This window comes from Nonomuraea sp. NPDC049649, assembly GCF_040675175.1.
Lineage (GTDB): Bacteria > Actinomycetota > Actinomycetes > Streptosporangiales > Streptosporangiaceae > Nonomuraea.
Map to the genome: position 1 here is coordinate 507,469 of NZ_JBFAOH010000001.1, position 113,503 is coordinate 620,971.

Annotated in this window: 106 protein-coding genes and 2 pseudogenes (1 of these 108 cut by a window edge); 50 read left to right on the plus strand and 58 right to left on the minus strand. The window is 71.3% G+C overall.

The genetic code is table 11. The features are described from left to right. Positions 1-27: 27 nt before the first annotated feature. Positions 28-657 carry an MBL fold metallo-hydrolase gene (locus tag AB0J42_RS02405; protein ID WP_364287683.1) on the plus strand — a complete coding sequence of 210 codons (630 nt, stop codon included), beginning with the start codon at positions 28-30 and terminating at the stop codon, positions 655-657. An 83-nt stretch (positions 658-740) separates the two neighbouring features. On the opposite strand, the gene mnmA is transcribed toward AB0J42_RS02405, so the two are convergent. After that, complete coding sequence (gene mnmA, locus AB0J42_RS02410; protein ID WP_364287686.1) at positions 741-1,799, minus strand: tRNA 2-thiouridine(34) synthase MnmA; 1,059 nt, start codon at positions 1,797-1,799, stop codon at positions 741-743. Between the two features lie 75 nt (positions 1,800-1,874). Between mnmA and AB0J42_RS02415 the strand changes: the two genes are divergently transcribed. Beyond that, the gene (locus AB0J42_RS02415; protein ID WP_364287689.1) at positions 1,875-2,924 is read left to right on the plus strand and encodes a DUF695 domain-containing protein; all 1,050 of its coding nucleotides are present in this window, start codon (positions 1,875-1,877) and stop codon (positions 2,922-2,924) included. A gap of 96 nt (positions 2,925-3,020) precedes the next feature. On the opposite strand, the gene AB0J42_RS02420 is transcribed toward AB0J42_RS02415, so the two are convergent. Then, positions 3,021-4,184 carry a cysteine desulfurase family protein gene (locus tag AB0J42_RS02420; protein ID WP_364287692.1) on the minus strand — a complete coding sequence of 388 codons (1,164 nt, stop codon included), beginning with the start codon at positions 4,182-4,184 and terminating at the stop codon, positions 3,021-3,023. Positions 4,185-4,237: 53 nt separating this feature from the next. Here AB0J42_RS02420 and AB0J42_RS02425 point away from each other — a divergent pair, with 53 nt between their 5' ends. The 7 genes from AB0J42_RS02425 (at position 4,238) to AB0J42_RS02455 (ending at position 10,630) form a co-directional block, all read left to right on the plus strand. Next, positions 4,238-4,750 carry a TetR/AcrR family transcriptional regulator gene (locus tag AB0J42_RS02425; protein WP_364287695.1) on the plus strand — a complete coding sequence of 171 codons (513 nt, stop codon included), beginning with the start codon at positions 4,238-4,240 and terminating at the stop codon, positions 4,748-4,750. 206 nt (positions 4,751-4,956) lie between these two features. Next, positions 4,957-6,147, plus strand: coding sequence for an MFS transporter (locus AB0J42_RS02430; protein ID WP_364287698.1), 1,191 nt, complete (start codon positions 4,957-4,959; stop codon positions 6,145-6,147). 18 nt (positions 6,148-6,165) lie between these two features. Further along, a complete protein-coding gene (locus tag AB0J42_RS02435) occupies positions 6,166-6,549 on the plus strand; it encodes an HIT domain-containing protein (RefSeq protein ID WP_364287701.1) in 384 nt (127 codons plus the stop codon). Positions 6,550-6,643: 94 nt separating this feature from the next. Beyond that, a complete protein-coding gene (locus AB0J42_RS02440) occupies positions 6,644-7,540 on the plus strand; it encodes an ABC transporter ATP-binding protein (protein ID WP_364287704.1) in 897 nt (298 codons plus the stop codon). A gap of 40 nt (positions 7,541-7,580) precedes the next feature. Then, entirely contained in the window at positions 7,581-8,342 is a 762-nt protein-coding gene (locus AB0J42_RS02445) for a hypothetical protein (RefSeq protein ID WP_364287707.1), read from the plus strand. Between the two features lie 36 nt (positions 8,343-8,378). Continuing rightward, positions 8,379-9,092, plus strand: a complete 714-nt coding sequence (locus AB0J42_RS02450; protein WP_364287710.1) for a response regulator transcription factor — start codon at positions 8,379-8,381, stop codon at positions 9,090-9,092. Continuing rightward, positions 9,089-10,630, plus strand: a complete 1,542-nt coding sequence (locus AB0J42_RS02455; protein ID WP_364287713.1) for a HAMP domain-containing sensor histidine kinase — start codon at positions 9,089-9,091, stop codon at positions 10,628-10,630. The genes AB0J42_RS02450 and AB0J42_RS02455 overlap by 4 nt, the downstream gene beginning before the upstream one ends. Positions 10,631-10,912: 282 nt before the next feature. Here the strand turns inward: AB0J42_RS02455 and AB0J42_RS02460 are convergent, their stop codons facing one another. The 10 genes from AB0J42_RS02460 to AB0J42_RS02505 form a co-directional block, all read right to left on the minus strand. Beyond that, positions 10,913-11,866, minus strand: coding sequence for an electron transfer flavoprotein subunit alpha/FixB family protein (locus AB0J42_RS02460; RefSeq protein WP_364287716.1), 954 nt, complete (start codon positions 11,864-11,866; stop codon positions 10,913-10,915). A gap of 19 nt (positions 11,867-11,885) precedes the next feature. Continuing rightward, entirely contained in the window at positions 11,886-12,665 is a 780-nt protein-coding gene (locus AB0J42_RS02465; protein WP_364287719.1) for an electron transfer flavoprotein subunit beta/FixA family protein, read from the minus strand. 217 nt (positions 12,666-12,882) lie between these two features. Continuing rightward, on the minus strand, positions 12,883-14,103 hold the full coding sequence (locus tag AB0J42_RS02470) for a serine/threonine-protein kinase (RefSeq protein WP_364287722.1): 1,221 nt from the start codon (positions 14,101-14,103) through the stop codon (positions 12,883-12,885). Positions 14,104-14,142: 39 nt separating this feature from the next. Next, positions 14,143-16,008 (minus strand): protein kinase, encoded by a 1,866-nt coding sequence (locus tag AB0J42_RS02475; protein ID WP_364287725.1) that lies wholly within the window; start codon positions 16,006-16,008, stop codon positions 14,143-14,145. Between the two features lie 16 nt (positions 16,009-16,024). After that, positions 16,025-18,370: a protein kinase gene (locus AB0J42_RS02480; protein WP_364287728.1), complete on the minus strand. Its 2,346-nt coding sequence runs from the start codon at positions 18,368-18,370 to the stop codon at positions 16,025-16,027. 180 nt (positions 18,371-18,550) lie between these two features. Further along, the gene (locus AB0J42_RS02485; RefSeq protein WP_364287731.1) at positions 18,551-19,063 is read right to left on the minus strand and encodes a YbaK/EbsC family protein; all 513 of its coding nucleotides are present in this window, start codon (positions 19,061-19,063) and stop codon (positions 18,551-18,553) included. A gap of 58 nt (positions 19,064-19,121) precedes the next feature. After that, on the minus strand, positions 19,122-20,672 hold the full coding sequence (locus AB0J42_RS02490; protein WP_364287733.1) for a flavin monoamine oxidase family protein: 1,551 nt from the start codon (positions 20,670-20,672) through the stop codon (positions 19,122-19,124). A gap of 79 nt (positions 20,673-20,751) precedes the next feature. Then, positions 20,752-21,594 carry a M55 family metallopeptidase gene (locus tag AB0J42_RS02495; RefSeq protein WP_364287736.1) on the minus strand — a complete coding sequence of 281 codons (843 nt, stop codon included), beginning with the start codon at positions 21,592-21,594 and terminating at the stop codon, positions 20,752-20,754. A 21-nt stretch (positions 21,595-21,615) separates the two neighbouring features. Further along, positions 21,616-22,821, minus strand: a complete 1,206-nt coding sequence (locus AB0J42_RS02500) for a DUF6395 domain-containing protein (protein WP_364287739.1) — start codon at positions 22,819-22,821, stop codon at positions 21,616-21,618. Continuing rightward, positions 22,812-23,201: a hypothetical protein gene (locus tag AB0J42_RS02505; RefSeq protein WP_364287742.1), complete on the minus strand. Its 390-nt coding sequence runs from the start codon at positions 23,199-23,201 to the stop codon at positions 22,812-22,814. Before AB0J42_RS02505 ends, AB0J42_RS02500 begins: the two co-directional genes overlap by 10 nt. Positions 23,202-23,391: 190 nt before the next feature. On the opposite strand from AB0J42_RS02505, the gene AB0J42_RS02510 reads away from it, so the two are divergent. Further along, positions 23,392-24,732, plus strand: coding sequence for a glycoside hydrolase (locus AB0J42_RS02510; protein ID WP_364287745.1), 1,341 nt, complete (start codon positions 23,392-23,394; stop codon positions 24,730-24,732). Further along, complete coding sequence (locus tag AB0J42_RS02515) at positions 24,729-25,874, plus strand: endo-1,4-beta-xylanase (RefSeq protein ID WP_364287748.1); 1,146 nt, start codon at positions 24,729-24,731, stop codon at positions 25,872-25,874. The genes AB0J42_RS02510 and AB0J42_RS02515 overlap by 4 nt, the downstream gene beginning before the upstream one ends. Here the strand turns inward: AB0J42_RS02515 and AB0J42_RS02520 are convergent. Further along, the gene (locus AB0J42_RS02520) at positions 25,871-26,644 is read right to left on the minus strand and encodes an enoyl-CoA hydratase-related protein (RefSeq protein ID WP_364287751.1); all 774 of its coding nucleotides are present in this window, start codon (positions 26,642-26,644) and stop codon (positions 25,871-25,873) included. The genes AB0J42_RS02515 and AB0J42_RS02520 overlap by 4 nt on opposite strands. 148 nt (positions 26,645-26,792) lie before the next feature. On the opposite strand from AB0J42_RS02520, the gene AB0J42_RS02525 reads away from it, so the two are divergent. Then, positions 26,793-28,706, plus strand: coding sequence for an N-acetylmuramoyl-L-alanine amidase (locus tag AB0J42_RS02525; protein WP_364287754.1), 1,914 nt, complete (start codon positions 26,793-26,795; stop codon positions 28,704-28,706). Here the strand turns inward: AB0J42_RS02525 and AB0J42_RS02530 are convergent. Together AB0J42_RS02530 and glgP are read right to left on the minus strand one after the other, a co-directional pair. Then, positions 28,669-29,565: a MurR/RpiR family transcriptional regulator gene (locus AB0J42_RS02530; RefSeq protein ID WP_364287757.1), complete on the minus strand. Its 897-nt coding sequence runs from the start codon at positions 29,563-29,565 to the stop codon at positions 28,669-28,671. The two genes, AB0J42_RS02525 and AB0J42_RS02530, sit on opposite strands and share 38 nt — an antisense overlap. A gap of 44 nt (positions 29,566-29,609) precedes the next feature. Next, positions 29,610-32,192, minus strand: a complete 2,583-nt coding sequence (gene glgP / locus AB0J42_RS02535; protein ID WP_364287760.1) for an alpha-glucan family phosphorylase — start codon at positions 32,190-32,192, stop codon at positions 29,610-29,612. Positions 32,193-32,429: 237 nt separating this feature from the next. Here glgP and AB0J42_RS02540 point away from each other — a divergent pair, with 237 nt between their 5' ends. The 3 genes from AB0J42_RS02540 (at position 32,430) to AB0J42_RS02550 (ending at position 37,610) form a co-directional block, all read left to right on the plus strand. Then, positions 32,430-34,469, plus strand: a complete 2,040-nt coding sequence (locus tag AB0J42_RS02540; RefSeq protein WP_364287763.1) for an alpha-1,4-glucan--maltose-1-phosphate maltosyltransferase — start codon at positions 32,430-32,432, stop codon at positions 34,467-34,469. 72 nt (positions 34,470-34,541) lie between these two features. Further along, positions 34,542-36,242, plus strand: a complete 1,701-nt coding sequence (treS, locus tag AB0J42_RS02545) for a maltose alpha-D-glucosyltransferase (RefSeq protein ID WP_364287766.1) — start codon at positions 34,542-34,544, stop codon at positions 36,240-36,242. A gap of 3 nt (positions 36,243-36,245) precedes the next feature. Further along, a complete protein-coding gene (locus tag AB0J42_RS02550; protein ID WP_364287769.1) occupies positions 36,246-37,610 on the plus strand; it encodes a phosphotransferase in 1,365 nt (454 codons plus the stop codon). A gap of 4 nt (positions 37,611-37,614) precedes the next feature. Here AB0J42_RS02550 and AB0J42_RS02555 read toward each other — a convergent pair. From AB0J42_RS02555 to AB0J42_RS02610, 12 genes and pseudogenes are all read right to left on the minus strand, one after another. Next, positions 37,615-38,448: pseudogene (locus AB0J42_RS02555) on the minus strand (alpha/beta fold hydrolase). A gap of 51 nt (positions 38,449-38,499) precedes the next feature. Beyond that, positions 38,500-39,147, minus strand: a complete 648-nt coding sequence (locus tag AB0J42_RS02560; protein WP_364287772.1) for a dihydrofolate reductase family protein — start codon at positions 39,145-39,147, stop codon at positions 38,500-38,502. 56 nt (positions 39,148-39,203) lie between these two features. Beyond that, positions 39,204-40,739, minus strand: coding sequence for an MFS transporter (locus tag AB0J42_RS02565; protein WP_364287775.1), 1,536 nt, complete (start codon positions 40,737-40,739; stop codon positions 39,204-39,206). Positions 40,740-40,773: 34 nt separating this feature from the next. Beyond that, a complete protein-coding gene (locus tag AB0J42_RS02570; protein ID WP_364287778.1) occupies positions 40,774-41,532 on the minus strand; it encodes a carboxymuconolactone decarboxylase family protein in 759 nt (252 codons plus the stop codon). Then, on the minus strand, positions 41,516-42,370 hold the full coding sequence (locus tag AB0J42_RS02575; protein ID WP_364287781.1) for an SDR family NAD(P)-dependent oxidoreductase: 855 nt from the start codon (positions 42,368-42,370) through the stop codon (positions 41,516-41,518). The genes AB0J42_RS02570 and AB0J42_RS02575 overlap by 17 nt, the downstream gene beginning before the upstream one ends. Continuing rightward, a complete protein-coding gene (locus AB0J42_RS02580; protein WP_364287784.1) occupies positions 42,363-43,154 on the minus strand; it encodes an N-acyl homoserine lactonase family protein in 792 nt (263 codons plus the stop codon). Before AB0J42_RS02580 ends, AB0J42_RS02575 begins: the two co-directional genes overlap by 8 nt. Next, positions 43,151-44,095, minus strand: a complete 945-nt coding sequence (locus AB0J42_RS02585; RefSeq protein ID WP_364287787.1) for a DUF6282 family protein — start codon at positions 44,093-44,095, stop codon at positions 43,151-43,153. The genes AB0J42_RS02580 and AB0J42_RS02585 overlap by 4 nt, the downstream gene beginning before the upstream one ends. Beyond that, positions 44,092-45,198 carry an ABC transporter ATP-binding protein gene (locus AB0J42_RS02590; protein ID WP_364287790.1) on the minus strand — a complete coding sequence of 369 codons (1,107 nt, stop codon included), beginning with the start codon at positions 45,196-45,198 and terminating at the stop codon, positions 44,092-44,094. Before AB0J42_RS02590 ends, AB0J42_RS02585 begins: the two co-directional genes overlap by 4 nt. Then, the gene (locus AB0J42_RS02595; protein WP_364287793.1) at positions 45,195-45,983 is read right to left on the minus strand and encodes an ABC transporter permease; all 789 of its coding nucleotides are present in this window, start codon (positions 45,981-45,983) and stop codon (positions 45,195-45,197) included. Before AB0J42_RS02595 ends, AB0J42_RS02590 begins: the two co-directional genes overlap by 4 nt. Further along, on the minus strand, positions 45,980-46,909 hold the full coding sequence (locus tag AB0J42_RS02600; protein ID WP_364287796.1) for an ABC transporter permease: 930 nt from the start codon (positions 46,907-46,909) through the stop codon (positions 45,980-45,982). The genes AB0J42_RS02595 and AB0J42_RS02600 overlap by 4 nt, the downstream gene beginning before the upstream one ends. A 9-nt stretch (positions 46,910-46,918) precedes the next feature. Then, positions 46,919-47,971 (minus strand): extracellular solute-binding protein, encoded by a 1,053-nt coding sequence (locus AB0J42_RS02605; RefSeq protein ID WP_364287799.1) that lies wholly within the window; start codon positions 47,969-47,971, stop codon positions 46,919-46,921. Positions 47,972-48,087: 116 nt separating this feature from the next. Beyond that, positions 48,088-48,840, minus strand: coding sequence for an IclR family transcriptional regulator C-terminal domain-containing protein (locus tag AB0J42_RS02610; RefSeq protein ID WP_364287802.1), 753 nt, complete (start codon positions 48,838-48,840; stop codon positions 48,088-48,090). Between the two features lie 249 nt (positions 48,841-49,089). On the opposite strand from AB0J42_RS02610, the gene AB0J42_RS02615 reads away from it, so the two are divergent. The 13 genes from AB0J42_RS02615 (at position 49,090) to sppA (ending at position 63,729) form a co-directional block, all read left to right on the plus strand. Beyond that, the gene (locus AB0J42_RS02615) at positions 49,090-49,851 is read left to right on the plus strand and encodes an aldolase/citrate lyase family protein (RefSeq protein WP_364287805.1); all 762 of its coding nucleotides are present in this window, start codon (positions 49,090-49,092) and stop codon (positions 49,849-49,851) included. A gap of 12 nt (positions 49,852-49,863) precedes the next feature. Beyond that, the gene (locus AB0J42_RS02620) at positions 49,864-50,778 is read left to right on the plus strand and encodes a hypothetical protein (protein ID WP_364287808.1); all 915 of its coding nucleotides are present in this window, start codon (positions 49,864-49,866) and stop codon (positions 50,776-50,778) included. Then, positions 50,775-51,347 carry a carboxymuconolactone decarboxylase family protein gene (locus tag AB0J42_RS02625; RefSeq protein ID WP_364287811.1) on the plus strand — a complete coding sequence of 191 codons (573 nt, stop codon included), beginning with the start codon at positions 50,775-50,777 and terminating at the stop codon, positions 51,345-51,347. The genes AB0J42_RS02620 and AB0J42_RS02625 overlap by 4 nt, the downstream gene beginning before the upstream one ends. A 14-nt stretch (positions 51,348-51,361) precedes the next feature. Continuing rightward, a complete protein-coding gene (locus tag AB0J42_RS02630) occupies positions 51,362-52,840 on the plus strand; it encodes an NAD(P)/FAD-dependent oxidoreductase (protein ID WP_364287814.1) in 1,479 nt (492 codons plus the stop codon). Next, on the plus strand, positions 52,837-53,691 hold the full coding sequence (locus AB0J42_RS02635; RefSeq protein ID WP_364287817.1) for a glucose 1-dehydrogenase: 855 nt from the start codon (positions 52,837-52,839) through the stop codon (positions 53,689-53,691). Before AB0J42_RS02630 ends, AB0J42_RS02635 begins: the two co-directional genes overlap by 4 nt. After that, positions 53,688-54,593 (plus strand): NAD(P)-dependent oxidoreductase, encoded by a 906-nt coding sequence (locus AB0J42_RS02640; RefSeq protein WP_364287820.1) that lies wholly within the window; start codon positions 53,688-53,690, stop codon positions 54,591-54,593. The genes AB0J42_RS02635 and AB0J42_RS02640 overlap by 4 nt, the downstream gene beginning before the upstream one ends. Further along, positions 54,594-54,992, plus strand: coding sequence for a cupin domain-containing protein (locus tag AB0J42_RS02645; RefSeq protein ID WP_364287823.1), 399 nt, complete (start codon positions 54,594-54,596; stop codon positions 54,990-54,992). It begins immediately after the preceding gene. Beyond that, positions 54,989-55,381, plus strand: a complete 393-nt coding sequence (locus AB0J42_RS02650) for a carboxymuconolactone decarboxylase family protein (protein WP_364287826.1) — start codon at positions 54,989-54,991, stop codon at positions 55,379-55,381. Before AB0J42_RS02645 ends, AB0J42_RS02650 begins: the two co-directional genes overlap by 4 nt. Next, positions 55,378-56,301: an NAD(P)-dependent oxidoreductase gene (locus AB0J42_RS02655; RefSeq protein WP_364288192.1), complete on the plus strand. Its 924-nt coding sequence runs from the start codon at positions 55,378-55,380 to the stop codon at positions 56,299-56,301. Before AB0J42_RS02650 ends, AB0J42_RS02655 begins: the two co-directional genes overlap by 4 nt. Before the next feature lie 93 nt (positions 56,302-56,394). Then, the gene (gene glgB, locus AB0J42_RS02660) at positions 56,395-58,545 is read left to right on the plus strand and encodes a 1,4-alpha-glucan branching protein GlgB (protein WP_364287829.1); all 2,151 of its coding nucleotides are present in this window, start codon (positions 56,395-56,397) and stop codon (positions 58,543-58,545) included. A 98-nt stretch (positions 58,546-58,643) separates the two neighbouring features. Then, positions 58,644-60,536 (plus strand): S8 family serine peptidase, encoded by a 1,893-nt coding sequence (locus AB0J42_RS02665; protein WP_364287832.1) that lies wholly within the window; start codon positions 58,644-58,646, stop codon positions 60,534-60,536. Between the two features lie 84 nt (positions 60,537-60,620). Continuing rightward, positions 60,621-61,970 (plus strand): S8 family serine peptidase, encoded by a 1,350-nt coding sequence (locus tag AB0J42_RS02670; protein WP_364287835.1) that lies wholly within the window; start codon positions 60,621-60,623, stop codon positions 61,968-61,970. A 61-nt stretch (positions 61,971-62,031) separates the two neighbouring features. Next, on the plus strand, positions 62,032-63,729 hold the full coding sequence (sppA, locus tag AB0J42_RS02675; protein WP_364287838.1) for a signal peptide peptidase SppA: 1,698 nt from the start codon (positions 62,032-62,034) through the stop codon (positions 63,727-63,729). A gap of 40 nt (positions 63,730-63,769) precedes the next feature. Here the strand turns inward: sppA and AB0J42_RS02680 are convergent, their stop codons facing one another. Genes AB0J42_RS02680 through AB0J42_RS02700 form a run of 5 tightly spaced genes read right to left on the minus strand, consistent with a single transcriptional unit; the run spans position 63,770 to position 67,624 of the window. Beyond that, positions 63,770-64,252, minus strand: a complete 483-nt coding sequence (locus tag AB0J42_RS02680; RefSeq protein ID WP_364287841.1) for a flavin reductase family protein — start codon at positions 64,250-64,252, stop codon at positions 63,770-63,772. Positions 64,253-64,292: 40 nt separating this feature from the next. Further along, on the minus strand, positions 64,293-65,201 hold the full coding sequence (locus tag AB0J42_RS02685; protein ID WP_364287844.1) for an ABC transporter substrate-binding protein: 909 nt from the start codon (positions 65,199-65,201) through the stop codon (positions 64,293-64,295). Beyond that, a complete protein-coding gene (locus AB0J42_RS02690) occupies positions 65,201-65,902 on the minus strand; it encodes an ABC transporter permease subunit (RefSeq protein ID WP_364287847.1) in 702 nt (233 codons plus the stop codon). The genes AB0J42_RS02685 and AB0J42_RS02690 overlap by 1 nt, the downstream gene beginning before the upstream one ends. Beyond that, positions 65,899-66,573: an ABC transporter permease gene (locus AB0J42_RS02695; protein WP_364287850.1), complete on the minus strand. Its 675-nt coding sequence runs from the start codon at positions 66,571-66,573 to the stop codon at positions 65,899-65,901. Before AB0J42_RS02695 ends, AB0J42_RS02690 begins: the two co-directional genes overlap by 4 nt. After that, positions 66,566-67,624, minus strand: coding sequence for an ATP-binding cassette domain-containing protein (locus AB0J42_RS02700; RefSeq protein WP_364287853.1), 1,059 nt, complete (start codon positions 67,622-67,624; stop codon positions 66,566-66,568). Before AB0J42_RS02700 ends, AB0J42_RS02695 begins: the two co-directional genes overlap by 8 nt. A gap of 284 nt (positions 67,625-67,908) precedes the next feature. Here AB0J42_RS02700 and AB0J42_RS02705 point away from each other — a divergent pair, with 284 nt between their 5' ends. Continuing rightward, positions 67,909-69,648 (plus strand): hypothetical protein, encoded by a 1,740-nt coding sequence (locus tag AB0J42_RS02705; protein ID WP_364287856.1) that lies wholly within the window; start codon positions 67,909-67,911, stop codon positions 69,646-69,648. 6 nt (positions 69,649-69,654) lie between these two features. Here AB0J42_RS02705 and AB0J42_RS02710 read toward each other — a convergent pair whose 3' ends face one another. After that, positions 69,655-70,809, minus strand: a complete 1,155-nt coding sequence (locus AB0J42_RS02710; protein WP_364287859.1) for an acyl-CoA dehydrogenase family protein — start codon at positions 70,807-70,809, stop codon at positions 69,655-69,657. Further along, on the minus strand, positions 70,809-72,068 hold the full coding sequence (locus AB0J42_RS02715) for an acyl-CoA dehydrogenase family protein (RefSeq protein ID WP_364287862.1): 1,260 nt from the start codon (positions 72,066-72,068) through the stop codon (positions 70,809-70,811). Before AB0J42_RS02715 ends, AB0J42_RS02710 begins: the two co-directional genes overlap by 1 nt. A gap of 253 nt (positions 72,069-72,321) precedes the next feature. Between AB0J42_RS02715 and AB0J42_RS02720 the strand changes: the two genes are divergently transcribed. Next, a complete protein-coding gene (locus AB0J42_RS02720) occupies positions 72,322-72,927 on the plus strand; it encodes a TetR family transcriptional regulator (protein WP_364288195.1) in 606 nt (201 codons plus the stop codon). 165 nt (positions 72,928-73,092) lie between these two features. Here AB0J42_RS02720 and AB0J42_RS02725 read toward each other — a convergent pair whose 3' ends face one another. Continuing rightward, entirely contained in the window at positions 73,093-73,632 is a 540-nt protein-coding gene (locus AB0J42_RS02725; protein WP_364287865.1) for a PadR family transcriptional regulator, read from the minus strand. Positions 73,633-73,684: 52 nt separating this feature from the next. On the opposite strand from AB0J42_RS02725, the gene AB0J42_RS02730 reads away from it, so the two are divergent. The 6 genes from AB0J42_RS02730 to AB0J42_RS02755 all read left to right on the plus strand — a co-directional run bounded on the left by AB0J42_RS02730 (position 73,685) and on the right by AB0J42_RS02755 (position 79,686). After that, positions 73,685-74,764, plus strand: a complete 1,080-nt coding sequence (locus AB0J42_RS02730) for a serine hydrolase domain-containing protein (protein WP_364287867.1) — start codon at positions 73,685-73,687, stop codon at positions 74,762-74,764. 76 nt (positions 74,765-74,840) lie between these two features. Beyond that, on the plus strand, positions 74,841-75,779 hold the full coding sequence (locus tag AB0J42_RS02735; protein ID WP_364288198.1) for an NADP-dependent oxidoreductase: 939 nt from the start codon (positions 74,841-74,843) through the stop codon (positions 75,777-75,779). Between the two features lie 42 nt (positions 75,780-75,821). Next, positions 75,822-76,805, plus strand: coding sequence for a sigma-70 family RNA polymerase sigma factor (locus AB0J42_RS02740; RefSeq protein WP_364287869.1), 984 nt, complete (start codon positions 75,822-75,824; stop codon positions 76,803-76,805). Between the two features lie 43 nt (positions 76,806-76,848). Continuing rightward, positions 76,849-77,967, plus strand: coding sequence for a steroid 3-ketoacyl-CoA thiolase (locus AB0J42_RS02745; protein ID WP_364287871.1), 1,119 nt, complete (start codon positions 76,849-76,851; stop codon positions 77,965-77,967). Then, positions 77,964-78,986, plus strand: a complete 1,023-nt coding sequence (locus AB0J42_RS02750; RefSeq protein ID WP_364287874.1) for an MBL fold metallo-hydrolase — start codon at positions 77,964-77,966, stop codon at positions 78,984-78,986. Before AB0J42_RS02745 ends, AB0J42_RS02750 begins: the two co-directional genes overlap by 4 nt. A gap of 25 nt (positions 78,987-79,011) precedes the next feature. After that, the gene (locus tag AB0J42_RS02755; RefSeq protein ID WP_364287877.1) at positions 79,012-79,686 is read left to right on the plus strand and encodes a FadR/GntR family transcriptional regulator; all 675 of its coding nucleotides are present in this window, start codon (positions 79,012-79,014) and stop codon (positions 79,684-79,686) included. 50 nt (positions 79,687-79,736) lie between these two features. Here the strand turns inward: AB0J42_RS02755 and AB0J42_RS02760 are convergent, their stop codons facing one another. Further along, positions 79,737-80,558, minus strand: a complete 822-nt coding sequence (locus AB0J42_RS02760; protein ID WP_364287880.1) for a hypothetical protein — start codon at positions 80,556-80,558, stop codon at positions 79,737-79,739. Further along, positions 80,555-81,409, minus strand: a complete 855-nt coding sequence (locus AB0J42_RS02765) for a hypothetical protein (protein WP_364287883.1) — start codon at positions 81,407-81,409, stop codon at positions 80,555-80,557. The genes AB0J42_RS02760 and AB0J42_RS02765 overlap by 4 nt, the downstream gene beginning before the upstream one ends. A 106-nt stretch (positions 81,410-81,515) precedes the next feature. Here AB0J42_RS02765 and AB0J42_RS02770 point away from each other — a divergent pair, with 106 nt between their 5' ends. The 3 genes and pseudogenes from AB0J42_RS02770 (at position 81,516) to AB0J42_RS02780 (ending at position 84,266) form a co-directional block, all read left to right on the plus strand. Then, positions 81,516-82,463: a DNA polymerase ligase N-terminal domain-containing protein gene (locus AB0J42_RS02770; RefSeq protein ID WP_364287886.1), complete on the plus strand. Its 948-nt coding sequence runs from the start codon at positions 81,516-81,518 to the stop codon at positions 82,461-82,463. Positions 82,464-82,694: 231 nt separating this feature from the next. Beyond that, a pseudogene (locus AB0J42_RS02775) lies at positions 82,695-83,819 on the plus strand (ATP-binding protein). Next, a complete protein-coding gene (locus tag AB0J42_RS02780; RefSeq protein ID WP_364287889.1) occupies positions 83,820-84,266 on the plus strand; it encodes a GNAT family N-acetyltransferase in 447 nt (148 codons plus the stop codon). 14 nt (positions 84,267-84,280) lie between these two features. On the opposite strand, the gene AB0J42_RS02785 is transcribed toward AB0J42_RS02780, so the two are convergent. Genes AB0J42_RS02785 through AB0J42_RS02820 form a run of 8 tightly spaced genes read right to left on the minus strand, consistent with a single transcriptional unit; the run spans position 84,281 to position 91,885 of the window. Next, positions 84,281-85,198 (minus strand): aldo/keto reductase, encoded by a 918-nt coding sequence (locus tag AB0J42_RS02785; protein WP_364287892.1) that lies wholly within the window; start codon positions 85,196-85,198, stop codon positions 84,281-84,283. Next, entirely contained in the window at positions 85,195-85,500 is a 306-nt protein-coding gene (locus tag AB0J42_RS02790) for an L-rhamnose mutarotase (RefSeq protein WP_364287895.1), read from the minus strand. The genes AB0J42_RS02785 and AB0J42_RS02790 overlap by 4 nt, the downstream gene beginning before the upstream one ends. Next, entirely contained in the window at positions 85,500-86,483 is a 984-nt protein-coding gene (locus AB0J42_RS02795) for an ABC transporter permease (RefSeq protein WP_364287898.1), read from the minus strand. The genes AB0J42_RS02790 and AB0J42_RS02795 overlap by 1 nt, the downstream gene beginning before the upstream one ends. After that, entirely contained in the window at positions 86,480-87,928 is a 1,449-nt protein-coding gene (locus AB0J42_RS02800) for a sugar ABC transporter ATP-binding protein (protein WP_364287901.1), read from the minus strand. The genes AB0J42_RS02795 and AB0J42_RS02800 overlap by 4 nt, the downstream gene beginning before the upstream one ends. Before the next feature lie 29 nt (positions 87,929-87,957). Beyond that, complete coding sequence (locus tag AB0J42_RS02805) at positions 87,958-88,992, minus strand: sugar ABC transporter substrate-binding protein (protein WP_364287904.1); 1,035 nt, start codon at positions 88,990-88,992, stop codon at positions 87,958-87,960. A 9-nt stretch (positions 88,993-89,001) separates the two neighbouring features. After that, positions 89,002-89,745 (minus strand): SDR family oxidoreductase, encoded by a 744-nt coding sequence (locus AB0J42_RS02810; RefSeq protein WP_364287907.1) that lies wholly within the window; start codon positions 89,743-89,745, stop codon positions 89,002-89,004. After that, positions 89,742-91,043 (minus strand): L-fuconate dehydratase, encoded by a 1,302-nt coding sequence (locus AB0J42_RS02815; protein ID WP_364287910.1) that lies wholly within the window; start codon positions 91,041-91,043, stop codon positions 89,742-89,744. The genes AB0J42_RS02810 and AB0J42_RS02815 overlap by 4 nt, the downstream gene beginning before the upstream one ends. After that, a complete protein-coding gene (locus tag AB0J42_RS02820; protein ID WP_364287913.1) occupies positions 91,040-91,885 on the minus strand; it encodes a fumarylacetoacetate hydrolase family protein in 846 nt (281 codons plus the stop codon). Before AB0J42_RS02820 ends, AB0J42_RS02815 begins: the two co-directional genes overlap by 4 nt. Positions 91,886-92,201: 316 nt before the next feature. Here AB0J42_RS02820 and AB0J42_RS02825 point away from each other — a divergent pair, with 316 nt between their 5' ends. Next, a complete protein-coding gene (locus AB0J42_RS02825) occupies positions 92,202-93,386 on the plus strand; it encodes a cytochrome P450 (protein WP_364287916.1) in 1,185 nt (394 codons plus the stop codon). Positions 93,387-93,510: 124 nt separating this feature from the next. Then, the gene (locus tag AB0J42_RS02830; RefSeq protein WP_364287919.1) at positions 93,511-95,109 is read left to right on the plus strand and encodes an ATP-binding protein; all 1,599 of its coding nucleotides are present in this window, start codon (positions 93,511-93,513) and stop codon (positions 95,107-95,109) included. A gap of 28 nt (positions 95,110-95,137) precedes the next feature. On the opposite strand, the gene AB0J42_RS02835 is transcribed toward AB0J42_RS02830, so the two are convergent. From AB0J42_RS02835 to AB0J42_RS02850, 4 genes are all read right to left on the minus strand, one after another. Next, positions 95,138-95,527: a hypothetical protein gene (locus AB0J42_RS02835; protein ID WP_364287922.1), complete on the minus strand. Its 390-nt coding sequence runs from the start codon at positions 95,525-95,527 to the stop codon at positions 95,138-95,140. A 72-nt stretch (positions 95,528-95,599) separates the two neighbouring features. Next, positions 95,600-95,914, minus strand: a complete 315-nt coding sequence (locus tag AB0J42_RS02840) for a hypothetical protein (protein ID WP_364287925.1) — start codon at positions 95,912-95,914, stop codon at positions 95,600-95,602. Further along, positions 95,911-96,039, minus strand: a complete 129-nt coding sequence (locus tag AB0J42_RS02845) for a hypothetical protein (RefSeq protein WP_364287928.1) — start codon at positions 96,037-96,039, stop codon at positions 95,911-95,913. Before AB0J42_RS02845 ends, AB0J42_RS02840 begins: the two co-directional genes overlap by 4 nt. A gap of 77 nt (positions 96,040-96,116) precedes the next feature. Then, the gene (locus tag AB0J42_RS02850) at positions 96,117-96,521 is read right to left on the minus strand and encodes a DUF2000 domain-containing protein (RefSeq protein WP_364287931.1); all 405 of its coding nucleotides are present in this window, start codon (positions 96,519-96,521) and stop codon (positions 96,117-96,119) included. 77 nt (positions 96,522-96,598) lie between these two features. Between AB0J42_RS02850 and AB0J42_RS02855 the strand changes: the two genes are divergently transcribed. Continuing rightward, positions 96,599-97,396 carry an AraC family transcriptional regulator gene (locus AB0J42_RS02855; RefSeq protein WP_364287934.1) on the plus strand — a complete coding sequence of 266 codons (798 nt, stop codon included), beginning with the start codon at positions 96,599-96,601 and terminating at the stop codon, positions 97,394-97,396. 3 nt (positions 97,397-97,399) lie between these two features. Here AB0J42_RS02855 and AB0J42_RS02860 read toward each other — a convergent pair whose 3' ends face one another. Beyond that, entirely contained in the window at positions 97,400-98,425 is a 1,026-nt protein-coding gene (locus AB0J42_RS02860) for a GDP-mannose 4,6-dehydratase (protein WP_364287937.1), read from the minus strand. Positions 98,426-98,639: 214 nt separating this feature from the next. Here AB0J42_RS02860 and AB0J42_RS02865 point away from each other — a divergent pair, with 214 nt between their 5' ends. The 4 genes from AB0J42_RS02865 (at position 98,640) to AB0J42_RS02880 (ending at position 102,801) form a co-directional block, all read left to right on the plus strand. Then, positions 98,640-99,881: a glycosyltransferase family 4 protein gene (locus tag AB0J42_RS02865; protein WP_364287940.1), complete on the plus strand. Its 1,242-nt coding sequence runs from the start codon at positions 98,640-98,642 to the stop codon at positions 99,879-99,881. Positions 99,882-99,935: 54 nt separating this feature from the next. Continuing rightward, the gene (locus AB0J42_RS02870; protein ID WP_364287943.1) at positions 99,936-100,652 is read left to right on the plus strand and encodes a methyltransferase domain-containing protein; all 717 of its coding nucleotides are present in this window, start codon (positions 99,936-99,938) and stop codon (positions 100,650-100,652) included. Then, positions 100,649-101,689, plus strand: a complete 1,041-nt coding sequence (locus AB0J42_RS02875; protein ID WP_364287946.1) for a prenyltransferase — start codon at positions 100,649-100,651, stop codon at positions 101,687-101,689. Before AB0J42_RS02870 ends, AB0J42_RS02875 begins: the two co-directional genes overlap by 4 nt. A 140-nt stretch (positions 101,690-101,829) precedes the next feature. Then, positions 101,830-102,801 (plus strand): DUF1702 family protein, encoded by a 972-nt coding sequence (locus AB0J42_RS02880; RefSeq protein WP_364287949.1) that lies wholly within the window; start codon positions 101,830-101,832, stop codon positions 102,799-102,801. A gap of 3 nt (positions 102,802-102,804) precedes the next feature. On the opposite strand, the gene AB0J42_RS02885 is transcribed toward AB0J42_RS02880, so the two are convergent. Beyond that, entirely contained in the window at positions 102,805-103,434 is a 630-nt protein-coding gene (locus AB0J42_RS02885; RefSeq protein WP_364288201.1) for a class I SAM-dependent methyltransferase, read from the minus strand. 83 nt (positions 103,435-103,517) lie between these two features. On the opposite strand from AB0J42_RS02885, the gene AB0J42_RS02890 reads away from it, so the two are divergent. From AB0J42_RS02890 to AB0J42_RS02900, 3 genes are read left to right on the plus strand one after another with little or no spacing between them, the layout of a single operon-like run. Further along, positions 103,518-103,970, plus strand: coding sequence for a pyridoxamine 5'-phosphate oxidase family protein (locus AB0J42_RS02890; protein ID WP_364287952.1), 453 nt, complete (start codon positions 103,518-103,520; stop codon positions 103,968-103,970). Further along, positions 103,967-104,158 (plus strand): ferredoxin, encoded by a 192-nt coding sequence (locus tag AB0J42_RS02895; protein WP_364287955.1) that lies wholly within the window; start codon positions 103,967-103,969, stop codon positions 104,156-104,158. Before AB0J42_RS02890 ends, AB0J42_RS02895 begins: the two co-directional genes overlap by 4 nt. A 14-nt stretch (positions 104,159-104,172) precedes the next feature. Beyond that, complete coding sequence (locus AB0J42_RS02900; protein WP_364287958.1) at positions 104,173-105,258, plus strand: Zn-dependent alcohol dehydrogenase; 1,086 nt, start codon at positions 104,173-104,175, stop codon at positions 105,256-105,258. A gap of 600 nt (positions 105,259-105,858) precedes the next feature. Here AB0J42_RS02900 and AB0J42_RS02905 read toward each other — a convergent pair. Both AB0J42_RS02905 and AB0J42_RS02910 read right to left on the minus strand, forming a co-directional pair. Continuing rightward, the gene (locus AB0J42_RS02905) at positions 105,859-106,386 is read right to left on the minus strand and encodes a DinB family protein (RefSeq protein ID WP_364287961.1); all 528 of its coding nucleotides are present in this window, start codon (positions 106,384-106,386) and stop codon (positions 105,859-105,861) included. 30 nt (positions 106,387-106,416) lie between these two features. Further along, positions 106,417-107,022, minus strand: coding sequence for a hypothetical protein (locus AB0J42_RS02910; protein WP_364287964.1), 606 nt, complete (start codon positions 107,020-107,022; stop codon positions 106,417-106,419). Positions 107,023-107,497: 475 nt separating this feature from the next. On the opposite strand from AB0J42_RS02910, the gene AB0J42_RS02915 reads away from it, so the two are divergent. Then, complete coding sequence (locus AB0J42_RS02915; protein WP_364287967.1) at positions 107,498-108,481, plus strand: DUF2332 domain-containing protein; 984 nt, start codon at positions 107,498-107,500, stop codon at positions 108,479-108,481. Positions 108,482-109,005: 524 nt separating this feature from the next. Here the strand turns inward: AB0J42_RS02915 and AB0J42_RS02920 are convergent. The 5 genes in view from AB0J42_RS02920 to AB0J42_RS02940 are tightly spaced (at most 11 nt apart) and all read right to left on the minus strand, a layout consistent with a single transcriptional unit that may run on beyond the window. Then, positions 109,006-110,013 carry a sugar phosphate isomerase/epimerase family protein gene (locus AB0J42_RS02920; RefSeq protein ID WP_364288204.1) on the minus strand — a complete coding sequence of 336 codons (1,008 nt, stop codon included), beginning with the start codon at positions 110,011-110,013 and terminating at the stop codon, positions 109,006-109,008. After that, complete coding sequence (locus AB0J42_RS02925) at positions 110,010-111,158, minus strand: Gfo/Idh/MocA family oxidoreductase (RefSeq protein WP_364287970.1); 1,149 nt, start codon at positions 111,156-111,158, stop codon at positions 110,010-110,012. The genes AB0J42_RS02920 and AB0J42_RS02925 overlap by 4 nt, the downstream gene beginning before the upstream one ends. Positions 111,159-111,169: 11 nt before the next feature. Next, complete coding sequence (locus AB0J42_RS02930; RefSeq protein WP_364287973.1) at positions 111,170-112,231, minus strand: ABC transporter substrate-binding protein; 1,062 nt, start codon at positions 112,229-112,231, stop codon at positions 111,170-111,172. Continuing rightward, positions 112,228-113,253 carry an ABC transporter permease gene (locus AB0J42_RS02935; protein ID WP_364287976.1) on the minus strand — a complete coding sequence of 342 codons (1,026 nt, stop codon included), beginning with the start codon at positions 113,251-113,253 and terminating at the stop codon, positions 112,228-112,230. The genes AB0J42_RS02930 and AB0J42_RS02935 overlap by 4 nt, the downstream gene beginning before the upstream one ends. After that, positions 113,253-113,503, minus strand: partial view of a sugar ABC transporter ATP-binding protein gene (locus AB0J42_RS02940; RefSeq protein WP_364287979.1) — the final stretch only. Its footprint extends 1,234 nt past the window's final position; the window shows 251 of its 1,485 coding nt (coding positions 1,235-1,485); its start codon lies beyond the right edge, outside the window; the stop codon is at positions 113,253-113,255. The genes AB0J42_RS02935 and AB0J42_RS02940 overlap by 1 nt, the downstream gene beginning before the upstream one ends.

A 113,503-nucleotide genomic window follows, 5' to 3' on the forward strand; every position in this document is an offset into this window, starting at 1 on the left:
GAGGCGGGGGCTCCTCGGAGGTGACGGATGAAGCTCACGAAGTACGGGCACGCCTGCGTACGGCTGGAGAAGGACGGGAAGGTCCTCGTCGTCGACCCCGGCACGTTCACCCGTGACCCGGTGCTCGACGGCGCCGACGCGGTGCTCATCACCCACCAGCACCCCGACCACCTGGACGTCGACCGGCTCGCCGCCGCCTCCCCCGACCTGGAGGTGTGGACGTGCGAGGCCGTCGCCGCCGAGCTGGCCCACCTGCCGCTGAAGGTCAGCGTGGTACGGCACGGCGACGACTTCGAGGCGGCTGGGTTCCGGGTGGACGTGTTCGGCGAGTGGCACCTGAAGAACCACCCCGACCTGCCCATCGTGCAGAACGTCGGCTTCCTGCTCGACGGCGGGCTGTTCTACCCCGGGGACGCGCTCACGGTGCCCGGCGTCGAGGTGGAGACCCTGCTGGTGCCGACCAACGCGCCGTGGCTGAAACTCGTGGAGATGGTCGAGTATCTGCGTACGATCCGGCCGGCGCGGGCGCTGTCGACCCACGACGGGCTGCTCAACGACATCGGGCTCGGCCTGGTGGACAACTGGCTGCGGATGGAGTCGGAGGCGCAGAAGGCCGACATGCGGCGGCTGCCCGTGGGCGAGTCGATCGACCTCTAGGCCGTCACGCGGCCGGCTCGATCGGGCTCCGGGCCCTTACGCGGCCGACTCGATCGTGGGCGGCTCGATCGAGCTCCGGGCCCTCACGCGGCCGACTCGATCGTGGCCGACCCGATGACCGTCCGCCCCGAGTAGAGCACCGCCGCCTGACCGGCCGCGACGCCGGTGGCGGGCCGGTCGAGCTCGATGACCAGGCCGCCGTCGCGCTCCTCGAAAGAGCACCCGTACACCTCGCCGTGCGCGCGCAGCTGCACGGTGAGGTCGTCGCGGACGCCGGGGCCGTTCCACACCGGGCGCACGCAGGAGATGCGGGTGACCTGCAGCGCCGAGCGCGGCCCGACCGTGACCGTGTTGGACACCGGCTCGATCGACAGCACGTAGCGCGGCCTGCCGTCGGGCGCGGGCCGGTCGATGCGCAGGCCCTTGCGCTGGCCGACGGTGAACCCGTGGGCGCCCTGGTGGCTGCCGACCACCTCGCCGGACTCGTCCACGATCGGCCCCTCCGCCGCGCCCAGCCGCTTGGCCAGGAAGCCGCGGGTGTCGCCGTCGGCGATGAAGCAGACGTCGTGGCTGTCGGGCTTGTCGGCGACAGTCAGCCCGCGCCTGGCGGCCTCCTCGCGCACCTCGGCCTTGGTGGAGTCGCCCAGCGGGAAGATCGCGTGAGCCAGCTGCTCGCGGGTGAGGACCCCGAGCACGTACGACTGGTCCTTGGCCGGGTCGACGCTCCTGGACAGCACCCCGTCGACCAGCCGGGCGTGGTGGCCGGTCGCGACCGCGTCGAAGCCGAGCGCCAGCGCCCGGTCGAGCACCGCGGCGAACTTGATCTTCTCGTTGCACCGCAGGCACGGGTTGGGCGTGCGGCCGGCCGCGTACTCGGCCACGAAGTCCTCGACCACGTCGCGCTGGAAACGTTCGGCCATGTCCCAGATGTAGAACGGGATGCCGATGACGTCGGCCGCCCGCCTGGCGTCGCGCGAGTCCTCGATCGTGCAGCAGCCCCTGGCCCCGGTGCGGTGGGATTGGGGGTTCGCGGACAGGGCCAGATGGACACCAGTGACGTCGTGACCGGCCTCGGCGATCCGGGCGGCGGCCACGGCGGAGTCGACGCCGCCCGACATGGCGGCAAGCACACGCAGTCCCATGACCGTTCCAGGGTACTGTCCGCTCGGGCGTGCACGGGTGCGCGGAGCGGGCGCACGGTCTGCCAGGATTCATCCATGCGACTGTTCGGGCGCAAGAGCCAAGACGAGGGTGCCGGCCCGGGTGAGCGGGTGGCGGGGTTCTGGCAGTGGTGGGAGAGCGCCAGGCCGGAGCTGGACGCGGCGGTGGCGGCCGGGGAGAGCGGCAAGATGGCGGAGCTGCTCGGCCCCGCGGTGGCGGAGATCCACGCGGATCTGGTGTGGGAGCTGGCCCCGGGCGGCGAGGCGGCGCACGCGCTGGTCGTGACGGCCGCGGGCGACGCCGAGCTGCGCTCGCTGGCCCACCGCTGGGCGCGCGGGGCGCCGGCCGCCGACCTGCTGTGGGAGTTCCACCCGTCGCGCCGGGCGAGCGCCGACCCCGGTGCGGTGACGCTGGAGGCGGGCGGGATCGAGTTCGGGATGGACAAGCTGGTGCTCGGGCTGCGGGTGCCGCGCGGGGCGCTGCGGGTCGACGTGGCCGCGTACCATCCGATCTTCGGCGAGCTCGACGAGAGCTCGCGGATGGACGCCACGCTGCTGGCGCTCGACCGGCTGCTCGGCGAGGACGAGGTGGCCCGGTGGGTGGGCGAGATCACCGCCGCCGCCGCACCGCCGATGGACGCCGTGCCCGCCGTCCACCTGCCCGCGGTGGTGGCCGACGTGGCGGGCGACTGGGAGACCGGGCAGTGGGCCACACTGGAGGGCCGGACGGCGAGCGGGGCGCCGCTGGTCGCCTCGGCCCGCTATCCGCTGCGGCCCGTCGACTATCCGCTGCTCGACCAGCACATCGCCATCACCCTGCCGTACCGGGTCAAAGACCAGGACGGGCTGCCGCAGGGCGAGTCGCTGGCGGCGCTGCGCACGTTCGAGGAACGGCTCGGCGAGCTGCTGGGCGCGCTGGGCGACGACGCGGTGCTGGCCGTCCACCTGAGCGCCGAGCGCCGCCGGGTCATGCACGTGTACGCCGACGAGGAGAGCGACGCCGCGGCGGCGCTCAAGGAGCTCGCCGCCACGTGGAAAGAGGGCAGGGCACGGGTGGACGTGAGCGCCGACCCGTCGTGGAGCGCCGTGGCGGCCTTCCTGGCCTGACCGCTAGGACCCGTCCTGGTGCGCGGTGGCGGCCTTCCCGGCCTGACCGCCCGGACCCGTCGTGGAGCGCGGTGGCGGCCTTCCCGGCCTGACCGCTCAGCTGAGGCCGGCGCGGCGGGCACGTTCCACGGCGGCCGGCAGCACCTCGATGAGGCGGTCGACGTCTTCCTGGGTGGAGGTGTGGCCCAGCGTGAAGCGGAGCGAGCCCCGGGCCGCCGCCGCCTCCGCGCCCATCGCCAGCAGCACGTGAGAGGGCTGGGCCACCCCCGCCGAGCAGGCGGAGCCGGTCGAGCACTGCACTCCCCTGGCGTCGAGCAGCATCAGCAGCGCGTCGCCCTCGCAGCCGGGGAAGGAGAAGTGGGCGTTGCCCGGCAGCCGGTGGCCGGGGTCGCCGTTGAGCACCACGCCGGGCACGGCCTGGCGGACCCGGGCGATGAGGTCGTCGCGGAGCGCCGACAGGTGGCGGTGCATCGCCTCCTGCTCCTTGACCGCGACGCGGACCGCGGCGGCGAGCCCGGCGATGGCGGGCGCGTCGAGCGTGCCGGAGCGGACGTCGCGCTCCTGGCCGCCGCCGTGCTGCACCGGGACCGGGGTCATGCCGCGGGCCAGCAGCAGCGCGCCGACGCCCATCGGGCCGCCGATCTTGTGGCCGGTCAGGGTGAGCGCGTCGGCGCCGGACTCGGCGAACGACACGGGCAGCTGCCCGACCGCCTGCACGGCGTCGGTGTGGAACGGGATGCCGTGGTCGCGGGCGATCGAGGCCAGGACGCGGACCGGCTGGATGGTGCCGACCTCGCTGTTGGCCCACATGACGCTGATCAGGGCGACGTCGCCGGGGTCGCGCTCGATGGCGGCGCGCAGCGTCTCGGGGGCGACCCGGCCGGTCTCGTCGACCTCCAGCAGCTCGACCTCGGCGCCCTGGCTGTCGGCCAGCCACTGGGCGGGGTCGAGGACGGCGTGGTGCTCGACCGAGCTGATGAGGAGGCGTTTCCTGGGCCGCCGCGCCCAGAACAGGCCCTTGATCGCGAGGTTGTCGGCCTCGGTGCCGCCCGAGGTGAACACCACCTCGCTGGGGCGGGCGCCGAGCGCGTCGGCGATCGCCTCGCGTGATTCCTCCACCACCCGGCGGGCCTCGCGTCCGGCGGCGTGCAGGGAGGAAGCGTTGCCGACCCGGCCGAGTTGCTCCGTCATGGCCTCGATGGCCTCGGGAAGCATCGGCGTGGTCGCCGCGTGATCGAGATAGGCCGACGGTCTGCTCACCCGGCAAGGGTATCTCGTTTGCCACTGTACCGTCCGGACGGTACAGTTGAGGCATGAGGCGGGGTGAGCTACTGGACGCTGCGGAAGAGCTGCTCAGCGAGCAGGGCTCGACCGCTCTCACCCTTTCCGCCGTGGCCGACCGGGCCGGCGTGAGCAAGGGCGGGCTCCTCTACCACTTCTCCACCAAGGAAGCGCTGATCAAGGCGATGGTGGAGCGTCTGATCGAGGAGTTCGACGCCCTCATCGCCGCCCAGCCCGACGCGACCTACACCGAGCGCTACCTGGGCGCCACCCTCGCCGCCATCCGCCAGGGCGGGCTGCGACGATGGGCCGTGGTCACCGTCGCGTCCGGCAGCATCGACCTGCTGGCCCCGCTGCGTGAAGCCATGGCCCGCTGGCACAGCGAGGAGCTGGCGGGCGAGCCCGACCCGGTGGCCTCGCAGATCGTCCGGCTGGCCTGCGAAGGGCTCTGGGACGTGGCCAGCCACAACCCGGACCTCAACAGCGACGACGACCTGCGTGCGATCGACGGCCGCCTGCGAGCGCTGCTGAAACGCCCTTCGTAAGCTCCCGGCCGCGCCGGTCCCCGGCTGCCGCCGCTAACTCGTACAGACTGACCTGCTGAAACGCCTGCCTGGACGGCGCGCGCGCTGAATCACCGGCGCGGCCCGGAACAGCAGACGCACCTCCCGACACCCTCCTTTTCCTCCCAAGACCCGGCTACGGCCGGGTCTCAGTTCTGCCCGCTTGCTGATGCTTCTGTGAGGTCCCCATGAACCGTGACCTGAGAACGGCCCGCTTCGGCGCCGTGCTCACCTTCGTCCTCGCCGGCCTGATGGTCGGCACCATGACCGTGCGCATCCCCGCACTGACCGACAAGCTCGGGCTGTCCGAGGCGGACGTCGGCGGCCTGCTGCTCGCCTGGGGGCTGGGCGCGCTGGTGACCATGCAGTCGATGCGCCGCGTGATGAGCCGGGCCGGCAGCCGGGCGGTGCTGCGCGTCGGCGGGCCGCTGACCGCGCTCTCCCTGGCGGCGGTGGGCCTGGCGCCGAACCTGCCGGTGCTGCTGGCCGCGGCCGTGGTCTTCGGCATGACGTTCGGCCTGTTCGACATCGCGATGAACGCCCAGGGCTCCACCGTGGAGCGCGCCTACGGGCGGCCGCTGATGAACGGCATGCACGCCGGCTGGTGCATCGGCGCCATGTCCGCCGGCATCACCGGCAGCCTCTCGATCGCCCTGGGCCTGTCGTTCACCGCCAACCTGGTGCTGGTCAGCGTGCTGTCCATGCCGGTGCTGCTGGTGCTCGGCCGCGCCTACCTGCCGGACGCGCCCGCGCCCGAGACCGCCTCCGGGCCGCGCCGCCGCCTGCCCGCGGTGGTGTACCTGCTGGGGGCGCTGGCGTTCTTCGCCTTCATGGTCGAGGGCGTGGTCGCCGACTGGAACGGCCTCTACCTGCGCGACACGCTGAAGGCGCCGGAAGCTCTGGCCGCGCTCGGCTACCCGATCTTCGAGGCGGGCATGCTGCTCGGGCGGATGACGGGTGACCGGCTGCGCTCGCGGTTCGGGGTCCGGGGCATGCTGACGGCCTCGGGGCTGGCCACCGCCGTCTTCTTCGGCGTGGTGCTGGCCGTGCCCACGCCGGTGGTCGCGCTGGCCGCGATGTTCTTCGTGGGCCTCGGCGTGGCGACGATCTCGCCGCTGACGCTCTCCCTGGCCGGCACCGCCACCAGCACCCCCGGCCCGGCGATCGCCCAGGCGGGCGCGATGGGGTACGCGGGCCTGCTGCTCGGCCCCGTCGTGATCGGCTTCCTGTCGGACGTGACCTCGCTCCGTACCGCGCTCGTGGTGGCCGTCGCGCTCGGCCTGCTCATCGCGGGCGCGGCGCGCCTGCTGCCGCGCCGGGAGCCCGCCGCCGTCACGCCGCTGACGCCCGCACGCGACGAGCAGCCGATGGCGGCCTGACACGTCATGATCTAGATCATGACGCTTGAGAGGAACGTCCCCTTCGACGTGGCCGCCTACGAGGCGCGCGTCCGGTCCATCCCCTGCTTCATCTGCGCCGTCGTCGCCGGGGACCCCGCCTTCGCGTACGAGCAGATCTTCTACGAGGACGAGCACCACCTGGCGTTCCTGTCGCGCTACCCGACGATGCCCGGGTACGCGCTGGTCAGCCCGAAGGCGCACGTCGAGCACGTGGTCCGCGAGCCCCACCTGGACTGGCACGTGGCCCCGCTGCCGCCCGGCACGCCCTACCGGGAGCAGCAGTTCCATGCGCTGATGTCGGAGAACGGGCTGATTCCGTGGAGCCGGGAGCAGGCTGAAGAGCTGGGCGGCCGGCTGCGGGAAGCTGTGAGTGTTCTCTGAGTCCCGGCGGGTGTCACGGCTGGACGGCGCGGGCTCACAGAGGTCTCACAGAAACATTCAGAACGCCTCCAACCTGGCGGGCCAGGGTGGCGGCATGATTCGACTGGACGCACTGACCAAACGCTACGGCGAGGTGTGCGCGGTGGACGGGCTCACGTTCGACGTACGGCCTGGCTTGGTCACCGGGTTCCTGGGGCCCAACGGCGCCGGCAAGACCACCACGATGCGGATGATCCTCGGCCTCGACCTGCCCACGTCCGGCACGGTGACCATCCTCGGGCGGCGCTACCAGGAGCTGGAGGCCCCGCTGCGCACGGTGGGGTCGCTGCTGGAGGCGCAGGCCCTGCACCCCCGCCGGACCGCCCGCGACCACCTGCTCTACCTGGCCAGGAGCAACGGCCTCCCGGACCGCCGGGTGGGCGAGGTGCTGGAGCTGGTGGGGCTGGCGGACGCGGCGGGCAAACGGGCCGGCGGGTTCTCGCTCGGCATGTGCCAGCGGCTCGGCATCGCCGCCGCGCTGCTCGGCGACCCGGAGGTGCTGCTGCTGGACGAGCCGGTGAACGGGCTCGACCCCGAGGGCGTGCTGTGGATCCGCACGCTGCTGCGCGACCTGGCCGCCGAGGGGCGCACGGTGCTGGTGTCCAGCCACCTGATGAGCGAGATGGCGGTCACCGCCGACCGGCTGGTGGTGATCGGCAGGGGGAGGCTGATCGCGGAGGGCGGGATCGGGGAGTTCACCGGCGCCGCCACCGAGGTGCTGGTCCGGGTGAGCGAGGGCGCGGGGTTCGGCGCGCGGCTGGAGCTCGCCGGGGCGCACGTACGTACGCGCGGCGACGAGCTGGTCGTGACCGGCATGACGGCGCCCGACATCGGGCGGCTGGCCGCGGCGGAAGGCGTGGTGCTGGCCGAGCTGAGCCCCCGCCGCGCCTCGCTGGAGGACACCTTCATGGAACTGACCAGGGACAGCGTCGAGTTCGGAGGGGTCCGGTGAAGGGGCTGGTGCCGACCTCGCTGGAGTTCGGGGGTGTGCGGTGAAAGGGCTGGTGCTGGCCGAGTGGACCAAGTTCCGGAGCGTACGGGCGATGCCGATGCTGGCCGCGGCCGTCGTGGTCGTGTCGGCGCTGTTCGGCTGGCTGTTCGCGCAGGCGTCCGCGGCCGAGTACGTGCAGGCGACGGCGGCGGAGCAGGCCGCGTTCGATCCGCTGCAGGGCGGCTTCCGGGGCATCTTCATCGTGCAGGTGCTGGTCGCGGCGCTGGGTGCGCTGGTGGCCAGCACCGAGTACGGGTTCGGCACGATCCGGGCCACCGTGGCGGCGGCGGGGCGGCGCACCCGGCTGGTGGCGGCGAAAGCGGCGCTGGTGGCCGCGGTCGGGCTGGTGGTGGGCGCGGCGGCGGTGCTGGTGATGTTCCTGGTCTCGCAGACGACGCTGGCCATGCTGGGAGTGCCGCGCGTCTGGCTGGACGACCCCGCCGCGGTGCGGATGCTGCTGCTCGGGCCGGGCGTGCTGGAGCTGGTGGCGCTGTTCGGGCTCACGCTCGGGATCACGCTGAGGAGCACGGCGTCGGCGGTGAACACCGGCACGGCCTTCCTGCTGCTGCCGGTGCTCTCCACTATCATGCCCAAGCTGCTGGGCGACTTCCTGATCACTTGGTGGCCGAACACGGCGGCGTTCCGGCCGCTCCTGTCCCCCGAAGACTCGCTCCCCCTCTGGGCAGGCATGGGCGTCCTGTCCGCTTTCGTGACGGTCATGATGGTGTCGGCGCGGATCCGGTTCCGCACGCGCGACGTGTGACCACGGGCCCGTAGGCTGAGGGCGGGAGGACGGCAGGTGCGGGAACCCACAGGCGAACGGCTGCTCGTGGTCGACGACGAGCCGACCGTCAAGGAGCTGCTCGCGGCCACGCTCCGGTTCGCGGGCTTCACCGTCAGCTCCGCCGACAGCGGCGCGGGGGCGCTGGAGGCGGCCCGGCGCGACCCGCCCGACCTGGTGCTGCTCGACGTGATGCTGCCCGACCTCGACGGGTTCGAGGTGCTGCGCAGGCTGCGGACCCTGCCGAGGGCGGGCGGCAGGCCGGGGCCGGTCCCGGTGCTGTTCCTGACCGCGCGCGACACCACCGCCGACAAGATCAACGGCCTGCGGCTGGGCGGCGACGACTACGTGACCAAGCCGTTCGACCTGGAGGAGCTGCTGGCCCGCATCCGGGCCATCCTGCGGCGCACCGGCGCCTCACCCGACGGGCGGACGCTGGTCGTCGGCGACCTGGAGGTGGACCCGGAAGGCCACCAGGTGACCCGGGGCGGCGTCCCGGTGCGGCTGTCGCCGACCGAGTTCAGGCTGCTGCGCCACCTGGCCGAGAACGCCGGCCGGGTGCTGCCCAAGGCCGACATCCTCCAGGCCGTGTGGCGCTACGACTTCGCCGGAGACTCCAGCATCGTCGACACCTACATCAGCTACCTGCGCCGCAAGCTCGACACCGGCGGGCCGAAACTCATCCACACCGTCCACGGCGTCGGCTACGTGCTGCGCAGGCCCAAGCCGTGATCAGACGGCTGTCGCTGCGGGCGCGGCTGCTCGCGATCACGCTGGCGCTGCTCGTGACCGGCCTGACGGTCGTCAGCGCGGTCGTGGTACGGCAGCTCGAAACGGAGCTGACGGCCCGGATCGACGCCCAGCTCACCCAGATGGCGACGGCGCTCGGCGCGATGCCGCCCACGCTCGTGGACCTGCTGCGGCAGCGGGCCGCACGCAACCAGGCGCCCGCGCTCCCGGCCGAGTTCGACCTGATCCAGGAGGTGCGGCTGGCCTTCCTCGCCGCCGACGGCACGGTGGCCGACACGGTGGCCGGCACGGTCGAGACCCCGCCGTCCGAAGGGACGCCCCGGCTGCCCCGGCTGGACACGGCCGCCGTCGCGGCCCGCGCCGGACGGCCGTTCACGGTGCCCGGCGACGGGGAGGAGCAGTGGCGGGCGGTCGCGGTGCCGTCCCGCGCGGCCGGTTCCGGGCACGCCTCGGTCGTCGCCGCGGTCTCGCTCGGCGCGATGAACTCGACGGTCCAGCGGGTACGGGTGGCGTCCCTGGTCGCGGGCGGGCTGCTGCTGGCCGTACTGGCGGTGACGGGCGGGTTCGCGATCAAGGCGGGGCTGGCGCCGCTGCGCCGCGTCGAGGAGACCGCGGCGGCCATCGCCGGGGGCGACCTGAGCAGACGGGTGCCCGAACCCGCCGGGCCCGGCACCGAGGTGGGGCGGCTGGCCCGCTCGCTCAACGGCATGCTGGCGCAGATCGAGCGGGGGTTCGCCGCCCGGGAGGAGTCGGAGGCCCGGATGCGCCGGTTCGTCGCCGACGTGAGCCACGAGCTGCGCACCCCGCTCTTCGGCATCAAGGGCTTCTCCGAGCTGTACCGGATGGGCGGCACCGACGCGGACGCGGCGCTGGCCCGCGTCGAGAGCGAGTCGGCCCGCCTGGCCAAGCTGGTGGACGACCTGCTGCTCCTGGCCACCATGGACCTCGCCACAGCCGCCGAGACCACCGGGAACCGCCCCCCGGACGCTCCAGCGGCTCCCACCGGTGACGGCGCCCTCCGGGACGGGGCCTTCGAAGTCGTGCTCGACCTGACGCCGATGGATCTGCGGACGCTCGCCGCCGACGCCCGCGCCGACCTCGCCGCCCTGGACCCGACGCGGCCCATCACGCTCACCGGGCCTGACGGCGGCCCACCGGCGAGCGCCCCGGTCCTGGGCGACGAGGACCGGCTCCGCCAGGTGGTGGCCAACCTGGTGGGCAACGCGGTCGCCCACACCCCGCCGGGCACCCCGGTCAGGATCGGCGTGGGCACCGTCGGCCCGGACGCCGCGCTGGTGATCGCCGACTCCGGGCCCGGCCTCTCCCCCGAACAGGCGGAGCGGGTCTTCGACCGCTTCTACCGCGCCGACGGCTCCCGCAACCGCACCACCGGCGGGGCCGGGCTGGGGCTGGCGATCGTCCGTTCCATCGCGGCCGCCCACGGCGGGCGGGTGGAGATCGACTCCTCCCCCGGCGAGGGCGCCGCGTTCCGCCTTCTGCTCCCGCGAGAGCCGCAGTGAGACGAAACCCCGTCCACAGAACCAGCAGGCTCTTCACCGCCTACGGCGAGCACAGCGGGCCGAAGGAACGCTTAACGGCGCCCAGCCCGAGGGGTTTCCCAAACTGGCTTTTGACTGGTTTTGATGGTCAAAGAGGGCGAGAAGAAGTGGGAGCTGCGGGGGCGTAGGCGGAGAAAGAGAGAGCAACGGCGCGCTCGGCTTTCGACCGGTGCGGATCACCCACCCACGGAAACGCCAACGGCGCCGCACGGGTGCGGCGCCGTTGCGCGGGAAACGCGGATGCTACTTGCGCTTGTTGATCTCCTCGGTGAGCTGCGGGACAACCTGGTGCAGGTCGCCCACGATGCCGTAGTCGGCCAGCTCGAAGATCGGCGCCTCCGGGTCCTTGTTGATCGCCACGATGGTCTTGGCGGTCTGCATGCCGGCCCGGTGCTGGATGGCGCCGGAGATGCCGGCGGCGATGTAGAGCTGCGGCGACACGGTCTTGCCGGTCTGGCCCACCTGGAACTGGTGCGGGTACCAGCCGGCGTCCGTGGCGGCGCGGGAGGCGCCCACGGCGGCGCCCAGGCTGTCGGCCAGGCCCTCGATGACGGAGAAGTTCTCCGCCGAGCCCACGCCGCGCCCGCCGGCCACGACGACCGCGGCCTCGGTCAGCTCGGGCCGGGCGCCCTTCTCCTCCTTGACGCGCTCGACGATGCGGGCGGCCTTGGCGGCGTCGGACAGCGAGACCGACACCTCCTCCTCGGCCCCGGCGCCGGCGGCGGCCTCGGGGGCGGTCGAGTTGGGCCGCACGGCGACGATCGGGGTGCCCCGGCTCACCTTCGCCTGGACGTTCACGCCGCCGCCGAAGATGGACTGCTCGGCCACGAAGCCCTCGCCGATGCCCACGGCGTCGGTGATGACGCCGGAGTCGGTCTTGACGGCGAGCCGCCCGGCGACCTCCTTGCCCTCGGGGGTCGCGGCGACCAGCACGGCCGCGGCCGACTTGTCCGCGACGAGCTGGGCGAGCAGTTCGGCCTTGGGCGCGACCACGTATCCGGTGATGTCCTCAGAGCCGGCCACGTAGATCTTCTCGGCGCCGTACTCGGCCAGCTTGGCCTTGGCGTCCGGGCCGTAGCCGGGGCCCGCCCAGACGGCGGAGGGAGTGCCGAGCCGGCGCGCCAGCGTCAGCAGCTCCAGGGTGACCTTCTTGACCTCGCCGTCGACCTGCTCGACGAGAACGAGAATCTCCGACATATCAGTAAAACCCCCGTTCTCAGATGAACTTCTTGGACGCGAGGAACTCGGCGACCTTGGCACCGCCGTCGCCCTCGTCCTTGACGATCGTGCCGGCGGCGCGCGGCGGCGCCGAGGCGAAGTCGACGACCTGCGACCAGGAGGCGGCGAGGCCCACCTGAGCGGTGTCGATCTCGGCGTCGGCCACGCCCATGGTCTCGACCGGCTTCTTCTTGGCGGCCATGATGCCCTTGAAGGACGGGTAGCGCGGCTCGTTGATCTTCTCGACCACGGACACGACGGCGGGCAGCGAGGCCTCGACCCGGTCGTAGCCGTAGTCGGTGAGCCGCTGGATCTTGATGGCCGAGCCGTCGATCTCGACCTTGTTGGCCAGCGTGAGCTGCGGCGTGCCGAGGCGCTCGGCCAGCATCGCGGGCAGCACGCCGGTGCGCGCGTCGGTGGACTCCGAGCCGAGGATGACCAGGTCGAACCCGATCTTCTTCAGCGCCTGCGCCATGGCGTAGGACGTGCCGAGGGCGTCGGAGCCGTGCAGCGCGTCGTCGACGAGGTGGACCGCCTTGTCGGCGCCCATCGCCAGCGCCTTGCGGATCGTCTCGGTGGCCTTGCCCGGACCCATGGTGAGGACGGTCACCTCACCGCCGTGGGCCTCCTTGAGCTTGAGCGCCTCCTCGACGGCATACTCGTCGAGCTCGTTCACCACGCCGTCGACCGCGTCACGGTCGAGCGTCTTGTCATCGGACCGCAGCTTGCGCTCGGTCGCCGTGTCAGGGACCTGCTTCACGCAGACGACAATGTTCATGGCCGGTGGCCGACCTCCCATGTTCGCGTGCGCCGCCACGAGCGGTCGGCGCCGGATGTCCAGTCCAGACTGCCAGGGCCCCATCGCCACCATGACAGCGGGTGTCCCGGCAGCCATGTTACCCACAAGTAGCTTACGCACGTTTCCGCGGTTCCGCGCGCGAGGCCCACTTTACCGAGCATTGTTCCGCTGTTTACTGGCACCCCTGGTCAAAGGCTCAGGCCGTGAACAGGAACACGATCCCGAGGACCAGCGCCGTGCCCGCGAACAGCGCCAGCACCGGAGTGCTGAAGAACGCGCTCAGCGCCACCGACAGGCCCACCGCCCCGGCGACGCCCAGCGCGTCCGCGACGATCCTGCCCTTGGTGAAAGGGCCGCGCGAGAACAGCGCGAACCCCGCGTCCACCACCACGGCCAGCGAGAACGCGGCCAGCAGGAAGAGCGCCACCTCCGGCAGCGGCTCGGTGGCCGCCGCCGCCAGCAGCGCCACGAACACCGTCGAACCGGCCAGCCAGCGCCTGCGCACCTTCTCCCGGTGGCGGGCCCTGGCCTCCTCCACCGGCAGCTCGCGCGCCGCCCCGGCAGGCCGCAGGGTCTGGGTCTCCATGTGGTGGACATCACGTCCGGAGTCGCCCGTACCCGCCGGAATCGGGGAGAGACGGCGCGGGCGGGCCGCCTCCACCCCCAGCCGGGCGCAGATGTCCGCGGCCACCGGCCGCGCGGCCGGGTCGGTGGCGAGGCACTCGGCCAGCAGCGGCTCCAGCCAGCCGGGCGCGCCCGTCAGGTCGGGCGGGTGGTGCACGACGCGGTAGGCGACCGCCGACGCGGGCCCCGTGCCGTACGGGTGACGCCCGGTGGCGGCGTAGGCCAGCGTCGCGCCGAAGGAGAACACGTCCGCGGCGGGACCCGCCGGGCCGCCCTCCAGCACCTCCGGGGCTAAGTAGCCGGGAGTGCCGACCACCGCGCCCGAGGCGGTGACGGAGAGCGAGTCGAGCGCGTGCGCGATGCCGAAGTCGATGACGACCGGCTCGCCCTCGCTCATCATCACGTTGGCGGGCTTGAGATCGCGGTGGACCACCCCGGCATCATGCATGGCCAGCAGCGCCTCCGCCAGCCCGGCGGCCAGCGACCGCAGATCGGCCACCGGCACGGGCACCGCGCTGAGCGGCTTGCCCTGCACGTAGCGGGTGACGAGGTAGGGCCGGTCGCCGCCGAAGGAGGCGTCGAGCACCTCCGCGACGTTCCGGCCGCCGACCCGCCGCATGGTCTCGACCTCGCGCTCCAGCCGGGCCAGCGCCGCGGCGTCGGCCGCGACGTGCGGATGGAGCACCTTGACCGCGACCGTGCGGCCCGCCGGGTCGAGTGCCAGGTGCACTTCGCCGAAGCCGCCCGCGCCCAGCCGGGAGAGCAGCTGGTACGGGCCGAGGTGCTCGCTCATACCCCTACTTCTCCCCACGACGGCCGCCGGGGACACCCGCTACCAAGGCGACAGGAAGCCCAGCCCCAGCTCTCTCATCAGGTCGTCGATCAGGCCCGTTATCAGGCCCATCGCGCTGTCCTGGGCGCGCCTGGTCAGCTCGTCGATGACGGTCTCCGGCGCCCGCCACGGCTCCCACGACGGCGTGCCGCCCATCGCGAACAGCACCGCGAACAGCGCGACCGTGCCCATCACCAGGGCCGCCACCGTCGCCGCGCCCGGCGAGCGCAGCACGCCGGTGAGCGAGCGGGTGACCGCCCGGCGCGGCGCGCCGCCGCCCGGCAGGACGAACAGACCTGCCACGAGCGCGCCGGCCGCGTATGAGGCGGCCTCGTTCACGCCCATCCCGCCGCCCCAGCGCAGCACCCCCCACACGCACACGCCGAACAGGATCGCCAGCGGCACCTGCACCAGGCTCACCAGCGTGGCCTTGATCAGCGCCCACGGCGTGCCCAGCACCACCAGCAGCGGGTCGGCGGCGCTGCTGCCGCGCACCTGACGCCGCTTCACCATGTCGCCGAACAGGTACTCGCCCACCCGCAGCACCAGCGCCAGGACGATCGCGGCGGCGCTCATCAGCACCGGCATCATCACCGTCAGCGCGACCAGGGCGACCAGCCCGAGCAGCGCCACGAACTGGCTGCCCACCAGGTAACGCTTGCGTTCGGAGGGCTGCGTGCGCGGCGGCTCGTAGGGCCGGGCCTGGGTCTGCGGCCGCGCCTGGGCGGGCGGCGCGGGATAGCCCGCGACCCGCCGGTCGGGCTGCGGCGCGGGATAACCGGCCACCCGCTGGTCGGGGTGGGGCGGGGGATAGCCCGCCACCCGCTGATCCGGCGGCGGCGCGGGATAGCCCGCCACCCGCTGGTCGGGCCAGGGCGGCCGGGCCGTGACCGGCGCGGGCACGTACGGCGGCGGCTGCTCCTCGCGCGGCGGCGGCGCGCTGGGCTGCCCGTACTCGACCGGCGGCAGCAGGTCGGCGAACGAGTCCATGACCTTCGTACGGCCGAGCCGCTTGGTCGGCGCCGGCTGATCGGGCGGCGACTCGTTGAACGTGGTGACCGACGGATCCAGCGCCCTGGCCATCCGCAGCAGCTCGCGGGCGTCGGGCCGGGCCTCCGGGTCGACCTGGAGGGCGCGGCTCAGCCAGCCGCGCAGCCACACGGGCGCCTTGTCGAGCTGCGCCCGCCCCTCCATGATGTTGAAGCAGACGGCCTCGAACGCGCCCGTGCCGAACGGCGGCACCCCGGCCGCGGCGAAGAACACCGTCGAGGCCAGCGAGTGGACGTCCGCCCGCTGCGTGATGTCGGAGTCGCGGATGATCTCCGGGGCCAGATAGCCCGGCGTGCCGACGAACATGCCCGTCTGGGTCAGCCGGGTGGCGTTGACCAGGTGGGCGATGCCGAAGTCGATGACCAGCGGCTCGCCGTCGACGAGCATCACGTTGGACGGCTTGAAGTCGCGGTGGATCACGTCGGCCGCGTGGATGGCCACCAGCGCCTGGCACAGCCCCTGCGCCAGCCTGATGAGCTGGGGAGCGTCGAGCGGGCCGTCGGACAGCACGGTCTCCTCGAGCGTGCGCCCCGGCGCGAACCGGGTCACCACGTACGGCTGGCCCCCCACCAGCTCGGCGTCGAGCACCTCGGCGACGTACGGGCTGCGCACCCGGCGCATCGTCTCGACCTCGCGGGTGAGCCGGTCGCGGGCCTTCAGGTCGGCGGCCACGTGCGGGTGCAGGACCTTGATGGCGACCTCGCGGCCCTCCTCGTCGATGCCGAGGTGGACGACCCCCATGCCCCCTTCGCCGATCTTCCTGACCAGCCGGTACGGGCCGAGCCGCTCTGGCGTCCGGGTGTCGCCCGCGCTCATCGCCATCGTCCCCGCGTCATCCCCCCGAATCTCCCTTCAGCTCTTGCAGCAGATCGACCACGGGCCCGACGTCCACCGGAGTCCATATGGCCCTCCTCGCGTTGTCCCCGAACGTGCCGTAAGCGAGGATCAGCGAGAGCGCGGCCCCCACCGCGAACACTCCCGCCATCACCATCGCCGTTGTCCTCGAGGGTACGAGCGATGACAGCGTCCTGCGCATCTGGCGTCCAGGTCCCTCTACCCCGGGACCGGCGCAGACCGTCCACAGCGCCACCGCCGCGCCCCAGGCCAGCGCGTTGTACGGGTTCATATCGGCGGCCACCGTGAGCAGGAGCGTCACGGGCAGGCCGAGGATGGCCGCGTACAGGCCCAGGGCGAGCGTGATGCCCGCCGATTTGGCCAGCGCCCGCGGATGGGCCGGCACCCTGACCACGTCCAGCGCGGCCGAACCCGTCGAGCGGCGGGCGACCAGCTCGGGCTGGGCCAGGTCGGCGGCGCGCAGCAGCACCGCGACCGGCAGCGCCACCACGGCCACCAGCACCGGCGCCCGCGCGGCCAGCACGATCATGACGACGAGCAGCATCGCGCCCGCCACCCCGTACGCGGCCGACCGCTGCAGCGCGTGCCCGGGGCGCGCGCCCGGGATGAACGGCTCCCGCTTGGTCGGGTCCGGCGGGAACTCGTCCCGCTTGGTCTGCTGCTCCGGCGCGAACGGGACCTGCGGCGGGATGTACGGGGGCGGCGGCACCGGGGCGCCCCTGCCGTAGTCGGGCGCCTCGGGGCGGACCCTTCTGGTGGGCATGTCCTGGTCGTCGGCCCGCAGCCGCCGCGTCGGCACGTCGGTCTCCGGCTGCTGCTGCCACGGCGCGGACTGCGCCTGGCGCAGCTCCTCGGGGCTCACCCTGCGTGTGGGCCACGGGTCGCCCTGGCCGGGCAGCAGCGACACGTACCGCTGGTCGGGCGCGGGCGGCGGGACCCTGGGGTCCTGCCCCTGCACCGACTTGCGCGGCGTCACCGGCGGCGTCGAAACCTCCCACCCCGGCCTGTCACCGACGTCAGCACCCTGCGGCCCGCTCCCCGGACCTTGGCTCTGTGGCGTGCTGCCCGTGCCTTGGGGGTTCTGGGGGCCGCTGCCAGGGTTGTGGGGGCCGCCGAGCAAGCTCTGGGGCTGACCATGAGGTGGCGCTCCGGCGGATTGGCCGGGACCGCTGAGGAAGCTCTGTTGAGGCAGTCCGCCCGGGGGTTGCGTTCCGTACGGTGCGGGACCTTGAGGGCCGCTGCCCGGCGGGGAGCCGTTGCCCGGGACCTGACCGGGGAGAAGGCTCTGTGCGCCGCTCCCCGCGCCGTGCGGTGCTCCAGCCGGCCCGTGAGGGCCGCTCGCCGCCGCTTGAGGACCACTCGCCGCCGGGTGAGAGCCACCTGCTGTCTGATGACCACCCGTTGGCTGAGGGCCGCTGCCTGGGAAGGCGGGTCTGGGGCCGGTGCCGGGGCGGGCCGGGCGGGTGGCGGGGTCTTCGTAGGCAGGGTCGGGGTAGGGGAAGGTGGAGATCTCGTCGGGGGTCGCCAGGCCCGCCGCGGGCATCAGTCTGGCCACCTGCTCGGCCAGCTCCGCCGCCTTGGGGCGCTTGGCCGGGTTGCGCTGGAAGGCGGCCTTGAGGAGCGGCTGGAGAGGGGCGGGGGCGGCGCCGACGTCGGCCTTGCCCGCGGTGATGTTGTAGAACACCATCTCCAGCGTGCCCTTGCCGAAGGGCGGCTGGCCGGTGCCGGCGTACAGGAGGGTGCCGGCCCAGGCGTGCACGTCGACCTCGGGCCCGGCCTCCTGCCCTTCGATGATCTCCGGGGCGAGGTAGCCGGGGGTGCCGATGAACATGCCCGTCTGGGTCAGCCGCGTCGCGTCGACCGCCTGGGCGATGCCGAAGTCGATCAGCACCGGCTCGCCGTCGAGGATCAGCACGTTGCCCGGCTTGAGGTCGCGGTGGATCACGCCGACCGAATGGACGGCGGCCAGCGCCGCGGCCACGCCGTAGCCGACCTTGAGCAGCGCGGGCAGGTCGAGCGGCCCGTCGTCCTTGACGACCTCGTCGAGCGCGCGGCCGGCGACGTATCGGGTGACGATGTAGGGACGATGACCGGTCACATCGGCGTCGAGCACCTCGGCGATGTACTTGCTGCGCACCCGCCGCATCGTCTCGACCTCGCGCGAGAGCCGCCGCCTGGCGACCTCGTCACCGGCGACCTCGGCACGCAGGACCTTGACCGCCACCTGCCGCCCCTGGGGGTCGACGGCGAGATGGACAACGCCCATTCCCCCCTCGCCCAGCCGTCTGAGCAGCCGGTAAGGGCCGAGTCGGTCATCGTTCATGGCATGAAGCACCATACCGGCTTAATCCCCGCCCACGAGATGAACCACGAGGCCACATTCCCACTCGTACAACGTCCGGATGAGGGTCAAGGGTTTCCCAACTGACGGTCTCGGTTCGGAAACGTTGTGTGCCCCTCGCGTGGTGCGCCGGCATCGTTCCTCGCTCTCTGGAGCTGTCGCTCAGGTGGCCAGGGGGAGGACTTCGGCTCCCTTCAGCCCGGCCAGGGTGGCGCCGGAGACGGCGAGCTTGGACCTGCGCACGCCGCTGCCGATGACCACGTCGGGGTGCTCGGCGACCTGAGTGTCGACCAGGATCGGCCAGTCGGCGGGCAGCCCGACGGGGGTGATGCCGCCGTACTCCATGCCGGTGAGCTCCACCGCCTCGTCCATGGGGGCGAAGCTCGCCTTGCGGGCGCCGAGGTGCTTGCGCACCACGCCGTTGACGTCGGCGCGGGTGGTGGCGAGCACCATGCAGGCGGCGTAGCGGACCTCGCCGCCGCGCTTGGCGGCGACGATCACGCAGTTGGCGGAGTCGCCCATGGCCACGCCGTAGCGCTCGCAGAACGCGGCGGTGTCGGCCAGCTCCGGGTCGATCTCCGCGACCCGCGCGCCCGCCACCTGCCCGATCACCCGTGCCACCGGATCGGCCAGCAGGTCGGTCCGCTCGGCCGCCGGAACCCAGTGCAACGTCATCCCATCTCCTCGTTCGCTCCTCCCAGGACCCTATGCGGACCCGCGAGCAGCGGGTGCGTCACGACGACTGCAGCGCGCGCCGGTGCAGCGCGGTGACGACGCCGCGGGCGGACTCCATCGCGCCGGCCATCCAGGCGGTCAGCCGGGTGAGGTAGTCGCCCGCGAAGTAGACCCTTCCGCTGGGACGTTGCAGAAGAGTGAAGGACGAATCAAAGGAGGGCCAGCTGGCCCAGCCGCCCTGGATGTGTTCCTGGCGTTCCCAGGCGACGGAGACGGAGGACAGCACGCCGGTGCGGTACTTCTCGCCGTGGATCTTCTTGCCCTGGGTGAGCGCGCGGCGGCGGCGGTCGTCGGGGGTGAGCGCGCCGTACAGCGCGGCGTCCGCCCCATGGTTGTAGTAGCCGACGAGCACGCCGCGCTCGCTGTGGTAGCCGTACGAGGGGTACCAGATGCGCGCGATATCCAGGTCGGTCTCGGTGACGCCGCCGTAGATCCGGTCTTCCAGCTCCCACCAGCGACGGTCGTACTCCAGGCCGATCTTCCCGGTGGTCATGGGCCGGGGCACGTTCAGGGCGGCGGTGACGTCGTCGCCCAGGTTGTGCGGGATCCTGGCGAGCAGGTGGGGCGGCAGAGTGGCGATGCAGTAGTCGGCCTTGATCCGGCCGCCGTCCCAGGTGACCTCGACGCCGTCGGGCAGGTCGGTGATCTTGGTGACCTTGGCGCCGGTGGTGATGCGGTGCTCGCCGATCACCTCCACAAGCCGTCTGACGATCGTGTCGCTGCCGCCGACGACCTGGAACATGGGGCTGGCCTGGTCGTGGCCGAAGTCGTTGGTGATGGCCCGGCCGGTGCCGGCGGCGAGGACTTCCGACAGGCTGCCGGGCGGGGGGAACGGGTCGCCCTCGTTCAGGCCGGGGTAGTCGAAGAAGCCGCGGCGGGTGGAGCCCTCGTAGTCGAGCTTGGGGCCGAGGTCGCCGAAGCGGCGCAGGAAGGTGAGGAGCCGGTCGCGGTCCTCGGCGGTGAGCTTGCGGTCGAGCGCGCCGGAGTCGGTGGCTTTCGCCAGCAGTTCGGCGACATATCCGTACATGTCGGCGCGGGCGGTGCGCTGCCGGAACGTCTGGCTGTTGGTGTGGATGTACGCCTGGGCGTTCCTGTTGACGAAGGTCTCGATGGGGACGCCCAGCTCGCGGCAGTAGTCGAGGGTCACCATCCACTGCGCGATCCGGGCCGGCCCGGCGTTGAAGTAGAGGCCCTCGCTCAGCTTGACCTCCTGGGTGGGGCCGTGCAGCTCGGTCAGCCGGTCGCCGCCGCGCAGGGTGAGGTTCCGCCCGCCGGGCTTGTCCCTGGCCTCCAGCAGCGTGCAGTCGTAACCGGCCTTGCCCAGCTCGTAGGCGGCGGTCAGCCCCGTCACCCCGGCGCCGAGGATCACCACCTTGGCCGCCGCCCGCCCCTGCAGCGAGAAGTCGCCCGCCCGGGGCGGGGTGAAGGTCTTGTCCTGCTCCTCGGGGGCCAGGCCGAGCGCGCCCATCGCGGCGTACATGGCCCCGGCGCCACCGGCCGCGCCGATGCCCACCAGCAGCCCGCGCCTGGTCAGAGTCGCGCCGTCCATGCCGCCTCCCGCAACACCGCCTGTCCTGGAACGCTGAGACACTACGGCCGCCCGCGGGCGGTCCGTCCGTGAGGGTCGCTCACCCGTACGGGCCGCTCCCGCACGCCACCTGGCCGCCGATCGTCGCGAAGATCCCGAACAGCGCCATGATCTGGGTGAAGTCGTCCGTGGTGAACTCGGTGTGCCGCGTCCCCGCCGTCTTCACGCCGGGGATCAGCGCCACCGCCGCCGCGATGGCGGTCGAGTTCCACTCGACCCCCAGCGTGTACGGAGGATCGATCGTGTAGGGCGTGAAGTCGGTCAACCTGTTGAGCGCCCTGGCCATGCCCTCACGGATGCGTTCCTGGGCCACGGCGGGCGGCAGCAGCTCGGCGGAGAACTTGCCGATGCCCTTCTTGACCGCCACCGTCTCCACGTCGCCCAGCAGCTCGCGGGCCTCCTCGCCGACGGCCTCGTCACCGGTGACCAGCGCCACGGGCACGCCGTGGAACCCGGCGCACGCCGCCACCACCCGCGTCTCCCCGGCCAGTTCGCCGTTGAGGTAGACGTTCTGGATCTCCTTGCCCATCCAGGTGTGGTTGAGCACCCCGTCGCTCACCCCGGCCCGCGCGTGGTAGCCGACGAAGGCGGCGGCCTGGAAGGACCCGTCGAGCCCCTGCGCCATCCGCTGCGCCTTGCCCGGCCCCCTGATCAGGGTCGCGCGCGGGTCGAGCAGGTCGATCCGGAGGTTCTTGGTGGAGCCGTGGGCGTCGTTCACCAGCGCCTGCGTCGCGCCCGCGGCGAACGCCCCGTCGATCGCGGCGTTCGCGTCGGCCGTCATCAGCTCGCAGCCTCGCTCGTACCCGCGCTTGCCCGCGTGCATCTCCTCGGGGTCGGTCAGGCCGGTGACCCCCTCCATGTCGACGGACAGGTAGACCCTCATGCGCTCACCTCTCAGCCGGGACTAGGAGCCCCAGGTCTCCACGCGGTGGACTTCCTTCTCGGTCATGAGCCCGACCTCGGACTTCATGAACGAGACCGCCTGGTCGCGCCAGGCCTCGGGGATCTCGGCCAGCGCCGGGGGGTAGCAGTGGTCGAGCCAGCTCGTCGACTCCTCCGTGGCCTCGAAGTACTGCAGGCATCCGGCGAAGAGGGTGTTCTCGATGCCGGGGATGCGGGCCAGGCCGTACTCGACCATCTCCTGACCGCCGTAGGGCGGGGGGCGGAGCCACTTGCGCGCCCGGTGGTGGTCGGCGGTGAGCGGGGTGTCGAGCGGGCGGCGCTCGACGGCGGCCTGGATGAGCTCCTTGTAGAGGCACTTGGCGCAGGTCCGGCAGGGGCCGCCGGTGCCCTGGAGACACCAGCGGACCTGGCCGGCGAGCTCGGAGCCGAGCGCCAGGCGCATGGTGACCGCCTCGCTGACGCCGCCGACGGGCAGCACGATGTGGACCCCGACCGCGGCGAAGAGCCTGCCCCACTTGCCGTGCGGCGACCACATGGGGTTGTCGGGAGTGTAGCGGTGCAGGTAACGGCCGCCGCCGAGCCAGCGCGAGCCGATCTCGTAGCCGAAGCCCAGCCCGCCGAGGTCCAGCCGGTCCGCGTTCAGCAGCGCGCCGGCCGCGACCGCGTGGTGCTCGGGGTAGCCGGGGCGGGGCTCGGCGAGGGTGTACTCCAGGTCGGAGCCGACGGTGGTGAGCGGCCGCCCGGTCTGCTCGGCCAGCTTGGCCAGGACGTCGGAGCGGTAGTGCGGCCAGCGGTTGGGCACCCGGGGGTGCGACATCCGGCGGAAGTGGACGAACGGGGCGTCCGGGTAGACGACGGCCGCGGCCACGGAGTCGGCGCCGCCGCTGTACGAGATCGCGAGCGTGCTTCCGGCGGCCCGGGGCTCGGCGCCGATCGGGCCCGCCTCGATGCCCCAGCCGTCGTGCAGGGCCTCCGCGAGGCGGGGCGAGACGGCGCGGTCGAAGACGATCCGCCGCCTCGTCCAGGGCGCGACGACCGTCCAGGCGGCGACGGCGAACAGGTCGGGGTGGGCGTCCTCCGGCACGTTGGTGAGGGTGCAGGAGTTGGTGGCCAGCTTGACAGGGTGCTCGTCGGAGGCCTTGCCGGTGATCTCGTCCTCGGGGTCGAGCCGGAATTCGAGCAGGCCGCCGGTCCAGGTCACGCGCACGGGCGCGACTCCTCGCGGGCGGGCGCGGCCGGCACGCGGGTCTTGAGGTCGTCGATCGCCTGCCAGATGAGGACCTCGTTCTGCAGCAGGCCGTCGAGGGCCTGGGCCGTCTCCTTGGCCAGGCGGTGGGCGTCGCGGGCGAGCCGGTGGGTCTCGGCGGCGTTCGGGGCCTGCTTCTGCTGCTGTCTCGGCGCCTGCTCGGCGGCGGCGCGCAGGCGCTCGACCTCGGCCTGAAGGGTGGCCATCTCCCGGCGGAGCGTCTGGACCTCCCAGAGGGCGTCCCTGATGTCCTGGCGGTGGTCCGCGATGGAGATGTACCGGGAGTCGAACCACGAGCGCACGGCCTTACGCAGCCGTGCGGGAACGAGGACGCGCTTCATGAAAGGTCACCTTAGTGGGAAACATCCCGCCTTCTGGCCGGGTGAACCCGTGCTGTAGCTGGATCGGTATGCCGCCGCCCGGCGAATCCGGACGGAGCCTGACAAAGGTGTTGACGAAGCGCCTGTAACCCCATACGTTTCCGGTCGGTGGCGAAATATTCGTCAACCTTCCGAAACTTTCGGAGGCGCCATGTTGCGAGGCGTTGTCGCGGTCACCCTGCTCGGCTTCACCGCCGTGAACCCCGCGCCGCACGGGGACCCCCCACCCATCACCGTCCGCGAACACGTCCGCCACCAGGAGATCGACGGCTTCGGCCTCTCACAGGCGTTCCGCCGCAACGAACTGCTCGAAGCGCTCACGCCCCGGCAGCGGCGCGAGATCCTCGACCTCTGGTTCCACCCGCGCAAGGGGGCGGGACTCAGCATCCTGCGCCTGGGCATCGGCTCCTCCCCGGCCGGCAGCCCGTACGACCACATGGTCTCCCACCAGCCCGAGGACCCCGGCGGCCCGGACGCGCCGCCGAAGTACGTCTGGGACGGCGACGACAACAGCCAGGTCTGGGTCGCCAGAGAGGCCAGGCGGTACGGGGTCGAACGCTTCTACGCCAACGCCTGGAGCGCCCCCGGCTACATGAAGGACAACGGCGACGACAAGAACGGCGGCACGCTCAGACCCGAGTGGGCCGAGGCGTACGCCCGCTACCTCGTCGCCTACGCGGACTTCTACAAGAAGGAAGGCATCAGGATCACCGACCTGGCCTTCACCAACGAGCCCGACTACACGGCCCCCTACGCGTCCATGCGCCTCACCCCCGAGCAGGCCGCCGAGTTCGTCAAGGTGCTCGGCCCGATCGCCCGCGGCATGAACGTGGTCTGCTGCGACTCCTTCGGCTGGGACCAGGCCCGCGCCTACACCCGGGCCATCGAGGCCGACCCGGAGGCCCGCCGCTGGGTCAAGATCCACGCCGGTCACACGTACGCGAGCCCCGTGGACGGCCCGCTGCCCACGGACCGCAAGGTGTGGATGTCGGAGTGGAACCCGAACGGCGACACCTGGAACGAGAACTGGGACGACGGCAGCGGCTACGACGGCATGACGGTCGCGCTGGCCGTGCACGACGCGCTGACCCTGGGCCGGGCCAGCGCCTACGTCTTCTGGTTCGGCGCCTCGCGCGGCGCGACCAGGGCGCTGATGCAGATCGACGACACGGCGGGGACCTACCGGGTGGCCAAGCGGTTCTGGGCGCTGGCGGCCTACGGCAGGTTCGTCCGGCCCGGCGCGGTCCGGGTGGACGCCTCCGCCGCCGACCCGGCGCTGAAGGTCTCCGCCTTCCGCAACCGCGACGGATCCAAGGTCGTCCAGGTGATCAACACCGGCACCGAGCCGGTCACCTGGCACGGCGTACGCGGCCGGGCGACCGCGTACCTGACCGACAGCACGCACGACCTCGCCCCCAGCAAGATCACCGGCGGGAGCGTCACGCTCGCGCCACGCACCCTCACCACCATCGTCACCGGAGGTCACCGATGAGACCCCTGATCGTCGCACTCACCCTGGCGCTCGCCGTGCCCGCGCTCGCCGTCCCCGCGTACGCGGCACCCGGCGGCCCCGGTCATGGCCCCGGTCATGGTCACGGCCCCGGCCACGGTCATGGACCGGGGCACGGTCACGGCCCCGGCCACGGTCATGGGCCGGGCCACCACAAGGTCAAGGACCTGCGCGACCTGGCGCGCAAGAACGGCATCAGCATCGGCAGCGCCGTGAACGTGGCCTCACTGCGTGACGAGGCCGACTACCGGAAGGTGCTCAACCGCGAGTTCAACCACGTCACCGCCGAGAACGCGATGAAGTGGGAGAGCGTCGAGCCCGAGCGCGGCGTCTACACCTGGGAAGACGCGGACGCGGTGGTCGAGAACGCGCGCCGCCACGGCCAGCAGGTGCGCGGCCACACCCTGATCTGGCACAACCAGCTGCCGGCCTGGCTCACCGACGGCGTCGCGGACGGCTCGATCGGCCCCGACGAGCTCAGGCAGATCCTGCGCGACCACGTCACCACCCAGGTCCGCCGGTACAAGGGCAAGATCAGGGCGTGGGACGTGGCCAACGAGGTGGTCGACGACGAGGGCAACCTGCGGCAGTCCATCTGGCTGGAGCACCTCGGCCCCAGCTATCTGGCCGACGCCTTCCGCTGGGCCCGCAAGGCCGACCCGCACGCCAAGCTCTACCTCAACGACTACAACGTCGAGTGGGACCAGGCCAAGATCAACCGTTATCTGGAGCTGATCAAGGACCTGAAGGCGCAGCGGGTGCCGATCGACGGCATGGGCTTCCAGGGCCACCTGGGCATCCAGTACGACTATCCCGCCGACTGGGCGAACGTCATGCGCCGCTTCGCCGACCTCGGCCTGGAGATCGCGGTCACCGAGATGGACGTGCGCATGGTGATGCCCGTCACGCCCGAGAAGCTCGCCACCCAGGCCGAGTACTACAGCAGGGCGCTGGCCGACTGCCTGAGCGTCAAGGCGTGCAAGGAGTTCACCGTCTGGAGCTTCACCGACCGGCACTCGTGGGTGCCGGACTGGTTCGAGGGCGAGGGCGCGGCCTGCATCCTCGACGAGAACCTGAAGCCGAAGCCCGCCTACCACGCCCTGCTGGCGACCAGGCGGCGCTAGCGGCCGGTGAACTCGGGGGTGGACTTCTCGGCGAAGGCCGTCATGCCGATCTTCGCGTCGTCCGTGGCGAAGAGCCCGGAGAACTGGAGTCTCTCGATCTCCAGGCCGGAGTCGAGGTCCACCTCCAGCCCCTGGTCGACGGCCTGCTTGGCGGCCCGCAGCGCGACGGCGGGCCCGTCGGTGAAGGTGGCGGCCCAGTCGCGCGCGGCCTGGTAGACCTCGGCGTCGGGCACGACCCGGTCGACCAGGCCGATGGCCTGCGCCTCGGCGGCGGGCACGTGACGCCCGCTGAAGATCAGGTCCTTGGCGCGGGCCGGGCCGATGAGCCGCGGCAGCCGCTGCGTGCCGCCGGCGCCGGGGATGATGCCGAGCTGGATCTCGGGCTGGCCCAGCTTGGCGGACTCCCCGGCGACCCGGAAGTCGGCGCAGAGGGCGAGCTCGCAGCCGCCGCCGAGCGCGTAGCCCGTGATCGCGGCGATGACCGGCTTGCCGATGCGGGCGACGGCGGTGAAGCAGTCTTGCAGGGTGCGCGAGTGCGCGTTCATGTCGGCGTACGACATGACGGCCATCTCCTTGATGTCCGCGCCCGCGGCGAACACCCGCTCACCGCCGTAGACCACCACGGCGCGCACGTCCTGGTCGGCGTCGACAGCGCGGGCCGCCTCGGCGATCTCCCGCTGCACCTGGGCGTTGAGCGCGTTCATCTTCGGACGGTCCAGTCTGATCGTGGCGATCCGGTCGGCCACCTCGACGCTTACGAACTCAGCCATGATGCGAACCCTACCGGCCGCCCCCGCACCGCCCCCGGAGGGTCCACCCCCGGAAAAGGGTGAAGAAATCCTTCGCAAAACTCTCGCCAGAGAAGGAAAATATTGAGACGCTGACTCCGTTCCGACAGCCCCTGTAAAGGAGCGGTACATGCGCAGAGCGCTGGCGATCGCCGCGGTCGCACTCCTGCCGTTAACCGGCGTCACGGCGGCGCAGGCCGCCGCACCGGGTGACCGGCAGTCGGCCTTCACCGCGGCGGCCCAGGAGTTCCAGGTCCCCGAGAGCGTGCTGCTCGGCGTCTCCTACCTCGAATCACGCTGGGACGCCCACGCCGGGACGCCCAGCAACAACGCGGGCTTCGGCCCCATGCACCTGACCGACGCCGCCGCGTACTCCGGCTCGAACCACCACGGCGCGAGCGAGGAGGACCCGCGCGGCGACGAGAGCAGACCCGCCGTCCCCGCCGCCGAAGCACCCGGGCCCGCCGAGATCCCGGCCGGGCTGCGCACCCTGGAACGGGCCGCCGAGCTGACCGGGGAGAGCCGCGAGCGGCTGCGCACCGACCCGGCCGCCAACATCCGGGGCGGCGCCGCGCTCCTGGCCGACTACCAGAAGTCGATCGGCGCGCCGCTCAGCGACGACCCCGGCCAGTGGTACGGCGCGGTCGCCAAGTACTCCGGCGCCGACCAGGAGGAGGCCGCCCGGTTCTTCGCCGACGAGGTGTTCGCCACCATCGAGTCGGGCGAGGAACGGGTCACCGACGACGGCCACCGGGTCAAGCTCCACCCCGTCAGGAACCTGGACGCCGTCAAGACGTGGCTGAAGAAGCTCAAGCTGCGCGCGCCGCGCCGCGACGGCGTGGAGTGCCCGCCCACGGTGTCCTGCGAGTGGATCCCGGCCGGGTACGCCGAGCTGCCGGACGGCGGCTACGGCAACCACGACCTGGCGGACCGCCCCCGGTCCCAGAAGATCGACTACATCGTCATCCACGACATGGAGGGCTACTTCGGCCCGTCCATCGGCCTGGTGGAGAACCCCGCCTACCGGGCGAGCTGGCACTACTCGCTCCGCTCCGCGGACGGGCACATCGCCCAGCACATCAAGACCAAGGACGTCGCCTGGCAGGCCGGCAACTGGTACATCAACGCCAAGTCGATCGGGCTGGAGCACGAGGGCTTCCTGGCCGAGGGCCACACCTGGTACACCGAGGCGATGTACCGGACGTCGGCCCGGCTGGTGCGCTACCTGGCGCTCCGCCACGGCGTGCCGCTCGACCGGGCGCACATCATCGGCCACGACAACGTACCCGGCACGCTGCCGAGCACGGTCCGCGGCATGCACGAGGACCCCGGCCCGTTCTGGGACTGGGCGCACTACTTCAAGCTGCTCGGCGCCCCGCTGCACGGGGTCGGCGGCCCCCGCTCCGGCGCGGTCATGATCAGGCCCGACTTCGAGAGCAACCGGCCCCACTTCTACGGCTGCGACCGGCAGAACCCCGAGGCCGACTGCCCGCCGCTGCCCGCGCACACCGTCTGGCTGCGCACCGAGCCGCGCCACGACGCGCCGCTGGTGAAGGACATCGGCAAGCACCCCACCGGCGACTCCCTCTACAGCGTGTACGACCACAGCGCGCGGGCCAGCACCGGCCAGCGGTTCGCGGTGGCCGACCGGCAGGGCGACTGGACGGCGATCTGGTATCTCGGCCAGAAGGCGTGGTTCCACAACCCGGCCGCCGAGCCGACCGCCGTGCCCTCCATGGGGCTCGTGGTCACGCCCAGGCCGGGCCTGCAGACGGTCCCGGTGTACGGCAGGGCCTACCCCGAGCAGTCCGCCTACCCCGAGGGCATCCCGTATCAGGAGGTCACGCCGCTGCAGTACACCTTCTCGGCGGGCGAGAAGTACACGCTGGCCGGGCCGGCGCCGGCCGAGTACTACCGGGCCGTCACCCTCGACCCGGCGCCGCACCGGGTGGTCCGGGGGAAGACGAAGTATCTCCAGATCCAGTTCGGGCACCGGATCATGTTCGTCAAGGCTGACGACGTGCGGGTGACGTTCTCCGGGTGAACGCGGACACGGCGCGCCTGGTGCTGGCCAGCGCCTCCTGCGAGGAGTCGTAGGTGCGCTGGGCGACGCCGACGAACACGCAGTCGATGACGAGGAGCTGGCTGATGCGGCTGGCCAGGGCGCCGGGACGGAACTCCGTCTCGCGCCCGGCCGAGATGAGCACGTGCTCGGCCAGCTCCGCGATGGATGAGCGGGGGTTGTTGGTGATGGCGACCGTCGTCGCACCGGCCTCCCCCGCCCGGCGCAGCGGCTCGATCACGTCGGGCGTCTCGCCGGAGGTGCTGATGCCGATCGCCACGTCGCCTTCCTTGAGCAGGACGGCGCTGGTCAGCGCCAGGTGGGCGTCCTGGAAGGCGTGGCTCGACAGGCCGATGCGCAGCAGCTTCTGCGCGACGTCCTCGGCCACCAGGCCCGAGGCCCCCACCCCGTAGGCGTCGATGCGGCGGGCGGCGACGATGGCGTCGACCACCAGGCCGAGCCGTTCGGAGGTGAGCTGGGCGACCGTGTCGTTGATCGCCTCCGACTCGGCCCTGGCGACCTTCTGGATCACCTCCGACAGCGGGTCGTCGGGGGCCAGGTCGCCGGGGACCAGCCGGTCGGGCTGGGCGGCCGCCGCCGCCAGCGCCAGGCGCAGCTGCGGGTAACCGGCGAAGCCGAGCAGCCGGGCGGTGCGCACGATCGTGGCCTCGCTCGTACCGGAGGCCGCCGAGAGCTCGGTGATCGTGCTGCGGGCCACCGTCGCCGGGTCTTCGAGAATCAGCTGGGCGACGGTCCGGGCGGCGGGCGTCAGGGACGGCAGCACACCACGGACCGTGGCAACCAGGGTTTCGGCTCGCATGCCGTTGCCGCTGTCGTCCACAGGTCGATTATGCCGCTGGTCGGCCTGATTTCTACACCGCGTGATCAGCGGAGGATGCCGTTGGTCATCCCGGCGGGCTCCTCCGGCACCGCCATGAGCCCCAGCTCCGCCCGCGCCGCCATCAGCGGATGGTACGGCACGACCCGTACGGTGTAGCCGAACGCGCCGGTGTGGCCGAGCGGGACCACGCCGGTGTAGTGGGCGCGGCCGTCGTCGTCCACCCCGTCGGGCGTCAGCTCGGTGTAGTCGGGGTGGATCAGCTCGTCGTGCGCGCCGACCCGCCCGTAGGCGGCCTCCACCAGCACGTCGCCCGGCTCCAGGTCGCCGAGCGTGATCGTGGCCCGCAGTTCCAGCGAGGCGCCCACCTCCGGGGTGTCGCCGACGCCCGAGGCCTCCACGTGCTCGACCCGCACCCCCGGCCACTCCTTGGTGACCTTGAGTCGCCAGTCGGCGAACGCCCGGGCGGGCGCGTACCCGTCGGCGGACAGCTCCCGCGCGGCGCGGGCGGCCGGCGTGTAGAGCTCGACCACGTACTGGCGGAGCATCCGCCCGGCCAGCACCTTCGGGCCGAGCGAGGCCAGGGTGTGCTTGACCATCTCCATCCAGCGGCGGGGCAGCCCGTCGACGCCCCGGTCGTAGAAGCGGTCGGCCACCTCGTGCTCGACGAGGTCGTAGAGCGCGGCGGCCTCCAGCTCGTCACGCCGGACCGGGTCGGCCACCCCGTCGGCCGTGGGGATGGCCCAGCCGTTGGTGCCGTCGTACCACTCGTCCCACCAGCCGTCGCGGATCGACAGGTTGAGCCCGCCGTTGAGCGCCGACTTCATGCCGGAGGTGCCGGACGCCTCCAGCGGGCGGAGCGGGTTGTTCAGCCATACGTCGCAGCCCTGCACCAGGAGCTGGGCCAGGGCCATGTCGTAGTCGGGCAGGAAGACGATGCGGTGGCGCACCTCGGGCCGGTCGGTGAACTTGACGATCTGCTGGATCAGCTTCTTGCCGCCCTCGTCGGCCGGGTGGGCCTTGCCCGCGATCAGGATCTGCACCGGCTTCTCGGGGTGGAGCAGCAGCTCGGTCAGGCGTTCGGGGTCGCTGAGCATGAGCGTGAGCCGCTTGTAGGACGGCACCCGCCGGGCGAACCCGATGGTCAGCACGTCGGGGTCGAGCGCGTCGTCGATCCAGCCCAGCTCGGCCGGGGAGGCGCCGCGGTCGAGCCAGGACCGGCGCAGCCGCGCCCGCGCCGCCTCGATCAGGCGGCGGCGGAGCGTGCGCCTGATCTCCCAGATCTCCGCGTCGGAGATCTTCTGCACGCCCTCCCAGCCGCGCGCCCGCTCCAGCAGCGAGGGCAGCTCGCGCTCGGCCAGCTCCATGAACTCGCGGCCCACCCAGGTCGGCGCGTGCACGCCGTTGGTGATGGAGCCGATCGGCACCTCGTCGACGTCGAAGCCGGGCCACAGGTCCTGGAACATCTCGCGGCTGACCTGGCCGTGCAGCCGGGACACGCCGTTGACGCGCTGGGCCAGCCGCATGCCCATGACGGCCATGTTGAACCGGCTGGGGTCGGCCTCGGCGCCGAGCGCCAGGATGCGCTCGACCGGCACGGTCGGCCAGCCGTTGTCGCCGCCGAACTGGCGGGCGATCATGTCGACCGGGAACCGGTCGATGCCCGCGGGCACCGGGGTGTGGGTGGTGAAGACCGTGCCGGCCCGGACCACCTCCAGCGCCTCGTCGAAGGAGAGCCGCTGCTCGGTCAGCTCGCGGATGCGCTCCAGGCCGAGGAAGCCCGCGTGGCCCTCGTTGGTGTGGAACACCTCCGGCTCGGGGCTGCCGGTGATGCGGCAGAAGGCGCGGATGGCGCGCACCCCGCCCACGCCGAGCAGCAGCTCCTGCAGCAGCCGGTGGTCGGTGCCGCCGCCGTAGAGCCGGTCGGTGACGTCGCGGGCGGCGCTGTCGTTGTCGGCCACGTCGGAGTCGAGCAGCAGCAGCGGGACCCGGCCGACCTGCGCCACCCAGATCTGGGCGTGCAGCACCCGCTCGTCGGGGAGCGGGATGCGGATCTTGACGGGCGCGCCGCCGGGCTCCTTGAGCAGGCTGAGCGGCAGGCCGCCCGCGTCGAGCGACGGGTAGTGCTCCAGCTGCCAGCCTTCGGGTGAGAGCGACTGGGTGAAGTAGCCGTGCCGGTAGAGCAGGCCGACGGCGAGGATCGGCACGCCGAGGTCGCTGGCCGTCTTGAGATGGTCGCCGGCCAGGATGCCCAGGCCGCCCGAGTACTGCGGCAGCGCGGCGGCGATGCCGTACTCGGGCGAGAAGTAGGCGATCGCCCGCGCGGCGTCCGGCAGCGTCTGGTACCACCGCGGCCCGGTCATGTACGCGCGCAGGTCGTCGGCGGCGTCGTCGAGGCGCCGCCGGAAGCGGCGGTCGGCGGCCAGCTCGGCCAGCCGCTCCGGCGCGACGGCGCCCAGCAGCGCTACCGGGTCGTGGCCGACCTGCTCCCACAGCGCCGGGTCGACCTCGGCGAAGAGATCCATCGTCTCCGGATGCCATGACCAGCGCAGATTGTGCACGAGCTCGCCGAGTGCGGCCAGCTCCGCGGGCAGAACGGTGCGGACGGTGAAGCGGCGAATTGCTCTCACAGTGTGAACCCTAGGGCTAGGCGGAACCTCTGGTTCCTTCACCCCCAGGACGGGCGTTCAAACCCCTTCCGGGATGAAGCATGAAGGGCGGGGATTGGGGCAACTTTCTCCAATGTCAGGTTCTCTCGGGGACACTCGGGAGCTCTATCCGCTGCTGCCCGCAAATGACGTGCAAGGATCGATCCTGCCAGGAAAGCCTCCGGCGGTACCGGGTGCCGTCGCAAACCTTGAAATGCGATGATCGGACGTATTCCCATCACGGACATCTCCCCCGTCGTCGACTGCGGGCAGTGGCCCGCGAAGGCGGTCGCCGGCGAGACCTTCGAGATCTCCGCGACCGTGTTCAGAGAGGGCCACGACGCCGTGGCCGCCGGAGTGGTCCTCACGGCTCCCGACGGGGAGCGCGGCAGGCTGAGACCGATGCGCGAGATCGCCCCCGGGACCGACCGGTGGGCCGTGGACGTGTGCCTGCCGAGCGAGGGCGACTGGCTCTTCCGCGTGGAGGCCTGGAGCGACCCCGTCGCGAGCTGGCTGCACGACGCCGGGATCAAGATCCCGCGCGGCATCGACACCGACCTGATGTGCGAGGAGGGCGCGCGGCTGTTCGAGCGCGCCGCCAAGGCCGTGCGGCCGGCCGACTGCCCGGCGCCGGACGGCGGCGAGAGCGCCTGCGGTCACCGTGCCGCCCTGCTCGGCGTCGCCGCCAGGCTCCGCGACGCCGGTCTCGATCCGCGGGCCCGGCTGTCGGTGGCGCAGCTGCCGGAGACGGCCGCGCTGCTGGCCGCGCATCCGCTGCGCGACCTGGTCACCAGGGCCAGGCAGCAGAAGGTGCGGGTGTCGAGGCGGCGGGCGCTGTACGGGTCGTGGTACGAGTTCTTCCCGCGGTCGGAGGGGGCCGTGGTGAGCGGCTCCGGCGTCTCCAAGTCCGGAAATTTCCAGACTGCGGCCAAGCGGCTCCCCGCCATCGCCAAGATGGGCTTCGACGTCGTCTACCTGCCGCCGATCCACCCGATCGGCCACACCTTCCGCAAGGGGCGCAACAACACGCTCAGCCCCGAGCCCGACGACCCCGGCTCGCCCTGGGCGATCGGCTCGGAGGACGGCGGGCACGACGCGGTCCACCCCGACCTGGGCACCATCGACGACTTCGACGACTTCGTGGCCCGCGCCCGCGAGCTGGGCATGGAGGTGGCGCTCGACTTCGCCCTGCAGTGCTCCCCCGACCACCCGTGGGTCAAGGAGCACCCGGAGTGGTTCACGATCCGGGCCGACGGCTCGATCGCGTACGCCGAGAACCCGCCGAAGAAGTACCAGGACATCTACCCGCTCAACTTCGACAACGACCCCGAGGGCCTGTACGCGGAGATCAAGCGGGTGCTGCGCCACTGGATGGACCACGGCGTGCGGATCTTCCGGGTCGACAACCCGCACACCAAGCCGGTGGCGTTCTGGGAGCGGCTGCTGGCCGACATCCACGCCACCGACCCGGACGTGCTGTTCCTGTCGGAGGCGTTCACCCGGCCGGCGATGCTGCAGACGCTGGCCAAGGCCGGCTTCCACCAGTCCTACACGTACTACACCTGGAAGAACAGCAAGCCCGAGGTCGAGGAGTACCTCTCGGAGCTGGCGCACACCACGTCCGCCTTCCTGCGGCCGAACCTGTTCGTCAACACGCCGGACATCCTGCACGAGTACCTGCAGCACGGCGGGGTGCCGGCGTTCAAGATCAGGGCCGTGCTGGCGGCCCTGGCCTCGCCGACGTGGGGGATGTATTCGGGGTACGAGCTCGCGGAGAATGTCCCGGTTCGCCCGGGGAGTGAGGAATATCTCGATAGCGAGAAATATCAGTACCGGCCGCGCGATTGGGTCAGCGCGGAGCGAGAGGGCCGCAGCCTGGCACCTTTCATCACTCACCTGAATTTGTTCCGAAGAGCCCATCCGGCCCTCCAGGAATTGCGTAACCTACGGTTCCACAGGGTCGACCAACCGGACATCATCTGCTTCTCGAAGCGCCTTCCCGGCGCCTACGACAGTGCCACACGACGGCACGGACTGGGCGACGTCGTCATAGCGGTGATCAACCTTGATCCGCACCACACGCACGAGGCGACGGTCGATCTCGACCTGCCCGCCCTCGGGCTCGACTGGAATGCCGAATTCGTGGTCGACGACGAGCTGTCGGGCGAGACGTACCGTTGGAAGCAGTACAACTACGTGCGCCTCGACCCTCACATCCACCCGGCCCACATCCTCACCGTACGAGCGTCGCCACGGTAGAGCTGAATTCAGCGGGGAGTCTTCAACTGTGTGTGCAAGCGCCTCCCTCATGAGCGTCCGGAAGGAGAGCTCATGAGCTCCACACCCATTCCCAACACTTTCGACGACGAGAAGCCGCGCGACCCGTACTGGTATCGGCGTGCCGTCTTCTACGAGGTGCTCATCAGGGGTTTCGCCGACTCCAACGGCGACGGCACCGGCGACATCCGCGGCCTCATCGGCAAGCTCGACTATCTGCAGTGGCTCGGGGTCGACTGTCTCTGGCTGCTCCCGCTGTACGAGTCCCCCCTGCGCGACGGCGGCTACGACATCGCCGACTACATGAAGATCCTCCCGGAGTTCGGTGATCTGGGCGACTTCGTACGCCTGGTCGACGAGGCGCACCGGCGCGGCATGCGGGTCATCGCCGACCTGGTGATGAACCACACGAGCGACGCCCACCCGTGGTTCCAGGCCTCCCGGCACGACCCGGAGGGGCCGTTCGGCGACTTCTACGTCTGGTCGGACACCGACGACCGCTACTCCGACGCCCGCATCATCTTCATCGACACCGAGACGTCCAACTGGACCTACGACCCGGTCCGCGGGCAGTACTACTGGCACCGGTTCTTCCACCACCAGCCGGACCTCAACTACGAGAACCCGGCGGTGCAGGAGGCCATGCTGGAGGTGCTGCGGTTCTGGCTGGACCTGGGCATCGACGGGTTCCGGCTGGACGCGGTGCCGTACCTCTTCGAGGAGGAGGGCACCAACTGCGAGAACCTTCCCCGTACGCACGAGTACCTCAAGCGGGTGCGGGCCGAGGTCGACCGGCTCTACCCCGACCGGGTGCTGCTGGCCGAGGCCAACCAGTGGCCGTCGGACGTGGTGGAGTACTTCGGCGACCCGGTGGGCGGCGGGGACGAATGCCACATGGCCTTCCATTTCCCCCTGATGCCGCGGATTTTCATGGCGGTGCGCCGCGAGTCCCGCTACCCGATCTCCGAAATTTTGGCTCAAACGCCGAAAATCCCGGAAAACTGCCAGTGGGGGATTTTCCTCCGTAACCATGATGAGCTGACCCTCGAAATGGTCACGGACGAAGAGCGCGACTACATGTACGCCGAGTACGCCAAAGACCCCCGCATGCGGGCCAACGTCGGCATCCGCCGCCGCCTCGCCCCCCTGCTGGAGAACGACCGCAACCAGATCGAGCTCTTCACCGCCCTGCTGCTCTCGCTGCCCGGCTCCCCGGTGCTCTACTACGGCGACGAGATCGGCATGGGCGACAACATCTGGCTCGGCGACCGCGACAGCGTCCGCACCCCCATGCAGTGGGACCCCGACCGCAACGCCGGCTTCTCCGACTGCGACCCCGGCCGGCTCTACCTGCCGGTCATCATGGACCCGATCTACGGCTACCAGGGGCTCAACGTCGAGGCCCAGCAGAAGAACGCGGCCTCGCTGCTCCACTGGACCCGCCGGATGATCGAGATCCGCAAGCGCCACCCGGTCTTCGGGCTGGGCGAGTTCATCGAGCTCAACTCCTCCAACCCGAGCGTGCTGGCGTTCGTCCGCGAGCTGGGCGACGACCGCATGCTCTGCGTGAACAACCTGTCCCGATTCCCGCAGCCGGTGGAGCTGGACCTGCGCCGGTTCGTCGGCGTGTCGCCGGTGGAGACGATGGGCGGCGTGCCTTTTCCTCCGATTGGCGAGCTTCCGTATCTTTTGACGCTCCCTGGGCATGGGTTCTTCTGGTTCACCCTTCCGCCGGCCCGCACCCAGGAGGAGTAGGACGTGCTGGACGAGCTCCTTGCCGCATGGATCGGTCGTCAACGCTGGTTCGGCGGCAAGGGGCGCCCGATCGACTCGCTGTCGATCGACTCGGACGTCGTCATCCAGGCGGGCGACCCGTGCCTGCGCCACCTGATCGTCTCGGTCTGGCAGGAGGGCTCCCGCGAGCGCTACCAGCTCCTGCTCGGCCTGCGCCGGGAGCTGCCCGAAGCGCTCGGCCACGCCTACGTCGGCACGTACCCCTCCGGCGGGGTGCAGTGGGCCGCGTACGACGCCGTCCACGACCACGAGCTGACCCGCTGGGTGCTGGAGTCCATGGCGGCCGACGCCACCACGCAGGACATCCGCTCCCGGCACCTGCCGGGCGTCGAGATCGACACCGGCCAGCGCAGCATCGTGCTCGGCGCCGAGCAGTCCAACACCTCGCTGGTCTTCGGCGAGGCGTACATCACCAAGCTCTTCCGCAGGCTCGTCCCCGGCGTCAACCCGGAGCTGGAGGTCGTCGTCGCGCTCGCGGCCCGGGGCGCGCCGCACATCGCGCAGCCGTACGGATGGATCGAGACCGACCTCGACGGCACCCCCACCACGCTGGCCATCACCCAGGAGTACCTGTCGAACGCCGCCGACGGCTGGGACCTGGCGCTCACCAGCGTCCGCGACCTGTACAACTCGCTGCCCGGCCTGCACGCGGCGGAGGCGGGCGGCGACTTCGCCGCCGAGGCGGCCCGGCTGGGCACCGCCACCGCCCGCGTCCACCACGAGCTGCGCGCCGCGTTCGGCACCGGCGTGATGACGGCGCCCGAGGTCAAGCGGATGGCCGAGGACTTCAGACGGCAGCTCGGCCGGGCCGTGGGCCAGGTGCCCGAGCTGCGCGAGCACGTGCCGGCGCTGGAGCGCGCCTACCACCGGGTCGAGGAGCTGAACGCCGAGGTGCCCGTCCAGCGGGTGCACGGCGACTACCACCTGGGCCAGGTCATGCGCACCACCACCGACTGGGTGGTGCTCGACTTCGAGGGCGAGCCCGGCCAGCCGCTGGCCGAGCGCCGCGCCCTCTCCTCGCCGCTGCGCGACGTGGCCGGCATGCTCCGCTCCTTCGACTACGCGGCCCGCCACCTGCTCGCCGGCCACGCCGAGGCGGACCGCCTGGAGCCGAAGGCCGAGGAGTGGGCCGAACGCAACCGCTCCGCGTTCCTGGAGGGCTACGCCGAGGGCGGCGGCGTCATAGCTCCCGCCGACGCCGCGCTGCTGCGCGCCTTCGAGCTCTCCAAGGCGGTGTACGAGGTCGTGTACGAGGCCCGCAACCGCCCCACCTGGCTGTCGATCCCGCTGGCCGCCTTCCGCCAGCCGGCGGGACTCCCCCAGGGCTGAGCCCTCAGCCGAGGAACTCCAGGAGAGCCGCCGTGAGCTCCCCCGGGGCGTCTTCCTGAACCAGGTGACCGGCCCCGGGAATCAGCCGCAGCCCGGCCCCCGGGATACGGGACACCAGCTAGTGCGCCTTGGCCACGGGGATCCAGCCGTCGTCCTCCCCCCAGCACACCAGGACGGGAAGCGAGATGGTCTCGTACCGCCCTTGGATCTCGTCGGTGAAGCGCTGGTCGGCCTGGGCGATCTGGCGGTAGAAGGCCCGCTGCCCCGCCTCGCCGAGCCACGGCTCGACCACCCGGTCGAGGGTCTCCGGATGGAGCCCCCGGCTGCTCGCCGACCCGGCGTATTCACGTACGAGCGCGCGGTGCAGACCGGGCGGCAGCCGCTCGAAGACCTCGGAATGCTCGCCCACCAGCCGGAAGAACGGCGACCCCCAGGGCGCGAGCGCGACCGGATCGACCAGCGCCAGCCGCCGGTAACGCACGCCGTGCAGCAGATGGGCGCGGAGCGCGACGGCACCGCCGAAATCGTGCGCCACCACGAGAGGCTCCGTCAGGCCCCAATGGTCCAGCAGCTCGGCGAAGACCCGGCCCTGGGCGCCCAGCGAGACGTCCTGCCCGTCGAACTTCGCCGAAGCGCCGTAACCCGGCATGTCCCAGACGAAGACCTGGTGACGCGCGGCGAGCGCCCGGGCCACGCCGCGCCAGACGTAGGAGGAGAAGGGCGTGCCGTGCAGCAGAACCACCGGCGCGGCGGCCGGATCCCCGAACCGGTCCCAGCGCACCTCCCCCGAGCTGCCGGCGAACGTCCTGCTCAGCGTCCAGTCAGGCACAGTGCCCAACCTCCCCGTGTCATTAGCGAATCCGCCTTTGACACCTTACACACGCGGAGATCACTTCCGCCAGAACAGATGGTGGATCACACCGCTGGAGCTCGGCACCACGTCCAGGTGGTAGCGGTCGAGCAGTTCCTCGGGCGAGCCCCACAGCCGCAGCCCCGACCCCAGCTTCACCGGCGCGACCGCCACATGCATGGTGTCGACCAGGCCCGCCTCGAGGAACCGGCGGATCGTGGTGACACCGCCGCCGAGCCGGACGTCCTTGCCCCCCGCCGCCTCCCGCGCCCGCGCCAGAACCTCCGCCGGGTCGCCGCCGACGAAGTGGAAGGTGGTGTCGGAGAGCGTGAACGACGGCCGCTCGTGGTGCGTCATGACGAACACCGGAGTGTGGAACGGCGGCTCGTCACCCCACCAGCCGCGCCACTCGTGGTCGCGCCACGGACCGCGCTGCGGCCCGAACTTGTTGCGCCCCATGATCTCGGCCCCGATGTTGCACGAGAAGTCCCGGGTGAAGTAGTCGTCCAGGCCCCTGCTCCCGCCGGGGTCGGTGCGGTTCGGCCAGCTCGCCGTCGCACCCGCCCACGCGAACAGCTTCCCGGGATCGACGGCCCGGCCGAACGGGTGCTCCAGGCTCTGGTCCTCGCCGGCGGCGATGCCGTCACTGGAGACGCAGAAGTTCTGCACTCTCAGCAGCTGGGTCATGGTGTCCTCCCATATGAAACGACGTCGGGAGTTAAGACTCCCCACACCGGGAGAACTCATCGGTGTGCTTCGGAAACCTCCGGCTCCGGAGAGGCGAGCCGGGGAACGTGGCGGAGGGTGACCGCGGCCAGGACCGCCGCGGCGAGCAGGACGACGGCGGCGGCCACGGCCGTGGCCGTCAAGCCCGAGGTGAAGGCGGCCCTGGCCCCGTCCGCCAGCGTGGCGGCGACCCCCGCGGGCTGTCCGGACGCGACGGCGATGGCGCCCCCGAGGGTGTCGCGGGCCGCTTCCGCCGCCTCCGCCGGGATCTCATCCGGTACGCGCAGGCGGGCCTGGTAGACGGCGGCCGCGATGCTGCCGAAGACCGCGAGCCCGGCGGCGCCGCCGAACTCCTGCGCCGTCTCCGACAGCGCGGCCGCCGAGCCCGCGCGCTCCTCCGGCGCGGCGCTGACGACGATGTCGGTGCCCAGCACGAGCAGCGGCGATCCGCCCAGGAAGAACAGGGCGTGCCCGGTCACCAGCGCGGGGAGCCCGTACGTCCCCGCCGTCGTCAGCAGGAGCACCCCGGCCGCGCCCAGCACCAGCCCGGCGGCCCCGAGAACCGCGGGGCGCACGCGCCGGGCCAGCGCCGGGGTCGCTACGAACCCGACGATGACCAGCACGGTGTTGGGCAGCATCCACAGCCCGGCCTCCAGCGGCGACAGGCCGAGCACGAGCTGCAGGTACTGCGCCGCCAGCAGGCCGATCCCCGGCCCCACCAGAATGACCAGCATCAGCGTGCCCAGCGCACCGGAGAAGCGCCGCTCGGCGAAGAGCCGCAGGTCGAGCAGGGGTTCGGCGAGCCTGCGCTGCCTCCGTACGAAGACCACCGCCAGCACCGTCCCCACCGCCAGGGAGAGCAGCCCGGAGCGGGCGGCGCCACCGGCGGCCAGCTCCTTCACCCCGTGCGTGACCGCGAGCGCGGCCACCACCGACAGCACCACGCTGAGCGCATCGGCCCGGCCCGCGCCGGGCGAGCGGAACTCGGGCAGCAACAGCGGCCCGAGCACGAGCAGCACGGCCATCACCGGCACCCCGAGCAGGAACGCCGACCCCCACCAGAAGCTCTCCAGGAGCATCCCGCCGACCAGCGGGCCGATCACCATGCCGCCGGTGAACCCGACCATCCACAGGCTGATCGCGGTCGTCCGCTGGGCGGGGTCGTGGAACATGGTGCGGATCAGCGACAGCGTCGACGGCATCAGCGTCGCCCCGGCCACACCCAGCGCGGCCCTGGCGGCGATGAGCACCTCGGCGCTCGGCGCGTACGCCGCCAGGGCGGAGGCGAGCGCGAACGCCGCCGCGCCGGTCAGCAGCAGCCGCCTGCGCCCGATCCGGTCACCGAGCGTCCCCATGGGGATGAGGAAACCCGCGATCAGGAACCCGTAGATGTCGTTGATCCACAGTAACTGCGCCCCGGTGGGCCGGAGGTCCTCGCTCAGCGCGGGCACCGCCAGGTGCAGCACGGTCACGTCGATGGAGAGCAGCAGGGTCGGCAGGATGAGGACGGCCAGGCCGATCCACTCCCGCCGCCCCGCGCGTTGCGTGATCATGCACGCAACGCTAGAACCTCAGCCTTACTTGAGGTCAATTTCCGGATGCGCTCAGTTCTTCCTCCAGGATGGGCGCGCTCTCGATGACCGTGTGGATGCCGAGGACGCTGACGATGGCGAACACCTCCATGATCTCCCCAGGGGTCGCGCCGTAGCCGATGGCGTTCCGGATATGCAGTTTGAGCCCCGGCTCGTACAGGTGCGTGGCCGAGGCGTCGAAGGCGATGTAGATGAGCTCCTTGACCTTCGGCTCCAGCACGCCGGTCGTCCACGGCACCCCGGAGAAGTCGAGGTAGGCCTCGAACAGGTCCGGGTCCAGCTCCAGCAGGCCGTCCCAGAAGTCGTGCCAGTAGCCGCGCTTCTTGGTGAAGTCGGCCTTGAGCTGTTCGCGGCGCTCGTCGAGCGGGGCCGGTCCGGTGCGCAGGCCCTCTTCCTCCAGCACCTCCAGCAGGAGCGGCACGCCGATGTTGCAGGCATGGATGCCGAGCGTGGCGGTCAGCTCCAGCACCTCCATGATCTCCTCGGCGGTGGCGCCGTGGTTCAGGGCGGCGCGGATGTGCTGCCGGATGCCGGGGTGGTAGAGGTGGGTGGCGGCGGCGTCCATCGCGATGTAGATGAACTCCTTGACCTTGGCCGGCAGTCGGTCCCGGTTCCACGGCACCGACGACAGCCGCCGGTAGGAGTCTAGGAAGCCGGCGTCGAGCCGGAGCACGCTCTCCCACGCCTCGCTCCAGGTGCCGCGCACCCGGATGAACTCGTCCTTGATCCGCTGCTGCTCAGGGGTGAGCGTCATCGGGCTGGTTCCTTTCACTCGTCAGGTCCTCCGGCGTCCACGCGCCCGCGCCGCCGCCCCGGGTCACCGTGTTGACGATGAACGCGCCGCCGTCGGCGGAGACGACCTCGCCGGTGACGTACGCGGCGTCGTCGCCGAGCAGGAAGGCGACCACGCCGGCGATCTCGTCGGGGGTGCCCACCCGGCGCATGGGCACGGTCAAGCCTCGCCGGGTCAGCGTGCGGGCCCGTCCGGCGTCGTCGGACGAGGCGAACAGCCCGGTCGGCACCAGGCCGGGGGCTACCGCGTTCACCCGCACGCCGCGCGGCCCGCCGTACATGGCCGCGCCGTGTACCAGGCCCAGCAGCCCGTGCTTGGACGTCTGGTAGGGAACCTGGTCGTCGGCCCCGCGCAGCGCCGAGATCGACGCGGTGACCACCACGGCGCCGCCCGTCCCCTGGTTGCGGTAGCACCGGAAGGCGGCGCGCAGCCCGAGGAAGCCGCCGCGCAGGTTCACCGCGATGACGTGGTCGAAGTCCGCCGCGGACACGTCGGGCAGGGGCGCGAGGGTGCCGAGCACGCCGGCGTTGAGATGGTGCAGGTCGATCCGGCCGAACGCGTCGAGCGCGGCGCGGATGTAGGAGTCGACGCCCTCCTCGGTGGCGACGTCCGCGGCGACCGCGACCGACCGGCCGGGCAGGTCGCGCGCCACCGACGCGGCGGCGCCGCCGTCGACGTCCACCACGACGACGTCCGCGCCGTCCCGCGACAGCCGCTGGGCGGTGGCGGCACCGATCCCGCTGCCGCCGCCGGTGACCACGGCCACCTTCCCCGCCAGCCCCTTCACCTGGTCAGCCAATGCGCACCACCTGATCACCGGCTCCCGGCAGCGGCGGGAATCGCCGCATCACGTCCCTGTCGTGCCCCGCCACCAGCACCTCGCCGGGCTCGGCGGTCATCTCCCGCAGCAGCTCGTAGGCGCGGTAGGTGTCCTCAAGGTCGGTGATGTAGGTGAACGGCCGGTCCAGCTCCACCTCCTCGTAGAAGTGCGCGGCGTCGGAGGCGAGCACGGCGTGGCCGGTGGCCGTCGCCACCCGGACGACGAGCTGGCCGGGGGTGTGGCCGCCCACCGGGATCACCTCGACGCCGGGCGCGACCTGGGTGGAGCGTTCCACGAAGGTGATGCGGCCCTCGGCGGCGACCTGCCGCAGGTGCGCCAGCTCCACCTCCTCGGTGGTGCACGCGAACTGCGGGCGGGTGGCGTACGGCCCGGTCCAGAAGTCGTACTCGGCCCGTGCCAGCACCACCTCGGAGGAGGGGAAGGCGTCCAGGTTGCCCAGGTGGTCGTAGTGCGCGTGCGTGATGATCACCTGGGGCGACGCCTCGGGCTTGACGCCCAGTTCGGCCAGGGTGCCGATCGGGTCGGCCAGCTCCAGGCGCGGCATGCGGTTGACCGCGCTCGCGGCCGTGTAGCCGGTGTCGATGACGACGGTGCGCTCGTCGTTCCTGGCCACCCAGAGGAAGAAGTCCAGGTCGATCGGCGTGTCCGGTTCTCGGTAGACGTGGTGGTTGAGAAAGGTCTGGGCACGGGTGGTCGGGCGGGTGCCGTAGCGGATGGCCAGCACCTCGTAGGTCGTGCTCATCGGCGCAGCAGTCCTCTCGCGTTGCCGCCGAGCATGCGGCGGATGTCCTCCTCCGGCAGCCCTGCGTCCAGCAGGCCGCGGGCGCCGCGCCGGAACAGCGTCACGGGCAGCGGGTTGTGCTTCTGGCCGGAGTCCGACGACAGCACGGTCTGCTCGGGCCCGGTCGCCTTGATGAAGGCCAGCAGCTCGTCGAGGTCCCGGCGGCGCTCGGGCCGGCCGAAGTACATCACCAGGCAGTGCTCGATGTGCGCGCCCTGCCGGGCCCACTGGGCGGCCTGTTCGACGGAGGCGCCGACGACGAAGCAGGGGTGGTTGACCAAGATGCGGTCCACGCCCTCTTGCTTGGCGGCCTCGATGAGCTTGGTCGTCTCCTCGACGCCGAGGTGGCCGCAGGTGAGGATGGCCTGCTCGGACGCGATGACCGAGAGGATGTCGCGCACCTCGGGCAGCACCCGCCCGTCCGGGCCGAGGATGCTGATCACGTCGTTGGGCCGCAGTTCCACGACGGAGGTGGGGAAGCCGGTGTCGTGGGTGCGGTGGTGCTCGATGTGCGCGGCGGACGAGAGCGTGGGGAACCACACCACCCGGCCGCCCATCCGCAGGGCGAGTTCGACGGCGTGCGGGTTGAGGCCGCCCACGGTCTGGTTGAGCGCGATGCCGCCGAACACCTGGACGGAGAGCTCGTCCAGCCCGCCGGGGCCGAGCGCCAGGATGTCGGTGACCATGCTGTGGTGGTGCGACTTGGCGACGATGGCCTCGAAGCCGGCACCGTCGGCGTCCCTGGCGGCGTCCAGGAGGGTCATCCGCCGGGGGAACGGGCTTGGCCCGGGGTGCTGGTGGAGGTCCACGGCGCCGTCGAGGAGGGCGTCGGCCTCCGGGTCGGGGTTGAGCCGGTCGCCGTCGAGCTCGGGGTCGAGCAGCGAGCCGGAGGGCTGCGTCATGCGTTCTCCTCGTTCGGGTGGGGGTCGGCCGGCGGAGTCACCAGCACCTGGTGCTCGGGTCGCCAGTAGGCGGTCACGCCGCTGCCCGCCGCGATGCCGGTCACGGAGTCGGGGGGCAGCACGGCGCACCCGGTGGTGCCGTCGCCGTAGTCGAGTTCGGCACGCAGGTGCGTGCCCTGGAAGTAGAGACCGGTCACCTTCGCCTGGACGCTGTTGGCGTCCTCGGGCACGTCGGCCGGGGCCGCGGCCAGTCGCAGCCGCTCCGGGCGTACGACGAGGTCGCGCTCGGCGGGCACCCCGTCGGCGTCGCGCACGGCCCACTTGTGCCCGGCCCACTCGTACACGCCGCCGGGGCGCAGCCGGCCGGTGAAGAGGTTGGACTCGCCGAGGAAGCCGGCCACGAACCGGGTGCCCGGGTCGCGGTAGAGCTCGGCGGGGGTGCCGATGCGCTCGACGCGTCCGGCGTTGAAGACCGCGATGCGGTCCGACAGCGACATCGCCTCGTCCTGGTCGTGGGTGACGAAGACGAAGGTGAGTTTCAGCTCCTGGTGCAGGCGCTTGATCTCCTGCTGGAGGCTCTGCCTGAGCTTGCGGTCGAGCGCGCTGAGCGGCTCGTCGAGCAGCAGTACGGAGGGCGAGAAGACCACGGCCCTGGCCAGGGCGACCCGCTGCTGCTGGCCGCCCGACAGCTCGTGGGGGCGGCGGCCGCCCATGCCCGCGAGGTCGACCAGCCGCAGCGTCTCCTCCACCCGCCGGGCGATCTCCGGCTTCGGCACCTTCCGCTCGCGCAGCGGGAAGGCGACGTTCTGCGCGACCGTCATGTGCGGGAAGAGCGCGTAGTTCTGGAAGACCATGCCGAAGTCGCGGCGGTGCGGCGGCAGCGGCGCGACGTCGCGCCCGCCCAGCCGGATGGCTCCCGAGGTGATGTCGGTGAAGCCCGCGATCATGTTGAGCGTGGTGGTCTTGCCCGAGCCGCTCGGCCCGAGCAGGGTGAGGAACTCGCCGGGGGCGATGTCGATGTTGACGTGGTCCACCACGAGCGGTCCCGACCCGTACCTCTTGCACAGGTCCACCAGCTCGATTCGTCCGTCACCGGTCGTCATTGCCTGCCTGCCTTTCCTCGGCGCGCGCCGATCACCTGCGCGAGCAGGATGGGGACGCTGACCAGCAGGACCATCACGCTCGACGCGGCCGAGATGGTGGGGTCGATCTGCACGGTCACGCTGTTGAACATCTGGACGGGAAGAGTGAGCGTGCTGGGCGACTGCAGGAACAGCGCGAGCACCACTTCGTCGAAGGAGGTGACGAAGGCCAGGATCGCGCCGGAGAGCACGCCGGGCAGCGCCAGCGGAAGGGTGATCTTCCGGAAGACGGAGAACGGCCCCGCGCCGAGGCTGCTGCCCGCCCGCTGCAGCGCCGCGTCCATGCCCTGCAGCCGAGCCGTCACGGCGATCACCACGAACGGCAGCGCAAGGGCGGTGTGTGCGATCGCGATGCCGATCAGGGTGCCGTTGAGCGACAGGCGCAGGAACGCGGAGAAGATCACCAGGGCGATGAGGATGTTCGGGATGATGATCGGCGAGAGCAGGAACCCGGTCGCCACCCCGCGCACCCGGGGGGTCAGCCTGTTCAGGCCCAGCGCCGCGGCGGTGCCGAGCGTGGTGGCCAGCACCGTCGTCACCAGCGCGACCTGGAGCGAGTTCCGGATCGCGGTGCTCCACGCGGGCGAGGTGAACAGGTTCTCGTACCACTGCAGCGACCAGCCCGACGGCGGGAACTGGAACGTCTGGGACGAGGAGAAGCTCATCGGGATGACCACAAGCGTCGGCACCGTCAGGAACAGGCCCACGAGCACGGCCACGATCTTCAGCCAGAGACGCGCTTTCACCGGTCACCTCCCGCCGCGACCGCGTGCGCGGCGACCGCCGAGCCCGCGCCCGCCAGCCGCCTGCTGGCCGCCAGCGCGATCAGCGTGACGATCAGGATGAGGACGCCCAGCGCGCCCGCGCCGCCGAAGTCGAGCAGTTCCCGGGTGCGGACGCTGATCACCTGGGCGATGAGCGCGTGCTGCGGGGAGCCGAGCAGCGCCGGCGTGACGTAGAAGCCGAGCGCCAGCACGAAGACCAGAGACGCGCCCGAGACGACGCCGGGCAGTGAGAGCGGCAGGTACACCTTGCGGAAGGCCGACAGCCGGCTGGCACCCAGGCTCTGCCCGGCGAGCAGCAGCCGGTGGTCGATCTGCTGCATGACGCTGAACAGCGGCAGCACCATGAACGGCAGCAGCACCTGGGTCATCGACAGGGCCACGCCGGTCGTCGTGCCGAGCAGCGTGACGCCGTCCAGGCCGACCAGGCCGAAGAGCTTCTGCAGCACGCCGCCGTCCTGGATGAGGACCATCCAGGCGAAGTTGCGCGCCATCATGCTGGTCCAGAAGGGCACCAGCACGACGGTCACCATCACCGCCCGCGTGGTGGGGCCGGCCAGCGTCATCATGTAGGCGTACGGGTAGCCCAGCAGCAGGCCGGCCAGGGTGACGACAAGGGCGACGAGCAGCGTACGCCCGAGCACCGCCAGTGTGTAGCCGTCGGTGAAGAGCGCGACGTAGTTGCCCAGGCCCGGTTCGGGGTCGGTGAAGCTGCCCACGACGATGTTGAGCAGCGGCAGTACGAAGAACAGGAACAGGGCGACGCAGGCGGGCAGGAGGAGCAGCAGGGCCGCGACCCGCCGCCGCCGGGCCGCGGTCCGGGGACCGGGCTGCGGCGCCGGGGCGGCGGCGGGCGGTGGCGCGTCGACGGGCTGGGTGGAGGCCGGCATGGCGGTTACCTAGCTGACCTTCCAGCTCGTCCAGCGCTTGACCACGGCGTCGGTGTTCTCGATCCACCAGGGCTTGTTCTGCTCCAGCAGGGTGCCCCGGTCGGGCAGGAAGGCGTTGAACTCCTTCTGGATGTCGCTGTAGCCGATGGTGGTGATGTCCACGTCGGTGCGAGCGGGGGCCGTGCCGGTCAGCTCGGCGTAGGCCTTGGCCTGCTCGGGTTCGGTGATGAAGGCGAGCGCCTCCTGGGCGAGCTTCTTGTTGGGGGTGCCCTTGGGGATCACCAGGGCGCCGATGTCGACGGTGGTGAAGTCCCAGACGGGCTTGAGGTTGGCGCCGCTCTGGGCGGTGACGATGCTGCGGGCGGTCACGGTGAGGACCATCGAGCCCTGCTTGTCCACCATCATCTGCTGGATCGCGCCGTAGCTGGGGGCGAAGACGAGGTGCGGCTTGATGGTGTCGAGCTTGCGCAGGGCGCGTTCGAGGTCGAGCGGGTAGACCTGGTCGGGCGGCACGCCGTCGGCGATCAGGGCGGCTTCGAGCAGGCCGCTCTTGGGATAGTCGTGCACGACGCGCTTGCCGGGGAAGCGCTCGACGTCGAAGAAGTCCTCGATCTTGGTTGGGACCTCGTCCTCGAACATGTCGGCGTTGTAGCTGAAGACGTTGGCGTACCGGTAGGTCGGCACGAAGCAGTCGTGGGTGGTGCCCTCGGGGAACTTGCTCCGGTCGAGCTGCGGGTCGTCGAGCTTCTCATAGAGCTCGCCGCAGTAGGCCCCGGCGTAGATCCAGCTCATGTTGGCCAGGTCCCAGACGGTCTTGCCCGAGGCGACCATGGCCTTGACCTGGGCGGCGTCCGCGGGGCTCACGTTGACGAACTCGGTGCCCGTCTTGGCGGTGAAGGGCTCCTGCAGCGCCTTCTTCTCGTCCTCCTGGAACTGCCCTCCGGTGCTGGCCCAGGTCAGGGTGTCGGTGGCCGCGCTTGTGGAGGAGTCCGCCCCGCACGCGGCCGTGGCGGCGAGCAGCGCGCCGGTGGCGATCAGGGTCCGAAGATGGTTGTGCCTCATGTGGTTGCCTTTCTCGAGTGGGGAGCCGTCACGACCCGCTGAGGGTCACGGCCCCGGGTCCACCCCCGTCACCCGCCCGCGGCCGGCGTCCGCCCGCCGCGGCTGCGGGAGAGTCGTCACTCTCCCGTGCGCTCAAGTGATGCGCTCAGTGCTTGCTTGATCGCCTGCGCGCCCTCGCGCAGGGTCATCACCACGTCACTGTCGTCCTCTTCCGGTACGAGCTGGGTCACGCCGACCACCGCCAGGGCGGCCACGACACGGTCGTCCGCGTCCCTGACCGGCACGGCCACCGCCCGTACCCCTTCGCTGGCACTCGAACGGATGGCGACGCCGGTCCTGCGCACCTCGTCGAGCCCGTCGGCCTCCTCTCCGAGTTCCGCCGTCTTCCTGCGCAGGCGGTAGAAGGACTGGTCCTGGAACGCGCGGAGCACGCAGTCCTGCGCCGTCCCCTGCCGCAGCACGCTCCCGGTCCTGATGGAGACGTGGGCGGTGCGGCTGCTGTCCTCGTGGACCTGCGCGACCACCGCCTGCCTGCCGTTCCAGATCGTGAGGACGACGGTGTGCCGGATCCTCAGGCTGATCTGCTCCATGATCGGGCGGGCCACGTTGACCACGCCCAGCCTGGACAGGGCCAGGGTGCCGAGCTCGGCCAGCAGCGGGCCGAACTCGTAGCGGTTGCGGTCGCGCCGGAAGAGCAGTCCGTGGTTCTCCATCGACGCCAGGTACCGGTGCGCCGTCGACTTGCCCACGCCCAGTTCCTGGGCGGCCGACACCAGGTCGATGGTCCCGGCCTCGCCGAGCAGCCGCAGCAGCTGGACCACTCGGGCGACGACCTGGAGGTCGCCGCTGGGGATGTCTGGGGTGGTCACGCGGTTGTCCTCTCGCCATAGATCCGGAGCAGGCGCGTCCCGCTATACGGGCTGCCCGTTCACTCATCCGGTACGTAGTCGGACTGTAGAACACGCCCTACAGGAGCCGTCAAGACTTCTCGGACATTTCAACTCCGAGAAAGGTGAACGTTCAAAAGGGGTGCTCTTGACGCACAGCACCCGAAAGCTTACGGTCGCCACATCCCGCTTAACAGAACCCTCATCCCTCAATGAGGGACAGGAGGCTTTATGCGCATGCTGCAACACCTCCGTGAAAGCGACCGATGCCTGATCGGCACCTGGGTCAAGATCCCCGCGCTGGAGACCGTCGAGCTGCTGGCCCGCGCGGGCTTCGACTTCGTGGTCGCCGACATGGAGCACAGCCCCATGACCCTGGAGTCGACCTACCGCGCGGTCGTCGTCGCCCAGGGGCTCGGCATGCACGCCCTCGTCCGCGTCCCGGACGCCGGCGGCAGCCACCTGCAGCGCGTGCTGGACACCGGCGCCGACGGCATCCTCGTCCCGCACGTGACCGGGAAGGACGTCGCCGAGCGCGCGATGCGCGGCATGCTCTTCCCGCCGCGCGGCGGGCGCGGCCTCGGCACCACCTCGCGCGCCGGCACCTGGGGGCTCGACGCCACCGCCGACTACGTCAGGCGCGGCGACGAGGAGACCCTGCGCATCCCCCAGCTCGAAGACCTCTCCGCGCTCGAACAGGCCCCGGAGATCCTCGACACCCCGGGGCTCAACGCCGCCTTCCTCGGCATGGGCGACCTGACCATGTCCAGCGGCCTGCCCGCGGGCGACCCGCTGATCCAGCGGCATGCCGACGCGCTCCTGGAGGCCGCCCGCGCCAGGGACATCCCGCTCGGCACCGCCGTCCGGGACGCCGCCGCGGCCCGCGAGGCGGCCGGACGCGGCTTCTCCTTCGTGATGATCGGCAACGACGCGGGCATCTTCGGCGCCGCCGCCGCCGCGATCCGCCGCGACGCCGCGCTCTCCCACTCCTAGAAAGGACCGACCATGGTGTACGACCCGACCGACGCCCGCTCCACCCTGCCCACGGCGACGGCGGCGCGGAAGGTGGAGGGCCCGTTCTCTCCCCCGAGCCACGTCAAGTTCTACGACCTGCCGCCCACCACCGCCGACGGGGAGACCCGCACCTGGTACGGCCGGAGCCAGCACCTGGTGATCGGCTACACCGACCTGGTCACCCCGACGGGGTTCACGGTCAGCGATTCATCCGATGAATGCGCCGTACTCATCCCGGAAGAGGGCGCGACCGCGACGATCACCATCGACGGGACCGCCACCGAGGTCGGCGGGCAGACGCTCACGTTCATCCCGCCGGGCTCGGCCGAGGTCCGGTTCGGCGGACGCGGCCGGGTCATCACGATCTTCACTGTGCGCTCCGGGGCGGCCCCCGCCGAGCCCGCCAACGCCGCCGACTACGCCGAGCCCCGCCCCGGCGTCGCCCCGCTGACCTCCTGGCCCGAGCCCGTCGGCGGGTTCCGGCTGCGCACCTACGACCTCGACGTGCCGGGGCTGTCCCAGCCGCCCTTCCGCCTCTTCAGGTGCAGCACGTTCATGGTGAACTTCACCCACCCGCGCACCGGCCCGCGCGACACCACCCGCATGTCCCCGCACACGCACGACGACTTCGAGCAGTGCTCGCTCGTCATCGACGGCGAGTTCACCCACCACCTGCGCTGGCCCTGGACGACCGACCTGAGCCACTGGCGCGCCGACGAGCACGAGCAGGTCGCCAGCCCCTCGCTCACGATCATCCCGCCGCCCGCCGAGCACACCAGCCAGGCGACGTCGGACGGCGTCAACCACCTGCTCGACATCTTCTCCCCGCCGCGCGAGGACTTCTCCCGCATGCCCGGCTGGGTGCTGAACGCCGACGACTACCCGATGCCCGGGGACGCCTCGTGAGCCGGATCCCCCCGTTCCTGCCCGGCGACCTCGACGCCCGGCAGTGGAGCATCTACGACAACCTGGTGAACGGCCGCCGCGCCACCAAGTCCAGGGCCTTCCCCATCGTCGACGAGGACGGCGCCCTGCAAGGGCCGTGCAACGCCTGGCTGCTCAACCCCGCCATCGGCAGCGCCTTCGAGCAGCTCGGCGCGGCCGTCCGGTTCGAGATCTCCCTCACCGAGCGCAGCCGCGAGATCATCATCCTCACCGTCGCCCAGCACCGTGACAGCCCGTACGAGCTGTACGCGCACCGGCTCGCCGGGCCCGCCGCCGGGCTCTCCCACGAGGAGGTGGAGGCCCTGTGCGCGGGCACGGATCCCGGCTTCGCCGACGAGCGGGAGCGCGTCGTCCATGAGACGGCCCGCATCCTGCTGCGCACCGGAACGCTCGACGACACGGCCTACGAGCGGGCCGTCGCCGCCCTCGGCGCCGACGGGCTCTTCGAGGTCACGGTGATCGTCGGCTGGTACTCGCACCTGGCCACGCAGCTGGCGGTCTTCGACGTCCGGCCGCCGGCCCAGCCCTGAAAGGGGGTGAGCCCGTGACCGGAGAGCCCTTGGTGGCGATCATCGGCGGCGGCTTCGGCGGCATCGCCGCGGCCGTCAAGCTCCAGCAGGCCGGGATCAACGGCTTCACCATCTTCGAGCAGTCACCGGCCCCCGGGGGCACCTGGTGGGACAACCGGTATCCCGGCTGCGAGGTGGACATCCCCTCGCACGCCTACTCCTTCTCCTTCATGCCGTACGACTGGCCGCGCACCCATGCCAGTCAGCCGGAGCTGCAGGAGTACGCCGAGGCGGTGCTGGACCGCTTCGGCCTGCGGCCCCGCTTCCGGTTCGGCGTCCGGGTGGAGTCGGTCACCTGGGACGACGAGGCCGGGCACTACTGGGTGGCCACCGACGACGGCGAACGGCGTTCGTTCCGGTTCGTCATCAGCGCCGTCGGGCTGCTGAGCGTGCCCCGCTACCCGTCCTGGCCCGGCCTGGACGACTTCGGCGGGGTGTCGTTCCACACCTCCCGCTGGGACCCGGACACGGACCTGGCCGGCAAGCGGGTCGCCATCGTCGGCACCGGGTCCACCGCCGTGCAGGTCGTGCCCGCCATCGCCCCGGCGGTCGAGCACCTGGAGGTCTTCCAGCGCGAGCCCGGCTGGGTGGAGCCCAAGGGCGAGCGGGCCTTCACCGACGCCGAGCGGGCCCGCTTCCGGCGCTTCCCCGCGCTGCGCAAGCTCTACCGGTACAAGCTCTTCCTGGACTCGATGCGGCGCTTCAAGGCCTACGACACCGGCGGGCGCGAGCAGCGCAGGATGCGCGACCTGTGCCTGCGCTACATCGAGGAGGCCATCGACGACCCCGCCGTGCGCACGGCGGTCACCCCCTCCTACCCCTGGGGCTGCAAGCGGCCGATCTACGCCAGCACCTTCTATCCGGCGCTCAACCGGCCGAACGTCACGCTCGTGCCGCACGCGGTCACCGAGGTCACCGAGAAGGGCGTGATCGACGACCAGGGCGTGGAGCACCCGTGCGACGTGCTCATCCTGAGCACCGGCTTCCAGCCGACCAGGTTCCTGTCCGGGTTCACCGTCACGGGCAGGGAGGGCCAGGAGATCCAGGAGTACTGGGGCGACCGCCCGCGGGCCTTCCTCGGCGTGACCGTGCCGGGCTTCCCCAACTTCTTCATCATGTACGGGCCCAACACCAACGGCGGCTTCTCCATCATCGCCCAGCTCGAACGCCAGGCCGAGGTGGCGGTGCGGGCCATCACCCGGGTCCGCAGGACGGGCGCGCGGCTGGTGGACACCCGCGAGCCGGCGCTGGAGCGGTACGTGACCTGGCTGGACCGGCAGCTCGCCAAGCACGCCTCGGCCATGAACGCGGGCTGCAACAACTACTACCACTCGCCCTCGGGCGCGAACGTCACCCAGTGGCCCCGCACCCACCTCGTCTACTACCTGCTCTGCCGCGCGCTGCCCCGGCGCGGCCTGGTCTACGAGGGGACATCACCGGAGAGGAAGTCATGACCAGCAGATTCGACGGCGCGGTGGCCGTCGTCACCGGAGGCGCCTCCGGCATCGGCGCGGCCACCGCGGAGCTGCTGTCGCGCGAGGGCGCGTCGGTCGTCGTGGTGGACGTCGAGCTGGAGGGGGCGCGCCGGGTCGCCGGCGCCCTGCCCGGCCCGGCACTCGCCGTGCGCGCCGACGTGTCCGACCCGGACGACACAGACGCCTACATCGCCGCCGCCGTGGAGCGGTTCGGCCGGGTGGACCTGCACCACCTCAACGCCGGCATCGTCGGCACCTTCGACCGGCTGCCCGAGATCGGCGTCGAGGACTTCGACCGGGTGGTGGCGGTCAACCTGCGCGGCGCCTTCCTCGGCGTCCGCGCCGCCTTCCGCCAGTACGCCGCGCAGGGCTCCGGCGGCGCGATCGTGCTGACGGCCTCGATCGCCAGCCTGCGAGGCAGCCACGACCTGCTGCCGTACGAGTCGTCCAAGCACGGCGTGCTGGGCGTGATGCGCGGCGCCGCCATGTACGGCGGCCCGCAGGGAGTGCGGGTCAACGCGGTAGCGCCGGGGCTCGTGCCCACCGGCCTGTTCGCGAGCTCGGCGGGGCGGCCCGGCGCGGGCGACGACCTCAGGCGGCGGGGTACGACCGTGCCGCAGCGGCGCACCGGCACTCCCGAGGAGGTCGCCGCGGCGGTGGCCTTCCTGCTCAGCTCCGACGCCTCCTACGTCAACGGCGAGGTGCTGTCCGTGGACGGCGGCTCGGCCTGGGTCAACACCGTCCGCCCCGGCGGCGGCGCCGGTGCGTGGGACCCCGCCCCCGTGGACGAGGCGGCCCGCGTCATCACCCCGAAGGGAGGGGACACATGAGCGTCGGCTTCGTCGGCCTGGGCAACATGGGCGGCCGCATCGCCCGCCGCCTGGCCGGCGCCGGACACCGGGTGCTCGGCCACGACCCCGTGCCCGGCGCCGCCGAACGCGCGGGCGCGACCCCGGCCGCCGGTCTCGCGGAGGTCGCCCGTACCGCCGATGTCATCCTGCTCTCGCTGCCGGACAGCCGGGCGGTGGAAGCGGTCGTGCTCGGCGACGGCGGGCTGCTCGCGCACGCGCGGGCCGGTCAGATCGTCGTCGACCTGAGCACCAGCGCCCCCGCCACCACCCGGCGGATCGCCGCGCTGCTGGACGCCGAGGGGGCGTGCTTCCTCGACGCCGGCGTCTCCGGCGGCGCGGCGGCGGCGGAGCGGGGCGCGCTCACGCTGATGGCCGGGGGTGACCGCGCAGCGCTGGACCGGGTCCGGCCGCTGCTGGAGACGTTCGCGCAGCGGATCTTCCACCTGGGCGGACCGGGTGCCGGTCACTCGGCCAAGCTGCTCAACAACTTCCTCAACGCGGTCAGCCTCGCCGCCACCAGCGAGGTCATGATCGCGGGCCGCAAGGCCGGGCTCGACCCGGAGGCCCTGCTGGAGGTGCTTAACGCCTCCAGCGGCGCCAACTGGGCCACCGCCAACCGCTTCCCGCACATCGTCCGGGGCGACTACCTGGAGGGCGGGCTGACCTCCGCCCTCATGACCAAGGACGTCGTGCTGTACGTGGACCACCTGCGCGAGCTGGGCGTCCCCAGCCTGAACGCGGCCGGGCCGCTGGCCAGCTTCGGCCTGGCGGCGAACCTCGGCTACGCCGACCAGATCAGCAACCGGGTGGTGGACGCCATCGGCGACGTGGCCGGCGGGGTCCGCGTGCACGAAAAGCAGCACGGAGAACAGGAGGACTGAATGCGCATCGTCCGAGGACGGGCCGGCGGGCCCACCACCCTCAGATCCGACACCTTCGTCGGCACCGTCTGGGCGGACTCGGTGCTGCCCACCACCGACGACACGACGATCAACGTCGTCACCTTCACCCCGGGCGCCAGGACCAACTGGCACGAGCACGAGGACGGCCAGATCCTCCAGGTGCTCGCCGGGCAGGGCTGGGTCTGCGCCGAGGGCGGCCCGGCGGTCCGGCTGCTGCCCGGCGACACGGTCTGGGTTCCGCCGGGCGAGCGCCACTGGCACGGCGCGACCGACACCACGCTGATGACGCACACCGCCATCTCGCTCGGCCCCACCCACTGGTACGGCGAGGTCAGCCCTGAGGACTACGCCGCGGCACACGATGAGGAGCCCCGATGACCGACCGTTTCGAAGCCGGCCTGGCCGTGCGCAAGAAGGTGCTGGGCGAGGCCCACGTGGAGCGCTCGCTCGCCGCCGTGACCGAGTTCAGCCGCCCGGTGCAGGAGCTGGTCACCGAGTACTGCTGGGGCGCGGTGTGGACCCGGGAGGGTCTCGACCGGCGCACCCGGAGCCTGCTCAACCTGGTCATGCTCACCGCGCTGAACCGCGGGCACGAGCTGGCGGTGCACGTCCGAGGCGCGATCGCCAACGGAGTCACCGAGCAGGAGATCCAGGAGGCGCTGCTGCAGACCGCCGTCTACGTGGGCGCCCCCGCCGCGCTGGAGTCGTTCCGCATCGCCGAGCGCACGCTGGGCGAGCTGCGCGAGGAGGGGGTGACGATCCCCTGAACGGCACCCCGCTCCGGCCCGGCGACACGGTCGGCTTCGTCGGCCTCGGCAACATGGGCCTGCCCATGGCCCGCAGGCTCCTGGAGGCCGGCTACCGCGTGCGCGCCCACGACCGGTCCGCGTCCGCCGCCGAGGCGCTGCGCGCGGCGGGCGGCGCCACCGTGCCCGGCTCCGCCGCTACCACCCGCGACGCCGCGGCGGTCGTGCTCATGCTCCCCGACTCCGCCGCGGTGGAGGCCGTCATGCACGACGACGGGCTGCTGGCGGCCGCCGAGCCCGGCACGGTGGTCGTCGACATGGGCTCCTCCCGCCCGATGAACACCCGGGCGCTGGCGCAGCGGGCGGCCGAGCGGGGCGTCCGGCTGGTCGACGCGCCCGTCTCCGGCGGCGTGAAGGGCGCGGTGAACGGCACCCTCACCGTCATGGCGGGCGGCGAGCCCGAGGACGTCGAGCGGGTGCGGCCCCTGCTGGAGGTCATCGGCCGGCGGGTCTTGCACCTCGGCCCCGCCGGGGCGGGCCACGCGCTGAAGGCGCTCAACAACCTCATGTCGGCCACCCACCTGCTCCTCACCGGCGAGGCCATGCTCGCCGGGCAGCGCTTCGGGCTGGACCCGGTGACCATGTTGGAGGCCGTGAACGCCTCCAGCGGACGCAGCGGCTCGACCGAGCGCAAGTGGCCGGACCACGTGCTGCCGGGCACCTTCGACTCGGGCTTCGGCCTGCGCCTGATGCTGAAGGACATGCGCATCGGGGTCGAGCTGGCCGAGGCCACCGGCGTCAGCGCCCGGCTCGGCCGGGCGGCCACCGAGCTGTGGGCCGAGGCCGCCGAGCGGCTGCCGCCCGCCGCCGACCACACCGAGATCGTCACGTGGTTGCGGGGGATGTTCGATGAGCGGAGTGGTGGGCTCTCCTCCGGATAAACCCAAGATTCGGCTCTTTCGGTGATTGTCGCGGCGAATGCGGGCAGTTGCTGGGTTGGACGGTCGCCATAGGGCAGTGTGGGGAGCATGCCGATGAGGACAGAGCTCGACCGCCTCGCGGGCGGGGCGCATCACGATCCGCATTCCGTGCTGGGCGCCCATCCCGGCCCGGACGGGGTGACGTTCCGCGCGCTGCGCCCGCTGGCCGAGCAGGTCCGCGTGGTGCTGGGCGACGGCACCGCGTACGACATGCGGCATGTGGCCCACGGCGTGTTCGAGACGACGGTCCCCGGCTTGGACAAGGTTCCCTCGTACACCTTGAGCGTGCGGTACCCGGGCGGGGCGGCGCATGAGGCGCGCGACCCGTACCGGCACTGGCCGACGCTGGGCGAGGTGGATCTGCACCTGATCGGCGAGGGGCGGCACGAGCGGCTGTGGGAGGCGCTCGGCGCGCGGGTGATGGAGCACGAGGACGTGCAGGGCACGGCCTTCGCCGTGTGGGCGCCGAACGCCCGCGGCATCCGGGTGATCGGCGACTTCAACCACTGGGACGGCACCGCCTATCCGATGCGCTCGCTGGGGCGGTCGGGGGTGTGGGAGCTGTTCATCCCGGGCGTCGGCGCGGGTGAGCGCTACAAGTACCAGGTGCTGGGCGCCGACGGGGTGTGGCGCGACAAGGCCGACCCGATGGCGCGCCGGACCGAGAAGCCGCCGCAGACCGCCTCCGTCGTCGAGCAGTCGGCCTACACCTGGCAGGACGAGGAGTGGATGGCCGCGCGGCGCGAGAAGCAGCCGCGCGAGGAGCCGATGAGCATCTACGAGGTGCATCTCGGTTCGTGGCGGCCGGGCCTGTCGTATCTGGAGCTGGCCGATCAGCTCTCCGCGTACGTGACCGATCTGGGGTTCACGCACGTGGAGCTGCTGCCGGTGGCCGAGCATCCGTTCGGCGGGTCGTGGGGTTACCAGGTGACCTCCTACTACGCGCCGACGGCCCGGTTCGGCACGCCCGACGAGTTCCGCGCGTTCGTGGACCGGATGCACCGCGAGGGCGTCGGGGTGCTGCTCGACTGGGTGCCGGCGCACTTCCCGATGGACGACTGGGCGCTGGCCCGGTTCGACGGCACCCCGCTGTACGAGCACGCCGACCCGGCCAGGGGCGAGCACCCCGACTGGGGGACGTACGTGTTCGACTTCGGCCGCCGCGAGGTGCGCAACTTCCTGGTCGCCAACGCGCTCTACTGGCTGAAGGAGTTCCACGTCGACGGCCTGCGGGTGGACGCGGTGGCCTCGATGCTCTACCTGGACTATTCGCGGCGCGAGGGCGAGTGGACGCCCAACGTCTACGGCGGGCGGGAGAACCTGGACGCGGTCGAGTTCCTGAAGGAGATGAACACGGTCTGCTACCGGGAGGCGCCCGGAGTCACGACGGTGGCGGAGGAGTCGACCGCCTGGCCGGGGGTGTCGCGGCCGGTCCACCTGGGCGGGCTGGGGTTCGGGTTCAAGTGGAACATGGGCTGGATGCACGACACGCTGGAGTACCTCCGGCGGGAGCCGATCTTCCGGCAGTACCACCATCATCAGATGACGTTCTCGCTCATCTACGCCTATTCGGAGAACTACGTGCTGCCGCTCTCGCATGACGAGGTGGTGCACGGCAAGGGTTCGCTGATGGGCAAGATGCCGGGCGACGAGTGGCAGCGGTTCGCCCAGCTCCGTGCGCTGCTGGCGTTCATGTGGGCGCATCCGGGCAAGCAGCTGCTGTTCATGGGCGGGGAGTTCGGCCAGGGTTCGGAGTGGTCGGAGGAGCGCGGGCTGGACTGGTGGGTGCTGGAGTTCGACGGCCATCAGGGCGTGCAGCGGCTGGTACGTGATCTGAACCGGTTCTACCGGGCGGCCCCGGCGCTGTGGGAGCAGGACACCAGGCCCGAGGGTTTCCGGTGGATCGACGCCGACGACGCGCAGGGCAACACGTTCTCGTTCGTCCGCTACGCGAAGGACGGGTCCGCGGTGGCGTGCGTGGTCAACTTCGGCGGCTCGCCGCACGAGCACTACCGGCTCGGTCTTCCGTACGAGGGGCAGTGGGCGGAGGTGGTCAACACGGACGCCTACGAGTACTGGGGCAGCGGGGTGGGCAACATGGGCGCGGTGGAGGCGGTTGAGGAGCCGTGGCACGGGCTGCCGTACTCCACGACGCTGCGGGTGCCGCCGCTGGGCGCGGTCTGGCTGGCCTCGCCCGCTTCCTGACTGGTGCCTGAAAGTCTGGTGAGAAAGGGGCGACAGGGTCTGTGCTGCCCTGATAAATCACCTTAAACTCCGAGATCATGTCTCCTCGGAGGAAGCCGGTGCGACTTCGCCCCCTGATCGTCACCGCGATCGTGCTGGCGCTGCTTCCCGCGGCGCCCGCGTTCGCCGACGATCCCACCCCCGCCCCCACCCCCGCCGCGACCGCCGAGGAGAAGGTCGAGGAGGGCTTAGCCGTCGACGGCGGCACCGTGCGGGCCATCGTCGAGCTGACCGACCCGGCCGAGCACGCCCCGGTCGCGGGCAAGGCGGCGGACGGCAACGTCCAGGTGCTGCTGCAGCCCGAGGCCCAGCCGTTCATGGTGGTCCAGGGCACCGCCGAGGAGCTGACCGCGCTCGCCGAGGACCCCCGGGTGACCTCCATCCACCGCGACCGCGCCTACCCGCCCGCCCTGGCCTCCAGCATCGCCCAGATCGGCGCCGACCAGGCGCACGCCGCCGGCCACACCGGGGCGGGGCAGAACATCGCGATCCTGGACACCGGCGTCGACGCGAACCACCCGTTCCTGGGCGGCCGGGTGGTGGCCGAGGCCTGCTTCTCCGCCGTGGACGTGGGCGTCGAGTCGCTCTGCCCCAGCGGCGAGACCAGCCAGACCGGCCCCGGGTCGGCCTCCGCCACCACTGAGAGGTGCCTGCTCGGCGGGTTCAACCTGTGCGACCACGGCACCCACGTGGCCGGCATCGCCGCGGGCACCGGCGGTGTGGCGCCCGGCGCCGGGATCATCGCGGTGCAGGTGTTCAGCCGGGTCAACGACGAGGAGCTGTGCGGGGAGCCGGCCTGCCTGCTGGCGTACGAGTCGTCGCTCCGGCTCGCCCTGGACTACGTGGCCTCGCTGAACGACGTGGCCGCGGTCAACCTGAGCCTGGGCGGCATGCCGTACGAGACGGCCTGCGACGACAGCGAGGAGGGCCGGATCTTCAAGCCGAAGATCGACGCCCTGCTCGCCCGGGGCACGGCCACCGTGGTCGCGGCCGGCAACGAGTACTTCGAGGGCGCGACGTTCCCGGCCTGCCTCAGCTCGGCGGTGGCGGTCGGGGCGAACGACGACGGCGACGCCATCGCCGACTTCTCCAACCGGGGCGCGCTGCTGGACCTGTTCGCGCCCGGCGTGGACATCGAGTCGGCGGTGCCGGACGGCCAGATGACCACCTACAGCGGTACCTCGATGGCCACCCCGCACGTGGCGGGGGCGCTGGCGGTGCTGAAGGCGCAGTCGCCGGACACGCCGATGCCGGAGCTGATCGCCAAGCTCGTCTCGACGGGCCGGCCGTACGTCTACCAGGCGGGCGGAACCGAGGTGCGCACGCCCCGGCTGGACCTGGCGGCGGCGGTGACGGGCGCCGCGCCGCAGCCGGACATCAGCCAGAGCCCGCCCGCGATGCCGGACCCCGGCCCCGCGGATCCCGTCCCCGACCCTGGTCCCCAGCCCGACCCCGACCCGACGAGCAGCGGCCCGACCCCCGAGCCCGACCCGCCGGCGCCGGACCCGGCGCCGGTGCCGCTGCCGACGGTCACCGTCACGGTCACGATCACCGTGACCCCCACCCCGCCGGCCAAGGCCGCGCCGGTCTGCACGCGGGGCACCTCGGGCAAGCGGCTGACCACCCAGCAGTGGGCCACGGAGATCCACCGCAGCAGCGGCACGATGAGCGACGAGACGCTCACCTGCTACCTGAAGCTGGTGGGCAAGGCCAGCAAGGTCTTCCCCGAGCTGACCAAGGCGTCGACGCTGGGCACGGCGTACCGGGTGCTCAAGAACACCAAGACCGCCAAGCGGCGGCTCGACAGCGCGCTGCTCACCGGCTGGCTCAACTGGGCACACGGCAGGAACGGCACCAAGGTCCTCAAGTCCGGAGAGAAGGTGCGACTGTCGAAGAAGTCCACGAGCGCGGCGCTCAAGAAGGCCGCGACGAAGGTGATCAAATCCCAGTAAAGGGCTAGGAAACCGAGGCGTTACGGACAGCACGGCAGGGGAGCTACCTGCCGTGCCGTCCGCCTGACGTCCTCGGAGGAACCCGTGGGATCCCACGCACTGCTCGCCTGCGTCCTCGCACTGACCACGCTCGCGAGCGGGGCGCCCGCCGGGCACGCGGACACCCCGGCCGGCGAGGGCCCGGTCCTCGGCAGGGGCCTGGTCAAGCAGATCAGGGACGAGAAGAAGGTCCGCTCCATCGTCGAACTCCGCCCCGGCCACCCGGTCAGCGGCGTCGCCTCGGCCGTCGAGCGGGCCTCGGCCGGCGCCAAGGTGCTGGAGTCGGCCGAGTCGGGGAGCTTCTTCGTCGCCGAGGTCGACGCCGCCGCGCTGGCCGAGCTGCGCAAGGACGCCCGCGTCAAGGCGGTGTACGCGGACCGGCTGAGCGTGCCGCACCTGGCCCGCAGCACCAAGGTGATCGGCTCGGACGTGGCCAACGCGGCGGGCTGGACGGGCAGCGGTTCCACGGTCGCGGTCCTGGACATGGGCATCGACGGCGACCACCCCTTCCTGGCCGGGCGGGTCGTGGACCAGGCCTGCTTCTCCACCACCGACCCGGGCAGCGGGGCCGTCTCCCTCTGCCCCGGCGGCCTGGACACCCAGTCCGGGCCGGGCGCTGCCGACACCGGGATCCGGCTCTGCATGGCGGGCGCCGTCAACCAGTGCGGCCACGGCACCCACGTGGCGGGCATCGCGGCGGGCCTGCGGGTGCCCGGCGCCCCGTCCGACGGGGTCGCGCCGGGCGCGAAGGTCCTGCCCATCCAGGTCTTCAGCCGGATCGACTCCGCCGGGACCTGCGCGAGCGTCGGCGTCCCCGCGCCCTGCTTCGTCAGCTACACCTCCGACCAGAAGCTGGCGCTGGAGTACGTGACCCGCATGGCCAAGACGCACAACATCGCCTCGGTCAACCTGAGCCTGGGCGGCGGTCACCCGTACACCGCCCACTGCGACGCCGACCCGGAGGCGGCGGCGCTCAAGAGCGAGTTCGACGCGCTGCTGGAGCAGGGCGTCGCGCCCGTGGTGGCGGCGGGCAACGGCGTCCCCGGCAACACCGGCGTGACCTCGCCGGCCTGCGTCTCCAGCGCCGTCGCGGTGGGCGCCACCGACAACGCCGACCAGGTCGCGGACTTCTCGAACCGGGGGCCGCTGCTGGACCTGTTCGCGCCGGGGGCGGACATCACGTCCTCGGTTCCGGACGACACGTACGCGGCGCTGAGCGGCACGTCGATGTCCGCGCCGCACGTGGCGGGGTCGTTCGCGGTGCTGAAGCAGGCGTACCCGGCGCTCGACGCGGCGCGGATCCTGGAGCTGCTGCGCGAGACCGGGCGGCAGGTCGCCTCCGGCGTCCCGCGCATCGACCTGGCCCAGGCGACCTCGGCCGCCGCCAAGCGGTGAGCTGCCCGTCTTGACCTGACTTGGTCGCACGTGCCCGGCTCACGCCGCTTAGGGTGGCTCTATGGACGCAGGCAAGGCGATCATCGAAACCGTTGAGAAGCTCCGGCAGCGGCGCACCGCCCCGCTCGTGCTCGAACTCGACCTCACCGAGGGGCTCACCGAGGGGCCGCCCTCCGACCCGGTGGCCGCGCTGCTGTCCATGCGCAAGCCGCGCCTGTCCGACGTGCTGGGCGGGCTCCGGCGGGCCCGCAGGGACCCCCGGGTCAAGGCCCTGATCGTGAAGATCGGCGGCAACCCGATCGGGCTGGCGACCGTGCAGGAGCTGCGCCAGGCCGTCGTCCAGTTCCGCGCCTCCGGCAAGCAGGCCGTGGCCTTCGCCGAGACGTTCGGCGAGTTCGGCGCCGGCACCGTCCCGTACTTCCTGGCCAGCGCGTTCGAGCGGATCTACCTGCAGCCCAGCGGCGACGTGGGGCTCACCGGCGTGGTCGTGGAGCAGCGCTTCCTCAAGAACGCGCTGGACAAGCTCGGCGTCGTCTTCGAGGGCGCCCAGCGCCACGAGTACAAGACCGCGGCCAACACCTTCACCCAGGACCACATGACCGAGCCGCACCGCGAGTCGGTCGCCCGCATCGTGGAGTCCGTCACCGAGCAGCTCGTCGCCGGCATCGCCGAAGGCCGCCGGCTCGACCCCGCCAAGGTGCGCGAGCTGATCGACCGCGGCCCGTTCATCGGCGCCGAGGCGCTGGAGGCCGGGCTGGTCGACGCCCTGGCCTACCGGGACGAGGTGTACGGCGAGGTCAAGCGCGCCGCCGGGGAGGACGCGCACCTGCAGTACGTGTCCCGCTACCACCGGGCGGCGGCCGTCAGGAAGCTGCCGCACCCCACCGCCGACGGCATCGCGCTCGTCCACGGCAGCGGCGCGATCCGCACCGGGCGCAGCGGCCGCGGCCCGCTCGGCGGGGGCGGCGCGATGGGCTCCGACACGATCAGCGCCGCGCTGCGCGCCGCCCGCCGCGACGAGCACGTCAAGGCCGTGGTGTTCCGGGTGGACAGCCCCGGCGGCTCGTACGTGGCCTCCGACACGGTCTGGCGTGAGGTGGTGCTGACGCGCAAGGTCAAGCCCGTGATCGTGTCGATGGGCGACGTGGCGGCCTCCGGCGGCTACTTCGTCTCGATGGCCGCCGACGTGATCATGGCCCAGCCGGGCACGCTCACCGGCTCGATCGGCGTGTTCGGCGGCAAGCCGGTGCTGTCGGAGCTGCTGGAGAAGATCGGCGTGAACACCGAGCAGGTCGCCGAGGGCGCGAACGCGGGCATGTTCTCCACCTCGCGCGGCTTCTCCGCCGAGCAGTGGGCGCGGATCGACGCCTGGCTGGACCGGATCTACGACGACTTCGTGGGCAAGGTCGCCCAGGGCCGCGGCCTGACCCGCGAGCGCGCCCACGAGCTGGCCCGCGGCCGGGTGTGGACCGGCGCCGACGCCCGGGAGGGCGGCCTGGTCGACGAGCTGGGCGGCCTGGAGGACGCGCTCCAGCTCGCCAGGAAGCGGGCCGGTCTGGCGCAGGACGCCCCGGTCCGCGTCTACCCGAAGCTGAACCCGCTGGAGCGCCTGCGCGGCCCCGAGTCCAGCGAGGACAAGGCCGCCGCCCTGGCCAGGATGCGGCTGGACGCCTGGGGGCCGCTGGCCCGGCTCTCCGCCGAGCTCGGCCTCCCGGCGGCCGGTCCGCTGGCGCTCCCCGCGTGGTACACGATCCGGTGACGGGGGTCCTCGCCGCGTCCGTACGTACGAGAACGCGCGGTCAGCTGCTCACCGAGCGGTAACGGCCGCGCAGGCGGATGAGGGGCTGCAGCCCCGGGGTGACGTAGTCGACGGCCAGCACCCGCGCCACGAACAGGGTGTGGTCGCCCGCCGGCACCACCTGTGTGGTCTCCGCCTCCAGGGCGGCGACCCCGCCGTCCAGGACGATCGCGTCCGAGTACGGGCCGCGATGGTGCGGGGCGCCGGCCACCAGGTGGCGGGCGCTCGGCCGGCCCGCGGCGGCGAACCGGCTGGCCATCGCCGTCTGCCCCGACGACAGCAGCGAGCACGCCCACCGGTCCTGGCGGAGCAGCACCTCGCAGACGTAGCCGAGGCTGCCCAGGCTGATGAGGACCAGCGGCGGGTCCAGCGACACCGACATCAGCGCGGAGATCGTGACGCCCAGGTCGTCGCGGCCGTCGCGCACGGTGACGACCGACACGCCCGCCGCGAGCTGCCCCATCGCGTCGGTGAACTCGCTCACCGCCCGGCCCTCCGGGATCCGGGGAGCCGGGCGGGGCGGGTCACCCGAGGCCGTTCGACTTCAGCCATTCACCGGCCACCATGGCGGGCTCGTCCTTGTTGACGGCGATCTTCTGCATCATGTCGAGCAGCGAGTCCGTCGTCAGCTTGGCGGAGATGTCGTTGAGCGTCGTCCGGACCGTGTCGTCCACCCCGGCCTTGTTGACCAGCGGGGTGACGTTCTGGGCCGGGAAGATGTTCTTGGTGTCCTCCAGGGGCACCAGGTCGTTGACGGTCATCTTCGGGTCGGTGCTGAAGACGTTGCCGACCTGGATGGAGCCGTCCTTGATGGCGTCGGCCGTGGTGGGCCCGGTGGGCTTCCACTCCTTGAACTCGATCCCGTACACGTCCTTGAAGGCCTGCTCCCAGCGGTTCTTGAACTCCGGCGGGCCGCCCACGACCATGTCCTTCGACACCTTGGCCAGGTCGTCCATGGTGGCGGTGTTCTGCGCGGTCTCCTTGGTGACGGAGAGCGTGTCCTTGTCCTCGGCGGGCGAGGAGTCGAGCACCTCCAGCTCCGGCGGCAGCTTCTCCGCGAGCGCGGCGTTGATCTCCTCGGCGGTCGACGCGGTGTTCTCCTTGTCGACGTAGGCGAGCAGATTGCCGTTGTACTCCGGCACGATCGTCAGGCCGCCGCTCTTCACCTGGTCGTAGACGACCTCGCGGCTGCCGATCCGCGGCTTCTCCTCGACCTGCACGCCCTTGGCCTCCAGCGCCTGGGCGTAGATCGACGCGAGCAGCACGCTCTCGTCGAAGTCGAACGACCCGATCACGACCGTCCCCCCGCCCGAAGCCGACTCGCTCGGCGACGCGGCCGTGGTCTCCAGCGGGTTGTCCCCGCCTCCGCCACAGCCGGCCAGCGCGAGCGCCGCGGTCAGAAGCAAGGCCGCGGTACCGAACATGCGTCTCATCAGTTGTTTCCCCTTCTAGCGGGAGATTGCTCACGTACTTTCAGCCGCCGGCTGACCCCCGGAGAGACGGTCACCCTCTGCACGAGCGTGAACCCGAACTGCACCACGAGCGCGAACAGCACGATCAACACAGAACCCCCGAAGACACTCGAATAGTCCTGTGTCGCGAAACCGTCGATGACGAACCGGCCCAGCCCGCCCAGCCCGGTGTAGGCGGCGACCGTGGTGGTGGCCACCACCTGGATGGCCGACAGTCGCAGCCCCAGCAGGATCAGCGGCAGCGCCACCGGCACCAGCACCTGCCCGAGCACCTGCCCGCCGCGCAGCCCCATCCCGTACGCCGCGTCGCGCAGCTCCGGGTCGACTCCCCTGATCCCCTCGAAGGTGTTGACCAGGATCGGCGGCACGGCCAGCAGCACCAGCGGGATGATCACCGGCCAGATCGAGGCGGTGCCGAGCAGCAGCACGAACAGCACCAGCACGCCCAGCGTCGGGATCGCCCTGGCCAGGTTGGCGGAGACCACCACGACCAGGTGGCCCCTGCCGGTGTGCCCGATCAGCAGCCCGAGCGGCACCGCGATCAGCGCGGCGAGGAAGAGCGCCAGCGCGGAGAACTCCAGGTGCTCCAGCAGCCGCATCGGGATCCCGTACGGCCCGGACCAGCGCGCCGGGTCGGCGAAGAAGTCGATCAGCCAGTTCACGTCGTCCTCCGCGCCCGCTCCCAGGGGGTGAGCAGCCGCTGCGCGAGCACCAGCAGCCCGTCGGCGACCAGCGCCAGCAGCACGATGAGCGCGATGCCGACGATCACCGGCGGCAGGAACGGGTTCTGGTAGGCGCGGGTGAACAGCATGCCGAGCCCGCCCTGCCCGATCAGCGCGCCCACGCTGACCAGGCTGATGCTGGAGACGGCCACCACCCGCAGCCCGGCGATCACGACCGGCGCCGCGATCGGCAGCTCCACCCGGATGAGCCGCCGCAGCGGCGTGAAGCCCATCGCCACGGCCGACTGCCGGACGTGCTCGGGCACCGCCCGGATGCCGTCGACCACGGCCGGGATCAGCACCGCGGCCGCGTAGAAGGTCAGCGGGATGATCACGGTGACCGGCGACAGCCCGGTGACCGAGATCAGCATCATGAACAGCGGCAGCGACGGCAGCGCGTAGAGCACGTTGAACAGCGCCGCGGTCGGCTGGTAGAGCCAGCGCCACCGGATGCAGGCCAGCCCGAGCGGCAGGGCCAGCGCCAGCCCGGCGACGATCGGCACCAGCGACATCAGCAGATGGTCACCGAGCAGGTCCCTGATGCTGCCCGCGCGCCCGGTGTCCCAGTTGCGCGCGGTCCACTCCCACAGTGAGGGCGGCCCGTCACCCATCGGCGGTCTCCGTCAGCGCCTCGTCGAGCGCCTGCCGGGTGGCCACGCCGACGACCTTGCCCTGCTCGTCGACCGCCACCGCGTGGCCGGACGGCGACAGCAGCGCCGCGTCGAGCGCCGCGCGCATCGAGTCGCGGCCGTGCCGGAACGTTCCCGCCGGTTCCAGCTCGCCCGGCCGCCCGCGCGCCACCCACCCGGCGGGCCGGCCGTCGGCTGTGGTCGCGAGCAGCCACGGCTCGTCGCCGTGCCCGTCCGTGCCCTCTTGTACGGTCAGGTCCGTACGGAGCTTGAGCCCGCGCGTCGAGACGAACTGCAGCCGGCGGATCCCCCGGTCGCGCCCGAGGAACTCGCGCACGAAGTCGTCGGCCGGCTCCGTCAGCAGCGTCTTGGGGTCGGCGAACTGCGCCAGCTCGCCGCCCACGCGCAGCACCGCCACCCGGTCGCCCAGCTTGATCGCCTCGTCTATGTCGTGGGTGACGAACACGATCGTCTTGTTCAGCTCGGCCTGGAGCCTGACCAGCTCGTCCTGCAGGCTCGTCCGCACCACCGGGTCGACCGCGCTGAACGGCTCGTCCATGAGCAGCACGGGCGGGTCTGCGGCGAGCGCCCTGGCCACCCCGACCCGCTGCTGCTGCCCGCCGGAGAGCTGGAACGGGTAGCGCTCGGCCAGCGCCGAGTCCAGGCCGACCCGCTCCAGCAGGTCCATCGCCCGGCCGCGGGCCCGCTTGCGGTCCCAGCCCAGCAGGTACGGGACGGTGGCGATGTTGTCGAGCACCTTGCGATGCGGGAAGAGGCCGGCCTGCTGGATCACGTAGCCGATGCCGCGGCGCAGCACGGCCGGGTCGACGCTCTCCACCGGGGCGTCGTCGAGCAGGATCCGGCCCTCGGTGGGGTCGATCATTCTGTTGATCATCCGGAGCGACGTGGTCTTGCCGCACCCCGAGGGACCGACGAGCACGGTGGTCTCCCCCGTCCGCGCCTCGAGGCTGAGACGGTCCACCGCGACCGTCCCGTCCGGATAGCGTTTGGTGACAGCGTCGAACGTGATCACGCGCGACCTCTCGCTTTCGGGCGGGGCCGCGACCCCCTGCCACGACCGCACCATGATCTGCTGAACCCACAGACTACGGCGATCCATCCCCGTCTGTCCCACCGGGTCCGAACTGAACCGCTTCACCGATCTGGGATTCCCGAGTAATCAGCGCGCCGATAGTGCGCTCGACTTGGGATTGTTGGCATGATTGATTACCACTGTCCCCACACTCACCCCCCGCACTCACCGGCGCACCGCACCCCCCGCAGCGTCCGCCTTTCTCAGTAAGAGGAACCGGTCCCGTGACACACCCGCTCACCGGTCAGCGCTCCCGCCGCGAGCAGATCGCCGAGCTCTACGACAGTCACGCCGCCGGGCTGTTCGTCTACTGTGCCGATCAGCTCGGCGACCTCGGCTCCGCAGCCGACGTCCTGGCGTCCGTCCTCACCAGCGCGCCGGAGGAGCCCCCGCGAGCCGCCCTGTACGCCTTCGCCCGCCGCGAGATCCACCGCCGCGACGTCGTCTACGCCCCGCCCGTCGTCGACCCGCTGACCGACCCCGCCTCCGCCCTGGTCGAGCGGATCCTCCGCGAGCTGCGCCCGCAGCAGCGCGAAGTCCTCGTGCTCGGCCACGTCTGCGGGCTCGACCTGGCCGAACTCGCCTGGGTGCTCGACGTGGCCCCCGACACGGCGGAGGAGCTGGCGCTCAGCGCCGCCCACCGGTTCCGGCAGGTCCTCAACATGGCGCTCGCCGCCGACGCCTCCCCCGTCTCCAAGCCGCTCGCCGACGTCTACGGCGCGCTCGCCGTGGCGCCGCTCCGCGACGTGCTGGGCCGCCTGCCCTGGCCGGAGCCGCCGGGGGCGCTCCGCATCCACCTCGCGGGCTCCAGCACGGCCGAGCCCGCGCCGCTGTTCACCAAGGCGCGCTGGCCCGTCCCGCCGGCCTGGCCGCAGCCCGTCGGCGACCCCGACCCGGCGACCACGACCGGCCTCTTCCCCCGCGGCCTGCTCACCCCGCCCTCGCCGTCGCACACCCCTGACCACGACGCGACCACGACACCGATGCCGAAGTACCGCGAGGACGTGCGCGAAGGCCCGGCGGGGCCGGCCGCCTTCGACACCCGGCCGCCGAGTGCCGGGTCCCTGGCGCCCTTCGACTCCCTGAAGGAGAACCGGGCCGCGCAGTCCTTCGAGGCCTTCCGCCCCAAGAAGGCCGCCCAGCCCGGCCGCGCGACCCCACGCGGCGCGGTCCCCGGCATGGGCGATTCCCTGTCACCCCGCGGCACGGTCCCAGGCCTCGGGGAGCCTCCGCTGTCACCCCGCGGCGCGGCCCCCGGACAGGGCGAGCCACCGCTGTCCTCTCCTGTCGGTTTCCTGACCGGCGGCGATCTGCTCGACGACCTGCCACCGGCCGCCCTTCCGGCGCCGCCGGAGGTCGCCCCGGCGCCGCCGGCGACCGGCGACGTCCTCTTCGGCTCCTCCGCTCGCCAGGCGAGCCCGCTCTTCACCCCGCGCGGCCGGCCCAAGGAGCCGGTCTACCGCATGCCGCCCGACCCGGCGCCGAAGGCCCCGGCCGCCGACTCCGCGGCGTCGCCTTCCCGTACGGACGACTCACCCGCAACCGGCCCCGATGCGGACAGCTCCCGCACGACCGGCACGGACGCGGGCAGCCTCCATGCGACCGGCCCGGATACGCCCGACCCCCGCACGACCGGTTCGGATGCGGGCAAACCCCGCACTCCCGGATCGCATGCGGACAAACTCCTGGTGACCGGCTCGGATATGGACAGCTTCCGCGCCATCGGCTCGGACACGGCTGAGCTTCCGGCGACCGTCGGCAAGCCCCGCACCCCGAGGTCTCGCCCGGCCGCCAAGCCGCGGTCCGCCGGGCCGAAGGGGCGGAAGCCGCACCCGGCCAAGGGCAGGAAGAAGCAGCGCCGCAGGCGTCACCACGACTGGGCGTGGGAGCTGATCGGCTTCCTGATCTGCGTGGCCATCGCGATGATCGTGTTCTTCTCGGTGCCGATGATCATCACGCCGTGAGGCCGCTCACCTCGGCGGCCTGGGCAGGCTGAGCCCCAGCATGGTGATCAGCTCCCGCTGCACCTCGTTGACGCCGCCGCCGAAGGTGAGCACCAGGCCGCCCTTGACGCCCCGGTCGGTCACCTCGATCAGCTCGGCCGTCGCGGGGTCGGCCGGGTCGCCGTAGCGGGCCAGGAGGTCGCCGACCAGCCGTCCCGCCTCCTGCATCCGCTCCGAGGCGTAGATCTTGGTGGCGGAGGCGTCGGGCGCGCCCAGCCAGCCGAGGTCCATGTTCGCCGCGACCTGCCAGTTCAGCAGCTCGTTCGTACGGAAGAAAGCCCGGACGCGGCCGAGCGCCCGCCGCACGTCCGGCTGGTCGGCCAGGCCGGTGCGGCGCGCCCAGGCGAGCAGCCGGTCGTAGATCTGGCCGAGGTTCCCGGCGGGGCCGAGGGTGACACGCTCGTGGTTGAGCTGGTTGACGATCAGGTCCCAGCCCTTGCCGACCTCGCCGACCACCATGTCTACCGGGACGCGGACGTCCGCGTAGTAGGTGGCGTTGGTGTGGTGGCGGCCGTCCATGGTGGTGATGGGCGTCCAGGAGAAGCCGGGGTCGTGCGTGGAGACGATCATCATGGTGATGCCCTTGTGCCGCCTGGCGTCCGGGTCGGTGCGGGCGGCCAGCCAGATGTACTGGGCGTAGTGGGCGCCGCTGGTGAAGGTCTTCTGGCCGTTCACCACGTAGTGGTCGCCGTCGAGGACCGCCGTGGTGCGCAGCGAGGCCAGGTCGGTGCCCGCCTCCGGCTCGGTGTAGCCGATCGCGAAGTGGCACTCGCCCGCCAGGATGCTCGGCAGGAACCGGTCCTTCTGCTCAGGCGTCCCGTACTGCATGATCGTCGGCGCGACGGTCTGGAGGGAGATGAGCGGGTACGGGACGCCGGCGCGGGCGATCTCGTTGGCGAAGATCTGCTGCTCGACCGGGCCGAGACCGGCGCCGCCGTACTCCTTCGGCCAGCCCAGGCCGAGCTTGCCGTCGCGGCCGAGGCGGCGGCAGTGCGCCATGTACGCCTCGCCGAACGGGTCCTCGGCGATCTTCGCGCGATCCTCGGGGGTCAGGCAGGAGGCGAAGTACTCACGCAGCTCGTCGCGGAGCCGGGACTGTTCCGGGGTCAGGTCGATGAGCATCAGGCGAGCGCTCCGATCAGGTCGAGCTGGGCCTCGGCGCCGCCCAGCTGGTGCGCCAGGTGCTTGGCGTGGGCGAAGTAGCGGTGCAGCGGGTACGTGACGTCCAGGCCCAGGCCGCCGTGCAGGTGCTGGCAGGTGTAGAGGGCGCGGGCCGCTTCGCACGCGTGGAAGGCGGCCAGCGCCAGGTCCTCCTCGGCGGGCAGGCCCGCGGCCAGCCGCCAGGCGCCCGACCACATCGCCACGTCGAGCGCCCGCGCCGCGATGTAGACGTCCGCGACCTGCACGGTGACGGCCTGGAACTCGGCCAGCGCCCGGCCGAACTGCTTCCGGTTCCTGACATGCTCGGTGGTCAGCCGCAACGCCCCGGCCAGCACCCCGGACGCCTGCGCCGCGACGGCCGCCGTATAGATCTGCCGCACCCCCGCCACCGCCTCCGGCCCGGCCACCCGCTCCGCCGGCGCCCCCTCGAACGTCACCGTCGCGACGTCCTCCCCCGTCGAAGCGAACTCCGCCACCCCGACGGCCACCCCGGCTCCGGCCCCTGATCCGGCCGCGGCCTCTTCGCTGTCGCCAGGGGACACCTTTGCCGATTGGGCGGTCTCACTAGTCCTGACGGACCCCGTCCCGATCACAACCCCGTCGCGGTCGTCAGGAGACCCCTTCGTCGCGGCAGGTCCCAAGTCGGCGGTCTCGCTTGTCGTGGTGGACCCCGCATCCCCTTCTCGGTGATCAGGGGACTGTTTCGCTGGGGCGGGGACCAGGAACAGGCCTTCGGCGGCGGTGACCAGGACGTCGCCCTCGGGGTAGGCGACGCCGGATTTGCGGCCGGTCAGCGCCCAGCCGTCCGGGGTGCGCTCGGCGGTCGTGGCTGGCGGGTCGGCGAGGGCTTTGCCGGGTTCTCTGATGGCGATCGTGGAGACGGCGGCGCCGGTTAACCGTTTCTGGTGTTCGGGGGCGCCGTACAGGCTCGCGGCCAAAGTGCTCACCAGGGTGGCGGCGAGCGGGCACGGGACGGCGCGCTGGCCTGCTTCGCGCAGGACGACCGCCATTTCGACGGGGCCCAGCCCGGCGCCGCCCGCGTGCTCGGGCGCGCAGATCGCGGTCAGCCCGGCCTCGCGCAGCGCCTGCCAGAGCCGCTGGTCGTACGGTGCGCCGTCGCGTTCGTGCGCTTCCAGCCGTTCCAGGCTCGCTTCCTTGGCCAGCAGGCCGGCGGCCAGGTCTCGCAGGGCTTCCTGGGTGTCGTCGAGGCCGAACTCCATCTGCCCTCCACCAAGCGCTAGGCCAATCCACTCGGAAACTAGAACAGATTCCAAAATCTGTCTAGTGCCGATTAATACGAACAATCCTCGATATATCCGGATAACGCGAAAGACATGCACTGATAGGCCTTCTTTGTGACTGGCGAGTAACAAGCCGGGGCATCGGGAAATCAGATAACGTGTTCTTATGCGTACCCCGCAGGCGGCCTCCGAAGGAGCCATCGCCACACCCCCCACCCAACCTGAGGGGACCATGGAGCACGATCCCGAACCCGCTTCGGGCGGGCAGGGCGCCCGCTCGCGCAGTCAGCACCAGCGCCGCAAACGCATCGTCCAGGCCGCCGCGGCCCTCGCCTCCCGGGGCGGCGTCGAGGCCATGCAGATGCGCACCGTCGCAGAGCGGGCAGGCGTCGCGCTCGGCACGCTCTACCGCTACTTCCCGTCCAAGATGGACCTCGTCGTGGCGGTCGTCGGCGAGGAGATCGACCTGCTGGAGAGCAGCATCGAGCGACGCCCGCCGAGCGCCGACACTCCGTCGGGGCGCGCGGTCGACGTGCTCATGCGGGCGACCCGGGGGCTGATGCGCGAGCCCGAGCTGGCCGACGCGCTGATCCGCTCGCTCATCCTCGCCGAGGACGTCGAGATCCCGCTCGGCGACCGCATGGCCGCTCTGCTGCTCCGCGTCGCCACCGGCGGCGTCACCGCCGACCAGGCCACCGAGGAACAGCTCGCGCTGGCGGGCTCCCTGGCCAGCGTCTGGGTCCAGGAGCTCCTGGAGATCCTCCGGGGCCGCCGCACCCTCGACCAGGTCCAGCGCCGCATCGAGATCGCCGCCGCCCGCCTCCTCGACGACCTCTGACAGACGAACTCGTCCCGGACCACCTGATCACTGAACCAGCAGAGCGTGAGGCGAGGGCGATAGCCGAGGCAGCCTCAACGACGACTTGTGCCGTGACATCCGGGTCACGTCACCAACCGGGCGCGAAGTGGTGTGAGGCGGGCTCGGCGACCTGTGACACCGACTTCAGCGCTCCGGCGACTCGTGCCGGGCTATCTGGTCGCGGAACCAGTCCAGGACGAAGCGGTGTGAGGCGAGGCCGTAGTCGAGTGTCGCGCGCTGGTAGGCGGCGACGTCAAGGTGTTCCGCGGGGATGTCCAGGGTGTCGAGCCGCTGGTCGAGGGCCGTGAGCCTGGCGAGGTCGGTCTCGATGCGCGCGGTGATGCGGCGGAGCACCGGGACGCGTTCGCCCGGCTCCAGCAGGCCGAGGAAGAAGAGCCTGGACAGCGCCGCGGTCTCCAGGTCGGGGCCGGCCGGCTCCGCCGTCATCCACGCGCGGAACTCCTCGCGGCCGGAGCCGGTCACGCGGTACGTCTTCCGCCCCCGGCCTCCGGGTTCGACGCTGGCGACCTCGATGTGCCCCTGGGCCAGCAGGATGTCCAGCGCGCGTTTGATGCTGCCGGAGCTGGCGCTGTAGAAGAGCGCGACGCCTGCCTCGAAGTTCTTGACGAGGTCGTACAGGCTCTGCGGGGCGATCAGGAGCAGGCCGAGGATCACGTAGGACATGAGCCGAGCCTAGCCCGTTGACTCTCTTAGGCATGTCTATTAGACATAATCAATGTCGCTCATCACGCACGCCCACGACAACGACGTGCCCGCCGACGTCGACCGGCGGCTGACGGACCTGCTGAAACGCCTGGTCAGCCGGCCCGGCATCCACCACGCCACCGTCGCCGTGGCCACCGGCGACGGGAAGCGGCGCTGGTCCGCGGCCGGCGGGCTGACCCCCGGCACCCCGTTCTTCCTCGCGAGCGTCACCAAGCGGTTCATCGTCACGCTGGTGCTGCAGGCCCGCGAGCGCGGCGAGCTGGAGCTGGACGCCCCGATCGGCCGCTACCTGCCGGCCGGGACGACCGCCGGGCTGCACGTGCTCGGCGGCGTCGACCGGACGCCCGAGATCACGGTGCGCCACCTGGCGAGCCACACCTCCGGCCTGCCCGACTACTTCGAGCACCGCCGCCGCGGCCCCACCCTGTTCCAGCACCTGGCCGCAGGGCGCGACCAGTCCTGGACGTTCGAGGACGTGCTGCGGATGACGCGCGAGCAGCGCCCGCACTTCGCACCGCAGGACCTCACCGCCGCACGGCAGCGGGCCCGCTACTCCGACACCGGCTTCCAGCTGCTCATCCGCGTCCTGGAGACGGTGACCGGCCGCTCCTTCGCCGACCTGCTGTCCGGCCGGATCCTCGGCCCGCTCGGCCTGACAGGCACCTGGCTCCCGGGCCACGCCCCGCCGCACGCCCCGGCGCCCTCGCCGCTCCACGCGCGCCGCCGCCCCGTGGACCTGACCGCCATGATCGCGTCAAGCAACGACCTGTACGGCACCACCGGCGACCTCCTCACCTTCCAGCGGGCGCTGCTCGGCGGCGCGCTCTTCGACTCGGTGGACCTGCCGGCCGAGCGGCGCAACCGGCTGCGCGACATCCCCGTGCTCCGGTACGGGCTGGGCACCATGTTCTTCACGGTCAACCGGTTCAGGAGGCCCCTCACTCTGGCGGGCCACTCGGGCGTCACCGGGACGTGGCTCTTCCACTGCCCCGAGTACGACCTGCACCTGGCCGGCACCGTCGACCAGACGACGGCGCGGGCCCTCCCCTTCCAGATCATGACGCGGTGCCTGAGGGCTTGGCGGACGTGACCGGACCTTTGCGGATGACGACTCTCCGCGGACTCGCTCGTACGGGCACAGAGGGCGCAAGCTGGTACGCATGAGGATGCTCGCGGTCACCCAGGACGCGCTCGGCGGCCCTGAGGTGCTGAAGGTGACGGAAGTGGACAGGCCGGTGCCGGGGCCGACCGAGGTGCTGGTGCGGGTGGAGGCGGCCGGGGTCAACCCGACCGACTGGAAGTCGCGGGCGCGGGGCGGGTTCCTGGGCGAGCCGCCGTTCACGCTCGGGTACGACGTCTCCGGCGTGGTCGTGGACTCCGGGATCGGGCAGGCGCTGTACGAGCCGGGTGACGAGGTCTTCGGGATGCTGCGGTATCCGTACGGCAACGGGGCCTATGCCCAGTACGTCGCCGCGCCGTCCCGTCACTTCGCCCGCAAGCCGTCGCAGGTCGATCACGTGCACGCGGCCGCCGTGCCGCTGGCCGGGCTGACCGCGTGGCAGGCGCTGGTGGACGTCGCGGGGCTCAGAGGCGGGCAGCGGGTCCTGGTGCACGCGGCGGCCGGCGGGGTGGGGCATCTCGCGGTGCAGATCGCCAAGGCGCGCGGCGCGTACGTGATCGGCACGGCGAGCGCGGGCAAGCACGAGTTCCTGCGCGGGCTGGGCGCGGACGAGCTCGTCGACTACCGCACCACCGACTTCGCCGAGGTCGTGCGGGACGTGGACGTGGTGCTGGACGGCATCGGCGGCGAGTACGGGCTCCGCTCGCTGCGCACCCTGCGGCGGGGCGGCACGCTCGTCACGCTCCCGCTGTCGGAGCTGGACGAGCGCCTGCACGCCGAGGCGGCGGAGCGGGGTGTACGGTCGGCGGCCATGCTGGTGGAGCCCGACCACGCGGCGATGCGTTCGCTGGCGGCGCTGATGGAGGCGGGCAGGCTGCGCCCGGAGGTCTCCGCGGTGCTGCCGCTGGCGGAGGCGGCCAAGGCGCACGAGCTCGGCGAGACCGATCGCACCACCGGCAAAATCGTCCTGACCGTCCCGCACTGACGCTCCGGCGAACTGTCGGTGGCGTCGTCTATACAAAGACGCATGAGCAAGAGGCCATCGAACGAGGAGTTCCTCCGGCAGGCCGACCCGATGCGCCGTGAGCTGTTGGCCCACTGCTACCGCATGATGGGCTCGGTCCACGACGCCGAGGACCTGGTGCAGGAGACCTACCTGCGGGCCTGGCGTCACTATGACGGGTTCGAGGGCCGCTCGTCGCTGCGCACCTGGCTCTACCGCATCGCCACCACGCAGTGTCTGACCGCGCTCGACAGCCGCGGGCGCAGGCCGCTGCCGGCCGGGCTGGGCGCGCCCGCGTCCGAGCCGGCGGCGCCGCTGGTGGAGCGGGGCGAGGTGCCGTGGCTGGAGCCGGTTCCCGACGGGATGGTGGGCGCGGGCGGCGACGACCCGGCCGCCATCGTCACCGCCCGCGAGAGCATCCGGCTCGCGTTCGTCGCCGCCCTGCAGCACCTGCCGCCGCGCCAGCGGGCCGTGCTGGTCCTGCGCGACGTGCTCAAGTGGCGGGCCGCCGAGGTGGCCGACGTGCTCGACACCACGACGACGGCGGTCAACAGCATGCTCCAACGCGCCCGCGCCCAGCTCGCGCAGGTGTCGCCGAGCCCCGACGACCCGCCCGGGCCGCTCACGGCGGAGCAGCGGGAGCAGCTCGACCGTTACGTGGCGGCGTTCGAGTCCTACGACATCGGGGCGCTCGTCGACCTGTTCACCAAGGAGGCGGTCTTCGAGATGCCGCCGTACGACGGGTGGTACGAGGGGCCCGACGCCATCGGCCGGCTCGTCGCGACGCACTGCCCGGCCAAGGGGCCCGGCGATCTCCGGCTGGTGCCGGTGCGGGCCAACGGGCAGCCCGCTTTCGGCATGTATCTGCGCGACGGCGGCGCCTATCGGGAGTTCGCGCTGCAGGTGCTCGATTTCGACGGGCCGCTGATCAGGCATGTGGCGATGTTCTTCGAGGCGGGGATTTTCGCACGCTTCGGCCTGCCGCTCAGGGCTTCCGCATCAAAGTAGAACAAGTTACAGTCGCGACCAGAGTAACGTTCTGGAGGCGACCGTGCGCACACCCGTCATCGTCGAGGCCGTCCGCACCCCCATCGGCAAGCGCGGCGGCTGGCTGGCCGGGCTGAAACCGCAGCAGGTGCTGGCCACCGCGCTCAACGGGCTGATCGGGCGGGCCGGAGTCGATCCCGCGCTGGTCGACCAGGTGTTCGCCGGGTGCGTCACCCAGGCGGGCGAGCAGGGCGGCCACGTCGGCAGGCACGCCTGGCTCTACGCCGGGCTCCCCTATCAGACGGGCGTGACCACGGTCGACGCCCAGTGCGGCTCCTCGCAGCAGGCGGTCCACCTCGCGGCGGCCATGATCGCGGCCGGGGCGATCGACGTCGGCGTGGGCTGCGGCGTCGAGGTGATGAGCCGGGCGCCGCTCGGCAGCAACGTGCTGCCCGCCAACCCCAGGCCCGACGACTGGACCATCGACCTGCCCGACCAGTTCACCGCCGCCGAACGGATCGCGAAGCGGCGCGGGCTCACCCGTGAACGGCTCGACTGGTTCGGCGCCCGGTCCCAGCAGCGGGCCGCCAAGGCGTGGTCCGACGGGCGGTTCGAGCGCGAGATCGTCCCCGTCGGGACCGTCACCAAGGACCAGGGGCTGCGCGAGACCACCGTCGAAGGGCTGGCCAGGCTGAAGCCGGTGCTGGGCGAGGACGCCCGGCACACCGCCGGCACCTCCTCGCAAATCTCCGACGGGGCCGCCGCCGTGCTGCTGACGAGCAGGGAGACCGCGCTCCGCCACGGGCTGCGGCCCCGCGCGCGGATCCTGGCCCAGGTGCTGGTCGGCGCCGAACCGTACTATCACCTGGACGGCCCGGTGGACGCGACCGCGAAGGCGCTGGCGTCGGCCGGGATGACGATCGGCGACATCGACCTGTTCGAGGTCAACGAGGCGTTCGCGGCGGTGGCGCTGTCGTGGGCGCAGGTCCACGAGCCCGACCTCGACCGGGTCAACGTCAACGGCGGCGCCATCGCGCTCGGCCACCCGGTCGGCGCGACGGGCGCGCGGCTGATCACCACCGCGCTGCACGAGCTGGAACGGTCGGACCAATCCACGGCGCTGATCACCATGTGCGCCGGGGGCGCCCTGGCCACCGCCACGATCATCGAGCGCGTCAAGTGACGGCACGCAAGTCCTACGCCGAGCAGCGCACGGTCGATCTCGGGTTCGGGGTGTGGAGTGTGCCCGTGCCGATTCCGGGCAATCCGCTCGGCTACACGCTGGTGTACGCGATCGAGTCGCCGCGCGGGCCGGTGCTGGTGGACGCGGGCTGGAACCACCCCGACGCGTGGGCGGCGCTGCGTGACGGGCTCGCCGCGGCGGGGATGGACGTGGCGGAGGTGCACGGGGTGGTCGTCACCCACTTCCATCCGGACCACGCGGGGCTGGCCGGGCAGGTCAGGGAGGCGTCGGGCGCCTGGGTCGCCATGCACGAGGCGGACGCGGCGATCGTGGACCTGATGAACGGCGTCTCCCCCGATGCGCGCAGGAGCTTCCAGGCCGACATGCTCCGCCGGGCGGGGGCGCCCGACGAGGACGTGCCCGGGGACAGCGACGGCGCCCGGCCGCAGCCGCCCGCGCCGGCGGACCGGCGGCTGCGCGACGGCGACCTCGCCGACCTGCCCGGCAGAAAGCTGCGGGTGGTGCACACGCCGGGACACACCCCGGGTCACGTCTGCCTGCATCTGGAGGACGCCGACCGGCTGTTCACCGGCGATCACGTCCTGCCCGGCATCACCCCGCACATCGGGATCTATCCGCTCGACCGGGACGATGTCGATCCGCTGGGTGACTTCCTGGAGTCTCTGGACAAGGTGGGCGAGCTGGGAGAGCTCGGCGCCCTGCCCGCCCACGAGTGGATATTTCACGATGTGGCGGCGCGGGCCGCGCAGATCCGTCACCATCACGAGGAGAAACTCGAACGGCTCCTCGCCTCACTGGCCGACCGCGCGGAGCCGCAGACCATCTGGGAGGTCGCCGCCATGATGACGTGGAACCGGCCCTGGCCGGAGCTGCCGCCGATGCTGCGCGGCCTGGCGGCCGGCGAGGCCGCCGCCCACCTGCGCACGCTGGAGGCCCGCGGCGCGCTCCGCCGCCTCCCGGGCGGGGATCCCGTACGGTTCCAGGCCCTAGAATCCTAGACATCCGATGTCTAGGGAGAAGAGTGTGGCGGTCACCGACGCGGCCATCGACAAGATCAAAGAAATGATCCTCTCGGGCGAGCTGGCCCCGGGAGACCGGCTGCCCAAGGAGGCCGACCTCGCCGAGCGGCTCGGCCTCTCACGCAACTCGCTGCGCGAGGCCGTACGCGCGCTCGCCCTGATCAACGTGCTCGACGTGCGGCAGGGCGACGGCACCTACGTCACCAGCCTGGAGCCGCGGCTGCTGCTCGACACCATGTCGTTCGTCCTCGACCTGCACCGCGACGACACGGTGCTGCAGTTCTTCGAGGTCCGCCGCATCCTGGAGCCCGCCGCCACCGCGATGGCCGCCGAGCTGATGACGGACGACGACATCGAGGAGCTGCGGGAGATCCTGGAGTCGCTGCCGGCCGAGCCGACCGTCGAGGAACTGGTCGCCAACGACCTGCGCTTCCACCAGCGGATCGCGCTCGGCTCCGGCAACAGCGTGCTCTGCTCGTTCATCGAGAGCCTGTCGGGGCCGACCACCCGGGCCCGGATCTGGCGCGGCCTCACCCAGGAGGGCGCGCTGGCCAAGACCCGCGAGCAGCACACCGCCATCTACGAGGCGATCGCCGCCCGCCAGGCGGAGGTGGCCCGCTCCTGGGCCACCGTCCACATAGCGGGCGTCGAATCCTGGCTCCGCAAGTCCCTCGCCTAGCTCCCGGCCCCCCATCAGGCGATAGCGCCTGAACGTCAGCTGCCGGGTGCCTAACGGAGGCCGGCGAAGGCGTCCTCCGGCACGGGGCCCTCCAGCGGATCGGGCATCCGGAGGTTCCGGAACTCCTCGTACGGCAGGACCTCGTCCTCGGCCGGAGGCGAGATCACCAGCCGGTGACCCCAGTCCGAGTAGCGGGTGTCGGCGGTGGCGAGGTACTTCTCCTCGCCCCAGCCCAGGTCCTCCTGCGTCCGCAGCCGCTGGATCAGGCCCTCGCGGTCGATCCAGAGCCGGTAGGAGATCTTCCTCTTGCTCCGCCCCTTGCCGGCGTAGAAGGACCGCGACGCCTCGTACAGCTCCTGGTACGTGACGACGCCCTGATAGAGGTAGCCGCCGGAGACCGGCCTGGCCCGCTCGCCCTTCAGCGTCGCCTTCAGCACGGCCGGGTCGAACACGTTGATCGGCTGCCTGCTGGCGAGGGAGGTCGGGTCGATCGTGACCCCCTTGGCCGCTTCGGCGCCCACCCAGGACTTGCCCTCGGGAAGGAGCTGCGCGACCGCCGCGCCGCCGAGGTAGGCGCTCCTCCGGAAGGTGAGCGTCTCCACCGGTTCGCCCGGTTCGCCCACCGGTTCCATGACGGAGTAGGCGGCGACGGGGCCGGACGGCGAGAGCTGGACGCCGCTCTTGGCGCGGATGCGCGAGGTGGAGGTGCCCGGTTTGGACACCTCCGTCAGCTTGACGCCGCGCTCGGCCTTGAGCTGCTTCTTCAGCGCCCGCACGGGATCCGGGGCGGCGGTCCGGGCGGCGGCGGGCGCCGGGGCCATCACCAGGACGGCCAGCGTGGCGACCGCCGCCGCGAGCACGGACCGTCTCACTGGCCCGTGCTGGGGTTAGCGTCGGCGACGGGGATGTCGTTCACCGAGTTGGCGGTGCCGGGGCGGCTGCGGTCCTTCCACTCGACGACCTCGGCCCTGGCCGGAGCGGTGATGATCATGTGCTCGCCCCAGCCGGAGTAGCGGGTGTCGGTGTTGCGGTACGCGCCCGACTTGGCCCGCTCGGTGGTCTGGAGCCGCACGGGCAGGCCGGCGCCGTCGGTCCAGAGCTTCCAGGAGATCGCGGTCTTGGCGGCGGCGCCACGCGGCGCGCCGTCGAACAGCTTGCCGTAGTAGCCCTTCGACGCCTCGTACAGCTTCGCGTACGTGATCGTGCCCTGGTAGAGGTGACCGCCGCTGACCGCCTTGGCGCTCTTGCCCTTGAGCGTCGCCTTGAGCACGGCCGGGTCGAAGACGTTGAGCGTCTGCTTGGTGGCCGTGGCGAGCGCCGGGTTCGGGTGGCGGTCGTCGCGCTCCAGCTTGATCCAGACCTTGTCCTTCGGCAGTAGGTTCGCGACGGCCGGGCCGGAGGCGTAGACGGTCCTGCCGACGGCGGCCTTCTGGCCGGGCTCGGAGTTCTGGCCGCTCTGGCTCTGGGTGTCGGAGGCGTCCTCGACGTCGGCCCAGGAGGCGACGGGGCCGGTCGGCGCGAGCTGGATGCCGCTGTGGTAGCGGGTCCGGGTGGAGGTCTTGGCGGTCACCGTCCGGGAGATCTCGGCGACACGTACACCGCGCTCGTTCTTCAGCTGCGCCTTGACCGCCTGGGCCGGGTCGGGGGCGGCCTTGGCCGCGGCGGGGGCAGCGGGCAGGGTGGCGGCCAGCGCGAGGGCCGCGGGGAGAATCCAGCGCCTCATGATTATTCGATTCCTATGTGAGGGGGATGCTTTGGGAGGGATCATCCTCCCAGAAGTCGGCCCGGGTTCGCTCGTGCATACGGGAAGAGCCGGGTAGTAGGGGTCTGTGGTTGACAAACTTCAGCAATACCGGAGCAAACGCGACCCCCAACGAACCCCCGAACCCGTCCCCGCCGAGCCGCCCGAGCCGCGCGGCGGCGACGCCTTCGTCATCCAGGAGCACCACGCCCGCTCCCTCCACTGGGACCTGCGCCTGGAACGCGACGGCGTCCTCGCCTCCTGGGCCGTCCCCAAGGGCATCCCGGCCGACCCCGCCACCAACCACCTGGCCGTGCGGACCGAGGACCACCCGCTCGAATACCTCACCTTCCACGGCGAGATCCCCCAGGGCGAGTACGGCGGCGGCACCATGACCATCTGGGATCAGGGCACGTACGAGACCGAGAAGTGGTCGCCCCGCGAGGTCAAGATCGTCCTGCACGGCTCCCGCGCCCAGGGCCGGTTCGTGCTCTTCCAGACACGCGGCAAGAACTGGATGATCCACCGCATGGACCCCCCGTCCCGCGCCCCCCTGCCTGTCATAGCGCCCATGCTCCCCACACGGCGCTCCCGCCCGCCGCGCGACACCGCCGCCTACGCGTACGAGTTCGCCTGGGGCGGCCGCCGCCTCCTCGTCCCCATCGAAGGCGGCCGCACCACCGCCGCCGGCGAGCACCCCTGGCTGCGGGCCCTCGCCCGGTCGTTCGGCAGCCGCACCGCGCTCCTGGACGGCGAGCTCGCCACCCTCTCGGGCGCCGAGGTGCTGGTCTTCTACGACCTCCTGTACGACGACGGCCGGGTGCTGCTTGACGAGCCGTACGAGGTCCGGCGAGCGGCCCTGGAAGCACTGGACCTGTCCACCCCCCGCTGGCAGACCGCCCCCTCCTGGCCCGGCGACGCGACCCCGGTACTGCAGGCGGCACGGCAACAGGGCCTGCCCGGCGTCATCGCCAAACGCCTCGACTCCCCCTACGAACCCGGCGAATCGTCATCCTGGCTGTTCATCCCGTCCTGATTCACACGCCGCTGACCTCCGCGTGCCCCACAGTCATCGCCTCAAGTGCTCGGCGGCCCACATATCGGCGAAAGTGCGTCCAAACCACTACGAGAGCAGCGACTAAACCTCCACAGACTGAGCGACCAAACCACCAGAGGCATGCGATGCTATGTTCCATGACGAGCACTCCTCTGGGCAGAGTCCTGACACGGCGCCCGCCAGAGCGGCAAGAGCACGCTCGTCAAACAGATCGTCAGGGAGCGGGCGGCAGAGTGGCGCGATCTGGATGTGGCATACGTACTGCAGGGCGCCAGAGCTGATCCCGACGGCTTCGTCGACACTCCTGACACGATGGTCATCGATGAGATCCAGCGAGCACCCGAGTTGCTCCTCGCCATCAAGGCTCAGGTCGACGCCGACCAACGCCCTGGACGGTTTCTCCTGACGGGCTCCTCCCGGGTTCTCGCGCTCCGGACGTTGCCCGACACACTCGTGGGCCGGATGGAAACCATCGAGCTCTGGCCCTTCTCGCAAGGAGAGATCGACAGCACTCCCGACGGCTTCATCGATGCCGTCTTCGAACAGGGGCCGGACCTGCGTCACACTTCCGAGGTCTCACGCGCCGGCTACGCGGAACGCATCGTACGGGGCGGCTTCCCAGAGGCGGTGGCGCGAATGAACGATCGCAGACGGCAGCGTTTCTTCAGCTCCTACATCGGTCATCTGGTCGCCCGCGACATGACCGCATTGCTGGAGATCGAGCGGGTGGCCGAACTCCGCAGGCTCATCCGCCTGCTCGCGGCGCGTTCCGGGCAGCTTCTCGTCACCCAGTCCCTTGGTCGAGAGGCAGGCCTGCCCGCGACCACGACCTCGCGCTACCTGGGCCTGCTCGAAGAGGTTTTCCTGATCAAACGCATACCCGCCTGGTCGAGGAACCTGAGCAACAGAGCTATCCGCACCGCCAAGGTGGCATTCGTGGATTCAGGGGTCGCCGCACACCTGCTCGGCACCGACGCGTGAGGGCTCGTACGTCCCGGTGGACAGTTCGGTCCGCTGATGGAGGGATTCGCACTCATGGAACTCGCCCGACAGCTGACCTGGGCGGAAGAACAGGTGGAGCTCTACCACTATCGAACCAAGGACAAAGTGGAAGTGGACGCGGTCCTGGAGAACCGCCAGGGCCAGGTCGTGGGCATCGAGATCAAGGCCGCGTCCACCGTACGACCGGACGACTTCAGGGGGCTGCGGCATCTCGCGGACCGCCTGGGGGACGACTTCATCGCCGGAATCGTGCTGCATACGGGAACGCAGACCCTGCCGTTCGGGGATCGGATGCGGGCGATGCCGGTGAGCGCGTTGTGGGAAATTGGCTGAATGCGGATTTCGGAAATATCAGCTCATCAGCCGGGCCTCCTCGACCTCCAGCGGGCGGCCTACCAGGTCGAGGCGGAGATCATCGGCGACGACCGCATCCCGCCGCTGCACGAGACATCGGAGGAATTGCTGGCCCAGCCGCTCACCTGGCTGGCCGCGTTCGATGACGACGGCGACCTGGTCGGGGCCGTGGCGTGGGAGGAGACCGCCGACGAGGTGGACCTCAACCGGCTCATGGTGGCCCCCAGTGCGCACCGGCGCGGTGTCGGGCGGGCGCTGGTGAAGGAGGTCATGGCCAGAGCGGGCGAGCGCCGCGTCGTGGTCTCCACCGGGCGTGACAACACACCCGCCCGGACGTTGTACGAGCGACTCGGGTTCACGCTGACCGGCGAGTTCGAGCCGGTGCCGGGACTATGGGTGGTCAACTATGCGTCGCACGTCTCGTAGGGAAACGCGTCACCTCAGAGAAGGCCCTCGTCGTGCAGGGCATTCCAGAGGGCGTCGGGGACGGGCTGGTTCAGCAGCGCCGCGTTGGTGGTGACCTCAGAGGGGGTGCGGGCGCCGAGGACGACCGAGGCTGTGGCCGGGTGGCGCTGGGGGAAGGCGATGGCCGCCTGCGGGAGTGTCACGCCGTGGGCCGTGCAGATCGCGGCGATGCGGCGGGCGCGGGCCAGCAGCTCGGGTGGGGCCGGGTGGTAGTCGAAGGTGCCTGACGGGTCGGGGGTGGCGAGGAGGCCGCTGTTGAAGACGCCGGCCGCGAGCACCCGGACGCCGCGGGCGGCGCAGGCGTCCATGAGCGGCAGGCCGGACTGGTCGAGCAGGGTGTAGCGGCCGGCCAGCATGACGACGTCGAGGTCCGTCTCCTGGACGAAGCGCAGCGGGACCTGCCATTGGTTCATGCCGACCCCGATGGCTTTGACCACGCCTTGCGCGCGGAGCGAGGCCAGTGCCGGGTATGCCTGGTCAAGGGCCTGTCCGGCGTGGTCGTCGGGGTCGTGGATCAGAGCGATGTCGACGGCTGTCAGGCCGAGCCGGTCGAGGGACTCCTCCAGTGAGCGGAGGACGCCGTCGCGGGAGAAGTCCCAGACCCGTTCGTGGTCGGCGGGCACGTCGAAGCCCTCGGTGTCGCGGCCGCCCTTGGACGAGGGCGTCAGCAGGCGGCCGACTTTGGTCGAGAGCACGTACCCGGATCTGTCCCGGAGCGCCGCGCCGAGGCGGCGCTCCGAGAGGCCGAGCCCGTAGTGCGGCGCGGTGTCGAAGAGGCGGACGCCGTGCTCCCAGGCGGCGTCGACGGTGGCGCGGGCCTGCGCGTCGGTGACCGCCGTGAAGAGGTTGCCGAGGGGCGCGGTGCCCAGGCCGAACCGGGGAAGGGTGATCACGTCAGCTCCCAGACCAGCCGCAGGCCGCCGGAGTCCTTGTCGAAGTCGCCGTCGAGGAGGCGGTTCATGCGCGCCTGCCAGGCCCGGTCGGCGGGGTGGTCGCGGAGTGCGGCCTGCAGCGCGGCGTAGTCGTCGGCCTCGACGATGTGGAACAGGTCGAGGCCGTCGCGGTAGATGCGCCAGGAGTGCAGGCCGTGTTGGCGCATGGCCTGTTCCAGCTCCGCCGGGATCTCGGCGTGCTCGCGGTCGTAGATCTCCTCGCAGCCGGGCTTCAGTCTGGTACGCAGCGCGATCCGTTCCATCAATCCTGTGCCTTCCCGCCGGCGATCCGGCTGATCATGAGGGCGACCAGGATGATGGTCCCGTACACGACCGGCTGCCAGAAGCCCGAGACGCCCTGGAGGGTGAGCAGGTTCTGGACCAGGCCGATGACGAGGACGCCGGTGAGCGCACCCAGGATGGTGCCCTTGCCGCCGTCCATGCTGACGCCGCCGATGACGGCCGCCGCGAAGACCATGAAGATCCAGTTGACGCCCATGCCGGAGCCGACGGCGCCGAGCCGCCCGGTCTCCAGGATGCCCGCCAGGGCGGCGAGCGTGCCGCCGAGGATGAACACGCCCCACAGCACCCGGTCCACCCGGATGCCGGCGGCGCGGGCCGCGTCGATGTTGCCGCCGATCGCGTACAGGGCCCGGCCGACCCGCAGGTAGGCGAGCCCGGCGATGCCCGCCGCGAACAGCGCGCCCGCGATCCAGATCGAGGCCGGCACGCCGAGCCAGACGGCGCTGCCCAGGTAGAGCAGGGACTCGGGCAGCTCGAACAGGGTCTTGCCCTCGGTCGGGCCGAGGTGCAGGCCGTGCACGATGATCAGCATGGCGAGCGTGACGATGAACGCCGACAGCTGGAACTTGATGATCAGGAACCCGTTGAAGGCCCCGATCGCCGCCCCGATGAGCAGGCAGAGCGGGATCACCAGGTAGGCGGGCAGCCCGACGCCGAGCCCGCCCGCCGAGACCGGCACGACCAGCAGCACGGCCAGGGCGGGCGCCATGCCGACCGTCGACTCCAGCGACAGGTCGAACTTGCCGGAGATCAGGATCAGCGCCTCGGCCAGCACCAGCAGCGAGATCGCCGCCTGCTGCTGGAGCACGTTCGTCAGGTTCCCGGTGGTCAGGAAGATCGGGTCCAGGAACGCCCCCACGATGAGCAGGAGCAGGATCACCGGGACCAGGGTCAGGTCCCGGAACCGGGCCAGCCTGATCCGGGGCACGGTCAAAGTAGTCACTCTTGCATGCCTTCCATCACGGCCACCAGCTCGTGGTCACTCCAGCCACGCGGCACGTCCTTGACGACCCGTCCGTGGAACATCACCAGGACGCGGTCGCAGATCCGCAGGTCGTCCAGTTCGTCGGAGACGAGCACGGCGCCCGCGCCCCGGTCGGCCGCGTCCTCGACGGCGCCGAGCAGCGCCTGCTTGGCCTTGACGTCGACGCCGGCGGTCGGGTTGATCACGACCAGCGCGTCCGGGTCGTCGGCGAGCGCGCGGGCGAAGACGACCTTCTGCGCGTTCCCGCCGGACAGGTCGCCGACGGGCTGGTCTGGGCCCTCGGTCTTGATGTCGAGGTCCCGGATCATCTGTACGGCTCGCGCGCGGCGTCGGGCGGGTGAGACGGTGCCGAACCGGCCCAGCTTGCGCGCGATCGACATCGTCCCGTTCTCGCCCACCGACAGCAGCGGCACGAAGCCCTGGTGGTGGCGGTCCTCGGGGACGAAGCCGAGCCCGGCGGCGAGCGCGGCCGGGACGTCGCCGGGCCGGACCGCCCGGCCCTTGACGGTGACCTCGCCGGTGTCGGCCCTGCGCAGGCCGACCAGGGTCTCGGCGAGCGCCACCTTGCCGCTGCTGCCGGATCCGGCCAGCCCGACGACCTCGCCGGATCGTACGGACAGATCGACGGCGTGGTAGCGGCCCGCGAGGGACAGGCCGGCGGCGGCGAGCACCACCTCCTCGCGCGGGGCGCGGTCGCGGGCCTGGTAGGCGGCGGTCGCCTCGCCGGTCATGGCGTCGACCAGCGCGTCCTGCGGCAGGTCGGCGACCGGCGCGGTCATGATGTGCCGGGCGTCGCGGAAGACCGTGACGCTCTGGCAGATCTCGTACACCTCGTCCAGGTGGTGGGAGATGTACATCATCGTGACGCCCTGCTCGCGCAGGGCGCGCATGCGGGCGAAGAGCCGCTCGACGGCCGGGCCGTCCAGGCGGGCGGTCGGCTCGTCCAGGATGATGAACCGCGCGCCGAAGGAGAGCGCGCGGGCGATCTCCACGAGCTGGCGCTGCTCGACGCCGAGGTCTCCGGCCGGCGTGCGGGGGTCGACGTCGACCTCGTACGTGTCGAGCAGCTCGCGCGCCCTGGCCCGGAGCGTCCGCCAGTTGATGAACCGGCCCTCGGTCTGGCGGTTGAGGAACAGATTCTCGGCCACGCTCAGCGCGGGGATGATCGTGGACTTCTGGTAGACGCAGGCGACCCGCCGCCGCCAGGCGTCGCGGTCGCCGGGGGCGGGCGCGGGCTCTCCCGAGAACCGCACCTCGCCCTCGTCCGGCCGCTGGAGCCCGGTGAGGATCGACACCAGGGTGGACTTGCCGGCGCCGTTCCGGCCGACGAGGGCGTGGGTCTCGCCCTCGGTGATCGTGATGTGCGCGCCGTCGAGTGCCGTGGTCGGCCCGAAGCGCTTCACGATATTTCGGGCTTCGACGTGATTTTTCATTACTTGACCTGGTTGCCCCAGAGGGTGGGGTCTTCGACGTTCTCCTTGGTGACCAGCGGGGCGGGGAGCTGGTCCTCCAGGCCGTTCGGCAGCTCGATGATCGTGCTGTCGTGGTCCGTCGCGCCGGGCTCGAACGTCTTGCCCTCCAGCGCCGCCTTGGCGTAGTACAGCGCGTACTTCGCGTACAGGTCGGCCGGCTGCGAGATGGTGGCGTCGATCTCGCCCTTGCGGATCGCCTCGAACTCCTGCGGGATCCCGTCGTTGGAGATCACGACCACGTGCTTGGGGTCGTCCGGCGGCAGCAGCAGCCCCTTCTGCCGGAGCACCTGCAGCGTCGGCGCCAGGTGGACGCCGCCGGCGTGCATGTAGATGCCCTTGACGTCCGGGTGCTGCTCCAGGCGGGTCTGCAGCATCGACGCGGCCTTGCTGCCCTCCCACTCGGTGGGCTCGTCGAAGACCTCGATGTCCGGGAACTTCTCCTTCATGCACTCGCCGAACGCCTCGGCGCGGTCGCGCCCGTTGATGGAGCTGAGCGCGCCCATGAGCTGCACGACCTTGCCCTTGCCGCCGAGCTGCTCCCCGAGGTATTCGCAGGACTTGGTGCCGTAGGCGCGGTTGTCGGCCCGTACCACCATGTAGACCTTGCCCTTGTCCGGGCGGGTGTCGACGGTGATGACCGGGATGTTCTTGTTCTCCAGGTTCTGCAGGGTCGAGGCGATGGCGCCGGTGTCCTGCGGGGCCATGACGATCGCCTGCGCGCCCTGGCCGATCAGCGCCTGCACGTTGTTGACCAGCTTGGCCACGTCGTTCTGCGAGTTCGTGGCGGTCATCAGCTCGACGCCGAGCTCGTCCGCCATCTCCGGGATGTACTTGATGTAGGAGTTCCAGAAGTCGGAGTCGGCGCGCGGGTGGTCGATGCCGACCTTGCCGCCGCCCTCTCCGCCCGCTGCCGGGGTCGTGGTGGTGGTGCCGGCGCCGCACGCGGCGAGCGCGGCGACGAGGACCGCGCAGGCGGCCAGCGGCTTGAGCTTCATCGGGGGGTTCTACCTTTCTGGGTTGTGCGGCCGGAGCCTGAGCCCCTGCATGCCGCCGTCCACGGCCAGGGCCGTGCCGGTGGTCGCGCCGGACTCGGGGCCGGCGAGGTACGCGATGGCGGCCGCGACCTCCCCGGCACTGACCAGGCGGCCCATCGGCTGCCTGGCTTCGAGCGCGGCCCGCTCGGCCGCGGGGTCGTCGGCGGCGTCGAGCAGCCGGGCGACCCAGGGAGTGTCCGCGGTGCCGGGGTTGACGCAGTTGACGCGGATGCCCTCGTGCAGGTGGTCGGCGGCCATCGCCAGCGTGAGCGACTGCACCGCGCCTTTCGTGGCGCTGTAGAGGGCGCGCCGGGGCAGGCCGGCGGTGGCGGCGACCGAGCACGTGTTGACGATCGACGCGTGCTCCGACCTGCGGAGGTACGGGAGCGCGGCCCTGGTGACGCGGACCAGGCCGAACACGTTCACCTCGAACACCCGGCGCCACTCCTCGTCCGGGTTGTCCTCGACCGTGCCCTGCGCGCCGATACCGGCGTTGTTGACGAGGATGTCGATGCCGCCGAGCCGCTCGGCCGCCTCGGCGACCGCCCGCCGCACCTGGGCGTCGTCGGCGACGTCGGCCCTGATGCCGATGAGCGGTTCGCCGGGCGGGTCCAGGTCGAGGCAGGCGACCTTCATGCCGCGCTCGGCCAGCAAGGTCGCGGTGGCCAGGCCGATGCCGGAGCCGCCGCCGGTGACGATCGCTCTGAGGTTCACGCGTTCCTCCAGACCTCTCCGCCGGGGTAGGTGTGGGCGGCGATCGACTCGGCGCGCATCTCGGAGCTGAACCCGGGAGCCGACGGGGCGCGGTAACGGCCGTTCTCGATCACCACCGGGTCGGTGAAGTGCTCGTGCAGGTGGTCGACGTACTCGATCACCCGGTTCTCCATGGTCCCGGTGACGCTGACGTAGTCGAACATCGACAGGTGCTGCACCATCTCGCAGAGGCCGACCCCGCCCGCGTGCGGGCAGACCGGCACCCCGAACCTGGCCGCGAGCAGCAGGATCGCGATGTTCTCGTTGACGCCGCCGACCCGGGCGGAGTCGATCTGCAGGTACGAGATCGCACCGGCCTGGAGCAGCTGCTTGAACACGACGCGGTTCTGCACGTGCTCGCCGGTGGCGACCGGGATCGGGCTGATGCCCTCGGCGATGGCGGCGTGGCCGAGCACGTCGTCGGGGCTGGTGGGCTCCTCCACCCAGTGCGGGTTGAACGGCTTGAGCGCGGTCACCCAGGCGATGGCGGAGCCGACGTCCCAGCGCTGGTTGGCGTCGACGGCGATCGGGAAGTCGGGGCCGCACACCTCGCGGGCCACGGTGAAGCGGCGCACGTCGTCGGCGAGGTCGGCGCCGACCTTGAGCTTGATCTGGCCGAAGCCCTGGTCGATCGCCTCCCGGCAGAGGCGGCGCAGCTTGTCGTCGGGGTAGCCGAGCCAGCCCGGAGAGGTGGTGTAGGCGGGGTAGCCGGCGCTCTTGAGGTGCTCGATGCGCTGCTGCTTCCCTTTTTCCGCATTTTTCAGGATCCGGAGTGCTTCGTCCGGCGTGAGCGCGTCGCTCAGATACCGGAAGTCGACCAGCTCGACGATCTCCTCCGGCGACATCTCCGCCAGCAGCAGCCAGAGCGGCTTGCCCGCCCGCTTGGCCTTGAGGTCCCACAGGGCGTTGACCACGGCGGAGATCGCCATGTGCATGACGCCCTTCTCCGGCCCCAGCCAGCGCAGCTGCGAGTCGTAGACCATCTCCTTGTAGAGCGCGCCCAGGTCCTCGGCGTCGCGGCCGACCACGTACGGCTCCAGCGCGGTGATGGCGCCGGTCTGCACGTCGTTGCCGCGCCCGATGGTGAACGCGAACCCGTGCCCCGCGTACCCGTCGTCGGTCCGCAGGATCACATACGCGGCCGAGTAGTCGGGGTCGGGGTTCATCGCGTCGGAGCCGTCGAGCTCGCGCGAGGTCGGGAAGCGCACGTCGTACGTCTCCATCCCGACGATCCGGTACGAGCCGGTATCCCGCGTCATGCCTGGCCCACCGTCTGCCGCTGGCGGCCGAGGCCCTCGATCTCCAGCTCCACCACGTCACCGGCGCGCAGGTAAGGCTGGCCGGGCAGGCCCATCGCGACCCCGGCGGGGGTGCCCGTGTTGATCACGTCGCCGGGCTCCAGCACCATGAACCGGCTCAGGTACCGGACGATCTCCGCCACCTCGAAGATCATGTCCTTGGTGGTGCCGTTCTGCCGGAGCTCGCCGTTGACCCACAGCCGCATGGCCAGGTCCTGCGGGTCGCCCACCTCGTCGGCGGTCACCAGCCAGGGGCCGAGCGGGTTGAACGTCTCGCACGACTTGCCCTTGTCCCACTGGCCGCCGCGTTCGAGCTGGAACTCCCGCTCGGACACGTCGTTGGCGACCGCGTACCCAGCGATAGCGGCGAGCGCCTCCTCGTGCGACTCCAGGTAGCGGGCGCGCGTGCCGATCACCGCGGCCAGCTCGACCTCCCAGTCGGTCTTCACGCTGCCGCGCGGCACCAGCACCTCGTCGTACGGGCCGATCACGGTGTCGGCCGCCTTCATGAACACGACGGGCTCGGCGGGCACCTCCGCGCCGGACTCGGCAGCGTGGTCACGGTAGTTCAGCCCGATGCACACGACCTTCCCCGGCCGGGCGACGGGGGCGCCGATCCGCAGGTCCCCGGCCTCGACGACGGGCAGGCTGCCGCGTGCCAGCGCCTCGCGCACCCGCGCCACTCCCCCGGAGGCCAGGAAAGCCCCGTCGATGTCGGGCTCCCCGATGTCGCGCAGGTTGCCGTCGGCATCCATCACCACCGGCCGCTCCTGGCCGGCAGGTCCTACTCGCAGCAGCTTCACACCGCATCCCTCGGTCATACATCGGATGTCTCGCCTCCAGATGCTGAAGGCCTCCTCGGCTGCGTGTCAAGACCCGTACGCTGGATAAATCCGACTCGTAACCTTGCCGGCAGGGTTGGTCTCCCTTGACTGCCGGCCCGTCAGAACCGCTCAAACATCCGATGATCGTGAAGGGATCTATACTGGTAAAGCGGTCATCCAAGGTTTACCAAGGCACTTTCCAGGTCATCTTGACGGTCGTACAGGGACGTAATAGAACACGTTCCAGGCAAGATCTTCAGTCCATCGCAGCGCTGCCATCTAGAGGGTGAGCCGGGTGCACATCAACCTCGTCGACCAGGACCAGTACGCGGCCTCCGGACCGCCTCACGAGCAGTTCGCCTGGCTCCGGAAGCACGACCCCGTCTACCGGCACCCCGGCGAGCCGGACTTCTGGGCCGTCACCCGCCACGAGGACGTCGTGCACGTCTCACGCCACTCCGAGCTGTTCTCGTCGGCCCGCAAACTCGCCCTCTTCGACGAGATGCCCGAGGAACAGCGGGCGCTGCAACGCCTGATGATGCTCAACCAGGACCCGCCCGAGCACACCCGCCGCCGCTCGCTGGTCAACCGCGGCTTCACGCCCCGCGCCATCGGCGCCCTCGAACAGCACATCCGCGAGATCTGCGACGACCTGCTCGACCAGTGCTCCGGCGAGACCGACTTCGTCACCGAGGTGGCGGCGCCGCTCCCCCTCTACGTGATCTGCGAACTCCTCGGCGCCCCCGTCGAGGACCGCGACAAGATCTTCAACTGGTCCAACCGCATGATCGGCGCCCAGGACCCCGACTTCGCCGCCTCCCCCGACGAAGGCAGCGCCGCCGCCGCCGAGGTCTACGCCTACGCCAACGAACTGGCCGCCAAGCGCCGCGCCAACCCGCGCGACGACATCGTCACCAAACTCCTGCAGCCCAACGAGAACGGCGAGACGCTCACCGAGGACGAGTTCGACCTCTTCGTCCTCCTCCTCGTCGTCGCCGGCAACGAGACCACCCGCAACGCGGCCTCGGGCGGCATGCTCGCCCTCTTCGAACACCCCGACCAGTGGGCCCGCCTCGTCGCCGACCCCTCCCTCGCCGCCCCGGCCGCCGACGAGATCGTCCGCTGGGTCTCCCCCGTCAACCTCTTCCGCCGCACCTCCACCCGCGACCAGGTGCTCGGCGGCAAGAACATCAAGGAAGACGACAAGGTCGTCATCTTCTACGGCTCCGCCAACCGCGACCCCGCCGTCTTCAAGGACCCCGAGGTCTTCGACATCGGCCGCGACCCCAACCCGCAGATCGGCTTCGGCGGCGGCGGCGCCCACTTCTGCCTCGGCAACCACCTCGCCAAACTGGAACTCCGGGTCCTTTTCGAACAGCTCGCCCGCCGCTACCCCGGCCTCCGCCAGACCGGCCCGGCCCGCCGCCTGCGCTCCAACTTCATCAACGGCATCAAGGAACTCCCGGTCGCCATGAACTGACGCCGTCGTCACCCGCACGGCCCCAACCGGTGGCGAGCGCGGTTGGGGTCGGCATACCGGAGGCCGTCGCCGGAACGCGCTCGAACCTCACCACTCGACACTGAGGTGATGACACTATGTGTCCATGCGCCTACCTCGAGCGAAATCCTTCAACACCGCCGGCCCCTGCGACCCCCAGCTCCACTACATGCTGCCGCCCGCGCCGCGGCTTCCCGAGGCACGAGCGCTGATCGACATGGACCGGTATTTCGTGGTCCACGCGCCCCGGCAGACCGGCAAGACGACCGCGCTGGACACCCTGGCGTCCGAACTCACCGCCGAGGGAGAAATCGCCGCCCTCACGTTCTCCTGCGAGCGCGCCAAGGCCGCCGGTGACGACTTCGCCCTCGCGGAGTCGCATCTGCTGGACTCCCTCCGTGACGCCGCCGAGGAGTCGGGATGGCCGGAGGAGCTGCTGCCGCCGGATCCCTGGCCGCAGGCATCTCCCGGTAGCCGGTTCCATGCGGCGCTGCGTGAGTGGTGCCGTCGTTCCCCGCGCCGGGTGGTGCTGTTCATGGACGAGATCGACGGCCTGCAGGGCACCAGCATGATCAGCATCCTCAGCCAGCTCCGTGACGGTCATAACGCGCGGCCGAAGGGGCGTTCGTTCCCCGCGTCCGTGGTGCTGTGCGGGCTGCGCGACGTGCGCGACTACAAGGTCGCCTGCGGCGGCGACGCCGACCGGTCGAACCCGATCAGCCCGTTCAACATCGTCACCAAGTCGCTGCGCATGGGTGACTTCACGGCCGACCAGATCGGCGAGTTGTACGGCCAGCACACCGAGGCGACCGGGCAGGAGTTCACGAAGGACGCGGTGGACCGGGTGTTCGAGCTGACGCAGGGGCAGCCGTGGCTGGTCAACGCCCTCGCCCAGGAGATCACCGCCGAGATGGGCGTGACCGGCACCATCACCGCCGGGCAGGTGGAGGAGGCCAAGGAGCGGCTGATACGGGCGCGCGCCATCCATCTCGACTCCCTGGTGGCCAGGCTGCACGAACCCCGGGTGGAACGGGTGATCGAACCCATCGTGGCGGGAACATGGCCGGGCACGGACACGTCTTTCGACGACGACGTCTCCTACGTTCACGATCTGGGCCTCATCCGGGGGACCAGGGACCTGGAGATCGCCAACCCGATCTATCGAGAGGTCCTGCTCCGGGTCCTGGGCGATCGCACGGAAAGGTTCGTGAAGGCCGATCCGCACAGCTTCGTGCTGCCCGACGGCCGGTTCGACCTGGAGCGGCTGCTGCGGGAGTTCGTCGTGTTCTGGCGCGAACACGGCGAGGTGCTCATCCGCCAGGAGAACTACCACGAGGCCGCCTGCCAGATCATCCTCATGGCCTTCCTTCACCGGCTCGTGAACGGCGGCGGCCAGCTCGACCGCGAGTACGCCGCCGGCACCAAACGCCTCGACGTGCTGGTCCGCTGGCCCTACACCGGCCCTGACGGCGAACGCCGGGTGCAGCGCGAAGCGATGGAGCTGAAGGTCTGGCGAGCAGGCAAGGAAGACCCGCTGCCCGAGGGGCTGGTGCAACTCGACGGCTACCTGGACCGGCTCAGCCTCACCACCGGCGTCCTGGTGATCTTCGACCGGAGACCCGAGGCCCCGGCTTGGAAGGAACGAGGAAGCTTCGAGCAGGCCATCACACCGTCCGGCCGCCCGATCACCGTCCTCCGTGGATAACCCGGAGCTTGTCAGGTGAGTGCCCGTTCTAGCCGTACGATCTGCGATAGCGGGACGTGCGGAGGCGGCGGGCGGCGCGGATGCGGGAGAGGACCCGCGTCATCCCTTCGGGCCCCGGCTGCCATCCGCGCTCTATCATGGCGTTGGCCACCACCTCCAGCAGGTCGGCGGCCCGGCCCGGGACGAAGTCGGGGCCCGCGACGACGATCCGCCAGCCTTGCGCGCGCAGCCCCTCCCGGCGGGCCTCGTCGTGGAGGCGGTCGGCTTCGGCGGCGTGGTGCTCGCGGCCGTCGTACTCGACCGCGACCTTGTACGTCTCCCACCCCAGGTCCAGGTATACGCGCCGGCCGGACGGCAGGACGACGGAGATCTGGGTGGCGGGCCTCGGGAGCCCGCAGTCGACGAGCATCACCCGCAACCAGCTCTCCCTCGGCGAGGCGGCCCGCCGGTCGGCGAGCCCCAGCGCGGCCCTGGCCCGGTGGGAACCCGTCTAGTGCCACAGCGGGTCCAGGTCGACGCCCCGGCGGAGGAACTGGTCCAGCACCACCACGGCGTCGGCTCTGGGCAGCCAGTGCGCGCAGTCGAAGGCCGTGCGGGCGGGGGTGGTGACGCGGATCCCGGCATGGCAGGTGACGTCGTCGTCGAGCAGGGCCGCACGGTGGGTGACGCAGCCTGGGACGTCCATCCCGTCCGGAGTGATCAGCTCCAGCGGCGGTTGTCCTCCGGAGGTGTGGAGGACCTGCACGCCCCAGACCCGTGCGGCCGCCGCCCGGCAGACCACGGCCTGCGGGATCTCCCGCGTCACCGCCGAGCCCGGATCATCAGCAGGGTCCGTTCGCGCTCCCCTGCTCGCTTCCGCTCCTTCTGCTGGTTCTCGCACTCCACGTCGAGCCGGTCGGGCCCGCCGGAGGCTGAGGGCTGGATGGTCATGCGTTCAGCGTGCGGGGAGCGGGCGCCGCGACGGGAGACGAGCGGGATTCTGTGGACGGGCGGGCGTCGTCCACAGGTCAGGGGTGCAGGGAGAGGCCCTTGAGGGTCTTGTCGACGGCGTTCTTGGGGCCGTACACCGCGAGGCCGACGAGCTGGAGGTCCGGGGCGGCGACCGCGCGGACGACGGCGCGGTTGGCGGCGTCGTGGCCCGTCTTGAACATCTCCTCGGTGTAGACCGCCACGCGCAGCCCCCTGGCGACGGCCTTCTCGCGGATCTCCGTGAGCGAGTCCGCGGCGTAGATCAGCACCGGCTGGCGAAGCATCGGCAGGTACACGTTCCCCGACCCGTCCTCGTACGGCTCCCCGACCGTCTCCGGGACACCGCCCGCGACGGCGCCGGCGAGGAAGGCGGTGACGTTGAGTTTCTGCCAGGCGGCCAGGTCCTGGCGGACCACGATGCCGATCTTCGTGTCGAAACGCATGGCGTCCAGCCTGCCGCCACCGCCCCCGCCGGGTCTTGAACGCTGGTGCGGCTCGATCTCGACCTCATAATGGGAACGTGGCATGCGACTGGTCTCGCTACTGGAGGTCCCCCGACCGTCCCATCGAGGCGATGCACGCCCACTTCGCGCGGCACGTCTACCACCGCCACAGCCACGACACGTACTCGTTCGGCATCACCGAGGACGGCGCGCAGGCGTTCACCTGCCGCGGGGCCGCGCACACGAGCACGCCCGGCATGGTGATGGCCTTCAACCCCGACGACCCGCACGACGGCCGGGCCGCCGACGCGCTCGGCTTCACCTACCGGATCGTCCACCTCGGGCCCGAGCTGGTGACGGAGGTGCTCGGCGGGCGCGCCGGGCTGCCGCTGTTCGCCGAGCCGGTGGTGCACGACCCGGCGCTCGCCGCCGCGCTGCGCGCGCTCCACGCCGCGCTGCTCGGCGGGGCGCCCGCGCTCCGCCGCGACGAGTTGCTCGCCGTGACGGTGGAGGCGATGGTACGGAGGGCGGCCACCAGACCGGTCACCCCGGCCACGCCCGGCGGGGTGGCGGCCCGGGCCAGGGCGCTGCTGCACGACCGCCCGTTCGACGACGTCACGGCCGACGACCTGGCCGAGGCGGCGGGCACCAGCAGGTTCGCCGTCTACCGGGCTTTCCGTGCCGCCTACGGGATGGCGCCCAGCGACTACCAGCGGCTGCTCCGGCTCAGGGAGGCGCGCCGGCTGATCGCGCGCGGAGTCCCGATCGGCGAGACGGCGGCGCGGACCGGGTTCGCCGACCAGAGCCACCTGACCCGCTGGTTCAGCCGCTGCTTCGGTCTGACCCCCGCCGCCTACCGCGCCGCCGCGGCGTGACCGTCAGGGCCAGGAGGATTCCTGGTCCGGGTCGCCGCCGTCGGTGAGGAGGCGCAGGTCCGATTCGACCATCATGGCCACCAGTTCGTCGAAGGAGACGGTCGGTTCCCAGCCGAGCTGGACCCGGGCCTTCTTGGGGTCGGCGCAGAGGAGGTCGACCTCGGCGGGGCGGTGCAGCGACTGGTCGGTGACCACGTACTTCTCCCAGTCGAGCCCGGCCGCCGAGAAGGCGGCCTCGACCAGTTCCCTGACGGACTTCATCCGCCCGGTGCCGATGACGTAGTCCTCGGGCTTGTCGGCCTGGAGCATGAGGTGCATGGCGCGGACGTAGTCGCCGGCGAAGCCCCAGTCGCGCCGCGCCTCCAGGTTGCCCAGCCGCAGTTCGTCGGCGAGGCCGAGTTTGATGCGGGCCACGCCGAGGGAGACCTTGCGAGTGACGAACTCGGCGCCGCGCCGGGGCGACTCGTGGTTGAACAGGATGCCGGAGACGGCGAACATGCCGTACGACTCGCGGTAGTTCTGGGTGAGGAAGTGCCCGTACGCCTTGGCGACCCCGTACGGCGAGCGGGGGTGGAAGCCGGTGCTCTCGTTCTGCGGCGTCTCGCTGACCTGGCCGAACATCTCGGACGAGGAGGCTTGGTAGAAGCGGATCTGCCCGCCGGACGCCCGCCCGCCGCGTGACACGCCCGAGCAGACGCGGATGGCCTCCAGCATGCGCAGCACGCCCATCCCGGTGACCTCGGCGGTCAGCTCGGCCTGCTCCCACGACATGGGGACGAACGAGATCGCGCCGAGGTTGTAGACCTCGTCCGGTTGAACGCGTTCCACCGCGGAGATCAGCGAACTCTGGTCGAGCAGGTCGCCTCTGACGAGGTGGACGTCGGCGAGGAGCTTGCGTATCCGTGACACGCGCGGGTTGGCCTGGCCGCGGGCCAGTCCCCACACTTCGTAGCCCTGATCGAGCAGGTACTCCGCCAGATAGGAGCCGTCCTGGCCGGTGATGCCGGTGATCAGAGCGCGCCTGGCCAAGGGTCCTCCAACTCTCCGCCCATTCGGGGGGATTCTATCTAGAACGCGTTCCACCGAACAACGCTCGGTCGGGGTGATGCCGCAGTTCGCACGGCTTGTCCGCGCGGCTGTGAACCATTCCAGATGACCTACCGAATGGTAGCCTTCTCGGGCTAAGGTCATCTTTTACGGTACACGCCCGCGTTCCGGGCCTACCGGCGGAGAAAGGGGTGCCGTGAGCACGGACGCGCTGCGGATCGCGCTGCTGTCCTACCGCAGCAAGCCCACCTGCGGCGGCCAGGGCGTCTACCTCCGCCATCTGAGCCGCGAGCTCGTCGCGCTCGGCCACCATGTCGAGGTGTTCTCCGGCCAGCCGTACCCGGAGCTCGACGAGGGCGTGATCCTCAACAAGGTGCCCAGCCTCGACCTCTACCGGGACGAGGACCCGTTCCGCACCCCCAAGCTCGCCGAGTACCGCGACTGGATCGACCTCCTGGAGGTCGGCACCATGTGGACGGCGGGCTTCCCCGAGCCGCTGACCTTCACCCTGCGCGCCCACCGCGAGCTGAAGAAGCGCGTCGGCGACTTCGACGTGGTGCAGGACAACCAGACCCTGGGGTACGGCCTGCTCGGCATCCAGAAGCTGTTCCCGGTGGTCGGCACCATCCACCACCCGATCAGCGTCGACCGGCGCATCGAGCTGGAGGCCGCCAAAGGCGTCAAGAAGCTGACCATGCGCCGCTGGTACGGGTTCGTACGGATGCAGGCCAAGGTCGCGCCCCGGCTGAACCCGATCCTGACGGTCAGCGAGTCGTCCCTGGCCGACATCCACCGCGACTTCAGCGTGCCGCAGGCCAACATGCGCCTGATCCCGCTCGGCGTCGACACCCGCTACTTCCACCCGCGCCCGGACAAGCCCCGCCGCAAGGGCTCGATCGTGGCCGTGGCCAGCGCCGACTCCCCTATGAAGGGGGTCGCCACGCTGCTGCGGGCCGTCGCCAAGCTGGCCACCGAGCGCGACGTCAACCTGACCGTGGTGAGCCGCCCGACCCCGGGCGGCCCCACCGAACGGCTCGTCCAGGAGCTGTCCCTCCAGGACCGGGTCCGGTTCGTGCACGGGATCTCCGACGACGAGCTGGGCGAGCTGATCGCCACCTCGGAGATCTCGGTCGTCCCGTCGCTGTACGAGGGGTTCTCGCTGCCCGCCGTCGAGCACATGGCCTGCGCCACGCCGCTGGTGGCCAGCCGTACGGGCGCGCTGCCGGAGGTCGTGGGCGACGCCGCGATCCAGGTGACGCCGGGCGACCCGGAGGAGCTGGCCGCGGTGCTGCTCCGGCTGCACGACTCGCCCGAGGAGCGCGAGCGGGTGGGCAGGGCCGGCTACGACCGGGTCATGGAGCGCTTCACCTGGAACGTGGTGGCCAAGAAGACCGTCGAGGCCTACCGGGAGGCCATCGCCGCCCGCCGCCCCCACTGACGCCCCGCAGACGACCCCGCAGACGACCCCGCAGACGACAAGGAGATCTCTCTCGTGCTGACCGTCGACTTCGACCGGCTGCCCGTGGGTCCCGGGACCCGCGTGCTCGACCTGGGGTGCGGCGCCGGCCGGCACGCCTTCGAGGTGCTGCGCCGCGGCGGCGACGTGGTCGCCTTCGACATGGACCAGGCCGAGCTGGACGGCGTGGCGGCCATGTTCGCGGCGATGGACAAGGAGGGCGAGGTCCCGGCCGGGGCCGCCGGCAAGACGGTGCGGGGCACAGCGCTCGACATGCCGTTCGAGGACGGGAGCTTCGACCGGGTGATCGCGGCCGAGGTGCTGGAGCACATCCCGGACGACATGACGGCGATGCGGGAGATCTTCCGGGTGCTGCGGCCGGGCGGCCTGGCCGCGATCACGGTGCCGAGCTTCCTGCCCGAGCGGATCTGCTGGGCGCTGGACGAGGACTACCACACCGCCCCCGGCGGGCACGTCCGCATCTACACCCTGGCCGAGCTGTCGGCCAAGCTGAAGGCGACCGGCTTCGTCGTCGGCCCGCACCACCACGCCCACGGCCTGCACGCCCCGTACTGGTGGATCAAGTGCGCCGTCGGCGTCAACAACGACGACCATCCGCTGGCGAAGGCGTACCACGAGCTGCTGGTGTGGGACATCATGAAGCGCCCGCCGGCCACCAGGATCGCCGAGGCTCTGCTGAACCCGATCATCGGCAAGAGCGTCGTGCTCTACGTGCGGAAGCCCAAGACGTGATCTCGCGCGAGCAGGTCGTCCGGACCGCCGAGAGCATCGCGGCCATCCAGCAGGACGACGGGGGCGTGCCCTGGCCCGAGGGGCACGTCGACGCCTGGAACCACATCGAGTGCCTGATGGCCATGACCGTCGCCGGGCTGCGTGAGCCGGTCGAGCGGGGCTACGCCTGGCTGGCGGCGCACCAGCGGGAGGACGGCTCCTGGCCGATGAAGGTCGCCGGCGGGGTCGCCGTGGAGCGGGGCGGCGAGTCCAACCACGCCGCCTACATCGCGGTCGGGCTCTGGCACCACTGGCTGGTGACCGGCGACCTGGCCTTCGTGGAGAAGCGCTGGCCGATGGCCAAGGCGGCGCTCGACTACGTGGCGGGCCTGCAGACCGAGCGCGGCGAGATCGTCTGGGAGCGCGACGCGCACGGCAGACCGGCCGCCTACGCCCTGCTGACCGGCTGCGCCTCCATCCATCAGGGGCTGCGCTGCGGCGTGCTCCTCGCCGACCACCTGGGCGACCCGCAGCCGCACTGGGAGCTGGCCGCCGACCGGCTGGCGCACGTGCTCGCCGAGCACCCGGAGGCGTTCGCCGACAAGAGCCGCTACTCGATGGACTGGTACTACCCGGTGCTCGGCGGCGCGGTGCGCGGCCAGGCCGCCTTCGAGCTGCTGGAGCGGGAGTGGGCCACGTTCGTGGTGCCCGGGCTCGGCATCCGCTGTGTGTCGGACCAGCCGTGGGTGACGGGCGCGGAGACGTGCGAGCTGGCGCTGGCCCTGGACGCGCTCGGCGACCGGGAGCGCGCCGCCGCGCTCTTCGCCGACATGCAGCACCTGCGGCACGAGGACGGCTCGTACTGGACGGGCTGGCAGTTCGTCAACCGCAAGCACTTCCCGCACGAGCGTTCCGGCTACACGGCCGCCGCCGTGGTCCTCGCCGCCGACGCCCTGCGCGGGTTCTCGGGCGGGGCCGGGATCTTCCGCGACACCGCCGCGCCGTCCGGCCTCACCGGCCGTCCTGAGCTGTGCGGGTGTACGTCCGCGCGGACGTGACGCGCAACCGAGTTTGCCCTTTCTTTGCGCGGGCGGCCCGTGCGGCTCCGTGAAAGCGCCCAATGCGGTTACTAGCTTCGGGAGCGACCGTACGAGGCGTCTTCGGGGGAAGCGTGGGCGACACGGGCACAACATCGTTCTTGGAGCGCGTCGGAACCGAGCCGGTGGTGGGCCCGGCCCGCGGCTGGCGGCGGCTGCTGTCGAAGGACCCGGGCGAGTCGGACCTGAGCAGGCGTCGGTTCCGGCTCACCCGGCCGGCCTCCAGAGCCATCGTGGAACGCGCCGAGAGGTCCTACATCTCCGGATTCAACGCGGTCGTCACCCGGCAGGCCGAGCGGATCGAGGACCTCTCGCGTGACCAGCGGGCCTTCGCCTACGAGGGCGCTGGGGCCGCGTGCGCGATGCTCGACCTGCTCACCCTGGCCCGGGGCCGGCGTCTCCACGAGTTGCTGACGGGCCCCGCCGCCGGCCACGCGTTCTCCGTACACCTGGGCGCCGGGCGCGGCTACGCGATGCTGCGCCTGCGGCCGGTGCGCGGCGCCCGGGGGGCGCATCCGCTGCTGCGCTGGCTGGCCCTGGACGGGTTCGGGTTCCAGTGGAGCCTGGCGCGGGCCGACCGGATGGTGGGCGAGCGGGCCATGCCCGACCTGCTGTCGCGGGTCCACTGCGCGCTCTTCGACCAGGGGCTGGGGCGGCTGCTCTGGTATCACGACTGCGCCTCGCCCGACGACGTGGCGGCCCGGGTCGCGGCCTACCCGGTGTCGCGGCGGGCGGCGCTGTGGAGCGGCGTCGGGTACGCGGCGACCTGCACCGGCGGCGCGGAGGCCGACGAGCTGTGGTGGCTGACCGAGCACGCCGGGGCCGACGGGTTCCGTTCCCACCTGGCGCAGGGCAGCGCGTTCGCCGTGGCGGCCAGGGCGCAGGCGGGAGCGGTGCCGGACCATGCGGCGCAGGCGGCGCCGATCCTCACCGGCGGCACGCCCGAGGACGCGGTCGGCTGGACGGAGCAGGCGCTGCGGTTCCTCGGCGACGACCCGGACGGCCACCACGAGTTCCTGGCCTGGCAGGCGCACACCCGGCGGCTCTGGCTCCGCCGCCACTCGTCTTCCTGACGGTCAGATCCCGTCGCCGACGCGCTCCAGGACCCGGAGCGATCCGGTCGCCCGTACCTCGGTGAACGCGCCGGACTCCAGCGCCCGCAGATAGATCCGGTAGGGCGCCTGCCCGCCGTCGGCCGGGTCGGGGTAGATGTCGTGGAACACCAGCGCGCCGCCGCGCACCACGTGCGGTGCCCAGCCCTCGTAGTCGCGGGTGACCGGCTCCTCGGAGTGGCCGCCGTCGATGAAGAGCATGCCCAGCGGCTTCGCCCAGAGCTTCGCCACCTGGTCGGAGCGCCCGACGATCGCGATCACCTCGTCCTCCAGCCCGGCGGCGGCGATCGTGGCGCGGAAGGCCGGCAGTGAGTCCATCTTGCCGAAGCGCGGGTCGACCAGCGTCGGGTCGTGGTGCTCCCAGCCCGGCTGGATCTCCTCCGAGCCGCGGTGGTGGTCGACGGTGACGACGACCGAGCCGGTCTCGCGGGCGGCGGCGCCCAGGTAGATCGCCGACTTGCCGCAGTAGGTGCCGATCTCGCACATAGGCCCGCGGCGCCCGTACTCGCGAGCCGCCTCGTACAGCGCCAGGCCCTCGTCGGCGGGCATGAACCCCTTGGCGCGCTCGGCGGCGCGGCGCAGCTCCGGCGGCATCGTCATGCCCAGCACCCTAATGGTACCGAATATTGTTCGGGCCACCCCTTGCCCGGTTTTGTGGAACCTGTTCTACTAGCAGCGTGAAACAGCGTGCCCGCATCGCCATGCCCGAGGGAGAGGTCGCCGCGTTCCTGGAAGAGGGACGGAAGCTCCAGCTCGCCACCATCAACCCCGACGGCACCCCCCACCTGGTGACCATGTTCTACGGCCTCGACAAAGGCCGCATCGTCTTCTGGACGTACGCCAAATCGCAGAAGGCCAGGAACCTGGCCCGCGACCCCCGGGTGAGCTGCCTCATCGAAGCGGGCGACGACTACGCCGAACTGCGCGGGGTGCTCCTGTACGGGCGAGTCACCGTACTCGACAGCCCCGAGGACGTGCTCGACATCGGCATGCGGGTGGCACGCCGGATGACCCCCGGAGTGGACGACGAGCACCTGCGCCCCTACGTCGAGCAGACCGGCCGCAAGCGGCTCGGGTACGTCGTCGAAGCTGGCAAAGTGGTCTCATGGGATCACCGGAGAATCGCGTGAAAGTCACTGTCGACGAGCTGGTCTGCGAGGCCAACGGCGTCTGCGTGGGCCTCGCGCCCGAGGTCTTCGAGCTGGACGACGACGACCGGCTCCACATCCTGCTCCCCGAGCCACCCCCCGAAACGCTCGACCGCGTCCGCCACGCGGTGCGGTCCTGCCCCAAAGCCGCCCTCACCCTTGAGGACTAGCCGGAGGAGGAACCATGCGCGCCGCGCTCCTGCACGCCGTAGGTGACGACAAGCTGGACATCCGCGACGACGTCACCCTGGCCCCGGTCGGGCCCACCGACGTCCGCGTACGGATCAAGGCGACAGGCGTCTGCCACTCCGACCTGTCGGCCATGACGGGAGTGCTGCCGCAGCCCGTGCCGCTCGTCCCCGGCCACGAAGGCGCGGGCGAGGTCGTGGAAGTCGGCGAACACGTCGGCTCCGTCCAGCCCGGCGACCACGTCGTGATCAGCTGGCGGCCCGCCTGCCAGGAATGCGACCTGTGCCTCGGCGGGCAGCCGTTCCTGTGCATGAAGTACATCATCGAGTCCTTCTCCAAGGGCAACTTCCGCTTCGGCGCCGACACCACCGCCTACGGCATGGCCGGCTGCGGCACCTGGGCCGAAGAGATCGTGGTCCCGTCCGTCGGCGTGGTGAAGATCGACCCCGAAGTGTCGTGGGAAGCCGCCGCGCTCATCGGCTGCGGCATCACCACCGGCGTCGGCGCCGCCATCAACACCGCCAAGGTCCGCCCCGGCTCCACCGTCGCCGTCATCGGCTGCGGCGGCGTCGGCCTCTCCGTGATCCAGGGCGCGCGCATCTCCGGAGCCCGCACCATCCTCGCCATCGACCCGCTCGAGTCCAAGCACGAACTGGCCAAGAAGGTCGGCGCCACCCACGCCGTCACCCCGGAGGAAGTCCCCGCCGCCCTCGCCGAACTCACCGGCGGCAGCGGCTTCGACTACGGCTTCGAAGTCGTCGGCAAATCCGCCACCATCCAGTCCGCCTGGCAACTCACCCGCGCCGGCGGCGACGTCGTCGTGGTCGGCGCGGGCGCGGCCGACGACATGGTCTCCATCTCCGCCTTCAGCCTGCTCTTCGAGGGCAAGAACCTGCTGTCGAGTCTGTACGGGGAAGCGGACGTGCGGCACGACTTCCCGTACTTCGCCAAGCTCCACAAGGCCGGGCAGCTCGACCTGGAGTCGCTGATCAGCTCCCGCATCAGACTCGCCGACCTCAACGACGCGGTGGAGGCGCTGAAGAGCGGCGAGGTGCTGCGCCAGATCGTAGTGATGGACTGATTTTCCGGGGCGCTTGAGGGCGTGGACCCCGCCGGGCTGCTCGGGGGTTGACCGGGCGGAGAGGCGTGGTCCTCGCCTGTCCGGGCGCTACGCGCTTGAAGAGCTCGGGCTGTGTTTCATGGGGGCTTCGCCCAACCGCACGGTCCTCGCTCGTCCTGGCGCTTCGCGCCTAACGGCTCGGGCTGTGTCTGATTGGGGGCTCCGCCCCAGGGCGAGGGGCTTGCGCCCCTCGCGCACCCCGAGTCGTGGACCGGTGGAGTCGGTTACTGGCGACCAGATTCGGTGTGTGGAGTGAGACAACGGGAAGGCCGGGCAACCGATATACCTCAGATGTCCCGCCCGCATCGCCCGCCGAAGCCAGCCGATCCAGGAGGCGTGAAGGGGTAGATTGCCCCTCGGTGTCGACCGCATCCTGTTCGAAGTGGATGATCCTAAGCGTCCTGAAACCGGTCGATGCCGGGGAGCGCGAGGGGCGGGAGCCCATCGCCCGGGGCGAAGCCCCAATCAGACACAGCCCGAGCTCTCTAGGCGCGAAGCGCCGGGACGAGCGAGGACCATGCCGTTGAGCGCGAAGCCCCCAGACGAGCGAGGACCGTGCCGTCACCGTCCCCCGGCCCCATGCGCCCAGAGGTCCCGCAGCAATGCCACCTCCGCACCGTGATGAATGGCCTCCCTGTTGATGTGCAGCACCAGCGTGGCCATCGGCCGGTCGCCGTACTGCCCTTCGGCCGGCCCGCACGGCCGCGCCAGCCCCTCCGCACCCAGCGACAGCACCCCTCGCGACCAGCGCGCATACCCCTCGTCGAGTTGTTCCAGAGCCTCCGCCGCCGTGGCCGCGTACGGGTATGTCTGGTAGTCGACCGGCAGCCCGCCGAAGTGGCTGTGCACCCGAGCCCCGAAGACGCCGACGATGATGTGCGCGAGCCGCCAGGCGATCGTGGTCACCGGCGCGGGCCGGGGCGGCGGGTAGGCCCAGTCGATCGGGTCGCCGGTGCCCGGGCGGATGGTCCACGCTCCGGGCACCGGCTCCCACAGGTACTCCTCGTCGGTGAGCCCGTCGAGCCGGGGCCGGACCTGGTTGGTCCAGTGCCAGTCGAGCTGGTCGTGCAGCTCTCGCGTCCAGTCCATGCTCTGCGTCTGCCCCCGGCGCGGGACTTCTCAGGCGTGTGCGCTGTGAGTCGCGTGGGCCGGGCAGCGCACCGCCGGGTTCCACTGCTCGAACATGCCCTTCGGGTTCTCCTTGAAGATCCAGATGTGCAGGTCGTAGTGGATGGGCATGCCGTTCTCGTGCGGCCCCATCGGCCCCTGGAACTCGTGCCCCAGCAGCTTGGGCCGGTCGTCGGAGGTCGCGATGCGCTGGTCCCTGTCGATCCTGAAGTACTCGACCGCTCCCAGCTCGCGCCCGCCCTTCCCGTCGGGCACGTACACCAGGATCTCGGGCCGCAGGAGCTGGATCTTCGGGTCGTTGACGAGCCGCTCGTTGACGTAGTGGTAGCCCATCGCGCCGAGCCGCTCACCCCGGGGCAGCGTGTACGGGAACTCCCAGCAGTTGTCGGACCTGATGTACCCGTGCTTCTCGGCCACCCGCGGGTCCTTGAATTTCGCCGTGGCCCGGCGCAGCCGCTTCAACCAGTTGGACGGACGGACGTTCGGCCGGTCAACCTGCTCCGCTTGCACACCTTTCGCGGGGGCGGCCTCGGCGGGCAGGACGACGACGGATGCCGCGCATGCGGCGGCGAGGAGCATGGATGCGATTTTTCTCATGCTTGTGTTTGTCCGCCGCGAATTTTCACGTCAAACCCTGGACGTTATCAACCATCCATTGCTGACACGACAAAATACCCAAGCTCGAAACATATCGCTGAAATACGGACATTCCCCTATTGTCAGCACCTTCAGCGTTGTGACACCAATCCCCCGAGAGGCACCCATCGCTGTACTCCATCAGGTACGTCCGCGGGCGTTATCCTTTCATCCAGTCCCTCTCGACGAAAGGATAACGTCTAACCTTTCATCGGCACCGCCTCTGTGAAAGGTTACGGACAGCCACCCAGCGAGGCTCGACACCGGCCGACGCCCCAGAATCGCGGCGCCGGTCGATCACCACAAACCAGCAGTTCACCTAGAGACCCGCCCAAGACTCCAAAGCACCCCGTTCGCCCAAAAGGGTTTACATCGCCAGCGTCACGGCCACGATCACCGCAGCAGGACTCTCACCACCTGGTGATGACGGAGGCGCATGGACACGGCGGAGCGGTACCGGCGTTTCTCGCTCGCGGAGGCCCGCGGGCACTCCCCCATCTACGACATGCTCGCGTCACGGATCGCCCGCGACACCACCCTGCTGACCTTGATCGACCGACTCCCCGTAGAGAAGAGGCAGCCCAACCTGCTGTTCGCGGCCGTACGATTCCTCGGTGGCCCGGTCCACGACTACGAAGCTTTCCAAAGCTGGACCATGGCCGAGTGGGATCGGATCCAGCGGACTATGCGGGAGCGCCGCACCCAGACCAACGAGCCGAACCGATGCGCCGCACTCCTGCCCGCCCTGGCTTCCTTACCAGGCCCGCTGGCCCTCATCGAGGTCGGCGCCTCAGCCGGTCTCTGCCTCTATCCGGATCGCTATAGGTACAGCTACGACGACCGCCCCTTGCTCGGCCCCACCGAAAGCGCCGTCCTGCTGAAATGCCGGACACAGGGCCCCGTCCCACTGCCCGCCAGCCTGCCCGACATCGCGTGGCGCACCGGGATCGACCTCAACCCACTCGACGTACGCGACCCCGACGACACGCGCTGGCTGGAAAGCCTGATCTGGCCCGAACAGCGCGAACGTCTCCGTCGCCTCCGGGCCGCCGTCAACATAGCCCGAGCAGAACCCGCGAACATCACCCCCGGAGACCTCAACCAGTCGATCACCGACACACTGGACCAGGTCCCCAAGGGCACCACCCCCGTGGTTTTCCACAGCGCCGTGATGGCTTACCTGCCGCACGAGGCACGAGACTCCTTCGCCAGCACAATGCGGTCACTCTCCTGCCGCTGGATCTCCAACGAAGCCCCCGGCGTGCTCCCCGCCGTGGACCACCGCCTCCCCCGCCCCGTGCCGGGCACATCCCAGGTCTTCGTCCTCTCCTTGGACGGCCGTCCCCTGGCATTCACCGGCCCCCACGGGCAGCACTTGGACTGGTTCTCATCTTCTCAAGAGGCTCACGAGCTGACTTGACGCGACCGACACCGGCGTGGCCGAGTTTTCAGTCATATGTGAGTTCCTGATGCGGATGAGGCAAACATGCACATTCGCCCTACGGTCTTGTTCGGGAAATACAGCTGTTCAGTCGCCGACGGAGAGCAGCTATTTCCCGAACACCACCGGAAAGCACTCCTCCAAGACCAGCCAAGGCTCACTGCCGACTACTTGAGCAAGAGACCATCAGCTCACGGGCGCATGGCGGAAAGCGGGGAGTCCCGGGTCAAGACCCATGCCGTCGATCGGTGTCCCCGAAACGGGGCTAATGCCCGGGTGCGCGAGGGGCGGGAGCCCCTCGCCCAGGGGCGAAGCCCCCAATCAGACACAGCCCGAGCCGTTAGGCGCGAAGCGCCAGGACAAGCGAGGACCACGCCGTTGGGCGGAGCCCTCAATCAAACACAGCCCGAGCCGACAGGCGCGAAGCGCCAAGACAGGCGAGGACCACGCCGTTACCCCAGCAGAGGCGAGGGCCCCAAGGACAGAGCCCTCGCCCCAGTCAATCAGTCGCTGCTGAAGGCCGCGTCGAAAGCCACCGCCGGCGGCTTGATCGCGTTCAGGGTACGGATGTACGACAGCGCCTCCCGGGCCCCGTCGAGCCGGTCCATCCCCGCGTCCTCCCATTCGATGGAGATGGGCCCGTCGTAGCCGATGGAGTTGAGCGCCCGGAAGCAGTCCTCCCACGGCACGTCGCCGCGCCCGGTGGAGACGAAGTCCCAGCCGCGCCGCATGTCCGCCCAGGGCAGGTGCGACGAGAGCCGCCCGCGGCGGCCGTCGCCGACGCGGACGCGGGTGTCCTTGCAGTCGACGTGGTAGATGCGGTCGGCGAAGTCGAGGATGAAGCCCACCGGGTCGAGGTCCTGCCACACCATGTGGGACGGGTCCCAGTTGAGCCCGAACGCGGGCCGGTGGCCGATGGCCTCCAGGGTGCGGACGGTGGTGTGGTAGTCGTAGGCGATCTCGCTGGGGTGCACTTCGAGGGCGAACCGTACGCCGACCTCGTCGAACACGTCCATGATCGGGTTCCACCGGTCGGCGAAGTCCTGGTAGCCGGCGTCCACCATGGAGGCGGGCACGGGCGGGAACATGGCGACGGTGTGCCAGATGGACGAGCCGGTGAAGCCGACGACGGTGTTGACGCCGAGCGCGGCGGCGGCCCTGGCGGTGTCCTTCATCTCTTCGGCGGCGCGCCGGCGGACGCCTTCGGGGTCTCCGTCGCCCCAGATGCGGGCGGGCAGGATGCCCTTGTGGCGTGCGTCGATGGGGTTGTCGCAGACGGCCTGGCCCACGAGGTGGTTGGAGATCGTCCACACCTTCAGGCCGTGCTTGTCGAGCTGGGCGCGCTTCTGTTCGACGTACGAGGGGTCGGAGACGGCCTGGGCGACGTCGAAGTGGTCGCCTGAGCAGGCGATCTCCAGGCCGTCGTAGCCCCATTCGGAAGCCAGCCGGCACACTTCCTCGAACGGCATGTCGGCCCACTGGCCGGTGAACAGCGTGATGGGTCTCATCAGTCCTCCACGGTGGTGTAGCGGCTGCCTTCGGCGGCGCTGCGTTCGACGGCGGCGAGCACGCGCTGGACGCGCAGCCCGTCGGCGAAGGACGGCGTGGGGTCGGTCCCCTGGCCGATGGCCTCCAGGAAGTCCTTGATCTCGTGGGTGAACGTGTGCTCGTACCCGAGGCCGTGGCCGGGCGGCCACCAGGCGCCGACGTACGGGTGGTCGGGTTCGGTGACGAGGATGCGTTCGAAGCCGCGCCCGCCGTCGCTGACCCATAGTTCGTTCATGGCCTCGAAGTCGAAGGCGAGGCTGCCGAGCGAGCCGTTGAGCTCGATCCGCAGGGCGTTCTTGCGGCCGGTGGCGAACCGGGTGGCTTCGAAGGTGCCGAGTGCCCCGCCCGACAGCCGCCCGATGAACAGGGCGGCGTCGTCGACCGTGACGGGCCCGGTGCCGGTGCCGCCGCTGGCGGCGAGGCCGGTGGAGCCTTCGGCGAGCGGGCGTTCCTTGATGAAGGTCTCGGTGAGGGCGGACACGCCGACGAGGTGCTGCCCGGCGATGAACTGGGCGGCGTCGATGATGTGGGCGCCGATGTCGCCGAGCGCGCCCGATCCGGCCTTGTCCTTCTGGAGCCGCCACACCAGGGGGAAGTCGGGGTCGACGATCCAGTCCTGGAGGTATTGGGCGCGGACGTGGCGGATCTCGCCGAGGCGTCCTTCTTCCACGAGGCGGCGGGCGAGCGCGATGGCGGGCACCCGGCGGTAGTTGAACGCCACCATGCTCTTGCCGGTGGCGCCGGCCGCGGCCGCCGTCATGGCCTCGGCCTCTTCGACGGTGTTGGCGAGCGGTTTCTCGCAGATGACGTGTTTGCCGGCTTGGAGTGCGGCGATGGCGATCTCGGCGTGGGTGTCGCCGGGGGTGCAGATGTCGACGATGTCGACGTCATCCCGGGCGATCACCTCCCGCCAGTCGGTGACCGCTTCGTCCCAGCCGAGTTGTTCGGCGGCGGCCTCGGTGGCCTCCTTCGAGCGGCCCGCGATGACCCGCATGCGCGGTTTGACGGGCAGGTCGAAGAAGGCGGAGACGCTCCGCCATGCCTGGGAATGGACGCGGCCCATGAAGGCGTAGCCGATCATGCCGACGCCGACTGTTCTGTCTGACATGCAACCCCCGATCAGGATTCGAAGCCGAGAGGCAGGTACTGCTCGACGTTCTCCTTGGTGATGGTCTCGGACGCGAGAGTGATGGACTGGGGAACCTGGTTCTCCACCAGGTCGCTCATGCCCTTCCCCTGGGCGATCAGACGGGCGATCTTGATCGCGGAGGAGGCCATGGTGGGGCTGTAGGTGACGGTGGCCTTCAGGACGGTGTTGTCGTCCTTGATGGCGCGCATGGCGTTGGCCGAGCCGGCGCCGCCGACCATGATGAACTCGTCGCGCCCCGCCTCGCTGATGGCGGCGAGCACGCCGATGCCCTGGTCGTCGTCGTGGTTCCACATCGCGTCGATCTTGCTGTGCGCCTGCAGCAGCGAGGTGGCGACCTCGTTGCCGGTCTCCACGGTGAACTGCGCGTCCTGCTGGGCGGTGACGCTGAACCCGTACGTCTTGAGCGCGTCGGCGAAGCCCTTGCTGCGGTCCTGGGTGAGCGGGAGGGTGGCGATGCCCTGGATCTCGACGATGACCGGGTTGGAGACGTTCTTCTCCTTGAGCGCGGTGCCGATGTAGTGGCCGGCGGCCACGCCCATGCCGTAGTTGTCGCCGCCGATCCAGGTCCGGTAGGCGAGCTTGTCGGGGAAGATCCGGTCCAGGTTGACGACGGGGATGCCGGCCTCGCTGGCCCGCAGCGCGATCTGGTTCAGCTGCTCGCCGTCGTTGGGCAGGATGACCAGGGCGTCGACCTTGGCGGCGATGAGCGACTCGACGGCGGAGATCTGCTGGTTGATGTCGTTGGTCGGCTCGACGGGCTTGAACTCGATGTCGGAGTACTGCTGGGCGGTGGCCTCGGCGTTCTTGGCGATGGCCGCGATCCAGCCGTGGTCGGCGGCGGGGGCGGAGAAGCCGATGGTCACCTTGGTGCCGGGCTCGTCGTTGCCGCCGGCCGCCGCCTGGGTGGCGGCGGGTGCGGCCTCGGAGGTGGGCGCGGCGGACGGCTCGTTGCTGGTGCAGCCGGCCGCGAGCAGGGCGGCTCCGCCGAGTCCTCCGATGAGGAATCCCCTGCGTGCGACGTTTTCACTCATGGTGCTCTCTCCTTAAGACTCCGCCGCTGGAGAAGGACGGCGACGACGATGATCAGGCCCTTGGCGATCAGCTGGTCGCTGGTGTTGAGGCCGTTGAGGATGAACAGGTTGGTGATGAGCGTGAAGATGAGCAGGCCGAGGATCGATCCGATGATCGTGCCTCGGCCGCCGGTGAGCAGGGTGCCGCCGATGATGACGGCGGCGATGGCGTCCAGCTCGTACAGGTCGCCGTGGGTGGACGAACCGGTGGTGGTGCGGGCCATGATGAGGATGGCGGCGATGCCGCAGCACAGCCCCGACAGCGCGTAGAGAAGCATGGTGTGGCGGCGCACGTCGATGCCGGCCAGCCGGGCCGCCTCCGGGTTGCCGCCGACGGCGTAGGTGCGGCGGCCGAAGGTGGTCCGGTTGAGCAGGATCCAGCCGAGCGCCACGACCAGCGCGAAGACGTAGACCAGCAGCGGGACGCCGAGCACCCGGGTGGTCGACAGCTCGACGATGGCGGAGTTCTCCGGCTGGATGAGCTGGGTCTTGCGGTCGGACATGCGCTGGGCGAGGCCGCGGGCGGCGACCAGCATGGCGAGGGTGGCGATGAACGGCACCAGCCGCCCGTAGGCGATGAGGATGCCGTTGACGAGCCCGGTGCCGGTGCCGACGAGGATGGCGCAGATCGCCATGACGACCGGGCCGAACTCCTGGGTGGCCACCGTCGTCGCCCATACGGAGGACAGGGCCATGACCGCGCCGACCGACAGGTCGATGCCGCCGCCGATGATGACGAAGGTGGCGCCGACGGTGATGACGCCGATGGTGGCGGCCAGCGACAGGATGCTGATCAGGTTCGACGTGGTGCCGAAGGCGTCGGGCCTGGTGACGAGGCCGACGACGACGAGCAGCGCGATCGCCACCAGCAGGCCCACATGGCCGCCCTCGATCAGCCTGCCGAGGGGGTTGGCGACGGCCTGGCGGGCCGTCGCGAGCCCTGGTGGCCCGGTGTCCGTCCGTGGTTTCGTGGGGTCGCTCATCAGGCAGCCCTCCCGTTCATGATCATGTCCAGTACGAGGTGCTCGTCGAGTTCGCGGGCGTCGCCCTCGTGGATGACGGATCCCTCGCGCACCACCAGCACGCGGTCGGCCAGGCCGAGCACCTCCGGCACCTCGCTGGAGACCAGCAGCACGCCGATGCCGCTGTCGGCCAGTTCGCGGATGACCGCGTACAGCTCGGCCCTGGCGCCCACGTCGACGCCCCGGGTCGGCTCGTCGAGCAGGAGCAGCT

What these genes read in the sequence shown, in the direction of transcription:
- AB0J42_RS02560 (WP_364287772.1), bottom strand. Translation starts at nt 39,147, where the DNA reads ATGACCCAGCTGCTGAGAGTGCAGAACTTCTGCGTCTCCAGTGACGGC.
- glgB (WP_364287829.1), top strand. Translation starts at nt 56,395, where the DNA reads ATGAGGACAGAGCTCGACCGCCTCGCGGGCGGGGCGCATCACGATCCG.
- AB0J42_RS02645 (WP_364287823.1), top strand. Translation starts at nt 54,594, where the DNA reads ATGCGCATCGTCCGAGGACGGGCCGGCGGGCCCACCACCCTCAGATCC.
- AB0J42_RS02900 (WP_364287958.1), top strand. Translation starts at nt 104,173, where the DNA reads ATGCGCGCCGCGCTCCTGCACGCCGTAGGTGACGACAAGCTGGACATC.
- AB0J42_RS02460 (WP_364287716.1), bottom strand. Translation starts at nt 11,866, where the DNA reads ATGTCGGAGATTCTCGTTCTCGTCGAGCAGGTCGACGGCGAGGTCAAG.
- AB0J42_RS02915 (WP_364287967.1), top strand. Translation starts at nt 107,498, where the DNA reads ATGGACACGGCGGAGCGGTACCGGCGTTTCTCGCTCGCGGAGGCCCGC.
- AB0J42_RS02715 (WP_364287862.1), bottom strand. Translation starts at nt 72,068, where the DNA reads ATGGAGTTCGGCCTCGACGACACCCAGGAAGCCCTGCGAGACCTGGCC.
- AB0J42_RS02735 (WP_364288198.1), top strand. Translation starts at nt 74,841, where the DNA reads ATGCTCGCGGTCACCCAGGACGCGCTCGGCGGCCCTGAGGTGCTGAAG.
- AB0J42_RS02470 (WP_364287722.1), bottom strand. Translation starts at nt 14,103, where the DNA reads ATGAGCGAGCACCTCGGCCCGTACCAGCTGCTCTCCCGGCTGGGCGCG.
- AB0J42_RS02650 (WP_364287826.1), top strand. Translation starts at nt 54,989, where the DNA reads ATGACCGACCGTTTCGAAGCCGGCCTGGCCGTGCGCAAGAAGGTGCTG.
- AB0J42_RS02565 (WP_364287775.1), bottom strand. Translation starts at nt 40,739, where the DNA reads ATGATCACGCAACGCGCGGGGCGGCGGGAGTGGATCGGCCTGGCCGTC.
- AB0J42_RS02485 (WP_364287731.1), bottom strand. Translation starts at nt 19,063, where the DNA reads ATGACGTTGCACTGGGTTCCGGCGGCCGAGCGGACCGACCTGCTGGCC.
- AB0J42_RS02540 (WP_364287763.1), top strand. Translation starts at nt 32,430, where the DNA reads ATGATCGGACGTATTCCCATCACGGACATCTCCCCCGTCGTCGACTGC.
- AB0J42_RS02730 (WP_364287867.1), top strand. Translation starts at nt 73,685, where the DNA reads ATGTCGCTCATCACGCACGCCCACGACAACGACGTGCCCGCCGACGTC.
- AB0J42_RS02930 (WP_364287973.1), bottom strand. Translation starts at nt 112,231, where the DNA reads ATGAGTGAAAACGTCGCACGCAGGGGATTCCTCATCGGAGGACTCGGC.
- AB0J42_RS02830 (WP_364287919.1), top strand. Translation starts at nt 93,511, where the DNA reads ATGCGCCTACCTCGAGCGAAATCCTTCAACACCGCCGGCCCCTGCGAC.
- AB0J42_RS02415 (WP_364287689.1), top strand. Translation starts at nt 1,875, where the DNA reads ATGCGACTGTTCGGGCGCAAGAGCCAAGACGAGGGTGCCGGCCCGGGT.
- AB0J42_RS02910 (WP_364287964.1), bottom strand. Translation starts at nt 107,022, where the DNA reads ATGAGAAAAATCGCATCCATGCTCCTCGCCGCCGCATGCGCGGCATCC.
- AB0J42_RS02685 (WP_364287844.1), bottom strand. Translation starts at nt 65,201, where the DNA reads ATGAGACGCATGTTCGGTACCGCGGCCTTGCTTCTGACCGCGGCGCTC.
- AB0J42_RS02505 (WP_364287742.1), bottom strand. Translation starts at nt 23,201, where the DNA reads ATGAAGCGCGTCCTCGTTCCCGCACGGCTGCGTAAGGCCGTGCGCTCG.
- AB0J42_RS02740 (WP_364287869.1), top strand. Translation starts at nt 75,822, where the DNA reads ATGAGCAAGAGGCCATCGAACGAGGAGTTCCTCCGGCAGGCCGACCCG.
- AB0J42_RS02525 (WP_364287754.1), top strand. Translation starts at nt 26,793, where the DNA reads ATGCGCAGAGCGCTGGCGATCGCCGCGGTCGCACTCCTGCCGTTAACC.
- AB0J42_RS02520 (WP_364287751.1), bottom strand. Translation starts at nt 26,644, where the DNA reads ATGGCTGAGTTCGTAAGCGTCGAGGTGGCCGACCGGATCGCCACGATC.
- AB0J42_RS02615 (WP_364287805.1), top strand. Translation starts at nt 49,090, where the DNA reads ATGCGCATGCTGCAACACCTCCGTGAAAGCGACCGATGCCTGATCGGC.
- sppA (WP_364287838.1), top strand. Translation starts at nt 62,032, where the DNA reads ATGGACGCAGGCAAGGCGATCATCGAAACCGTTGAGAAGCTCCGGCAG.
- AB0J42_RS02515 (WP_364287748.1), top strand. Translation starts at nt 24,729, where the DNA reads ATGAGACCCCTGATCGTCGCACTCACCCTGGCGCTCGCCGTGCCCGCG.
- AB0J42_RS02635 (WP_364287817.1), top strand. Translation starts at nt 52,837, where the DNA reads ATGACCAGCAGATTCGACGGCGCGGTGGCCGTCGTCACCGGAGGCGCC.
- AB0J42_RS02605 (WP_364287799.1), bottom strand. Translation starts at nt 47,971, where the DNA reads ATGAGGCACAACCATCTTCGGACCCTGATCGCCACCGGCGCGCTGCTC.
- AB0J42_RS02510 (WP_364287745.1), top strand. Translation starts at nt 23,392, where the DNA reads ATGTTGCGAGGCGTTGTCGCGGTCACCCTGCTCGGCTTCACCGCCGTG.
- AB0J42_RS02765 (WP_364287883.1), bottom strand. Translation starts at nt 81,409, where the DNA reads ATGAGGCGCTGGATTCTCCCCGCGGCCCTCGCGCTGGCCGCCACCCTG.
- AB0J42_RS02430 (WP_364287698.1), top strand. Translation starts at nt 4,957, where the DNA reads ATGAACCGTGACCTGAGAACGGCCCGCTTCGGCGCCGTGCTCACCTTC.
- mnmA (WP_364287686.1), bottom strand. Translation starts at nt 1,799, where the DNA reads ATGGGACTGCGTGTGCTTGCCGCCATGTCGGGCGGCGTCGACTCCGCC.
- AB0J42_RS02640 (WP_364287820.1), top strand. Translation starts at nt 53,688, where the DNA reads ATGAGCGTCGGCTTCGTCGGCCTGGGCAACATGGGCGGCCGCATCGCC.
- AB0J42_RS02480 (WP_364287728.1), bottom strand. Translation starts at nt 18,370, where the DNA reads ATGAACGATGACCGACTCGGCCCTTACCGGCTGCTCAGACGGCTGGGC.
- AB0J42_RS02695 (WP_364287850.1), bottom strand. Translation starts at nt 66,573, where the DNA reads ATGGGTGACGGGCCGCCCTCACTGTGGGAGTGGACCGCGCGCAACTGG.
- AB0J42_RS02405 (WP_364287683.1), top strand. Translation starts at nt 28, where the DNA reads ATGAAGCTCACGAAGTACGGGCACGCCTGCGTACGGCTGGAGAAGGAC.
- AB0J42_RS02805 (WP_364287904.1), bottom strand. Translation starts at nt 88,992, where the DNA reads ATGAAGCTCAAGCCGCTGGCCGCCTGCGCGGTCCTCGTCGCCGCGCTC.
- AB0J42_RS02815 (WP_364287910.1), bottom strand. Translation starts at nt 91,043, where the DNA reads ATGACGCGGGATACCGGCTCGTACCGGATCGTCGGGATGGAGACGTAC.
- AB0J42_RS02440 (WP_364287704.1), top strand. Translation starts at nt 6,644, where the DNA reads ATGATTCGACTGGACGCACTGACCAAACGCTACGGCGAGGTGTGCGCG.
- AB0J42_RS02885 (WP_364288201.1), bottom strand. Translation starts at nt 103,434, where the DNA reads ATGCCGCCGGAGCTGCGCCGCGCCGCCGAGCGCGCCAAGGGGTTCATG.
- AB0J42_RS02850 (WP_364287931.1), bottom strand. Translation starts at nt 96,521, where the DNA reads ATGCGTTTCGACACGAAGATCGGCATCGTGGTCCGCCAGGACCTGGCC.
- AB0J42_RS02720 (WP_364288195.1), top strand. Translation starts at nt 72,322, where the DNA reads ATGGAGCACGATCCCGAACCCGCTTCGGGCGGGCAGGGCGCCCGCTCG.
- AB0J42_RS02475 (WP_364287725.1), bottom strand. Translation starts at nt 16,008, where the DNA reads ATGAGCGCGGGCGACACCCGGACGCCAGAGCGGCTCGGCCCGTACCGG.
- AB0J42_RS02925 (WP_364287970.1), bottom strand. Translation starts at nt 111,158, where the DNA reads ATGTCAGACAGAACAGTCGGCGTCGGCATGATCGGCTACGCCTTCATG.
- AB0J42_RS02600 (WP_364287796.1), bottom strand. Translation starts at nt 46,909, where the DNA reads ATGCCGGCCTCCACCCAGCCCGTCGACGCGCCACCGCCCGCCGCCGCC.
- AB0J42_RS02845 (WP_364287928.1), bottom strand. Translation starts at nt 96,039, where the DNA reads ATGACCATCCAGCCCTCAGCCTCCGGCGGGCCCGACCGGCTCGACGTG.
- AB0J42_RS02580 (WP_364287784.1), bottom strand. Translation starts at nt 43,154, where the DNA reads ATGAGCACGACCTACGAGGTGCTGGCCATCCGCTACGGCACCCGCCCG.
- AB0J42_RS02495 (WP_364287736.1), bottom strand. Translation starts at nt 21,594, where the DNA reads ATGAGGGTCTACCTGTCCGTCGACATGGAGGGGGTCACCGGCCTGACC.
- AB0J42_RS02465 (WP_364287719.1), bottom strand. Translation starts at nt 12,665, where the DNA reads ATGAACATTGTCGTCTGCGTGAAGCAGGTCCCTGACACGGCGACCGAG.
- AB0J42_RS02780 (WP_364287889.1), top strand. Translation starts at nt 83,820, where the DNA reads ATGCGGATTTCGGAAATATCAGCTCATCAGCCGGGCCTCCTCGACCTC.
- AB0J42_RS02710 (WP_364287859.1), bottom strand. Translation starts at nt 70,809, where the DNA reads ATGCTCATCGACCTGACCCCGGAACAGTCCCGGCTCCGCGACGAGCTG.
- AB0J42_RS02490 (WP_364287733.1), bottom strand. Translation starts at nt 20,672, where the DNA reads ATGGACGGCGCGACTCTGACCAGGCGCGGGCTGCTGGTGGGCATCGGC.
- AB0J42_RS02425 (WP_364287695.1), top strand. Translation starts at nt 4,238, where the DNA reads ATGAGGCGGGGTGAGCTACTGGACGCTGCGGAAGAGCTGCTCAGCGAG.
- AB0J42_RS02620 (WP_364287808.1), top strand. Translation starts at nt 49,864, where the DNA reads ATGGTGTACGACCCGACCGACGCCCGCTCCACCCTGCCCACGGCGACG.
- AB0J42_RS02935 (WP_364287976.1), bottom strand. Translation starts at nt 113,253, where the DNA reads ATGAGCGACCCCACGAAACCACGGACGGACACCGGGCCACCAGGGCTC.
- AB0J42_RS02905 (WP_364287961.1), bottom strand. Translation starts at nt 106,386, where the DNA reads ATGGACTGGACGCGAGAGCTGCACGACCAGCTCGACTGGCACTGGACC.
- AB0J42_RS02585 (WP_364287787.1), bottom strand. Translation starts at nt 44,095, where the DNA reads ATGACGCAGCCCTCCGGCTCGCTGCTCGACCCCGAGCTCGACGGCGAC.
- AB0J42_RS02435 (WP_364287701.1), top strand. Translation starts at nt 6,166, where the DNA reads ATGACGCTTGAGAGGAACGTCCCCTTCGACGTGGCCGCCTACGAGGCG.
- AB0J42_RS02725 (WP_364287865.1), bottom strand. Translation starts at nt 73,632, where the DNA reads ATGTCCTACGTGATCCTCGGCCTGCTCCTGATCGCCCCGCAGAGCCTG.
- AB0J42_RS02790 (WP_364287895.1), bottom strand. Translation starts at nt 85,500, where the DNA reads ATGGAACGGATCGCGCTGCGTACCAGACTGAAGCCCGGCTGCGAGGAG.
- AB0J42_RS02570 (WP_364287778.1), bottom strand. Translation starts at nt 41,532, where the DNA reads ATGACGCTCACCCCTGAGCAGCAGCGGATCAAGGACGAGTTCATCCGG.
- treS (WP_364287766.1), top strand. Translation starts at nt 34,542, where the DNA reads ATGAGCTCCACACCCATTCCCAACACTTTCGACGACGAGAAGCCGCGC.
- AB0J42_RS02590 (WP_364287790.1), bottom strand. Translation starts at nt 45,198, where the DNA reads ATGACGACCGGTGACGGACGAATCGAGCTGGTGGACCTGTGCAAGAGG.